We start from the raw sequence: 115343 nt of genomic DNA, 5'->3' as shown, positions 1-115343 counted from the left end.
TGACCCGGCGTATCCCGGCGCCTGCGAGATGATCACGATACCGAGAGCGAACGCGCCCACCAGGAAGACACCGATGATCGAGTCCTCCTTGACGCGCCGGTTCTGGGAGAAGACCGCGATCAGCAGCGCGGTGACGACGCCGGCGACAGCGCCACCGAGGACCAGGCTGCCCTGCAGGACGAAGGCGACCGCGATACCCGGGAAGACGGCGTGCGCCACCGCGTCACCGATGAAGGCCATCCCCCGCAGTACGACGTAGCAGCCGACGACACCGCAGACGATGCTGGACATCACCGCGATCGCCAGCGCCTTCGGCAGGAACGCCAGGTCGGGATTGAACAGGTCGGTGAGAAAATCGGCGATCGACATCAGGCTGCCCTCACGAGCTTCAACAGCGGGGAGGTCGCACTCACCCCGAAGGTCCGTGTCCACAGGTCGGCGTCCTGCAGGTCCGCTGGGCGTCCGTCGGCGACGATCCGCCCGTTGAGCAGGACCAGACGGGTGCAGGAATCCACTGCCGCGATCAGGTCGTGTGTCGTCATCAGCACCGCCCGACCCTCCTGGGCCAGGCTGACGAACAGGTCGCCCAGCAGCTCCTGGGTGGGCATGTCCAGTCCGGTGAACGGCTCGTCGAGCAGCAGGATGCTCGGCGCGAGCGCGAGCGCCCGCGCGACCAGGACCCGCTGCCGCTGCCCGCCCGACAGCTCACCGGCCGGTCGGCGACGCAGATCGGTGAGCTGCACCCGGTCGAGCGCGTCACCGACCGCCCGCCAGTCGGCCACGCCGGGGCGGCGGAGCAGACCGATCCGGCCGGTACGGCCGCTCATCACCGCCTGCTCCACCGAGATCGGGAAGTCCCAGCTGAACTCGTGACGTTGTGGGACGTAGCCGATCCCGGACCGCCCGGGACGTGCTGGCTTGCCCTCCACCAGCACTCGACCGCCACGGGTACGGATCAACGCCAGGACGGCGCGCAGCAGGGTGGTCTTACCGGCGCCGTTGGGGCCCAGCAATCCGACGAGTTCACCGCGATCGAGGTGCAGCCGTACGTCCCGCAGGACCGGCCGACCACCAAGGTCCACATCCAGCCCGTCGACCTCGAGCGCCCTCAAGACTGCCCCGCCGACGACGCGGCAGCGCGCTCCTGCTCGGCGCGCCGCCGGGCACCACGTCCCCGCAGCAGCAGCACGACCAGCCCGACCGCCAGCAGGACGGCCGCACCCGCCAGCGCCGCGATCTGCAACGTCGGGGCACCGTCGCCCTGGCCGTCGGCTACGGCCCGGTCCTCGCCGGGCGGCTCCTCACCCGCGGGTACCGGGATGTCCGCCGTTGCGGCGAAGGCGTCGTCGTCGCTCGTGGCATCCCCCACCGCGAAGCGCAGCGTACGGGTCTCCGATACCGCCTCGCCGTTGATCAGGTCGGCCGTCACCTGTACCGCGACGAGATAGACACCCGGTGCGGAGAACACCCAGTTGGCGTGGGTGTGGGTGTTGACCTCGACCCAGAAGGGCTGGGCCTTCGGCTCGACCGATCGCCAGAGCGGCTGCGGTGGCGCGAAGTTGCCCGACTGGAGGTAGGTCGTCAGGGTGCCCGGACCTTGGACACCGAGCAGGGTCAGGGTGGCGCCCCGGTCGACGGTCTGCATCACCCGGGGATCCTGGGTGTTCCAGCCCAGCCAGACGACATCCTGGTGCTGGACCTGCGGCACCACGTACGCCTGCTGGCCCGCCTCGATGCCGAGGAAGGCGTACGCCGGGTCGTCCGGAACCGTCTGCAGCGCCGCGTCGGCCACCCGCAGCAACGTGTCGTCGGGGTCACGCCACACCGGTTGCGCCTGCGTGCCGTCGTGGATCAGCAGCGTCCACCGGTCGCCGACGAATCGGGGTCCGATGTCGACGTGCCCGGCGTCCAGCGTCGTCCGCCCGGTGGCGAGGGGCTGATCCGCCGCGATGGACTGGCTCAGGTCCGGGGCCGGCTCGGCGGCCCACGCCGAGTTCTGCGCCGTCACCAGCACGAACATTGCCGCGAGTACGCCCCGCACGACGATCGTGGTCGCGCGGGTACGGCGGCGCGCCTGTCCTGCCGTCACTGGTTCCTCCATCACTTCTCCGTGGTCAGGCAGTCGCGCAGCGACTCGGCGTTGAACCGCATCATCTCCGCGTAGGTGGTGACGTCGCGGTCGAACGCGTCGCCGTAGATCGGGCACATCCGCAGATCCTCTTCCCGGGCCACCTCGGTGAGGGTGGTGGACCGGGCGGCCAGGTTCGGCTCCAGGAACACGGCGGGGATCCGCAGGTTGCGGATCGTCTCGGTGAGCCGGCGGCGATCGGCGAGGCTCGGCTCGGCGGCGGGGTTGGGCGTGACGAAACCGGAGATCTGCACCCCGTACGCCTGACCCAGGTATCCGAACGCGTCGTGTGTCGTGACGAGGTGACGCCGCGACGGTGGGATCTGCGCGATCGTGTCCCGGACGTAGGTGTCGAGTTCCTCCAGTTGCCGGACGTACGCGGCGGCGTTCGACCGGTAGTCGGCAGCCCCTTCCGGGTCGACGCCGATCATCGTGTCCCGCATCAGCTCCACGTAGGAGATGGCGTTGCGGACGTTCTGCCACAGGTGCGGGTCGATCTCACCGTGAACGTGTTTGCCGAGTACCGCCTGCGGCAGCTGGTAGACCTGGGTGCCGGGTCGACCGAGGAACCGGAAACGGCGGTCGCCGGGCACCTCCAGCAGCGCCTTGTTCGGCACCTCGATCACCGTTTTCGCCGGGTCGTACACCCGTTGGGTGACCTCGCCACCGTCCTCCGGGTCGGTGAGCAGGTAGAGCCGCCGCTCGTCGAGGTCGATCGTGACGTCGGCGTGGCCTCCGTCGAGTACCTCCGGCATTCCCGGCACCGAGTGTGGGTCGACGCCGACCGCGAAGGTGAAGGTCTGCTCCCCCATCGGGACGGGCGCCGACTGCGGATCGACGGCCAGCCGCGCCCGCATCGTCAGCCGGTAGACGCCTGGTTCGGTGAATGCCCAGCTCATGTGGGTGTGCGCATCCGGCGGCAGGGTCGCGGTGTCGTCCCGGTACCCGTTGGCGGGGTCGAACCCGTCGCCAGAGTCGACATAGAACGACGGGTTACCGAAGGACTCGGTCAGGTACGCGAGCAGCCGGCCCGGTCCGTCCACGGCGGTCGCGCTGAGCAGTACGTCGGAGGAACGGTTCGCCCCCAACGCCGCACCGGTGCCGCGCACCCGCATGCCCAGCCAGATGGTGTCCAGCGACACGTCCTCGACCAGCGGAATGATCTCCGCTGCGTACTTCACCGCCCCCTCGGCCAGCGAGATGTTCGGTACGCCGTCACGCAGGTTGGCGTCCAGCGCCTTGATGATCGCCTGCTCCTCCAGCAGCAGGTAGTTGCTGAACGCCACGTCGGCGTAGACGACGTCGCGGATGTCCCGCAGCGACGGCTCGTAGCTGTGCGGATCCGCCCCGTCCGGCACCATCGAGGTCACCGCCACCCGGTCACCGCCGACATTGCGCGCCAGATCCCGCAGGATCCCGGTGGTCGTCAACACCTGGACCCGCTCGTCGTGCGAACTCAACGCCACCTCCGAGTGGCAGCCGCCGGCGAGCAACGTGGCCAGCAGCGGCAACGCCACCAGCGGCGACCTGGTCCGCGCGTCGGCGGATGGCAGGTACCGCGTGACGAGCGACGTCACCCAGGACACCGCCGTCACCTTGTTCCGACGGCGACCCGACGGCGGGACAGCAGTAGCAGCAGGGCTCCGGCCGCGACCAGGACGACGCCGACCAGTCCGGCCATCAGCACCCAGCCGGCGCCCGTACGGGGCAGCGGGCCACCGCCGCCCTGATCCGAACCGTCGGCACCGTTGTCACCTCCGGAGCCGGAGCCGGAGCCGAAGCCGGCGTGCGGATCGGTGCTGTCATCGACGGCGATCGTCAGCGTCTTCGTGTCGGTCACCGCCTTGCCGGCGGTGGTGGTGCCGCTCATCTGCACCGCGAGGCGGTACAGGCCGGGCTTGCCGAACGCCCAGTTGCCGTGGGTGTGGGTGTTCAGCGCGATGTCGAGCTTCTGCGGGAACGGCTCACCGGAGTCGAACAGCACGTCGGCCTCGCCGAACGAGCCGGTCAGGAACAGGGCGAACCGCCCGGGCCCGTCGACTCCCTTGAGGGTCCACGTGACCTTGCCCTGCACCCCCGACACGACCGACGGGTGCTGGGTGTTCCAGCCCGGCCAGACGAGGCCCGCCTGTTGGGTCTGCGGGAGCACCCACACCGTGTCGCCCTGTTTGCCGAGGAAGTCCGCTCCGGCTGGCACCGTGATCTTCGCTTCGTCCTTGGCGTGCAGGACCACGTCGGCGGTCTCGCGCCAGACCGCAGGGCTGCTCCGGTCGTCCTTGATCTGGATCGTCCAGGTGTCCCCGGACAGGTTCGGGCCCATGTCGACATGTCCGTCGTCGATCACCTGGCGGGCTCCGGCGGCGGCCTTCGCCACTTCCGGCACGGCAGCGGCCTCCGGCACGGCAGCGACCTGCGGTACGGCGGCCGGCTTCGGTGCGGCAGCCGGTGCGGGCGCGGCGAAGACGTCGACGCTCGCCGCCCGCCTCATCGGTGCGGGCAGGGCCGACTCGGTCGGTTCGATCGCCGGGACACGGACCCGGTAGGTCGCCTCGGCACGCGCCGTCCCACCAGAGCGCAACGCAGCAGAGCCGGTCAGGGTGAGCCGGTAGTCGCCGGCCGCGTCGAAGGCCCAGACCACCCCGCCGGTCCGCGTGCCCGCCGCAAGTTGCGTCGACCGCCTTACCCCGGCACCGCTGCCGAACAGCGGGGTCGCCGAGCCGAGGCCGGACAGGGTGTACGCGGTGAACGTCCCCGGCCCCTCGACCGACCCCAGTGACAGGGTCACCTGGTCACCCGCCACGGCACCGGGACGTACCCCCGTGGTGTCCAGGAACGGGAACCCGGTGTCACCGGCGGACAGCGCCCACACGGCGTGGCCCGGTTCACCGAGGAAGGCCAAGGACGGCCCGTCCGGTACCCGCCCGGCCAGGCCATCGTCCGGGCCGAGCACCACCTCGGCCGGGTCGCGCCCGGCCCTGTCACCGGCCGCCTGCCCGGCGTCCCGCAAGCGCAGCGACATCACGTCCCCGTCGAGCGCGACCGAGACCAGGTCGGCGCCGGCGGAGGAGATCGCGGCTGGCGCGGCGGTGGCCGGCGTCGCGCCGGGGGTCTGTGCCAACACGGCGGCGGCGAGGCCCGCGACGACGGCGCGCATCCTCGTCTTCCTCATCTGCCGGGTCACTTCTCGTCCTTCCCGGTGGGGTCGAAGGTGGTATGGCTGTCGTCGGGTGCTGATCCACTGTCGCCTGCGGTCGAGGGGCGCCCGTCGACCTCGGTGGTGTCCGGACCATCTGAGCTGCGCCCGGCCTGCGTGCGGCCCTCCGCACGGGCGGCGGCCACCGCCCGTGCGAGCTGCGCCGCCCGACGACGCCGGGACGCGACGAGTGCCCAGACGGCGAAGGCGAGCAGGGCGAGCACGGCCAACTGCGGCCAAGGCACCGCCCACAGGGCGGCCTGCGCGCTGCCGGCCTGCGGCGGCGGGTCGAGGACCTGGTCGTCCATGGCGGCCGGCCTGACGGTGGCGTCCGCGGTGAGCCGGAACAGCGGCGGGACATCCGACATGGTCACGGTGGTGGTCAGCTCGCCGCCGGGCAGGATCTCCGGCAGCGCCGCCCCGTCCACGGAATTGCGGGCCAGCCCGAACGGTCCAGCCACGCCGAGTACCGGCTGCCCGGAGAGGCGGACGTTGCCGGTGTTGCGGACGGTGAAGGTGGCGGTGACCTTGCCACCGGCCAGCGGGTTGAGCGAGCCGCTGTGCCGTACGCGCAGCTTCTCGACGGTGAGCGTCGGCTGCAGCTCACCGGTCACCCGCAGGTAGATGCGCGCGCCGACCCGGTGGTCGACGGCGACCTGGTTGCCCTGCGCGTCGACGGCGGTACCCGCGAGCGAGGCGACGATCCCGCCGGCGTGGTCCCCCGGTGTGGCGTTCTGCGGCACGGTGAGGGTGAACGGTATGTCCAGCCGGGACGTCGACGGAATGGTCACCGTACGTTGCGGCAGGCGAACCCAGGAGCCGACATCGGTGGACTGCTGGTCAGCGGCCAGCAGATCGAATCCGCCCTGGGTGGTGGTGACCGCGTCGTTGGCGTAGAGGTTCAGGGTCAGCGGGCGGGACGAGTGGTTCGTGACGCCGACGTAGTCGGTGAGGGTGGCACCGGGGTCGAGTTTGTAGCTGAATGCCGGACGGCCGTTCGGCCCGCGTGCGCTCGACGGCGCCACTCCCCAGGTCGCGGCGGCGGGAGCCGGCGAGGTCGAAGCCTCCGGCTGACCCGTCGGTGAGGGCGACGCGGGTGCGGCCCGCACCGCGGCGGATGGTGCGAGGACCACACCGAGCAGGGCGATCCCGGTGGCGAGGGAGGCGATCAGACGCATTGCGGGGATGGTGTCCGTTCTGGGATGCGAGGGGAGGTGCGGGGCGGGCGTGCTGCGGCGACGGCACGCCCGCCCCGCGGTCGTCCGGTGGCCGGGCTCGGCACCCGACCACCGGACAGTTGTGCGATCAGATGGCGGTGAGGGTCAGGGTCGCGGTGTAGGTGCCCGCCGCCGTCTCGGTGGGCAGGCTCAGCCGAAGCGCCGCACCCAACTGTGCGGTGCCTCGCCCGGCCCCGTCCGGCGCCGAGCCCAACACCGCGCTGTCGCCGAGGCCGCCGCCGACCCCGACGGCGTACGGTGCCACCTCCGAGCCGGCAACCACGCCCTGCCCGTCAGCTTGTTCCAGGATCCGCGGCGTCCAGCCGAGGTAGCCGGCGCTGAAGGTCGCTCCGTCCGGCCCGACGAAGTCCGCCGGGATCTGCCCGGACGCACTCCATCCCGGCTGACCGGCGCGGGTGTCGGTGACCGTGACCGGCCGGAGTTCGCCGATGCTCTCCCACCGGTCCCCGGCGACGTTGAGCTGCGCGGGCGGCAGCACCACGGACCGGTCGTCCGGGTTGACGCTGATCACCAGCGAGCCCTGCGTCTCGTCGATCGACGCGGTGATCGTCTGCGAGGCGCCCGGCTCGCCGGGAGGGAACGCCACCCAGAGGGTCACCGGCTCGCTGGTCGCCGCGACCTCGTGGTCGTCGTCGTACAGCTTGGCCACGTACTCGCAGGCGTTGAGCTCCCGGGTCGCGGTGAACGAGTAGCTGGCACCAGCCTCACCCGGGACGACGCTCCAGTCGGCCGCACCCGGGCACTTGCTGAACCAGTGGTAGTGGTCCAGCTCGGTCTGCGGCGTCTGCACCGCGTTCAGCGTCACCGTGTCGTTGGGCTGGTACTCGTCGGCCATGCCGCTCACCGACAGGCTGACCTCCGGCTCGCCGCCGGACAGCTCACCGACGACGAACGAGTAGTCGACCGGCCCGGTGCTGAGCGCGGTGCCGTTGGTGAGCGTCGCGTCGGCCTGGAACGTGAGTGTGTAGTCGCCGAGTGCACTGAACGCCCAGTTCGAGTGGGCGTGCGTGTGCACCGGCACGTCGATGGCGTCGGGGAGCCCGTCGTCGGAACGGAACTTGATGATCGGCCCACCGAACGCGTCCTGAGTGAACAGCGTGACCTTGCCCGGCCCCTCGACGTCGACCAGGCTCAGCCGGACCTTGTTTCCCGCGAACACTCCCGAGTCGAGCTCGGTGGTGTTCCAGCCCGGCCAGAGCAGCTCCGGGTCCTGCGTCAACGGCAGCAGCCAGACCTGCGAACCCGCCGGGCCGAGGAAGGCGAACCGGGAGTCGTTCGGCACCGACATCGCCGCCTGCGGCAGCACCTGGAACGTGACGTCCGCGGGATCCCGGACGACCACCGGGCTGCCCGTGTCGTCTCTGACTCTGAGGGACAGCTCACCGTCGGTGTAGTGCACGTCGACCGCGTCGGTGTGTCCCTTGGACAGCACCACCTTCTCAGCTGCGGAGGCCGCGGTGGGTGCCAGTACCGTGCCGGCGACCACCACCGCCGCGGCGATCAGGCCCGCGAGACCGCGAGCCCTCGATGTCGCATTCATACCTCCCCTTTCCACGCCACGCACGTCGCGCGTGGTGGTGTGTGTCTCTGGCCGGGTGCCCGCCGGCTCGGGCCGGCGACCCACGCCCGCCCGGTACGCGGCGGTCGTCACCAGGACGCCTTCCGGATGCCGGGCAGCTCGCCTCGCAGCGCCATCTCCCGGAACCGGACCCGGGACAGCCCGAAGCGGGTCAGCACGCCTCGTGGCCGGCCGTCGATGAGGTCCCGGCTGCGCAGCCGTGCCCGGCTCGAGTCGCGGGGCAGGCGGGCCAGCCGACGCACGGCGTCGTCGCGTACGGCCGGGTCGGTGTCCGGGTGGGCGATCGTCCGCTTCAACTCCGCACGGCGGTCGGCGTGCCGCGCCACCAGGTCCTCCCGGCGCGCCTGCCGGTTGCTCAAGCTCTTGCGGGCCATGTCAGCGCGCCTCGCGGAACTCGACGTGACGGCGCACGATCGGGTCGTACTTGCGCAGTACCAGGCGGTCCGGGTCGTTGCGACGGTTCTTGCGGGTCACGTACGTGTAGCCGGTGCCGGCGGTGCTGCGCATCCGCACGATCGGACGGACATCGGTCTGGCGGGCCATCAGAGCTTCACTCCCTTGCTGCGCAGCTCGGCGACGACCGCTTCGATGCCTTTGCGGTCGACGGTCTTGAGCGCTTTCGCGGTGAGGGTCAACCGCACCCAGCGCCGCTCCGACGGCAGCCAGTAGCGGTGGTTCTGCAGGTTCGGGTTCCACCGGCGACGGGTGCGCCGGTGCGAGTGGGACACGGCGTTGCCGAAGCTCGGCTTCGCGCCGGTGACGTCACAGCGTCGGGACACGACCAACTCCTCCACGATCAAGATCGACAATAACGACAACCGTTTTCGTTTTTATATCAGCCGTTCGGACACACCTTCACCAGGGGTCGTCCACCACCTCGACCGACACGGCCTCGTCGAGCCGGTACCCGACACCGCGCACCGTGGAGATCACCGGCAGGTCGGCGCCGAGCTTGACCCGCAGACGTCGCACGTGCACGTCGACGCTTCGGGCACCGGTGAACGGATGACCCCACACCCGATCGAGCAGCTGGGCGCGGGTGAAGACCCGCCGGGGATGATCTGCCAGATGCCGGAGCAGGTCGAACTCGCGCCGGGTGAGCGGGATCTCACGGCCGTCGCAGTAGACCGTCCGCGCGTACGGGACGACTCGCAACAGGTGCGTGCCTCGCGCCACCGGCCGCTCGGCACCACCGTCGACCTGGCGGGCGGCGAGGCGCCCCACCAGCCGCAGCAGTCGAGCCGCGTCGGCGTCGAGCGACCCCGCGACCGGCAACCGGATGGTCACCACCATGCCACCGTCGTCTTCCACCGACACCCCCACCCACTCGTCGCCGATCACGTGCATATAATGACAACCGTTTTCAGTTCGTGTCGAGAGGATTGTGATGTCGACGTCACCGCTCGCACCCGCCGAACCCGGCGCTCCGGCGGCCGACACCCGCCCGTCGCTGACCGTGCTCAGCGGCTTCTGGCCGTCCGCGACGTACGCCGTCGCCCGAACGCTGCTGGCGGCGGATCCGGCGCTGCTGCTGATCCGGCACGATCTCAGCGACCTCGCCGCCGGCACCGTGCACCGGATAGTGCGCGACGGTGCCGGCGTGCTCGAGGACGAGCGGATCACCCTGGCCCACGGCTGTGTCTCCTGCACCCTGCGCGAGGACGTACTGCCCACCCTCGCCCGGCTGGCCCGCACCCAGCCGCACCGCGACCTGCTGCTGATGCTGCCCGAGGTCGTCGAACCGGAGGCGGTCGCCGCTGTCTGTGCGCACTGCCTGATCGACGGTGCCCCGATCACCGACCTGATCCGGGTCGACTCCTACGTCACCGTGGTCGACGCCGAGCACCTGCTCGACGGCCTGGCCAGCACCGACGACCTGAAGAGCCTGGGCATCGCGGCTGCCGAGAACGACGACCGGGCACTGGCCGACGTCGTCGTCCGTCAGATCGAGTACGCCGACACCATCGTCCTGTGGGGAGAGTCCCGCGAGGGTGCGTACGACACCAGCCGTCTTTCCGTACTGCTCGAACGGATGGCGCCGTGGGCGACGCAGGTCCGGGTCCACGGAGACCTCGTCGACGCCGGTACGTTGACCGGGCAGCTCCGCCACACCCACCGGCACCGGCCGGAAACCCCCGGAATCTTCGCGCGCGGCCTGCAGGGTTACACGCTCGGCGCGCACGAGCCGGAGTCCGACTGCGGAGTCGTCTCCGCCGTCTTCCGCGCCCGCCGACCGTTCCACCCGCAACGCCTGCACGATGTGCTCGAAGAGGTCAACGCCGAGATCGTCCGCTCGCGTGGGCACGTCTGGCTGGCCAGCCAACCCGACACCGCGATCGCCTGGGAGTTCGCTGGCGGCGGCCTCGCCATGGGCTCCCTCGGACACTGGCTGGTGAGCCTGCCCGAGGACCGTTGGGAGTACGTCGAGGACCAGCGCCGCCTCGCCGCTGCCCTCGACTGGGACCCGTACTACGGCGACCGGCATCAACACCTGGTTTTCATCGGCCTCGACATCGACTCCGTCGACCTGCACCGCACCCTCGCCGGCTGCCTGCTCACCGACGCCGAACTCGCCGACGGTGAGGAGACCTGGCGCACCTACCACGACCCGTTCGCCGGCTGCTTCCCCCTCGGGGCGGAGGAGCTGGAAGACACCGCAACCGACACCGAAGGAGTACGACCCGCATGAAGCCCGGCATCCACCCCGAGTACCGTCCCGTCGTCTACCGCGACAAGGACGCCGATTTCGCCTTCCTCACCCGCTCCACCGCCACCAGCGACCAGACCGTCGAATGGACCGACGGCAACACCTACCCCGTCATCGACGTGCAGATCTCCTCGGCCAGCCACCCCTTCTGGACCGGTAAGCAACGGCTGCTCGACACCGCCGGCCGGGTCGAGAAGTTCCGCCAGAAGTACGCCCGCAACGGATCACCGCAGTCCCGATGACCGAGGCTCGCATCGGCTGGGCGGCCCCCGAACGCCGCCTCGTCGACGCCGCCACGGCCGACCGGGCCTGGTACCGGGTCGCCGCCCGCGAGCTGGCCGCAACCGGCGACCGGCTCGCGGGCGGCGTCGGCTGCGGCGCCGTCGATCCGCAAACCTGGGACCGACTACCCGAACGGAGCGATCCTGTCTGGCTCGGCGACCGCCGCGACGTGCTCCTTCGCGAAGCGCGCGGTGTCCACGCCGGCCGGCGCGGGTGACCGGCCATGACCGAGACCGTGCCCTCCGCCGACGCACGACTCAGGGCCACCGGCGTACGCACCACCCGGCAACGGCAGGCCATCCTCGCCGTGCTGACCGGCCGCACCCACCCGATGACCGCCCAGGCGGTCCACGGTGCTTTGACCGATGCCGGTCACCGGATCGGGCTGAGCACCGTGTACCGCGCGCTGCACCGGCTCGCCGAGGTCGGACTGCTGCACTCCTTCGAGGTGGGCGGCGAGCGCGCCTACCGACGCTGCCCGGACACCCCGCACCAACACCTGCTCTGCGATGACTGCGGCCTGATCACCGAGTGCCCGCCACACCTGGTGGAGGCATGGCTCACCGAGCTACGGACGTCGACCGGCTTCACCCCGCACGCGGACCGGATCGACCTGCACGGACACTGCGCCGATTGCACCGACGCCCCGGCACCGTAGCGACCGGACGACACCCTGCCCCGAGCGGGGTGGTCACTGGTCGGCGCAGGCGGCGCAGGTACCCAAGATCTCCAAGGTGTGGTTGACGTCGGTGAACCCGTGCTGGCTGGCCGTGCGGCGGGCCCACGACTCGACGGCTGGGCCGGTGATCTCGACAGTGCGACCACAGTCCCGGCACACCAGATGATGATGGTGGGTGCGGCTGCACCGGCGGAACAGCTGCTCGCCGGTGGGTAGGCGCAGGATGTCCACCTCACCGGCGTCCGCCAGCGCCTGCAGCGTGCGGTAGACCGTGGTGAGACCCACCGCGGCGCCGCCCTCGCGGAGCTCCGCGTGCAGGCGTTGCGCGCTGCGGAACTCGTCCGAGCGGGCGAGCAGCTCGATCACCTCCGCCCGCTGGCGGGTGTTGCGGACGGCACCGGGAATCGGATTCGTCCCCATCGGCTGTCACCTCCTCTTCACTCCACCCGGGCCGGGTGTTGCGAGTACGCGACGGAGATGGTAGCCGACAGGGTGGTCGAGCACGGCGCACACGCAGGTCAACCGGCGGGCACGTTCAGGTCAGGGCCGGCTCGGCGTGGTCGTGTTCGTGCACATCCCCCAGGTCCCACTCGGGGAACGGGTCGGGCAGGGCCCGCCACGCCGCCTCCCCGGCGGCGACCTCCGGGTCGGTGAGCAGGCAGGCGGTCAGCGCGGACCGTAGCCCGTCGCCGTCCAGACCGACGCCGATGAAGACCAGTTCCTGCTGGCGGTCACCGAAGACCGGATGCCAGCGGGACTCCAGTTCCGCCCGCTCGCCGGGATCCTCCGGCCACTGTCCCGACACCGCGATCGGTACGCCGGCCGGGTCACACCGCCCGGACGGCCCGGCCTGGGACCAGAGCGCCATCGCGTCCGGGCGGCTGGCCAGCCACAGGAACCCCTTCGACCGCACCACACCGAAGGCGTCCAGGCCGCCGACGAGCAACTCCCACAGGCGCTGCGGTTGGAACGGCCGGTGGTCGCGGAACACGATGCTGGAGATGCCGTACTCCTCGGTCTCCGGCACGTGCTCGCCGTTGAGCTCGGCCACCCAACCCGGCGCGGTCTCCGCTCGATCCAGGTCGAACCGACCCGTGTTCACGATCGTCGCCGTCGGCACCGCACCGTGCACGGCCCGGACCTGCCGGGCCGCCGGGTTCAGCCGGGTCAGCAGCGCCTCCAGGACCGTCAGGTCCTCCGGGGACACCAGATCGGTCTTGTTGACCACCAGCACGTCGGCGAATTCGATCTGGTCGACCAACAGGTCGGCGATGCTGCGATCGTCCCCCTCGTACGCGGCCAGGCCACGCGCCTCCAGCGTCTCCCCCGCCTCGATCCGGGCCAGCAGACCCGCCGCGTCGACCACCGTCACCGTCGTGTCCAGTCGGGCCAGATCGTCCAGGATCTGCCCACCCTCCACCCCGAAGGCGAACGTCGCGGCCACGGGCATCGGCTCGGAGATCCCGCTGGACTCGATCAGCAGATAGTCGAACCGACCCAGCCGCGCCAGCCGCGCCACCTCGTCGAGCAGGTCGTCGCGCAACGTGCAGCAGATGCAGCCGTTGGTCAGCTCGACCAGTCGTTCCTCGGTCCGCGAGAGCGCCCCGCCGTCACGGACCAATGCGGCATCGATGTTGATCTCGCTCATGTCGTTGACGATCACCGCCACGCGCAACCCGTCCCGATTGGCCAGGACATGGTTGAGCAGGCTGGTCTTGCCGGCACCGAGGAACCCGGACAGGACCGTCACCGGCAGCCGTTCAGTCATGGTCGACCCACCCCCGACGCCCCCGATCGGGCCACGTCACCTTCCGCTGCACAACGGCCATCGGTTCCCCTTCTCCGCGTGGTCACCCGACAGACTACCGGTATCGGTTTTCGTTTTCATGTGGTGCCCGGGACTCCCACACCGGACACCCGCGGCGTGTCCGGCACGTCGCGGACACCGACCCCACTGGCCATCCGGCAGCCGACCCGGGCCGAAAGCTCGCAGCACACCCGGACGGCGCGACGAGGCCAGGCCGGAGCCGGGCTCCGACGATTCAACCGACCTGCGCGGGGAACTCCACCATCTTGGCGCCGTCGATCACCAGCCGGCCGCCGCCACAACCCGGACCTCGAACCGCGCGACGACCGGACCGAACAAATGCGCAACTACGCATGTATTCTCGACCGAGAGCGAGTCACCGAGGAGGAGGACGACATGAGCACGGGCACCATCCACCCGACCCATCACGCCGAACACCACCACACACACGGCCCCGAGTGCGGGCACACGGGCGTGCGGCATCTCGGGCACGTCGACTTCATGCACGACGGACACCTGCACCACGCCCACGACGGGCACTACGACGAGTGCAGCGTCGAGGGGCACAGCCCTGCCGAGGAGCACGAACACCGGCACGCCGACGGCTGCGGGCACGTGTCCTTGCCACACGACGGCCACACCGACTACCTGCACGACGGGCACGTGCACCACGCCCACGACGATCACTACGACGAGTGCGCGTCGAGCGAGCACGTGATCGCCGAAGAACACGACCACGTTCACGGGGACGGATGCGGCCACTCTCCCGTGCTGCACGGCGACCACCTGGACTACGTCCACCACGGCCATCGGCACGCCGCACACGGCGGCCACTACGACGAGCACTGAACCGGCTCCGACGACCTCGCGCCAGACAACTCGGATCGCGGCACCGGGCACAGCTCGACATCCGGTCACCGGCGGTGGAGGCGAATTCCGCCTCCACCGCCGGTCGCGTTGGCGACCCTCCGCCAGTGTCGGTAATGATTATCATCTGACATCGCGGCCACGATCCAGACGACGACGCGGCCCAGGACGACGCGACGAGAGGTACGGATGAACAGCGACGATTACCACGAGTCGGGTGAGTTTCTCGACCTGTTCAGTCTCGACGCGTGGCAGGCGCTGCGTGATCCCGTACGGGCCGCGCTGGAAGGCGCCGCACCACAGGCAGGCTCGATCGTGGACCTCGGAGCGGGCAGCGGACTCAGCAGCCTGCTCATCGCCGAGGTGCTGCCGGACGCGCGGATCGTGGCGGTCGAGCCGTCGGCCGTCCAGCGCGCAGCCCTGCTCTGCCGGCTCGGCGCCGACCCGGGGCTGCGGGAGCGGGTCACCGTGGTGGCCGCCGGCGCACAGGACGCCCCCCTGCCGGACCGGATCGGCGGTGCGCTCGCGATGAACATGATCGGGCATCTGGCACCGGACGCCCGCCGCGAGTTGTGGGGGCGGCTACGCGACCGACTCGCCGACGGGGCACCCCTGGTGGTCAACGCGCAGCCGCCGGCAGTGCCGATGGAGATCCCGGAGGCGGAGTTCGTCAGGGTGCGGGTGGGCACCCACACGTATGTGGGCAGCGGAGCGGCCGAGCCGGACGGGCCCGGCGCCCTCAGGTGGCGGATGCGTTACCGGGTGCTCGACCACAGCGACCAACTGGTGCGCGAGGTGACGGCAGCGTACCGATGGTTCGTCGTGTCACCGGAAGCGATCGTCGCCGAACTGACCGAGGCCGGTCTCCACGCGGTCACCGGCCCACTCGACGTGGTGCGGGCGGTGGTCCGCTGACCCGGAAAACCGGACGCGGCTCACGAGCATGTCGCGGTACCGCCCCGGCACCCGGCTCAGCTCGGCGTGGGTACCGCATTGCACCAGACGCCCCCGGTCGAGGACCAGAATCTGGTCCGCACCGATGATCGTGTCGAGGTGGTGTGCGATAACGACGACGTGTCCCTGGGTGGCCAGCCGACGGGCGGCGTCGAGCACCACCTCGCTGTTCGCGGGGTCCAGGGCGGAGGTGGCCTCGTCGAGAAGCGTCAGCCTGGCTCGTTTGAGCAGCGCCCGGGCGACACAGATCCGTTGGCGTTGCCCGCCGGAGAGATGACTTCCGCCAGGTCCGACCAGATGGTCGAGTCCACCGGGGAGAGCCGCGACCGTCGCCTCCAGACCGGCCTCTCGGACGACCTCGGCGATCTCGTCAGCGGTCGCCTCCGGTCGGGCGGTGCGGATGTTCTCGGCGATGGTGGTGTCGAGCAGGTAGTCGTCCTGCAGGACGGTCGCCAGGTGCGCGTAGAACTGGTCCGCAGGCAGCGTGCGCAGATCGCGCCCGTCGATCTCGATACTCCCGGCAGTGGGGTCCCAGAACCGGGCCAGCAGCCGGGTGATCGTGGTCTTACCCGAGCCGGACGGACCGACGAGTGCGGTCAGGCCACGGTCGGGAAGCGTGAACGACACACCGTCGAGGACGGGGATCCCACCGGCGGGGTCTGCGCTGCCGTAGCTGAACCCGATGTTCCGAACCGTGACCCCGGACCGCACCACCGGGTCGCCGGGGGCTGTCTTGTCCGACGGTTGCAGGGTCGGCAGCGGCCGTGAGTCGAGCACGTCGACGATCCGGGCGAGTGTGGCGTGCTGTAGGCGCAGCCCGGCGGCGAGCTCGGCACCGGTCGATCCGACCGCGGCCAGGCGGGCGGCAACGACGAGGACACCGACCAGGACGCCGACGGTGAGCGAAGCGTCCGCTATCCAGGCCACGCCGAGCCCGGCGAGGGCGGCGAAGAGCGCGTTCACCGTGACACCGAACAGCAACAGACCGGGCAGGACGATACCGGCCGACCGCCGGGACGCCTCGGCCGCGTGGTCGAGGGCCCGGCTCAGGTCGTCGGTGTCGCCGGGGCGCTGGTCGGTGCGGATCACCGGCTGTCTGCCGGCGTATTCGAGAATGCGGTTGGTGGCCGCGACCTGGACGGCGTGCCGTCGCGCGTCCACGGACCGGGCGAGCCGGCCGCTGAGCCGACTGCACCACCAGCCCGCAGCGGTGGCGACAAGGACTGCGAGCCCGTACCGCCAGTCGAGCACCCACAACGTGAGCGCTGCGGCGGGCGGGGTGACTACAGCGGTGATCGTTGGACGCAGCAGCAGGGCCGGGTACGACATCAGCTGCGGCACGCCGGTGGTGGCCAAGTCGATGATCCTGGCTTGCCGGGTCGAGGTGAACCAGCCGAGTGGCAGCTGTGCGAGGTGTTCCCCCAGGCCCACGTGCAGGGCCCGCGCGGTTTCCCTACCCACTCGGAAGGCGGTCACCTGTGCGATCCATTGGACCCCGCCGTAAGCGATCGCGGTGGCCAGAAGTGCGGTCAACCAGGGCATGCCGGCCGAGCCCGCGTCAAGAAATGTCGCGATGTTGATTCCGGCGAGCCCGAGAGTGACGCCCTGCAGTATGGCGGCTGCGGTCAGCCAACCGGTGAGCACGGCCAACTGTCGGGCGTGTGGCCGCGGAAGGACGCGGAACAGGGTGCGGAGCATCAGCGGTTTCCCCCTGCGGCGGGTACGGTTTCGGCGTCGGCCAGCGCCCGGTAGGCAGGGCAGGTGGCGCGGAGTTCGGCGGGCGTGCCGTCACCGACGAGGCGGCCGTGTTCGAGGACCAGGACCCGGTCGGCCCGGTCGGCTACGTCGACCTGATGGGTGACCAGCAGGACGGCGCGGCGGGTCGCCTCCGCCTCGATCGACATCAGCAGCGTCGCGCGGGTGGTGGCGTCGACGGCTGAGAGGGCCTCGTCGAGGACGAGTAGGCGGGGTTCGCGCAGCAGCGCGCGGGCCAGGCAGACGCGTTGGCGCTGACCACCGGAGAGCTCGGTGTCGACACCGAGGACGGTGTCGTAGCCATTCGGTAGTGCGGCGATCTCCTCGTGGATCGCGGCGGCGCGGGTGGCTCGGACGAGGTCCTCGTCGCGGACGGGGCGCCCGCCGGTGAGGTTGTCACGCACGCTCGCCTGGCGCACGCCGGTGTCCTGGAAGACGAAACTGGTGTGGTCGTAGAGCGCACTCTCGGTGAGCTCCCGTATGTCGGTGTCTCCGATCAGCACCTGGCCAGAGGTGGGTTCGGCGAAGCGGGCGAGCAACGACACGAGTGTGCTCTTCCCGCTGCCGGAGGCGCCGACCAGCGCAACGACTCCGACGGCGGGCAGGGCGACCGAGATGTCGTCGAGCGCGATCCGGCCGGCGTCGTACCGATGGGTGACCCGTGCCAGGCGGACGGTGCCGGTCGGTGCCTGCGTGCAGGATCCGAACCGGAGCACCGGCTGGTCGAGAAATTCGCGGATCGACGCGAGCGCGGAAAGGCCGGTACGGATCGCCTGTAGACGGGGCCCCGCGACAGCGACCGGGGCGCTGATCGCCGGCCCCAGCACGACACCGGCGACCAACGCGGTCGGCGTCAACCAGCCTGCACCGGCGGCGAGCACACCGATCGTGGTGAGGCACGCCACGGTCAGGCCGGGGGTGACGACGAGCCAGGACGCCGTCGTGACTGCGGTGGTGCCGGACGACCAGGCCCGGAAGAAGTCGTGGAAGCCGGTCACCGCCACCAGGAACCGGGTCCGGGCGCCGCCGGCTCCACCGTAGACCTTCGCGACCGGGAGGCCGCGTACGAAGTCGACGACGGCGGCGTTGATCCGACGTTGCGCGGCGGCGTACTCGGCGAACTGGGCACCCGACCCACGCATCGCCCGGGCGTAGAAGCCGACACCGAGTGCGAGCGGCACCAGGCTGCACACTGCGAGTCGCCAGTCGAACACGGTGAGCGCTACGAACCCGGCGACCGGTGTCACCACGAGCGCGACCGCGTCGAGCAGCGTGTGGGCGATGAGATAGTGCAGGGCCCCGGTGTCATCCTGCACGACCTTCTTGATCCTTGCGGTGCCCTGCCCGGCCACCGCCGGGACCGGGGCTCCGCGGATCGTCGCTACCAGACGATGCTGCAGATGTCGACTGAGATCCGCATCGGCGCGGTGGGTGATCCAGGTCGCCGCGGCGGCGGCGAGCGCCGCACCGATGGTTCCGGTGACCGCGGAGACGACGACCACCCTACCGGGGAGATCGTTACCGGACATCCAGGCGCCGGCGAACCGCGCCAGTGCCAGCAGCGGGAGAAGGCTGAGGATGCTGGCGGCCGCCTGGAGGGCGGCGGCCAGCGCGAGCGGGCCCACGATGGGTCGAAGCAGGCCGAATGGCGTCATCGGAGCTGTCCTTCGCGGTGGATGAAGGCGCGGTCAGTTATGTTTACTACGTATACCGCACAGATGGAAACGATTGTCGACGCAGGTTTCTTGAGAAGGGGTGGGTCACCGTTGACGTTGAGCCAGGACTCCATCGTCGCCGCCGCCATCGACATCACCCGCGGTGGCGGCCTGTCCGCCGTGACCATGCGGGCCATCGCGACCCGGCTCGACGTCACCGCGATGGCCCTCTACCGCCACGTCGTCGATCGCGAGGAACTGGTCCGCCTCGTCGCCGACCGGATCGGTCGACTCGTGTGCCCGCAGTTGCCGCCCGACGCACCGTGGGATGAACGCGCCCGAGCCTGGTCGACGGCACAGCGCGATACGCTCCGACAGTACCCGGGCGTAGCGGCGTGGCTGATCGACAACGGACCGGCCGGACCGGCGGCCTACGACCTGCTCGAGATGCTCGTCGCAATCCTCGCCGAGGCCGGGTTCGACGATGCCACGGTCGCCCGGGGCGCCACCGCGATCATGAGCTGGACGTTCACCCGGGTGGCGATCGAGGACGCCGCAGACGTCCGCACCCGCCGTCGGGCCCCCGACCGGACTGGGGCCTTCCTCGACGGCCTGTCCAGCATCGACGCCACCTCACACCCGGCGACCAGCCGGGTGGGGCGGGACCTTCTCAGCCTGCCGTTCTCGGAGTCCTTCCAGGCCGGCCTCGACCTCATCCTCAGCGGACTCGGATCGAGGCGACCGAAAGTACATCCTTTGCTGAATACATGATTGCGTGTACTGTCCACGGTCGTGGAGACGCTCACCTACAGCCAGGTGCTGGCCCGATTCGGCCACGCCCTGTCCGACCCGCTTCGCGCCCGACTCCTGCTCGCCCTGCGTGAGGGGCCGGGCTATCCAGCTGATCTGGCCGACCTGCTCGACACCAGCCGACAGAACCTGTCGAACCATCTGGCGTGCCTACGCGGCTGCGGCCTGGTCGTCGCGGTACCCGAAGGCCGGCGCACCCGCTACGAACTGACCGATGGACGCCTCACCCACGCCCTCAGCGACCTGCTCGGCCTGGTCCTCGCTGTCGACCCCGCCGCCTGCACGACCCAGACGGAAGACGGCTGCTGCTGATGAGCCTGACACCGGTCCAGTCCCAGCCCACAGCGGCGCGGCGCGCGGTGCTCGCCCGTCGGGTACGGCTGCTGGTCGCCGCCACCATCACCTACAACGTCATCGAGGGCATCGTGGCGATCACCGCCGGCACGGTCGCCTCGTCGACCGCGCTCATCGGTTTCGGCCTCGACTCCTTCATCGAGGTGGCATCCGCAGCCGCCGTCGCCTGGCAGTTCGCCGGCCGCGACCCGGAGGCACGGGAGAAGTTGGCCCTCCGCGTCATCGCGATCTCCTTCTTCGCCCTCGCCGCCTACGTGAGCGTCGAGGCGGTCCGGTCGCTACTGGGCGGCGCCGACGCCGAGCACTCCACGATCGGTCTCGTACTTGCGGGCCTGTCCGTGCTCATCATGCCCGTACTGTCCTTGGCTCAACGCCGCGCCGGGCGCGAACTCGGCTCCCGCTCCGCGGTGGCCGACTCGCGACAGACCCTCCTGTGCACCTACCTGTCCGCGGTGCTGCTCGTCGGGCTGGCGGTGAACAGCCTGTTCGGCTGGTCCTGGGCAGACCCGGTCGCCGCGCTGTTCATCGCCGTCGTCGCGGTCAAGGAAGGCCGCGAAGCCTGGCGCGGTGACACCTGCTGCACGATACCCGTCACCCCCGACACGACCACCGGGAACGATCCGGGCACCGGGAACAGTGCAGGCACCGGCAACGACGCGAGCTCCGGCTGCGGTTGCAAGCGTGGCGGCTCCTGCTGCGGCGAGGTCGAGATGACCGTACGGCGCACCCTGCGGTCGGACGCCGACCAGGATCGCCACAGCTGCACGCCGACCGGTGTGCCGGACCGAAGGCATCACCACTGACGGAATCAAGGCATCACCACTGACGGAACGAGGACGTCACCACGTTCGCGGGTGACGTCCTCGTCCAGCAGCGGGGTCGACGCCGGTCCGGGCCACCGGCACGCCGGCGTGGGTCTCACTCCTTGTGGTGATCCAGTCGAACGGCGCGCAGCACGACATCGTCGACGTGGTGGGTGCTGATCGCCCCCGCAGGACGTGGGCGGGTCTCGTTCACCTCGACGCGCCAGTCACCGGAAGCTGTGATCAAGGCGGCGATCTCGTCGATACCGACGTACGCCTCCGGGTCGTACATGCGGGTCTGCTCGCCCGGGTCGAACGGCTGCCGCAGCCAGCTCAGGTCGTGGCCGACGACGAGCAGTGTCCCGCCGACGGCCACGGCGTCGAGCAGGTTGCGCAGTCCGCGCTGCTCCGGAGTGCGTTGGAACGACCCGTACTGCAGGGAAACGAGATCGTAGGTCTCACCTGCGTACGCGGCGGGGTCGTTGGCGTCGCGGAGCAGCGTACGCACGTCGAGCCCGCGACGTTCCGCCTCGGCCCGGACACGGTCGAGCGCCCTGCCCGAGACGTCGGACGCGGTCACCTGCCAGCCTCGCTCGGCCAGCCAGATCGCGTCGGCTCCTTCACCCGCGCCGACGTCGAGCGCCCGTCCGGGGGGCAGGTCCGCCACCTCCGCCACGAGCGTGCCGTTCGGGTTGGCACTCCACACGCGTTCCTGGTCGCCGTAGCGGCTGTCCCACTCGATCGCGACGCCGGAGGGACGGACGCCCGCCCTGATGTCCTCGGCAGCAAGGCTGAAAGCGATCTGGGCACCGATCCAGCTGCCGTTCGCCGCAGCCTGCAGGACCTGGGCGCTCGGATCCGTCAGGTTCCCGGCTGCGAAGACGTCCGCCACGCTGGTACGCCCGGTGTGGTCCACCGCGACGAACTCCCCGAGCCCGCTGGGGTGGGCCGTGGTGTCGATGCCGAGCCCGGCGAGCATCTCGATCCTGGGGCGGAACCGGGACCCGGTGAGGATCGCATCCGCCGGCAGCTTGCTTCCGTCGGCGAGTTCGACGACGAGTGACCCCTCGGTGTCGGCGGCGGCTACCCGGCGCACCGCGGCCTCGACCACCGGAACCCCGGAGGCGACGAGGGTCTGTGTCACAGCCGGATCGATCCCCGTCGCGTCGTGCAGCACCACGGTCAGCCGGTCGGTCAGATGTCGCATCAGCTGGGTGGGGTGCAGTCCCATCGCCGTCGTGACGATCTGCACGACGCGCAGGTCACGAACCTCCCAACCATGACAGAACGGGCAGTTGAACACCTGGTGGCCCCAGTGCGCGGCGAGGCCCTCGATGTCGGGTAGCTCGTCGACGATGCCGGTCGCGACAAGCAACCGGCGGGCGACGAGGCCGTGGCCGCCCGTGAGGGCGAGATGAAATCCGTCGTCCTCGTCGCGTACCGCCAGCACCCGGCCGGTCAGGACGTTGCCGCCGTAGCTGCGGACCTCCTCGCGCCCGATGCTGAGCATCGACTCTGGCGGGGTGCCCTCGCGTCCGAGGTAGCTGTGCATGTGCGTGGCCGGCGCGTTCCGCGGCGTGCCGTCGTCGACCACGATGACCGACCGTCGCTGCCGAGCGAGCTGAAGCGCGGCTGCCAGTCCGGCAGCCGAGCCGCCGATGACTGCGACGTCGCATCTGCGGACGATGCTCGGGTGCGGTGTGGGTTCGGCAGTGCCGTGGGCGTGGTCGGTCATGGGTCAACCGTAGGAGGGTCTGGCAGCATCTGAAAGGTGCCTTGCAGCATTCGCAAGCCGCCGTCATGCTGGGAAGATGAACGACCGCAGTGCAGTGGAACGGCTGGCGCGTACCCGGCTGCGCAGCATCCGCACCACGCTCGGCTACTCACTTGACGAACTCGCCGAACGCACCAACCTCAGCCCGTCGACGATCAGCCGGGTCGAGACGGGTAAACGCACGCTCAGCCTCGACGTGCTCGTGCCGCTGGCCGAGGCGTTACAGGTCAGCCTCGACGTCCTGTTCGAGGCGACCAGTGACGAGGACGTGGTGATCCGCCCCGTGCAGCACCGTTCCGGTTCGCGCACCACCTGGCCGCTGAGCCGCGTCGATGGGCGCACCATGGCGGTGAAGCTCCGGTTGGAACCCACGGCGACGATGCCGGCTCAGCGGGTCCATCCCGGGTACGACTGGTTCCTGGTGCTCGAAGGCAGGGTGCTGCTGTGGCTCGGCGAACGGCAGATCGAGATCGAGAAGGGCGAGGCAGCCGAATTCTCCACGATGACGCCGCACTCGATGACGGCGCTCGACGCGCCGGCCGAGCTGATCATGTTCTTCGACCGCGAGGGCCAGCGGGCACACCTGCACCAGTGACCGGAGGGTGTCCGGGACACGTCGGCCCGGCACGGCCGGGGGGGGGGGGGCGACCCGACCGTCGCTCGACGGCTGTGCAGCCACCGCGACCACACCCGGCGGACCGGCTGGGTCGAGTGGCTGCACAGCACCGGAGGAACGAGAAGAACGGCCGGGCGGCGCGCCCGGACCGTCGCACCCGGCGGTCGCCGAGGTCACACCGTGCCGAAGAAGCTCCTGAGGGCCGGCACCCGGCGGATCAGGAGCTGGTCCAACGCGAGAATCACCAGCAGCGACAGGCCGAACAGGGGCAGGAACACGCCGAGGACCGCCATCGAGCCGAGCAGGAGCCAGTTTCCCCAGATCGGGAGTTTCGCGCGGGGCGCGGCCAGCCCGGAGGCAGTCCCCCGACGTGTCCACCACATCATCGGCCCGGTCACACACATGAAGATCACCGCGAGGCAGAACAGGGTGGACAGGATCTCGTTCACGACGCCGAGACGCCGCCCCTCGTGCAGGGCGATGCCGTGGGACACGACCTTGGCCATGGCGCTGTAGTCGGCGTAGCTGTACTGGCCGACCTTCTCGCCGCTGTACTGGTCGACGTGGACCGTCGTCTCCTGGGTGACGTCGGACTCGGCGGGGTTGCCGACGTTGTACCACTGGCTGCTCATCACGCTGAACACGCCCTTGTCACCCTCGGGATACAGGATCAGGTACGGCCCGGGAGCGCCCTGTGCCTGCGCCGTGGCGACGGCCGCGTCGATCGAGATCGGCGTACCAGCGCCGGTACTGGTGCCCTGGGGGGCGTTTCCGGAGGCCCATCCGGCGGGCGCCGACTGGCCGTCGCTGTTCTCGATCTGCTGACGGATGGTGGACTCGGCGCCGGGATCCTCGCCCCAGAAGGAGATGTTGCCTTTCGCGGCGAGTTCTGACGCCTTGGCGCCCCAGAAACCCGTCCACGGCAGGCCGGAGATGACGAGCAGCAGAATGCCGAGACCGACCGGGAGCCCGACGATGGCATGCCAGCTGCGGACCCGGGCGCCGCGTTTACCCTTGCCCAGGGCGCCGCTACGGGCCTTGCGGCCAAGGAAGAAGATGATGAACCCGGTGATCGTCAACACGATCCCCCAGGAGGCGCCGAGCTCGACGATCCGGTCACCGAGGCCGCCGTCGCCGATGAGCAGGTCACCGTGGATGCGCTCCGCCCAGGTGGAGACGAGTTGGTCCTGGCTGAGCGAGCCGGTCACCTCGGAGGTGTAGGGGTTCACGTAGACGTTCGTGGTGCTGCCATCCGGTAGGGCTGCGACGAACAGGGTGGCACGATCGCCGACACCGTCCTGAACGGACAGGATCGACCGATCCGGGAACTCGGTACGCACCGCCGCTTCCTGGGCGGACAACGCGGCCCGCTGGGCACCATCGACCACGGAGACCTTCAGCACGCCGGGATGCGTGAGGGAGTCCACGTCGTCGCGGAACATGTAGATCATGCCGGTGACGGACAGGGCGAAGAGCACCGGAATGACGATGATCGACCCGTAGAAGTGCCAGCGCCAGAACGCGGCGAACCAGTTCGTTCTCCGGACCTTCGCGGCGGGCGGCGGCGAATCCGCAGGAGGTGGAGCTTCGGTTTCTGTGACGGTCATCGAGATGGGCCCTTTCAGGGGTTGCCGGTCGCCCGGGTCACATGGTCTAAGTTGTAGTCGTGCTAGAGGCCCCGTGGGTTCCCGCATTGACGGTCGTCTTTTTGGCGACCGGTGTCGTATGCGTGGCCGATCTCGTCGTACGCCGGCGGGCGGTCTCCCGCGACCAGCCCTTCTCCGACGAGGAACTGATCGGCATCAACCACGGCGTGATGAGCGCGGCGATGATCCTGATGGCCTGGGTGATGGTGGAGGGTGCGGTCGCCTGGGCACAGATCGCGGTCTTCGCGATCCTCGCCCTCGCGCTGCTGCCCGCCTACCGACGCACCCGGCACGCAGCGGACCGGACCGACCTGATCAGTCACGCCGGGATGGACGTGGCGATGATCTGGATGCTCGCGGCCATGCCCACGCTCATGTCCGAACTCGGAACCGGCGGCGCAGGCGCCGGGCACTCGCACGGTGGCGGCAGCTCCGGCGGGGCGCCCATGCCCACACCAGCATGGGCGGACACGGTCAACATCGTCTTCGTGGCCCTCGCCGTCGCCACCGCGTTGTGGTGGCTGTACCGCAGCACGACGAGTTCCCGTCACCGGGTTCACTCCCTGAGCTACTCCGTCATGGCCGCCGGCATGGCAACGATGCTGCTGCTCATGAACGTGTGAGGAGCCGCACGGACGTCGTCGCGGTGCCGTCGGTACCCCTTCACTGCAGGAAAGCCGGTGATCGCAAGCCCACCTCGACCCCTGGCGGCGATCCGGTCCGCGCTCGTGGAGGTGTCGGTCAACGTCCACGAGCCTGCCCGGCTCCTGACCGCCCCGGGGACGTGACAGGACGCCGGTCCAGCCCGAAGCGCGACACCGGCAGGACGGGTCGGCGCTGACCGCCGCTGAGCAGGCCGCCGAGTGTTTCGCCAGCCGGGTGAGGATCTCGACCTGTGCCGGACGATGGTTGCGGCCGGCACTCTGCTGGCCGATGCCGGCAGCACCGACGAGGCCCGCGGTTGGCTCGGACGGGCCGCCGCACTCGCCGACCAGTGCGGTTCCGGGCGCCTCGCCGACCGGGTACGCCGGCAGCAGAGCCGACTCACACCGTCGGTCGGGTGCTGCGTGCGCAGGCTGTGGATGTGGTGGACGGCAAGGGCAGTTCAGCACAGCGCCCTCGTGAACGACGACCCGAGTTGGTGGCTGACAGCAGTCGGGCGCGGACTGCGACGAGGACGGGGCTGGCTGGACGAACCCAGTGACCTGCACCTCGGACGTCTATCGGCAACGATTGTCATTTGCTACGGTCGGCGACCGAAGGAGGAACTGATCATGACCACAACGCGTTCCCGCTTTCGGCTCCGTCGCCCACCCACCCGTCTGGTCGCCGCGACCCTCGCCACGGCCCTGGCCGCCACCGCAGCCGCCTTCCTACTGCCCACGAGCCAGGCCTCGGCCACCCCAGGCCCAGCCCCCGAACCGCACGACTACCGGATCCTCCAGGACGTCCACACCGACGCGATATCGACCTTCTTCGACGACGACGTCCTGACCCTGGGCACCAAGGCGGACGTGGCGGAAGGCAACGGGACCCGGTTCGCCCCCGACAAAGTCTGGTTCCACATCGACACCGACTCGGCACAGACGCTGCCCGACGGCTTCGGCTTCATCGCCGACCAGGGTGCCCAGGTCTGGATCGCCCCGGAGTCCAACCCCGGCGGCGATCAGTTGTGGCCCGGCTTCTCCACCGAGTCGGTACCATCGGGAGCCATCGACGGCAATCAGACCCGGTTCACCCTGAGCGGCTTCTCCGGCCCCGGCGACCTCGAACTGTTCAAGACGGGAGCGTTCGGCAACCCGACCCGCCTGTGGTCCTCCGACGAGGACCACAAGGAGTTCACCGTCGGCCGCACGCACATGCACGCCAACTGGGCGTTCACGGCGCCGGGGATCTACCGGCTCACCGTCACCGCGACCGCCGCCGTCGACGCCGTGCCGATGACGGACACCGCCACCTACACCTTCGTGGTCGGCGAGCTTCCCACCGCCGTCGCCACCACCACCACGGTCGAGGTGTCGGCCACCGATCTGACGGTCGGCGCGCCGGTCACCCTCACCGGCAAGGTGACGCCCACAGACGTCGACGGATTCCTGGAGTTCCACAACGGCACCACCGTGCTCGGGCACGCCGCGGTCCAATCCGGACAGGCCAGCCTGACCATGACCGACCTTCCCCTCGGCACGCACTCCCTCACCGCTGCCTTCGTCCCCACGGTAGGCAATCTGGCCAGGGCGTCGACATCGCCACCGGTCGCCGTGACGGTAACGGACGGCTCCGGCGTCGAGTTCGGCATCGCGGGCATCGCCGACTCCTACCAGGTCGGCGACCTCCTGCAGGCACACGTCGTCGGTGCCACCCTCGGCCCGGACGAGCGGTTCCAGTGGAGCATCCGACCGGTCGGTTCGACCAGCACCGCCTGGGGCTTCACCGGCTCCGGCAACCAGGCCGCACAGGGATTCGTCGAACAGCGCGTCGACGCCTCACACGACGGGTACGAGCTTCGGGTACGGATCCGCGCCGGCAGCACCTACACCGCCGCCACCGACTGGGTGCCGCTCACCGTCGAGACCACCGCAGCACCGCTGTCCGCCGCTTTCGTGACGAGCGGCCCGGCGTACCTCGGTGACGAGATCCTCGTCGAGACGGCCGGATGGGAACTCGCCGACGGCGAGAGCCTGCAACTCGTGCAGCGGTGGAGTTCCCCGTGGTATCCGGTACCGAACGTCACCCAGATCGATGCCACCACCCTCAAGATGCTGTCGCTCTACCCCGACAACGAGGGCGAATGGGCGGTCCAGGTCATCAGCGACGGCCTCGCCGTCACCCAGTCCGCGCCGTTCCCGGTCGACATCCGCAACCGGGAGGTACTCGTCGAGGGCATCCAGAGCGTCTACCGGGTCGGTCAGACGCTACGGGCGACCGCCACCGTCTACCCCGACAAGGACGGCCTGACCTACCGCTGGACCCTGGTCGACCTGGAGACCTACGAAAGCACTGTCGTCAAGGAAGGGAAGGACGCCGCAGCGAGAACGATCGAGCTTCCGGTCACCCTCGACCACGACAACAACCGGTTGACGTTCGCCGCGGTGTGGGACTACGGCACAGTGCAGTCGTGGACCGGCCGGCAGGCCAGCACACTGAAGGTGTCCGACGCCGACCCGTCCACCCAGCTGTTCTTCCTCAACACCCTCAGCGGGCACTACCACCAGGGCAGCCCGATCAACCTCCAGGCCATCGCCGATCCGCCGCTGGCCGACGACGACACGGTCGACTGGCACCTGAAGTGGCCCGGTACCGAGCAGTGGGTCACCTTCCCCGGCGCGTCCGGTCTGTCCCACTCCGTCCTCGCCGAGCAGGCACTCGACGAGGTCCAGGTCCGGGCGACCCTGACCTTCGGCAGTGGCGACACGGAGCCGATGCACACCGAACCGGTGACCATCTACGTCGACGACCACGGAGCCGCACCACAGCAGCAGGTGACGGTCACCGGCGAGACCGCGTACCGTGCCGGCGACGACGCCACCCTGACTGCGCAGGTGTCACCGGAGACGCTGCTCACCAGTTTCCAGTGGTTCGACAAGCCGCCAGGCGCCGCGGAGGCCACCCCGATTCCCGGTGCCACCGGGAAGGCGTACACCTTCACCACCACCGCCGCCGACGACGCACGTGAGATCAGCGTGGCGGCGGTCCTGCCCAACGGGCAGATCGCGTACGGACCGTCGGAGCCGGTGACCCTCGACGTGGAGGGCACCACCGCGCCTGTGACGGACCTGCGGATCTCCGGTCTGGCCGGGCAGTACCACCCGGGTGACATGGTGAGGTTGACTGCGGTGCAGGACCCGGCGACCGGGTTCGACAGCTACCAGTGGTTCACCCGGCCCTCGGCGGACGCGCAGTGGACGGCGGTGCCGAACACCGCGACAGCGACGTACGAGTTCACCGCGACCACCGAACACGACCGGACCGAGATCATGACCCGCCTCCTCGACGACGACAACCATGCCGTCGCCGAGTCGGCACCGGTCATCCTCACCGTCGCGGACTCCGGCGGCGGAACCGGCGCGAGCAGCCAGAAGATCGTCGCCGCCATACCCGAGGGCGCTCTGTCGATCAGTGTCGACGCCAACGACCAGGTCTTCATGAGCGAGTTCGAGCTCGGCGCCGCCGCCGACCGCTGGGTCTCGACCGGCCAGCTACGGCCGGTCCGGGTCACCGACACCCGCGCCGCCGCGCCCGGTTGGACCGCCTCCGGCCAGGTGAGCGACTTCACCGCCGGTACGCAGACGCTGTCCGGCGCGTTCCTCGGCTGGACCCCGCAGGTCGTGTCGCAACCCGGCACCGGCCTGGTGACCGCCGGCTCGCCCGTCGCCCCCGGCTTCCCCTCCGGCCGGGGACTGCTCGACAGTAGTCCGCTCGCGGTCGGTGCCACCGGCGCACGGGGCACAGGTGAACTCGGCGCCGAGTTGCGTATCGAGGCGCCCACCTCGCAGGCGCCCGGTACCTACACCGCCACGATCACCTTCACCGCGATCTGAGATCGCACACCCGCGGCCGGGTCGTTGACGACGGCGACCCGGCCGCCGGTCTCCCCGCAACGTCACCGTTCATGCCGGACATGGCGTCGTTTCGGGTGGCAGGACGTCGATCGGCAGGCCATGGGACCAGATGTGGTCGAACTCCCGAAGGTAGTGCTCGTACCACTGGTGGTTGCCCGCCTGCGTCAGGGCCAGGACCGGTTCGGCGGCCGCCGGCCGGTGCGAGTAGACGTCCACGTACAGCCGTCCGGTTTCCGCCTCCGCATCGACCATGATGAGGCCGAACGAGGGTACGAACGGCAACAACCGGACCTCGATCCGGCCCACCCCGCCCACCGACTCGGCGAGTTCACGGACCAGGTCCAGGGTCGGCTGGAGACGGTTGGTGAAGATGCCCCGATCGTCCGGGAGGGTGGCACGTCGGGCGGCCTCTGCCGGCGCGGAGCTCGCCGGATCGATGACGGCGATCCGCACGAGCGCCCCTTCCGCCAGCCGCCGGGCGAGCGGCTCGGCGATGTTGCGCAGGGTCCGCCCCAGCGTGACACCGACCAGCCGGACATCGACCGCGCCGGCCAGGTCGATGTTGAGACCGGAGGTCGAGGCGGCCAGCCGTGGTTCACCGAGCAGTTCGCTGGGTAGCCGGTGCAGGTCGCGGACCACCCTCGTCAGGAGCGGAACCACCCGGGCCAGGTCCCGCCGCTCCCCAGCCAGGTCGAACGCCAGCAGCGCGAGCGTGGCCAGGGTCGCGGCCGCCACGGCCGACGGGTCCATCACGTCGACTACGCCGAGCACCCCGACGACCAGGGCGACACCCACCGTCAGTACCGTTTGCAGGTGACGGCGGATCAAGGCGGTGGAGGTGCGCGGCTCGGGTCTATCGGACGGCATGACGACCTATCCTTCTCACGTGTGGACCGGCACCGGGCGGTGGACGGATCTACCGTCACGCCGCCCTTGGCCGCTGGTGCCCCTGTCGCCGGTCCCCGTGCCACGGCGGTCAGAGATCACACAGACGGATGTCCGAGGAACGGCAGCAGACTCTCGAAGGCCACCCCCGCATGCCTGGCCGCCAGATCGTGGTCGCGATGTCCCTTGGCCGCGTCCGCGTGGTCGGAGACACCTCGGATGACCACCCAGCTCACGGCGTCCGGGCTGGCATCCAGGTCCTCGCGGAACGCTTGGACCAGGCCGCCTGCCTCCGTCTCCACCGCGAGACACTTCTCATGGAACGACTGCAGGTACACGCGGATGTCGGAAGCCTGGTCCGTGACGACCGCGCCACCCGAACCGATCGGCCCGCGGACAACGGTGAAGAAGGACCTCGTCTGCACCGACGGAAGCACGAACGGCTCTCCCCGGTTGCTGAAGAGGTCGCTCAGACTCAGGCTCATCCGCGCCGGCACCGCCGTGGCCTCTCCCCGTCGGTACGTGCCGTCCGCCGCCTCCCGCCGCTCGTCGTAGTAGACGACCTGGTCGGCGATGACCACGTCGCCGACGTCGACGCGTTCGTTGATCCCACCGGCGATGCCGACCAGCGCCACTATTCTCGGCCGGTACACCTGCCGCAGGAACGCGTAGGCGGTGGCCGCGGACCGCTGGTTTCGGTCCATGGTCTGCATCAGCACCGCACTCAGTCGGCCGTGCGGCGTGGTGAACGTCGCCTGGTGGATTCGCCGCTCATCGCTCGGCGCGGGGCGGCGGTGGTCGGCGGCCCGCTGGAACACCTCGATCATCGCCTGCATTTCCGGTGACAGCACGGTGAGCACCGCGATGTCGACCGGCGGCGTCTGCTGACCCGACCCGCCGGACCGGTCCCGGCTCTCCCCGCTGGTGGGGGCGTCTCGGTGCGCGTTCTCCTGCCCGCCCGAGGTGAAGGAGTGCCTGATTTTGCTGATGTTTCCGATGTTCCCGCCGGCACGGATGCCGTAGTTCGCACCGCTGTCGTTGTTGCCCATCGCCTATCCCTTCCCCGAGGTTGGTCCGCCCGGCGGGGCGAAGGAATTGCTGATGTCAGAGATGTCGCCGATACTTCCTCCGGCATAGATTCCACTGTTGATCAGGACTCTGCTGTTCTGCCGGAACTCGGTCACGTCCACCCCGCGCGTGACGAGAAAGTCGAGAGTGGCCGCGACGACCCGGCGGGTGATGATCTTCTTGTGCTTGGCCACGTCCTGCATCTGGAAGTCGTTGCGGACGATGTCGGGAGTGGCCAGCTCCCGGACGCTGAGCCGCGCCCCGCGGTCGTAGCCCCGGGTGGCGGTGGAACTCGACAGCCGTCGGGACAGTGCCCGCAGCGCCGCACGGAACAGACTTCGGGGTGCCGCCGCGACCGTTGCGGGTGCGTCCACCAGGGCCCGCCATCCCACCTTGAGGTACGGCACGACGCCGATGCTCGATACGTCGTCCACCATCCGGAACTCGTCCCGGCAGGGCGCCAGCGCGCAGGTGTCCACCTCGAAATACAGGGTGCGCCCCTGCAGGGCGTAGTGCACGTAGACGGTGGTGACCAGTTCACCGTCCCACGAGTTGACCTGGCAGGCCAGGTAGTGACGGTTGGCGTCCGCGGGTTCACGGATGAAGTGCTCGACCTCCGCCGCGCTGGTATGGAAGTTCAACTGACGGGTTTCTCTGCCGGCCGTGAAGATCCGGTCGGTCACGGTGAGACCGACCAACCGCTGCTCCGGGTCGGCGGCGTCGGTCAGCTCCCCCACACTGCGCCTGACGTGACCGATCAGATCGACAGCGGCGAACGGGGCTTCCTGGTATTCCCGCTCCCCTTCCGGCCGTGGGTCCTTGAAATCGTCCGAGCCACCGATCATCCGCAACGCGAAACCCTCCGTGGACAGACGCACACCGGAGCCGATGAAGGGCGAGTATCCAGAGAAGATCGTCGTGTTGCCCACCTGCTGGTGGCGAAGGTCGTTCATCCGTGCCGTCTCCGGAACCGGGGTCGGCCGCCCGCCCGGCCCGTTCTCCGCGGCGTACCGCCACTTCACGATCTCCGCCATCACGGGTGGCCCGAAGACCGCCGCGAGTGTGCAGGTGACACCGGCGCCGAACAACGTCAGCACGGCGGAGATGTCTCCCGCGTCGGCGCCGGCGCTGACCGCGAGGGCACCGGCGACCGGCACGGCCGTGAGAAGAACCAACACCGACACCAACGAGCCGAGCACGGCGCCCAGCGCGTTGCCGACCAGCCTGCTGATGGACACCTCCTCGGTGAGCTGCCAGCGCAGCACCTCATTGATCACCCGCCAGGTGGCGACCAGGGAGTAGCCACCGGCGGCGACACCGAGCCCGAACAACAGGCCGGGAGCACCCACGCAGGCGGCCAGAAACAACAGGACGATGATGGCGACGTCCCTGATGAGGTTGATCCGATCGGCTCGCAGACAGTGGCCGAGCACAACGGCGAGGTCGAATCCGAAGGACGGGGCGACCGCCCGCCGGGGCTGGTGGTAGACCTCGTCGAGGCTGAGCCGGCAGAAGCGCTCGTCGAGGTAGGCCCCGGCGTTCAGGTGCCGGGTGGCGGTGCTGCTGACGGCTGGATGGACATATCCGTGGGTCGTGGCGACGGCGGTCGTCCCGGGCGACTGCCCGGGCTCCCGCGCCGGAAGGTCTGGAGGAGCGGTGGTCATCTGGATCTCCTTGGTTGAGGCGTACCCCTGGGTCGGTCGAGGCGACGACAGCGGCGCGGGACCAGGCTTGCCAGCAGACAATTTCGTCATGTCGACGATTAGCAGACAGGCACCAAGGTATAGCCGAACGTGAGTTCTCGTCAACCTGACGATTGGATACGATCTGCCGGTGAACGGCGTCGACAACAGACAACACGCACTACTGACGGTCGACCTTGTGGTACTGACCGTGCGCGACGATCAGCTACAGGTCGTGCTGATCGAACGGGGCAAAGAACCATACAAGGGACGTCTCGCGCTGCCCGGCGGGTTTGTCCGGTCCAACGAGGACATCGATGAGGCGGCCGTCAGGGAACTAGCCGAGGAGGCCGGTCTGGACGGCCGTCAACTGCACCTGGAGCAGCTGCGGACGTACGCGACACCGGGACGCGACCCACGCGGCCGGGTCGTCAGCGTCGCCTACCTCGCGCTCGCGCCCGACCTGCCCATACCCGTCGCCGGTACGGATGCCCGCAACGCCCGGTGGGCGCCCATCGGCCCGGTCACCGATCAGCCGGAAACACTGGCATTCGATCACGATCGCATCCTCGCCGACGGCGTCGAACGGGCACGCGCGAAGCTGGAGTACACCACCCTGGGGACAGCCTTCTGCGCCCCGACCTTCACCATCAGCGACCTGCGCCGGATCTACGAAGTCGTGTGGTCTACCACCATCGACGCCCGCAACTTCCACCGCAAGGTCGTGAACGCTGAGGACTTCCTCACCCCGACCGGGGGCAAACGGGCCTCCGAGGTAGGCCGGCCGGCCGCCCTGTACCGGGCCGGAACGGCCACCGTTCTCTACCCTCCGATGCTGCGCTTTTCCACTGCGCGCGGTGGTGCCGCCGGCTCCGGCTGACCGGGTGTGTGGGGTGACTCAGCAGCCACGCGCGTTGGACAGGTCCGGCGGAGCACAAGCAGATACCCGGCCGCCGCCACCAGGCCCCAGACGGCGAAGACCGTCCACGGTACCCACCGCGCGACGCCACCGTCGAGGTCGAGCAACCACCCGCCGCCGAGGTTGCCGATCAGCCCACCGACTGACAGCACCAGACCGTTGGCACCGAAGTATGATGCGACCGCCCCCGGCGGGGCCAGTCGCGAGACGGTGCCGTTGAGAGTGGGCAGCAGCAGGACCTGACCCAGGGTGAACACGACGACACCGGTGACCACCCCGGCGGAACCCGGCAACACACCCAGCAGCCACAGGCCGACGGCGAGCGCGCCCGTGCCCACGGCGAGCGTCTGGCCGGTACGGAGGTACCGCTCGGCGAGCCGGGTCAACGGAACCGTCGCCACGACCATGACGACCGCCGCGACACTGTAGACGAGTCCCAGTGCCGTCGCCCCTGGAAGGACCTGCCCCACGCGGACCGGAACCGCGAGGTAGAGCTGGCTGAACAGAGCCCACGCAGCGGCACTGACCAGGACGAACCGGCGGAACTGACGGTCCCGGGCGACCGTACGCAGCCGGTGCAGGGACGACATCCTCTCCGACGCGCCGGCACTGGCACGGTCCGGGCGCAGTCCCAGCCAGGTGATCGCCCCGGCGAGCAGAAACAGGCTGGCCGCGACGAGGCACAGGGCAGCGAAGTTGGTGGCGGCCAGGACGCCACCGAGAGCCGGCCCGAGGACGAAGGCGACGTTGCTGGCCATCTCCCGCACAGCGTAGGCACGGGTGCGGTGCGGCGCGGGTGTCAGTTCGGCGTACAGCGCGTAGCTGGCCGGATGGAACAGCGACCCGCCGAGGCCGGCCAGGACGGAGGCCACCACCAGGCCGGGCACGGCATCGACGACGCCGAACGCGGCGAACCCGGCAGCGCGGAGAAACACCCCCAGGCAGATCGCGCGGCGGTGACCGAACCGGTCGGCGAGCATGCCGGACCAGAGCATCATGCCCTGCTGACTCGCCGACCGCACCCCGGCGAGCAACCCGGTGAGAGCGATGCTGAGGCCGAGGTCGTGCAGCAGGTGATACGCCAGCAGCGGCACCAGAGCGTAGAAGCCGAGCCCCATGAGGAAGGTGTCGGCCACCATGATCCGCAAACCGGGTGACCACCAGACGGGCCCGTCAGCAGCCGACCCGGACCGGGGCGCGGGAGCCGGGTCCGTACCCCGGGGGTCGGCTCCGGTGCTGCGGGCCGCGCTCAGCGACGTGTCCGAGCGCCGCACCCCGCCCCCAGCACCTCGCCCTGCGCCGAACACCTCTGCGGCACCCGTCCGATCATCAACTGGGAGTCCTTCAACGGTCGCCTTCCTCGCGGCTGCCGCCGTGCTGGTGAGCATCGCGGACACGTCGAGCACGGCCACCAGCAGATCCCCGGCCAGCCGACCGGTCCGCCAGGCGTAGGCCGAACAGCAGCGGCAGGGTGAGACCCAACAGCGGTGGACCGAGGGCCAGCGGTGCGGTCAGCACCGGCACCGCGACCACGGCGGCGAGCAAAGCCAGACCACGGCCGGGTACGGCGAAGGCGAACAGCACCGCGTCCCGCCGCCACCGTCCGGGCTCCCCGTCGGGGTCACGCGCGGCGGTGACGGCAAGGGCAAGGTGGTACGGCACCAGCACCAGGATCAGGCCGATCTGCAGAGCGAACAGGGCCCCCGCGGGCACACCGGGGTGGGTGGCGAGGAAGACGACGTTGGCCCCCAGCACGGCAACGACGACGGTGGACAGCAGTGCGTGCCGCCAGAGCCGGTGCCAGTAATGCCCGAACAGGCCGAGGGTGCCGAGGAACGGCCGGGCCCGCCCGTCCGCTCGCCACCTCTGCAACGCGTGCGCCGCAGCGGCCATCGCCGGAAGCCAGGTGACGACACCCAGACACAGCAGAATCAGGGCGCAGCCGGCCAGCGCCGGGTAGGCGACGAACTCCAGCAGGCGCAGGGCGGCGCCCTCCCACCCGCCGCGGGTGGAAGCCGCCGGTCCACCCGGACGGGCGGCCGATCCAACGGCGGGCCGTACCGCGACAGCGTTCAGGCTGGCCACGGCAGCACCCCGGTCACCGGCTCGACGCTGTCGACCACGGTGACGCCGGCCAAGTCGACCCGGGTCGCCGCGACCACGCCCACCCGTGCCGGACCGCCGGCAGCCGCCGGCAGCAGGATCACCGCTGCGGCCTCGGCCCGTACCCCGCCAGCGTCGATCCTCCGGCTGGTCGGTGCCAGCAGCACGGTCTCGCCGTCGATGCCGAACCGCACCCCGAGCCCTTCGGCGCAGTCCACCGCCTCGGCGACGGGTGGCGTCGGCGCAAGCGCGGAGGAGGGTTCGATGCTGGTCAGGATTCGGGTGCTTGTGGTCGCCGGCACCTCGACCCGGATCGTGTGCAGGGTACGCACGATCCGCAGGCTCGGGGTGCTGGCGGTGGGGTTGGCCTCGATCTCCGTCGTCGTCTGGTTGACCGTGGCCGCATCCGGGGCGAACCGGCGTACGTGCGCCTGCGCCGGCCCGGAGCGCAGCACGACATCATCACCGGCCCGCTCGGCCGGCCAGTCCGAGTGCAGCAGAAAGGTCCACTCGCGAGGCTGCTCGGCGGCGAGTTCGTCGAGGATGACCAGCCGACCAGCCGGTGTGAAAACCAACGTCCGGTCCACCTGCCGGGCGCCGAGCGTCGGGTCGAACATCGCAGCCGACTCCGACGTCGCGTGTACCAGGCTGTCGGCGACGAGCACGTTCCGTAGCCGGGCCTGCCGCTCGTACGGCAGGTCCTTGTACACGTGGTAGCGATCCTCCCCCGCCCAGCCCTGCCCGTCGACCAGTACCAGGTTGTGGTGGGCGGCCCGTTTCCGGTTGCAGTAGCCGTCGTCCACCGCCAGAAACGCACCGTACGCACCGAAGACGAAGGCCCCCGCGTCGGGATGGTGGTGCCCGGCGTTGAGGGTTTCCCAGCCCTCGTCGCGACGGAACTGCTCGGCGCGCTCCCAGGCCTGGTGCCCGCCGCCGGGTGCAGCCTTGAAGCTGACGAACGCGGCGGTGTCGTGCCAGCCCGTACGGGCGGTCACCTGGCCGAGGTCGGGAAAGTGGGCGGCGGTGGCAACCGTACCGGTGGGGTCCACGGCCGGCACGGACGGGTCGTACCAGAGCAGTTCGTAACCGGCCTCCGGCAGCACGCCCGGCTTGACGCCGGAGGCGTACGCCTCCCGCCAGAAGTACCGCTCGGCGACCCGGTCGGCGAGCCAGCGGGACCGACCGTCACGGAAGGCGGCGGCGAACTTGTGGTACAGGGCGACGCTGTGCCCGGAACGGCGGTCGTGGCAGTCGCCGTGGTCGACGTTCTCCTCGAAACCGGGAGCGCACTGGTGCAGCCGCCAGTCGAAGGTCCGCTGCAGGAAACCGCCCCGCCGCCACCAGTCGATGCCCTCGGCGTGTTGCAGCAGGTCGAGGTGAACAGCAAGCCAGGGCACCCCGTAACGCCAGTAGACGACACCCTCGGAGTCGGAGCCGTCGTCGGGCATCAGGTCCAGCACGGTGCCGAGGTTGTCCCGAGCCCGGTCGCTCCACTCCGGCCGGTCGAGGACGTAGCCGGCGGCGGCGAGGCCGGCGTAGCAGATCCAGTTGTGGTTCTGCCAGTAGCTCGACGACCACCAGGAGCCCTCGGTCTCGACCGCGAAGCTGTACAGCCGCTCGCCCTGGAGCATCAGTTTGGCGCGCAGCGTCTCCGCCTCGTCGGCGGGCAGGTCGTCGCGCAGCCACGAGTACGCGAGTGACAGCCCGTGCAGCAGCCAGCCCGCGTCGAGGTCGTGGTCGGGCAGCTTCGCCTTGCCCCAGTGCGGGTACGACACCGCGATCCCGATCCACCGGCGGGCCTCCAGCAGGTAGCCGGCCTGCCCGGTGAGTCGGTACGCGAGGGCGAGGTTCATCGCCGCCGGGCCGAAGTAGGTGATGCTCGCCGTCGGATGTTCCGTCGGCGGGTTCTGTCCGCGGTACCAGTCGCACTGCTCGTACAGCCGTCGCCACTGGGCGGTGTGGGTGGTGGTGAGCGCGGCCCGCAACTGGTCGAGTCGGCCGCCGATGAGCAGGGGTTGCATCAGTTCTCCATCCGGTAGATCGAACGGAACGTCACCGTGGTCGCGTCGACGGCGGTCCAGTCGACCCAGGTGCGGACACGCTGCGGGTCGTCCGCTGGCCCCGGGCCGGGCCGGCACAGCACCACGGTGTCGGTCGAGGCGGTGTGCTGGCCGCGAAGGGTCTGGCGGCCCCGCCAGATCGTCTCCAGCGCCCCGCCGCCAGCCGCTAGTACGGTCAGGTCGACGTCGGGTCTGAGCTGGCTGGTGATCCGGGTGGCCCGGTCGGTCTCCACGGTCAGCTCGTCGATCAGCGCACCATCGTGCAGGGTCAGCTGACGGCGGGCCGACACCCCGGGGTAGGCGGTGTCGCAGCCGACGCTCACCGAACGGTCGTCGTGACCGATCAGGTACCCCGCGCACTCCGCCTGGTCGATTCCGTCGACGGAGAACGTCGGATGGGCGGCGGTGGAGGCGTAGTGCTCCCGCCAGCCGCGGTGTGCGTACGGCACCTGGCCGGGGTCGGGCTGCCAGGGGGTGTCCGCTCCGTACAGGTAGAGCGCCAGCTTGTCAAGGTGCCCGTGTGAGCCGCCGTGCGGACCGAAGTCGAGCACGGCGTGCAGCCCCGATCCGCGCAGCACCGCGTACCCGGTCTCCGGATGGACCGTCACCGGTAGCGGTCCGCTCGCTTCGGCACCGAGCAGGGGTCGCAGGTCCTGCAGTTCGTCCAGTTCGTACTGGGCGGGTGGTCGGTCGTACGGGCCGTCGTGCAGCGCCGGCAGCAGGCCGCCGGGGGTGGCCAGGGTGTCGAGCACCCCGGCCATGGCGGTGAGCCGGGACCGTACCTCCCCGGGAACCGCTACGTGGGGCAGGGCTTCCAGGGTGAGCAGGTACGCCCGCAGCACGAAACCGTGGTAGTAGGTGGAGCCCTCCCATTCCCAGCCGTCCGGCCGGACCGCCGCCAGCACGTGCTCACTCAGGCCGTGCCGGCCGCTGATCCACTCTGGCCGGCCGGAACAGGCCGCCCCGGCGGCGACCAGCCAGGCGGTGTAGTTGGAGTCGAACCGGTCGTCGGCGACGAGTGCGTCGCGGGCCTGCCCGGCCGCCGTGCCGAGCGCCCGCAGCAGTTGGGACACCTCGGCGGGCAACGGCTGACCGACTGACCGCAGCGCCCGAGCGGCCCGACCGATACTCACCGCCCAGATGGCTTCGGTCAACGCCTGGTGGAACAGCCTGCCACGCAGCATCCATTGGGCGGCACCGTCGTGCGGGGCCGCGCCGAGCGCCGCGTACTGCCGGGCGTAGGCGGTCAGCAGGTCCACTGCCGTGTGCCGGTCAGCGGCCTGCGTGGAGGTGGCGAGCGCCAGGATCTGCCGGGCGCTCGCCTGATGGGCAAGGACCGTCCAGGCTCCCCGCACCGCCGGCTCGTCGATGCGGCAGCCGTGCCGGCACCGGGCACCACCCGCCGGGAAGACACCGTCGAGCAGACCGTCGTGTTCGAGTTCCACGCCGTGAGCGGGGCAGATGTAGGCGTGCCACCAGCCGCCCCGCTCGGCGGGGAGCACCGGCGTGCGCAACGGCGCAGCCGGTGCGCCGATCACCGGAACCACGCGCCACCGTCGATGTCGATGGTCGCGCCGGTGACGTAGCTGGCCGCGTCGGAGGCGAGCCACACGACCGCGGCGGCCACGTCGTCGGGCCGACCGGCCCGACCCAGGGGCACCCCAGCGATGATCGCCTCCTGGGTCTGCGTCGGCGTGAAGGTGTCGTGGAAGGCGGTGCCGCCGATGAAGCCCGGCGCGACCGCGTTGACGGTGGTGCCGGTGCTGGCCATCTCCTTGGCGAGTCCCTTGGTCAGGCCACGTACGCCGGCCTTCGCCGCCGCGTAGACCGCCGAGCCGGCACCGCCGCCGTTCTGCGCGGCTAGCGACGACATGGTGATCAGCCGGCCGGCCGTCCCGGCGGCCCGCAGGTGCGGGATCGCCGCCCGGACGGTACGGAAGGTGCTGCCCAGGTTCAGGTCGACGACCTCGGCGTAGTGCTCGTCGGTCATCTCCGCTACCGGGCTGCGGCCGACCATGCCGCCGGCGTTGCAGACCAGGATCTCCAGGCCACCGAGGAAGCCGGTGACTTCGTCGAGGAGGTCGTTCACCTCGCCGGTACGGGTGAGGTCGGCCTGCCGGACGACGCTCTTGCGGCCCAGGGCCTCGATGGCCGCTGCTACCTCGGCGGCCGGGCCGGCGGAGTGTCCGTGGTGGACCGCGACGTCCGCTCCGGCCTTGGCCAGCGCGACGGCGATGGCGGCACCGATGCCGTGCCCAGCGCCGGTGACGAGAGCGCGGCGTCCGGTCAGGTCGAGAGTCATCAGGGTGCTCCTTCTTACTTGATTCCGGCAGTGGCGAAGCCCTGCACGAAGTAGCGCTGGGCGAACAGGAACAGCACGATCATCGGCACGGTGGCCAGCGTTGAGCCGGCCATGAGGTAGGACCACTCGGTCCGCTCGGCCAGTTGGAAGGCGGCCAGACCGACCTGGATGACCCGCAGGTCGTCGCGGGTGGTGACCAACAGCGGCCAGAGGAAGTTGTTCCAGCTGTTCTCGAAGGTGACCAGGGCGACGGTGGCGATCGCGGGTTTGACGAGCGGGGTCATCACCCGGGCGAAGATCCCGAACTCGCCCATCCCGTCGATGCGGGCCGCCTCCTCCAACTCCCGTGGCAGCGACAGGTAGAACTGCCGGAACAGGAAGATCGCGAACGGGGTGAGGGCTCCCGGGATGATCAGGACCCACCACGAGTCGAGCCAGCCGTAGCCGCCCCGGCCGAGGTAGTCGTTACCCCCGAAGAACGGCATACCTTTCGCGATCAGGTACTGCGGGACGATCTTCGTGTAGGTGGGGATCATCATCATCGCCAGGATTGCCATGAACACGACGGTCCGGCCCCGGAACGGCACCCGGGCCAGCGCGTACCCGGCCATCGTAGCCAACATCAAATTGATGGCCGTGTGCCCGATGGCGATCAGCAGGCTGTTGCGGAAGTACGTCCCGAACGGGGCGTAGTCCAGGGCGGCCTGGTAGTTGCTCCACACCCACTCGGTGGGCAGCAGCTGTGGTGGGTAGGCGGCGATGTCGGCGCGGCTCTTGAGCGACGTCAGAATCATCCAGACGAACGGCACGATCATGATGAGCCCACCGAGGCCGAGCAGCAGGTGCAGCACCCAACGGGCGTCGAACTTACGCTTCATCGCCGTCCTTTCCGGTCAGCCGACGACCGATCACCGTCAGGACGAGCAGGAAGGCGAAGAGCACCACGCTCTGCGCACAGGCCGCCGAGATGTCGAACTCACCGAACGCGGTCCGGTAGATCTCGTACGTCATCACGGTCGTCGAGTTCGCCGGGCCGCCGTCGGGGGTCAGCACGTACACCTGGTCGAAGACCTGGAACGCGTCGATCATGGAGACGATGAAGACGAAGAACGTGGCGGGTTTCAGCAACGGCAGGGTGATCGCGAAGAACTTGCGGGCACTGGAGGCGCCGTCGATGTCAGCCGCCTCGTACAGGTCGTGCGGGATGTTCTGCAGGGCGGCCAGGTAGATCAGCATCTTCAGGCCGATGCCTTTCCAGATGCTGACCAGGATGACCGCCGGCATCGCCCAGTCGGGGTCGGACAGCCAGGCCGGCCCGTTCACCCCGACCCGGTCCAACAGGAGGTTGAACAGCCCGAGGTTGGGCTCGAACATCCACATCCAGACCAGCGCGATCGCCACGGTGGCGGTGATGTGTGGCATGAAGAACGCCGCACGGTACCAGGCCAGCGCCTTGATCCGCTGGTTGAGCAGCACCGCGATGACCACCGCGATCGCCATCGCCACCGGCACGGTGAAGAAGGTGAAGACGACGGTGTGCCAGATCGACAGGTTCCAGATGTCGTCGGCGAAGATCTCGCGGAAGTTGTCCAGGCCGGCCCACTCGATGGTGCCGGCGATGACGTCGTAGTTGGTGAAGGCCAGGCCGAAGGTGGCCACCACCGGTAGGCCGATCCACCAGATCAGGTGGATGACCGACGGGGCCAGCATCAGGTACGCCGCGCGGCGGCGTTCGGCGCCGAGCCTTCGGCGGCGGCGGGGCGGGCGTGGCGCCCGACTCGCGGGCGCCACGCTCGGAGATTCGAGGGTACTGGTCATGTCAACCCTTGGCGATCGCTGCCTGGGCCTTGACCACCAGCTCGTCGAGAGCCTGCTGCGGGGTCTTCTGACCCAGCAGCGCGGACTCGATGGCCGCCTTGAAGTCGCCCCGGATCTCCAACCAGGCCGGCACCCCACCTTCGGAGTAGGCGGCGTCGAGGTTGGCCATGGCGAACTGTGCCGCCTTGTTGCTCTGCACGTACTCGGAATCCGCCAGGCTGTTGAGGGCCGGCACGTTGCCCCGCTGCTCGTTGGCGGCGAGCGATGCCTGCTCGTCGGTGAGGAAGCCGACCAAAGCCTTGGCGGCGGTCGGACGCTGGGACTTCGCCGAGACGGTGGCCAGGGTGCCACCCTGGAACATCGCGGGACGCTCGTTGGTGATCATGAAGAAGCCGATCTTGTCTTCTTTGATCAGCTCCGGAGCCTGCTCCTCGATCGCCAGCAGATGGTTGTTGTGACCCACCATCATCGCCGCCCGTCCCTGGGCCAACGGCAGGCCGGTGGCCCCGGGCTGGGTGAAGCCGAAGTCCTCGCTCTTGTCGGTACGGATGATGTCGGTCATCAGTTGCAGCGCGCCGACCGCCTCAGGGCTGTTGAAGGCCGGCTGCCCGTCGGCGGCCCACAGGTCACCACCGTTGGCCCACATCAGCGGGAGGAACGTCTGCCGCAGATCGTTGGAGAGGATGTCGACGCCGGCCCGGGTGAGCTTGCCGCTGCCGTCCCGGACGGTCAGCTTGCGGCCGATCTCCCGAAGCTCGGCGAAGTTGCTCGGTGGGGCGGCGATGCCCGCCTCGGCGAAGATGTCCTTACGGTACAGACCGAACCGGGTGTCCAGCATGATCGGCAGGCCGTAGACCTTGTCCTGGTAGATGCCGGGCTCGACCACCCGCTCGTTGTACCGCTGGGTCAGCTCCTGCCTGCTCTCGTCCAGCTCCGCCAGCGCGCCCTTCTCCGCGAAGGGCGGAATCCAGCCGACTCCCATCAGCATCACGTCGTACGGCCGGCCACCGGCGATCGAGGTGGTCAGCTTCTCGTTGAGCTTGCCGTACGAGGTGTAGTCCACCTCGACGGTGATGTCCGGGTACTTCTCCTTGAAGTCGCCGAGCTGCTTCTCCAGCACGGTCTTGCCGTCCGTGCCCTCGAAGATCGGGGTCAGCAGCCGGATCGTGCCGCTGGTCTCGTCGTCGTTGCCGGGCGCCGAACCGCCACAGGCGGTGGCGAACAGTGTCGCGACGAGCGCCACCGTCAGCGCACGCGTCCGACTCCCCCTTGTCCTGGTCATCCTGGCCTTCCCTCCCGCAGCGCGACCGCGCCGCCCTGGGTAACCGCTCACGTCGCGGTTCGGAGTGCGAGCAAGTGTTCATGCATCGATTTACCGGTGGAACGATGCAGCAAGGCTAGGAGTAGGGCGGAAGCATGTCAATGGCTGGACACGGCAGCGAAACACCGGCTTAACTGAGTAGGCCAGGAGGAGTAATCCTGCCGTAAACCCCTACACTCTGATCGTTTTGTTCCGTCTGAACCAACGGGAGAAGCTCGGCGTGAGTGGTGTGACGATCTACCAGGTGGCCCGAGAGGCTGGCGTCTCGCCCAGCACCGTGTCGAACTTCCTCAACGGCCGCCCCGGTCGGATGCTCCCCCAGACCCGGACCCGGGTCGCCGACGCGATCGACCGACTTGGCTACCGCCCGAATCGTGCCGCCCGACAGTTGCGCACCGGCCAGATCCAGGTGGTCGGGCTGATCGTGCCCTCGGTCGCCAACCCGTTCTGGGGCAACTTCGCCCGCTACCTGGAGCGGGCGGCGCTGGCCGACGGTTACCACGTCCTGCTCTGCAACAGCGAACGGGAGCCCGACCGGGAACGACGGTACCTGGAGGAACTCTGGGCCGACGGCATCCGCGGCGTCGTCCTCTGCTCGTCACTGCCCTCGCTGGACCACGTGCTGCCCTTGGTCTCCGCCGGGCTCAGCCTGGTCGCCTTCGACCGCACCGCCCAGGCCGGCGATCCCGGCTCCCTGGTCAACATCAGTGTCGACAACGTGGTGGGCGCCCACCTTGCCACCGCCCACCTGCTGGAACTCGGCCACCGGCGGATCGCGTTCGTCTCCGGATCGCTGCGTAGCGTCAACCGTCGGGAGCGGTTCCGCGGCTTCACCGACGCACTGGAACAGGCCGGAATGGATCCGACCGAGGCGATCGTCTGGTCCGGCGGCGCGGAACAGGAGCCGTACGGTGATCTCGACGCCGCCGGACTCGGTCGGGCCGCCGCGCACGAGCTGCTGCACTCCGACAAGCCACCCACCGCCATCGTCGCCATCAACGACATGTGCGCCCTCGGCATCAGTGCCGGCATTCGGGATGCCGGGCTCCGGGTGGGTCAGGACGTCTCCGTGGTCGGCTTCGACGACATCGTGCTCGCCGACCTCGCGGCACCACCCCTGACCACGGTCCGCCAACCGATCGGCGACATGGCGGCGGTCTCCTTCCGGCACCTGCGCTCCCGGATCGACGAGACCGACACCGGCCCCAGCCAGTCGCTGTTGCTTCGACCGGAACTCGTGGTACGCGCCTCGACCGGCCCGGCGCCCGACCCCAGGGAGTAGGAACACGACGATGACGACAGGCGGCGCCCCCCGGGTCAAGTCGGCAGACCGCACCGTCGAGCTGCTGGAACTGCTCGCCGCCATGCCGGACCGGCGCACCCTCGTGGAACTAGCCCGGGACCTCGGAATCCCGAAGAGCAGCATGCACGGCCTGCTCCGCACCCTGGTGCAGCGCGGGTGGGTGGAGACCGATTCCGGCGGGTCCCGTTACGGACTGGGCGTCCAGGCGCTGCGTACCGGTGCCGCCTACCTGCGTACCGATCGTGCGGTCCGGCGTCTCACCTCTGTCGTCGACTGGCTGCACCGGGAACTCGACACCAGCGTCCAGCTGGGTCGGCTCGTCGGTGGGCACATGGTCTGCCTACTGACCCGGGAGAAGGCCGACGTTCGTCCGATGCTCCGCGCGGGTTGGCCCTCCCCGGCGTACACCACTGCGATAGGCCGGGTGGTGCTGGCCCGGGCCACGAGCGATGACGTGTCACTGACACGGATGCTGCCCGCCTCGGCCGCGCTGACACCCTCGGCCCTCGACGCGCTGCAACACGATCTCGCTCGGACTGTCGAACGCGGACACGCGGTCGACATGAGACCGACCGGCCCGGAGCACGGGACCGGCGTGGCGGTGGCAGCCCCACCCACACTCGGCCCGTACGACGCGGTCGGCGTCTGCGCGGCCCCGGACGCCTTGACGGAGTCGCGGGCCAGTGAGATCGCCGCAACCGTTCGGGCGGCGATCACCGCCGGCCTGGCCGGCCGGCTCTAACAATCTTGAAATCTCGCGTTGACCCGGCAGTCATCTTCTTCTATGGTCACTCGGCACTAGTGCGACATAGTTCACATATAGGAACTCCTAGTTGAAGGATCCCTAATGAGACGAACCACCACCATCGCGCTGCCTGCCGCCCTCGTCCTCCTCGCCACGGCGACGCTCGCCGCCGCACCGGCACAGGCCGCCACCGTCCTACCCGTCACCGCCGTCACGGCCAGCTCCCACGACGGCAACGTGCCGGCGAACGTCAACGACGGCAACCTCGCCACCCGCTGGTCGGCCCTGGGCGCCGGCTCGTGGATCCGCCTCGACCTCGGCGCCAGCAAGCCGGTCGGCTCGGTCGGCATCTCCTGGTACAACGGCAACCAGCGGCAGGCCACCTTCACCGTCCAAACGTCGACCGACGCCAGTTCCTGGACGACAGTCGTGCCCCAGCGGCAGAGCAGCGGCAGCACCACCCAGCTGGAGAACTACGACTTCACCGACCGGTCGGCCCGCTACGTACGCATCGTCGGCTACGGAAACACGGCCAACGACTGGAACAGCATCACCGAAGCGAAGGTCTACGGCACCGACGGCACCGGCGGCGGCGACTGCACCGTCCCTGCCGACGTGCTCAACCTGACCAACTGGAAGATCACCCTGCCGACCGGATCCTCCGGTAGCCCGACCGAGATCAAGCAACCCGCTCTGGACAGCTTCCAGGTTTCTCCCTACTTCGTCACCGCCGACTCGTGCCAGTCGGTTCAGTTCCGCTCCCCGGTCAACGGGGTGACCACGAGCGGCTCCAGCTATGCCCGTTCGGAGCTACGCGAGATGGCGAACAACGGGTCGAGCAACGCGAGTTGGTCGTCGACCTCGGGTACCCACACCCTGGTGGTGGACGCGGTGTTCGACACACTGCCCTCGACCAAGCCACACGTGGTGGTGGCCCAGATCCACGACTCCGACGACGACGTGACCGTCTTCCGGCTCGAAGGCAGCAGCCTCTACGTCACCAACGACAACGACACGCACTACCACCTGATCACCAACAACTACCAGCTCGGCACCCGCTTCCAGGCCAAGTTCGTGGTCAGCGGCGGCCAGGTGAAGGCGTACTACAACAACGTTCTGCAGACGACCATCACCAAGAGCTTCTCCGGCGCCTACTTCAAAGCCGGCGCCTACACCCAGGCGAACTGCGCCAACTCCTCGCCGTGCAGCAGCGGCAACTACGGACAGACCCGCATCTTCGGCCTGAGCGTCACCCACTCCTGACCGCGTGCCGCCCGGGAGCCACGGCTCCCGGGCGGCCACTTCGTGTCCGCGGGTCCGCCCGCGCCCACTCGATCGACGCTGGAGCAACCCCACCTCAAACATCAACGATCTTGCATAAGTGAATGGAGGTTCGATGAGTCCGACGAAGCTGAGCCCGCACGCTGCGGTCGTCGCCGCAGCACTCGCCGCAGGCGTTCTCGCGGCACTGCCCGCTCTGACCGCCACGAAACCCGCAGCCGGTGCCCCGGCCGGGCCCCTCCGGTTCGCGGCGCCCACCGCCGTGCCGCTGACTGTCTGCGAGGTGAGCGCAAGCGGCAACGACGGAAACGTACCGGCGAACACACGCGACGACGACCTCGGGACCCGCTGGTCCGCCGACGGCGACGGCGTCTGGATTCGTTACGACCTCTGCTCGGCCGTCACGACGGGCGCGGTGACAGTGGCGTGGTACCGGGGCGACCAACGCCGGACGACCTTCACCGTGCAGACCTCAACCAACGGCACGAGCTGGACCACCGTCATCCCGACCCGGACCAGTTCGGGGGCGACGTCGCTGCCCGAGACCTACGAATTCTCCGCCGCCACCGGCCGGTACCTACGCATCCAGGGCTACGGCAACAGCCAGAACGGGTGGACCTCGATCACCGAGGTGGACATCCTCGGACCCGGCCCGGGCGGGACCGGATCGCCAACCCCACGGCCCACAGTCACCCCGAGCCCGGCACCGACGACGAGCACGCCGCCGCCCGGCGCCACGATCGTCAACGTGTCCTCGTCGGCGCAGCTCAGCGACGCGATGGCCAATGCCGCAGCCGGCCACACGATCCTGCTTGCCGACGGCGACTACTCGATCGGCAAACTCAACGGACGGCACGGCACCGCCGACGCACCAATCACGATCATGGCGGCCCGTCGGGGCGGGGCGGTCGTCACCGGCGGTCAGCTCGAAGTGCTCGACTCGTCGTACGTCACCGTCAGTGGCCTGGCCTGGCGCAACAGCAACACCTTGAAGATCACCGGCTCACACCACGTCAGACTGAGCCGTAACCACTTCCGACTAGCCGAATCCAGCTCTCTGAAATGGATCGTCATCCAGGGTGCGAACAGCCACCACAACCGGATCGACCACAACCTGTTCGAGGAGAAACGCCAGCTCGGCAACTTCATCACCATCGACGGATCGACCACCCAGCAGTCCCAGTACGACCTGATCGACCACAACCACTTCCGCAACATCGGTCCCCGCGCCACCAACGAGATGGAGGCGATCCGAGTCGGTTGGAGCGCGATCTCCCAGTCGAGCGGGCACACCACGATCGAGAGCAACCTGTTCGAGAACTGTGACGGCGACCCCGAGATCATCTCCGTGAAGAGCAACGACAACACGTTGCGGTACAACACCTTCCGCACCTCGCAGGGCACGCTGTCACTACGCCACGGCAACCGCAGTCAGGTGTACGGCAACTTCTTCCTCGGCGGCGGCAAGGCCGGTACCGGTGGCGTTCGGGTCTACGGCCAGGACCACAAGATCTACAACAACCACTTCGAAGGACTGACCGGTACGGGCTACGACGCCGCGCTGCAACTCGACGGCGGAGACGTGGACACCTCGGGCGCACTCTCCGCCCACTGGCGGGTTTACCGGGCCACCGCGGTGCACAACACGTTCGTCAACAACGTGTCGAACATCGAGATCGGCGCCAACTACGCCCACGCACCGGTCGACAGCGTCGTGGCCGACAACATCATCGTCGGCGCTCACGGCACGCTCGTCAACGAGCTGAGAACTCCCAGGAACATGACGTACGCCGGCAACATCGCCTGGCCGACGGGGGCGGCCAACGTGGGAAAGACCGTCGGAGTCCGAACTGTCGACCCTCTCCTGACGAGGCAGGGTGAGGTGTACCGGATCGCCCCCGGCAGTCCCGCGGTCGACACCGCTACGGGCAGCTACCCGTTCCTGACGCAGGACATGGACGGTCAGCTGCGGAGCGCAACCGCCGACGTCGGCGCCGACGAGTTGTCCGGCGCCGCGGTCGGTCGACGTCCCCTCACCGCCGCCGACGTCGGCGTCGACGCGTCCTGACCAGAGATGTCGGGGTCTCCTGTGATCGGAGACCCCGACACGATGGCTCGTCAGGAATGCGTGACGAGCAACTTGTACATGCTCACCTGGCCGTAGTTCGAGCTACTGCACGGCGACGAGTTGCCACAATTCGCCTGGGTGTATGCGCCGGCCTTGAAATAGTTGCCGGACGCGGAGTGCGAGATTGTCGTCTGGAGTACGCCGTTGTAGTAGACGCTGATCTTACCGCCGCTGACGACGAACTTCCCCTCGAAGACCGTATGGAGCTTGTAATTGTTGGTCACCAGTTTGTGGTGGGTGGTGTTGCCCTTGGTGATGTAGAGGCTGCTGCCTTCCAGTCGGAAGACCGTCACGTCGTCGTCGCCGTCATGAATCTGGGCTCCCACGACGTGGGACTTGTCGTTCGGAAGTTTGTTGAACGCCAGTCTGAAGGTCATGGTATGGGTACCCGAGGTAGCCGACCAGGACGCGTTCTGGGTGCCGTTGTTGGTCATCTCCCGCAGCTCGGAGCGAGCGTAGCTGGAGTTGGGCGTGGTCACACCGTTGACCGGCGACCGGAACTGCACCCCGGTGCAGGCAGCGTTCACCATGAACCAGGGGTTGACCGAGTAGGTGGCCAGCGCAGGCTGCTTGATCTCGGTCGGCGACCCGGAGGATCCGGTCGGCAGAGTGACCTTCCAGTTCTTCAGGTTGAGCTGCTGGGCGGGATGGTCGCAGGGGGCTGCGGCTGCGGCAACGCCGTTTCCGGTGATGACGGGCGTAACCAGAATTGCCATGGTCGCCAGTAGCGACGAGGCGATTCTGCGCTTACCGAGGACGTTCATGACGGGTTACTTCCTTCCGGTGGTGGTGGTGGTGGTGGTGGCCAACCGCGCAGTCAATCAACCACTGCACTCCGTCGCACTTTTCCCGCAGTGGCCCTGGCGACGGAGATTTCACAGTTGTGAACTGCGCGTAGCCGGTGCCGGGCGAGATTAGAAGACCCGACGGAAAACGTCAATGAGAGATTACGGTCCGTTCGGGTGAAGACGTGCGCGCAGCGGTCGGCGACCGACCACCGCCGATCGGATCAGCAGGCGGCGCGACAAATCTGCCGCTGCTCGCCCAGGCCCTCGATACTCACCCGCACCACATCCCCCTCACCGAGATAGGGGAATCGACCGGACAGCGCGACCCCCTCCGGCGTACCGGTGTTGACCACGTCGCCCGGCTCCAACACCAGAAACTGGCTGAGATACCACACCAGGTGGCGTACGTCGAAGACCATGTCCTGGGTGGTCGAAGCCTGCCGGGGCTCGTCATTGACGAAGCTCGCCAACGTCAGCCGCTGCGGGTCGTCGATCTCGTCGGCGGTGACCAGCCACGGCCCCAGCGGGTTGAACGCCTCGCAACTCTTGCCCTTGGCCCACTGCCCACCGGAGTCGCCCATCTGGAACCCACGCTCGGACAGGTCGTTGGAGACCGCGTACCCGGCGATGACCTGATCGGCCTCGGCGGGTGAGGCCAGATAGCGGGCCCGGCGACCGATGATCACCGCGAGCTCGACCTCCCAGTCCGTCTTCGCCGCACCCTTCGGGATGACGATGTCGTCGTACGGGCCGACCACCGTGTTCGACGCCTTGAGGAAGACGACGGGCTCGGCAGGCGGGGCGACGCCGGACTCTGCGGCGTGTCTGGCGTAGTTGAGCCCGATGCACGCCACCGTGCCGGGCCTGGCGATCGGAGCGCCTACCCGCATCCCGGTGACGTCGATCTCCGGCAGCTTCCCTGCCGACAGGGCGGCCCGGGCCCGCTCGACGCCTCCGCCGGCGAGGAAGGCACCGTCGATATCCGCTGCGGTCCCCGCCAGGTCGAAGTGGCGGCCGTCGGCGAGCAGCACCGGCCGCTCACTGCCCAGGGCACCGACTCGCATGAACCTCATGTCCCACGTCCTCTCGGCGCAGCTCGCGGACAGCGGCCCCACGTGCCCACTGGCGTCGGTCGCCGGCTCCCGCGAGCTACGCGGTAAATCGATTCACCAATGATCTCGACGAAGTTACAACCACGCTCACACCCTGTCAATCGATCATCCTCACCACTGGAGGCAGGTCGACAACACCACCGTCTCCCACCCCACCGGCGTACGCGGTCATGTGAGCAGAACAGCAGGTGGTTGCGCCATCGCTTGATCGAAGTTAGCTTAGCCTCACCTAACTCGGGCTGATGCTCAGCCACTTCCCACCCCCGGAGTAGACACATGAGGTCCCCCCTCCTTCAGGTCGGTCTGGTCGCCGCCTTCGCCGTGACCCTGACCGCATGCGGCACCGAACCGGACGGCTCGACCGAGTCCGCAGCCACGGAAGAACGCACCGTGGTCATCGAACACGCGCAGGGTTCGACCACCGCGCCGGTCAACCCCGAGAAGGTCATCACGTTCGACCTGGCCAGCCTGGACACCCTCGACGCGCTCGGCATCCCGGTGACCGGCGTCGCCAAGGGAAACCTGCCGTCCTACCTCGACAAGTACAACGGCGACGAGTTCATCGACGCGGGCACCCTGTTCGAACCCGACTTCGAGGCCGTCAACGCCGCCGAGCCGGACCTGATCATCGTGGCGAACCGTTCAGCGGAGGCGTACGGCGAACTGAGCAAGATCGCCCCCACCGTCGACCTGACTCTCGACTGGACGAGCTTCAAGTCGAGTTTCGTCACGAACACGGAGAAGCTAGGAACGATCTTCGACAAGCAGGCCGAGGTCTCCACAGCGCTCGCCGACATCGACACGAAGATCAGCACAGCCAAGGAGAGTGCCAGCGACGCCGGCAGCGGCCTGATCGTACTCACCAGCGCCGGTGAGGTCACCGCGTTCGGACCGGGTTCCCGCTTCGGCTGGCTGCACGACGAGTTCGGGGTGACGCCTGCCATCGCCGATGTCGAGGCCGCCACCCACGGCGACCCCGTGTCCTTCGAGTTCATCCTGAAGACCAACCCCGACTGGCTCTTCGTCGTTGACCGGGACGCCGCCACCGGCGAAGGAACGAAAACCGCCCAGGAGGTTCTCGACAACGAGGTCGTGGCCAGGACCACCGCCTGGTCCGACGAACAGGTCATCTACCTCGACCCGGCACCGTGGTACATCGTGATGAGCGGGCTGACCGCAGTCAACCAGATGATCGACCAGGTCACCACCGGTCTGACGAAGTGATGCGAGGCATCAGGGCGACGTCCGCGGCTCTGGCTGCGGGCGTCGCCCTGACGGCGACTCTGGCGGTGTCGAGCGTCTTCGTCGGCGTCGCCGACGTGACACCGGTCAGCCTGCTTCACGGCGGACCGGACAGCGAAGCGGCACTACTGCTGGCCGCCAGCCGGCTGCCACGCACCGTCGCGCTGCTGCTCGCTGGAGCGGCCAGTGCCATCGCAGGACTGATCATGCAGATGCTGGTCCGTAACCGGTTCGTCGAGCCGGGTACCACCGGGACCACCGAGGCCGCCGCCCTCGGCCTGCTGGTGGTCACGGTTGGCGCACCCGGGCTGCCGCTGACCGGCAAGATGGCCGTGGCCATCGGGTTCGCCCTGCTCGGCACCGCCCTGTTCCTCCTGCTGCTACGCCGCGTTCCGGTGCGTTCGGTCATCCTGGTGCCGCTGATCGGCATCATGCTGGGTTCAGTCGTCGGAGCGGTGACAACTTTCTTCGCCTACCGGCTGGATCTACTCCAGACCCTGGACACCTGGCTCACCGGAGACTTCTCCGGCGTCCTGCGGGGCCGCTACGAACTGCTGTGGGTGGCGTTCGCCGCGACGATCACCGCCTGGGTCGCCGCCGACCGGTTGACCGTCGCCGGTTTGGGCCGCGACTTCACCACGAACCTCGGCATGCACTACGGGCGTGCGCTCACCTTCGGGGTCGCGGTCGTGGCCACCGTGGCATCGGTCGTCGTGGTGACCGTCGGCGCCATCCCGTTCCTGGGGCTCGTCGTGCCGAACATCGTCCGCCTGGTCCTCGGGGACAACGCACGTCGGGCGATCCCCTGGGTGGCGGTGGCCGGGGCGGCGTTCGTACTGGCCTGCGACCTGGTGGGCCGTACGGTCCGCTACCCGTACGAGATCCCGCTCGGCGTCGTGGTCGGGGTCGTCGGCGCGGCGGTGTTCCTTTACCTGTTGTTGAGGAGCTCCGAACGTGTCCACTGACACCGTGGGTCAGGCCGCGACCGGCACGGTCCCCCACCGACGCAGACAGCAGGTCCGCGTCCGGATCCTCACCCTGACAGGCGTGGCCGTCCTGCTCGTGACCACCTACCTGTTCACCGACGTGACCGGCTCCTGGGATTACGTGGTGCAGCTCCGTGCACGCAAGCTCGCGGCGATGCTGCTCGTGGCGGTCGCCGTCGCCACGGCTACCGTCCTGTTCCAGACCGTCACGGAGAACCGCATCCTCACCCCGGCGATCATGGGTTTGGACTCGCTCTACCTGCTCATCCAGACGGTGGTGGTCTACCTCTTCGGAGCGAGCGCGCTCGTTGCCACCGAACCGACGCTGCAGTGGACGGTCGAGATCGTGGTGATGGTCCTGTTCGCCACCGCCCTGTTCAGGTGGATCTTCACCGGGGCCGGACGCAGCATCCACCTGCTGGTGCTGGTGGGAGTCCTCTTCGGCGTGCTCTTCCGGAGCGTGACCCACCTGCTGCAACGGATGATCGACCCAGCGGAGTTCGCGGTGTTGCAGGACGCCTTCTTCGCGAGCTTCAGTGTGCAGCCACAGCTGCTCGGCCTCTCCGCCGCGACGATCACGCTCGCCACCGTCGGCCTCCTACTGATCGGCCGGCAAGTTGACGTCCTCGGCCTCGGCCGAGCCCACGCGATCGGCCTCGGCGTGCACCACCGGCAGCTCGTCGCGGCCGTCTTCGCCCTCGTGGCGGTCCTGGTCGCGGTCTCCACCGCGCTCGTCGGACCGATCACCTTCCTCGGGCTCATCGTCGCCAACCTCGCCTACCACCTCATCGGCAGTCACCTGCACCGGCACACGGTCCCCGCAGCCATCCTGCTCGCGGTGATCTTCCTGGTGGGCGGCCATCTGCTTCTCGAACGGATATTCGACCTCGGCACCGTGCTCGCGGTCGTGATCGAGTTCGTCGGCGGGATCTTCTTCATCATCCTCGTCACCAGGAAGGGCGCACGGTGATAGTCCTCCAGTCGGTCACCAAGCGGTACGCGGACACCGCCGTCGTCGACGACGTCAGCATCGAACTCGGGCACCCCGGGATCACCTCCGTGATCGGCGCCAACGGCGCGGGCAAGTCCACCCTGCTGTCGATGATCGGACGACTACTGCCGATCGACGACGGCACCATCACCGTCGACGGCCTCGACGTGACCACCACCCGGGGCGCACTACTCGCCCGCCGGCTGGCGGTACTGCGGCAGGACAACCACCTCACCGCCCGGCTCACCGTACGGGATCTGGTCGCCTTCGGCCGTTTCCCGCACGGTCGGGGTCGGCTCGGCCCCGCCGACCGGGACGCCATCGACCAGGCCATCGCCTACCTCGATCTCGATTCCGTCGGTGACCGGTTCCTCGACCAGCTCTCCGGCGGGCAGCGGCAGCGCGCCTTCCTGGCGATGACGCTGGCGCAGGACACCCACTACCTTCTGCTTGACGAGCCGCTCAACAGCCTCGACCTCCGACACTGCGTACAGACGATGCGGCTGCTCCGACGTGCCGCCGACGAACTCGGCAAACGCATCGTGCTGGTCCTGCACGACATCAACTTCGCCGCAGCCCACTCCGACCGGATCGTCGCCATGCGCGCCGGACGCATCCACGCCGTCGGAACGCCCACCGAGGTCATCACGACCGCGGTGTTACGGGAGGTGTACGGCCTCGACATCGCCGTCGAGGAGTTCGGCGGTCATCCCATGGCGGTCTACCACTTGTGACGGAGACCTACACTGCAGTCGGTGTCTCGTCGTACCCGTGAAGCAGGCACCGGCAGCAACGCTCCGCCGATCAGTCACCCAACCGGACCTCCTGGTCGGTGACCGCAGGTTCAGGGCAGGCACAGCAGGTCGGCACTGTCGGCCCACAGGGCGTCCCGGGCGAGGTCGCTGCGGGCCAGGCGGGACGGGTCCGTCCAGGTCAGCTGGTTGCGCACGACACGGGCGTAGCAGCGCCCGGGCGGGGCGGTCACGACACCGAGCGTGAGATCGTTCAGGGCTGCGGCCACCGCGTCGCGGCGGTTGAACCGGGGCATCAGGCGGGTCGCCGGGCTGAGCAGCCGCCAGGCCGCCCGCATCGCGAGTGAGGTGTCGCGCAGCAGTCCGGTGCCGGGCGTCGGTCCGGGGTCGAACGCGACCACCCGCCAGCGCCCGTTGACGGCCTCCGGCCGGGCGGCGAGGGCCCGCGCGGTCAGCACGACGCACAGCTTCGACGACGTGTACGCCCGACCGCCGGCCGCTCGTGGGTCTGTGTCGCGCTCGGGGTCGGTTTCAGGGCGGGCCAGCAGGCGGGCGTCCGCGTGCCGGGGTGGTGTCGGCAGGAGCGTGGGGTGGTCGGGATCGTGAGTGCCGCTGGTAGTGAGGATGACGGTGGCCTCTGGTGCGAGATGCGGCATCAGCAGCCGGATCAGCAGGTAGTGCGCAAGGTGGTTGACGGCGAAGGTGGTTTCGAAGCCGTCGACGGTGCGCCGGTCAGCGTCGCGGAAGCTGAGGCCGGCGTTGAGCACGAGTGCGTCGATGGCGGTGCCGTCGAGCCGTTCGACGACGGCCCGGACGAAGGTGCGGACGAAGGTGCGGACGCTGTCCAGCTGGGCGAGATCCAGGGGCAGGGCGTCCGGGGCTTCCGACGCGCCGGTGCACTCACTTTCTTCCGGCTGATAATGCCTGCGTGACCTCCTCGCCTTCGCCACCGCCCAGAAGGATGCGCGCCGACGCCCAACGCAACCGGGCCCGAATCCTCGCCGCCGCCGAACAGGTCTTCGCGGCGGCGGGACCCTCCGCCTCGACCGAGGACCTCGCCGAACTCGCCGGTGTGGCGATCGGCACCGTCTTCCGGCACTTCCCCACGAAGGCCACCCTCATCGAGGCGGTCTTCGTTTCCCGGTTACGGGAGCTGACCGCGTACGCGCGGGAGATGGCCACCGTCGACGACGTCGGCACCGGCTTCTTCGCGTTCTTCACCGAAGCCGTCCGGCAGTCGACGGTCAAACACGCCTTCACCGACGCCATCGAACCCGGCGACGAGACGATGACCGCCGTCCGGACGGCGATCTCATCGGTCGGCGCCGACCTGCGCGACGCGATGGGCGAGCTACTGGTCAGAGCACAGCAGGCCGCGGCGGTACGGCCGGACGTCACCACGCCCGAGCTGATCGGGTTGATGGTCGGCACCGCACGGGCTCTGGAGCAGGTCGACCCCGACCAGGAAAGCCAACGGCGGATCCTCACGGTCCTCCGTGACGGACTCAAGGGCTGAACAGGACGCCGCCGCCCTGGGTGGAGGCGCAAACCCCGGCGAGGCGCCCCACCGGCCCCCACAGCACCTCGACGCAGCCCCGCCCACCGAGCCGCGCTGCCTCGGCGGCAGCCAGCGCGCCCAACACCGACCCGACCCGCGAGGAACCACCGAACTGGAAGTCGACCTGGGTGGTGTAGCAGCGGACGGCACGGACCTTCGCGGCGAGCCGGTCGCCGATGTCGACGGGCTGCTCGACCCCGTCCGGCACAGCCTGCCACGGGGGCTCCTGCGGTGCCCGGCGGACATACGGCACGTCACGCCACCACAGGACACCCGAGGCGCAGCTCACGACCGTCTCGGTGACGACCCGGTGGTCGACGTGCCCACCGAGCGCCTGCGGAGCGAGCACCAGATCCGCGGCGCGCAGCCGGAGGCTCAGGGCCACGGACAACGCGACACCGACGGTGTCGTCCGGGTGGACGCCGGTGAACAGAGCGGCGGCACTGTCGTAGCCGCGATGCGGAGCCTCCGGAAGCGGCAGATGCACCGGCACGGCACCGAGAATCCGGCAGGCCGCCACGTCCTCCGCACGGCGCAACGCCATGTAGTCGACGTCCGCCGGCAGGCCCTTGTCGAGTTGGGTGGACAGGGCGAACGGCGACGGGTCCGGCACGGAGGCGGTGAAGCAGGTCAGCACCTCGACGTACCATCCGGCGGCAGCGAGCACGGCCAGGGTGCCGCCGACGGAGAAGACCGCGTCGTCGAGATGTGGGCTGACCGCCACAGCGCGGCGGGTCACAGCAGGTGCGGTGCCGCGCGGAAGCGGCACGCCCGATCAGGCGGGGGGTCGGCGATCTCCGGCACGGTCGTGCCGAGCCCGTCGTAGATCGCGGTGACCCGGCCGGCGACCACCGGCCAGCTCCAGTCCCGTACCACGTCGCGGCGAGCCCGCGCGGCGAGTCGCGTACGCAGGTCGGCGTCGGCGAGGAGCCGGCGCACCGCCGTGGCCAGAGCCGCCGCATCCCCGGCGGGCACCAGCAGCCCGTTGTCCTCCGGGCGTACGCAGTCACGCACCCCGACCACGTCGGTGGAGACCACGGGCAGACCGGACGCCATCGCCTCGAGGATGGTGTTGGAGAAGCCCTCGGCGTAGGTGGGGCTGACGAAGATGTCACCGCGGGCGTACACCTGGTGAGCCGTCTCGTAGGGCACCGCGCCGAGCTGCTCGACGTCGTCGGTGAGGCCGAGTTCGGCGACCCGCGAGGTGGTGGCTTCCACGTCCGGGCCGATCCCCGAAATCAGCAGGCGTACCGGCGTGCCGTCGGCGCGCACCTTCGCCACCGCGTCGAGCAGGTCGAGCACGCCCTTACGGGCGTCGACGCGGCCGTGGTAGAGCAGCACCGGCGGGTCGGACAGCTCACCGAACGGCCGCGACGGTGCGAACCGGTCGGTGTCGGTGGCCCCCGGCACGACGGTGAACCGGGCCGGGTCGACGCCGTGCCGGTCGCACACCTCGGCGGCGAACGACTCCGAGCCGATCAGCAGTGCCGGCGCGGCCGCGAAGACCGCCCGGACCAGCTGCCGGTGGGTGTCGCAGCAGGTGCCGACCCAGTGCCCGTCGCCGCCCTGCACCGAGACCACGGCGGGCAGGCCCGCGGCCCGGGCCGCCCGCAGCACCGCCAGGCCGTTCGGGTAGGCGTACTGGGCGTGCAGGACGTCGAAGGGACGCCGGGCGTGCAGCCGGAGCACCGTGGCGGTCATCGCCGCCACGTCGGCCTCGAAGTCGGCCGGTTCACCCCGACCGACGGCCTGTTCGCCGTGCGCCTCCAGCGCGTACACGGTGACCCCTGCCGGCACCCGGTCCGGTGGCGGCGGGCCACCACCGTAGACGGCGCGACCGGCTGCGTCGCCCCGGAACTGGGAGACGAGCGTGACGTCGTGACCGGCCCGCACCAGGTGCCGGAGCAGGTTCTCCGCGTACGCGCTCATGCCGGACACCGCCGGCCAGTAGCGGCGGGAGACGAAGCAGATCCTCACGTCGCGGTCACCTCCAGCAACACCGCCTCGGAGTGGGCACGTTCGGCGGCCCGCAGCGCGGACAACGCGGCCGGTACCAGAACATCGGCCCGATGAGCGTCACGGGACAGCTCCAGGCTGACCAACCCGCGGTAGCCGGTCTCGGTGAGCGCGCCGAGCACCGCCGGCAGGTCCATGTCACCCTCGCCGGGTGCGCGGTGCTCGTGCCGGCCACGCGGCATGTCCTCCACCGCGCAGGCACCGAGCGCCGGCCGGAAGGCCCGCACCGCCTCGGCCGGCGAGTACCGGCCGGATACCAGGCAGTGCCCGGTGTCCAGGGCGAGGGTCAGGCCGGGCACCAGCGCGGCGAGGCGAGCCCAGTCGTCGCAGTCGTCGACCAGCATGCCCGGTTCCGGCTCGAACGCACACCGCACGCCCCGCCCGGTGGCGTACGAGACCACGTCACGGACGCCGTCGACGAGCCAGCCCCAGCAGCGTTCCCGGTCGGTGCCGGCCTCCGGCACGCCGGCCCAGAACGACACGGCCTCGCTGCCCAGGTCGGCCGCCACGTCGACGCAGGTACGCAGATAGTCACCCCGCCGGGCGCGGTCCGCCTCGTCCGGCGAGACCAGGGTCGGATGGTGTTTGCGGCGGGCGTCCAACAGGAAACGGGCACCCGTCTCCACGACACTGGCCAGGCCGAGTCCCGCGAGCCGGCGGGCGAGCCGCGCGGTACGGCCGGCAAGGTCCGGGGCGTACGGGTCGTGGTGCGCCACGTCGAGGGTGAGGGCCACCCCGTCGTAGCCAGTGTCGGCGAGCAACGCGAGGGCGTCGTCGAGGCGGTGCGAGGTCATCCCGTTGGTGTTGTAGGCGTACCGCAGGCTCATCCGGCGCTCCGGGCGACGGCGTGCCGGGCCGGTTCCCGGTACAGCGGATAGAGCGGTCCGACCGTACGGTTCACCCCGGCCAGGTCGAGCCAGGCGTCACCGCCGAGCTGCTCCCGTCCGGCCGCGTCCAGGACGACCGGTGCGGCCCCCTCGCGCGGCGGCGTACCCATGCCCACCAGCGGTGAGTCCCGCTCCACGAGCCGACGTACCCCACGCGCCCCGATCCGGCCGTAGGACATCGTCTCGGCCTCCAGCCCCGGCACGATCACCTTGACCGCGACCGCCCCCTCCCCCGGTGCCACGACCACCAGCACGTCGAAGTCGGCGAGCCTGCGCAGCAGATCCGACAACAGTGCGGGCGGATCGTCCAGTGCGCCGGACGCCACGGTGGGCAGCGACGAGAACGGCACCCGGGTCCGTTCGGCCAGCACCACCACAGTCAGCAGGTCACGCAGCTCGGCGCCGGTGAGCCGGGTCCACTCGCGCATCGCCCGCAACGCGTGCGGCTCCTGCGGCGTCAGGGGCCGGACGAACTCCCGCCGCCAGTACGCCTCCGGTGCTACCGGCGTCAGTGCGCCGAGCGCCCCATGGGAGAAGACCTTCCGGGCGCGGGACGACACGTACTCCAGCAGCGCCTTGCGCAGCGCGACCTCCCGGTCCGGGTGGGCTGCCTCGCCGCACGCGGTCACCGCCAGCGGCGGTGTCTCCGGCTCCCGGTCCATCCCGACGACGTGCACGTCGACCATCCCGAAGTCGGTGGCGGCGAGTTTCGGCAGCACCTCGACCCCGGCGTCACGCAGCCGCGCCAGCACCGCCAGGGTCACCGGGTCGCGCACCTCGTCCAGATCGAGCACCACACCGCGGTCCATGGCCCGGAAGGCGGTGACGTTGCCGTCGCGTTGCAGCAGCTCCAGCAGGCCGTGCGCGACCGCCCGCTCGACGGTGTCCCCCGCGCCGGAACCGTTGGTTATCACCGTGACGAGCCGTTCCGCCGGGTCCTGCCACGGCAGGTCGTCGCCGGACGAGGCACAGAACTCGGCCGGGACGAGGACGGTCTCGCCGGTACGCCAGCGCAACGTGGGCAGCCAGGACCGCGGTTGTTCGTCGTCGACGGTCGTGCCGGCGGTCAGCACCAGCGACCGGGGATCGACCACCCCGTCCGGCCCAACCTCACCCCGCAGCTGCGCGTAGGAGGCCCGGCGGGGAACGACACCACGCAGGTGCCGGTGCAGCAGCAGTTCCTCCGCCAGCTCCCCGTAGGCACCGGTACGAGCCTGCTCGGCGGTCAGCCCGTAGCCGAAGGCCACCGCCCGGGGCCAGCCGGCACCGAGGTGATCGGCGGTGACGACCGGCACGCCGAGCCGGTCCACCGCGCTCACGTCGAAATCACCGACCTCACCGGGCGGCAGGGCGGCGGCGAACTGGTCGGCGACCGACATCGCGGTGACCGTGTCGGTACGGGATCGCAGTGCTCGGGTCATGTCAGCTCCTCGATGGGAATCGGACCGGCCGTCGGTTGCCCGCGCAGCTGCCGGTCGAACAGGGCGAGCACCTGCTCACGGCCGACCGGCGCCGCGAACTCGAACGGGGTGGCGACCGCCTGGAAGTCGAGTGTCTCGATCAGCTCCCGGGCCTGACGAACTTCGGCGTGCGACAGCGGGATCTGGGCGTGGTACGCCTTGTGGCAGGACAACCCGACCGGCGTCGTGCCGGCCAGATCCACCTTGATCAGGTCACCGACGAAGAGGATGCCCCGTCGGGTGTCGTGCAGGACATTGTGGCCGGGGAAATGGCCACCGCTGCGGTACACGACCAGGCCGGGAGCCAACTCGTGCCGGTCGTCGATCGGCCACGTCACCTGGAACGCCTTCGTCCACACCAGATCGTCGACACCGATCGCGAGCACCGGCGGGGCCAGCTCGTCCTGCAACTGCCACAGCGCGCCGTAACCGTGCACGTGACTGGCACCGAGCGCGACCAGGCCACCGCGGCGGCGCAGGTCAGCAAGCGCGGCGGGCGGGTACCAGCCGGCGGCCTCCCAGCCGACCGCACCGGCGTCGGTCTCGATGACCCACCCGGTGCTGCCCAGCCCGAGCTGCGGCTCACACCAGTAGCCGGTCACCCCGGGGGCGACCTCGACCCACCGGGCCTGCCGCCCGTTCCCCACCTCGTCAGCCGAGTGGAACAGCCAACCCTCCTCCGGCAGGGCGTTGCGCACGTCCGTACAGACGGGGCAGCCCGGCGGCGGTGCGAACCAGCGTTGCCAGTGCCCGCAGTTGTCGCACGCGTACGGCCGCAGCGGCATGTCAAGCCCCTCCCACGGTGTGCAGCAACTCGTGCAGGCGCAGGTCCCGGGCCAGCGGCCAGGGCCAGTCGGCACCACGTACCGCCGCCCCGAACGCGCGGAGTTGCGCGGTGAACGGGCTGGTGCGGGTATCGAAGGGCAGCTCGGTGACGACGCCGGTGGCCGCGTCCAGACGCCGGAGGCTACCGCCGGCGGTCTGGCCCATCGTGTCCACCGCCACCAGCTGGGCACGGGTACCCACGATCTCCAGACGACGGCGGGGTAGTTGCTCGGCGGTGTTGAAGCTGACGTGTGCCGACACGAGGACGCCACCGGCCGTGACACCGGCCAGCACCGCCCCGTCGTCGACCGGGTAGGGGTGCACCCGCCGCTGGGTGAGCACCGCGAGGCTGGTCAGGTCGTCGCCGAGCAACACGCCGACGAGGTCCACGCCGTGCGGGGCGAGATCGGCCAACGCGCCGCCACCCGAGCGGGCCGGATCGACCCGCCAGTTGTCGTGCGGGCGGCCGTCCGGAGACCAGTCCGGGGGCAGCCAGCAGCCGTAGGTGATGCGTACCGCCGTCACCGTGCCCAGGTCCCCACCGGCGACACGCTCGGCGACGAGCCGGTGCGCCGGGTGGAACCGCTGGTCGAAGGCGGTACCGGCGAGTGTGCCACCGGCGGCGGCGACGAGCCGGCGGGCGTCGGTCACCGTCGCCGCGAGCGGCTTCTCGCAGAGCACCGGCAGTCCCGCCTTGGCGACCGCGGCGACCAGATCGGGGTGACTGTCGGTCGGCGTGGCGACGTAGACCGCCTCGACGTCGGGCTGATCGAGCAATGCGTCGAGCTCGGTGGTGGCCAGCGCCTCCGGCCGCAGGGCGGTGGCTGCCGCCGGGTCAGGGTCGCAAGCCACCAGGAGGCGGGCACCGGCGGCCCGCATCGCGGGAGCGACATGGTCACGCGCCACCCAGCCACAGCCCACCACACCCCAACGCACCGCATCGTTCACACCCGTCACCACCGCTCGGGCAGGTCGAGCAGGAGCCGACGGCACACCGCGTCCGGTCCGGGCGGGTCGGGCCAGCGCGGCGGCAGGTACGTCGCCGCCCGGTCGCCGTACTCGGCCGCCCACCGGTCGTCGGGCCAGGTGCGGTCACCGTCGGGGTAGAGGGGGTTCGGGCGCACCGGCACACCGTCGGCGGGTGTCAGCAGCGCAGGGTCGGCCGGTGCGGCGGCCTCGTCGCGGGCGAGCCCGAGCGCCTCCGTGGCGGCCAGCGCCGCCCCGGTGGCCGCCACCGGGAGCCGGCCACCGGCAGTCGCGGCGGTCAGCTCCTCCTCGGCGTACGCCGTGGCACCGGGCAGCAGCGCCGTCCACTCGTGGGCGCGCAGCGGCAGGCCGGCCCGGCCCGCCGGGTGCGCGGCGTTGTGCAGGTGCCCGAGTAGCACCGCTCCCCGTGGCCCGGCGGCGGCGGTGGCGGAGGCCACGAAGCCGGCCTTGTCCGACAGGAAGTACAGCGCGTCGTGGCAGGCGACGTGACGTGGCACGGACGAGGGCGGCAGCGGCCAGCCGGCGGTCAGGTCGGCGCAGACCAGGGCGACCGGTGCGCCGGTTGGCAACACGAAACGGCGGGCCAGCCACAACTTGGCGAAGACCACGTCGACACCGGTGAGGTCGGTGTGCCCGTGCAGCGCAAGATGCCGCAGCAGATGCCCGGCGCCGCAAGCAAGATCCACCACCGCCCGACCGGCCGGCGGGTGAGCGGCGGTCAGGGCCAGCGTGGCCAGCCAGCTGGGATCGGACCAGCGGTGCCGGAAGTAGGTGCCGACCCGGCCGAGACCAAGCAGGTCGACGGCCTCGGTGAGGCTTCCCGCCGCCAGCGCGGCACGCAGCCGGCGCGGTGCGGGCCGACCGCCGTCCCACCAGTCGTCGGTGTCGGCGAGAAGCAGCATCGTCGCACGGTGCGGGTCGCCGGCGTCCAGCGCCGCCACCGTGGCCGCACGTAGTTCCTCACGCCCGGGGCGTAGCCACGGGATACCTTCGACCACCGGCCAGCGGCGCATCCCGTCGGTGAGGCTGTGTGCGGTGTCGGCCCGCAGCCCGCTGCCGTCCGGGCCGCGCCACCGAGTACCGGCGACCGGGATACCGACGGCGGTCACAGCCCGGCCGCCCGCAGCACCGCACGGTGGTACCCGGCGAACGGCCCGTCGTGCACCAGTTGAAGGTCGACCAGTGCCTGCTCGGCGGTGAAGGCCGCCACCCGGGCGTGATGGTGGGTCTGGAGCACCCGGTCCAACACGTCGGCGGCGTGGAACGCGGCACCGAGCGGGGTGTCCACGTCGACCCGGCCCGCCAGCGCCGCGTCGACCCGGGCCGCGAGCGCAGCGGGCAGGCAGGCGAGTTCCATCTCGGTCAACCTGTCGACGATCGGGTCGAGGTGTTCACCGAGCAGCTGCTCACCGGCGAAACCGGCGTCGGGCAGCCGGGCGTTGTGCAGGTGGTGTGCCAGCCCGAGAAGAAATGCCTGGCCGAAATCCGCGCCGACGTCGTCGGCGAGCAACGCGGCGTAGACGGCCACCGCCCAGCTGTGCTCCGCGTGGTTCTCGGCGGGCTCGACCATCAGACGGGGCCGTCCCGGCGCGGTGGCACCGGCGCGGGGCTGCCGGCACAGGGCGGACACGAACGACGGCGCAGCATCAGCTGTCGCACGATCGGCCACCAGACCCGGCAGCGCATCACGTAGCCGACCGACCGTGGCCCCGTGCAGCGCGTCGGCGAGTTCCGCGACCGCCCGGGCAAGGACCGTCTCCGCGTCCGGCGCGGACAGTCCGCAGGCGGTGAGGGTGGCGGCGTCCAGGCCGGCGAGACGCGCCCCCGCCACGGCGGCGGCGCACTCCCGGGCCGCCACCGCCGCCGGATCCGCGCCGTCGACCAGCGCCGCCCACGACCGCTCGAAGGCCCGTGCGGCCACGGAGCCGTCGGCGTGCGCCACCCGGACGCGCTTCAGGTCACCGATCTGCCGAAAAGCCGGTACGACCGCAGCCAGCCGGCGGGTCGGCGCCGCCGCCAGCACGGCCGTCATGCCGCATCCAACCACCGCAGCAGGGTCCGCTCCTGAACGTGCAGGGCGTGTTCCGCAGTACCGCCGCGGGTCAACGGCGCCTTGAAGAAGTAGCCGAGCTGCTCCTGCGGGCCGCCCTCGCCACGGCGGGCCGCTTCCACGACCAGCCGCACCAACTCGATCACCAGCGGCGCGGCGAGGATCGAATCCCGACACAGGAAGTCGACCTTCATCTGCATCCGTTGACCCAGGAAGCCGACCAGGTCGATGTTGTCCCAGGCCTCCTTCGCATCACCTCGCGGCCGGTAGTAGTCGATACGGACCACGTGGTCCTCCACCGCGTACCCGAGCATGTCGTCGAGCACCGACCCCTTGGTGTCCAGCTTGCTGGCCAGCGACGACGGGTCGTCGAGGATATGCCCGTCCCGGTTGCCCAGGATGTTCGTGGAGTACCACCCTTCGACGACCAGCGCCCGGGATCGGAACGCCGGGGCCAGCACAGTCTTGATCAAGGTCTGGCCGGTCTTGCCGTCCTTGCCGGCGACCGGCACCCGCTCCCGCTCCGCCAGTTCGACGAGCGCCGGCACGTCTGCTCCGAGACTCGGGGTGAAGTTCACGTACGGGCACCCCTGCCGGATCGCCGCGTACGCGTAGAGCAGGCCCGGCGTCATCGTGGCGTCGTCGCGGTCGAGCCCCCTCTCGAACTCGGCCAGATCGGACAGCACCGGCGCGGTCGGGTCGGGGCGCGCCTCGGTGGAGGCGAGGTTGACCACCACCACCCGATCCAGTGCCTGTTCCGTCCGGAACCGGCGCAGGTCCTCGCAGACGTACGCGACCCGCTCACGCAGCGGTCCGACCGGCACCACGTTGGCGCCGGTCGCGTTGCGGCACCACTGCGGGTCGGACACCGCCGGCCAGGGCTTGATCGCCTGCAACGGTTCGGCCACGGTGTCCAGCTGCACCGGCTCCACCACCCGGTGCACGTGCGCGGCCTTCGCCAGGTCGTCCGGGCACAGGTCCCAACCGCCGAAAACCAGCGACTCGTACGGCACCAGGTCGGTGCGGTGGGCCAGCGGCAACCCCGACGTGTCGCGCATTCCCAACTTGAGCAGTTCCACCCCGGCCACCGCCGTCGTGGCCACCGCGCCACCCAGTCCCACCACCGCGACCCCGATGCGTTGCTCCGCCATGCTTCCTCCCGTGTCCACCCGGACGCCCGAACTCGGGCGGCCGGATACCCGCGAACGGAGCGGGCATTCCCGCAGCTCGACGCCGATCGGCCGGAGGGCACCGGCTACGACGATCGGCCGCTGCCGGCCGTCGCATGTGGGCAAGATGCAGGTAGGTGCGGACACCGCACCGGCGGTACGCCTACGGGGGAGGGGCTGCTCGTGAAGGTGCTCATCGCAGGTGGTGCCGGTTTCATCGGCAGCACCGTTGCCTCCTGCCTGCTCGACGCCGGCCACACGCCCGTGGTGATCGACAATCTGGTCACCGGTCGGCGGGAGTTCTGCTACGGCCGGATCTTCCACGAAGGCGACATCGCCGACGCCAGTCTGGTCGACGGCGTACTGCACCGTCATCCGGACATCGAAGCCGTCGTGCACTGCGCGGCCCTGACCGTCGTACCCGACTCGGTGGCCCGGCCGGTCGACTACTACCGCGCCAACGTCGCCGCGACGGTGGAGTTCGTCGACCGGCTACTCGTCCACGGCGTACGCCGCCTGATCTACAGCTCGTCGGCTTCGATCTACCAGCCGGGCCCGGACCTCGCGGTCGACGAGACGTCACCCCTGGGCGCCGGCAACCCGTACGCGCACACGAAGCTGGTGGTGGAACGGATGCTCGCCGACGTCGCGGCCAGTACCCCGCTGCGCGTGCTGTCGCTGCGCTACTTCAACCCGATCGGCACCGACCCGGCCCTGCGTACCGGGCTGCAACTGCCCACGCCCTCCCACGCGCTCGGTCGCCTCATCCACGCCCACCGCACCGGCGAGCCGTTCCCCGTCGCCGGGTTGGACTGGCCCACCCGCGACGGGTCCGGGCTGCGCGACTACGTTCACGTCTGGGACCTCGCCACCGCCCACCTGCGGGCCCTGGACCGCTTCGACGAACTCTTCCCCGCCGGTGGGCCCGGCCACCTGGCCGTCAATCTCGGCACCGGTACCGGTACCACGGTCCTGGAGCTGATCGCGGCGTTCAACGCGCTGGTCGACCCGACCGTCGCCGTGGCCGAGGCGCCACGCCGCCCCGGCGACGGGGTGGGGGCGTACACCCGGAGCCGCCTCGCCCGGGACCTGCTCGGCTGGCGCGCGGAGCGGGACCTGACCGCCGGCATCGCCGACTCCCTGGCCTGGTTCGGCCGGCGGGAACGGCTGCTACCCGACCTCGCCGTCGTGCCGCACAGCCTGGCCGGCTGACCGGCGCCGTCGGACCTGCCGTGACGTGAACACCGGGAGGGGGTGCCAGGAGTCATCTGCGGACGAGGATCTCGTCGAGCGGTTTGCGGTCGATCACGGGCACCACAGCGTCCGCCGCCGGGTATCCGACGGGAATCACGACGTACCCGCGCTCCTCCCGGGGCCGACCAAGGATGTCGTTGAGGAACCCCATCGGGCTCGGTGTGTGGGTCAGAGACGCCAGACCTGCCTGATGCAGCGCCGCCAGCAGAAAACCCACGGCGATGCCCACGGACTCCTTGACGTAGTAGGGCTTCGGCGACGTCGGGCCCTTGTGCACCTCGAACACCACGATCAAGCCCGGCGCGGTCTCCAGGAACGGCTTACGCCAGTCCGTTCCCAGCGGTGTCAACGCGTCCCGCCACTCGTCGGAGATCCGCCGCCGGTAGAACTCGCGCTCCTCGGCCTCGGCAGCCTCGCGCAACGTGCGGCGTACCTCGGGATCGGTGACCACCACGAACCGCCACGGCTGCACGTTGGCGCCACTGGGCGCGCTGCCCGCTGCCCGCACCGCCTCCTCGAGGACACCCGCGGGTATCGGGCGGTCGGAGAACTGACGGATGGAGCGCCGGGTCGACAGGCTCGCGGCGAAGGCGTGCGCCCGGGCCAACGCCTCGTCGGCAGGAACCTCGGAGCGGGGTGCGGCCCGCATCGACCCCACTGTTCCGTCTGCAGTCATCAGGTCAGTGTGCCGGACGCCACGGACGGGTACCCAGCGCGGACGTCGCATCCGGGTCCGGTGCACCGTCCGGCTCGGGTACCGCCCCGGACGGTGCCGCACCCTGCGCGGTACGACGGGTGTCCGACGCACTAACATTGCGGCGGTCTGCAGCGGCTGAAACGAGGCATGATGCGTTGGCTCCGGCAGTTGCTGGGTAGCAATCAGGTCCAGCTCGATCCAGGGCGGCAGCAGGCGCTGCTGCGGGAGGTCACTCACCACCACGACGTCGACTCACCGCTCCGGTTCCCCGCACACGTCGAAGCGATCACCCGGATACTGGACGACGACGACGGCTTGGTGGTGGCGGCCCGGATGGTCATCGAGGCCGCCGAAGAGGCTCACGCGGACCTGCAAGCCCAAGCCCACCACGTGCTCCGGCACACGGGCCGGCGGCTGCTGGTGAACCGCCGGAACTACCGGCCGCTGTGGAAGGAAGCCGCACCGGCCTTGCGGTGGCCGCTGTTCGCGCTGCCGAGCGGTCTCCACCCGTACGTGCAGGTGACCGCCGCCGTCTCGGTGATCGGCAGCCGCGCGCCCCGGCTCGGCCAGGTGACCGACCCGGACCTGCTCCTGGCCCGCGCCTTCGAGATGCTCGACCTCACCATCATCGGCTGGGAGTACGGCCGGGTACGGGTGGACACCGACGCCGCGGCACTGGCCGACCGTTTGATCACGGCCACCGGACAGGTTCTCGCGGCCCTCGACGATCCGCCTCGCCTACCACCTCCGGTCCGCGAGATGATGCGCCGCAACAACACTCTCGACGTCCACGATCCCACCGGCCCCCGCGTGGTCGACCGCATCAATCCGGGGGCACGGATGCGGGAAACCCTGCTGGTGTAATTGCCGATCCGCACGCCGGGCAGGAGGGATACCGCCGGTGATGCCGGGAACGGCAGCGTTCACCGACCCGAGGTCCGCAGACAGCGCCGCGTACGCCTGCTTCAACTGGTCGTGGCAGGTGGTTTCGTCGTCGGCCACCACGATGGCATGCCCGGTCCGGCCGCCGAATCGGGCCGCCTGGCCCTCCGGTGCCGTCCACACCGACTCGACACCGTCGGGCAGTGAAGCAGGTCGACCCGTGCGTAGGGTGTCTCCGTGGCGGAAGATGATCCCGGCGGTACGCCGCCGGGTGTGCCGCAGCTGCGGTTGTCTCCCGAGCGCCGTGTCGACCGCCGCCGCGACCAGGTCGACGCCGGTGGCCAACGGCACGAGCCGGGAGATCAGGTCACCACCGAGCCGGGCGTTGAGCCCGATCAACCGGGGTCCGTCGGCGGTCAACCGCACCTCGGTGTGGGTGACGCCCTCGCACAGCCCGAGCGCGGCGTGGGCGGCGTCGACGGCACGGCGTACCGAAGCCAGGTGCTCGACCTGCTCAGGAACTGAGATCATCCGGCTGGCTGTCGCGAGTTCGGGCGCTGGTCTCGGGTGCCGGGTGCCGGCCGCGACCACGTGCAACCGGCCACTGCGTACCACCACCGATTCGACGCTGAGCTGCGGCCCGTCCAGGTACTCCTCCACCAGAGCACCGTCGGCGCGGGCCGCCCTGGTGTAGGCACGGGCCAGATCCGCAGGTCCGCGGGCCAGCCGTACCCCGGCGCCGCCGGTCTCCGAACGCGGCTTGACCACGACCGGGTACCCCAGCTCGGCGGCAGCGCGCAGAGCCTGCACCTCGTCGGTGACCAGGACCGACCGAGCCGACGGCACCCCTGCGGCGGCCCACGCCTGGCGCATCCGGTGCTTGTCCCGACAGGCGCGGGCGGACGGCACAGGATGACCGGGTAGCCGCAGCGCGCTGGTGGTGGCCGCGGCGGTCTCGATCCAGGCCTCCTCCCAGGTGAGCACCGCATCCACGGATTTCTCGCGGGCCAGCAGCAGCACGGACGCCAGGTCGTCGGCGGCGATCCGGTGTACGGAGTCGGCGTAGCGGACCTCCCAGGTCGCTGGCGACTCCTGAGCGAGCACCACGTCGTGCTCGGCGGCCACCGATGCCAGGATGCGCTCGCGGTCCGGGTCCCGTCCGCTACCGAGGATCAGGATTGTGGGCATGATGGATCCTTACGTCGTAAGGGAAAAACTCACCCTTGCAGTTGCGAGGCGAGCAGGTCGACGTACGCGCCACCGGCGGCAACGAGTTCCTCGTGTGTTCCGGTCTCGACCATTCGTCCGGCGGACAGCACGACGATCCGGTCCGCGGTCCTGATGGTGGAGAGCCGATGGGCGATGATCAGCGTGGTCCGGCCGTGCCGGGCTTCGTTCATCGCCTGGTTGACCGCCTGTTCGCTTGCGGCGTCGAGGTTCGACACCGCCTCGTCCATCACCAGGATCGGAGCGTTCTTGAGCAGGGCCCGCGCGATCGCGATCCGTTGCCGTTGACCGCCGGACATGAGCGCGCCGAGTTCACCCGCGACGGTGTCGTAGCCCTCTGGCAGTGTCGTGATGAACTCGTGGGCCTGGGCGGCCCGCGCGGCGGCCTCGACATCCTCGTCGGAGGCGTCGGCGCGGCCCAGACGGATGTTCTCCCGCAGGCTGGTGTTGAACAGGAAGGTGTCCTGCGGAACCAGCGTCATGAGGCGGCGAAGGTCCTCCTGCGGGAAGTCGCGAACGTCGTGTCCGCCCACGGAAACTGACCCGGCGGTGACGTCCCAGAACCTCAGAAGCAGGTTGGCGCAGGTCGATTTCCCGGCACCGGAGTGTCCCACCAGCGCGACCGTATCGCCGGGGCGAATCTCGAAACAGACATCTCGTACGGCGGGGGTCAGGTCGCTGCGGTAGGCGAAGGTGACAGCGTCGAAGCGCACATGCGGCACGATCGGGCCCTCGGGCGGCTGGTCGACCAGGTCCGACACCGGGGCGGGTGCGTCGAGCAGCGTGTTGATGCGGTCCGCTGACGAGGCCACCACGGACAGTTCACGCGCGACCTCGGTCACCTTCAGCACGGGCAGCATCGCCATCGCCGCGAGTACGACGGCGACCGGGAAGAGAGCGCGGTCGAGTTCACCCGCGACGACGAGCCACGCGCCGAGAGTCAGCACCACCAGTATTCCCAGCAGTGCGATGGTGTCCGTGGCGGCGTACTCGATGCCACTACGGCGGCCGTGCGCGGATTTCGCTTCGGCCAGCCGGACGCTCTGCTTGCGGAGCAAACCGAGCCGCTGGAAGTGTGCGCCGAAGTTCACCAGTTCACGGAGCCCCTGGAAGGTGTCGGTGTTGTCGGCGCTGATCTGACTGAGCGAGTCGCGTAGCTCGTGCCCGTGTCGTTCAGCCTGCCGCCGCAGCCATGCCGGAACCGAGGCAAGCAGTACCAGCACCGGAATCAGGACGCAGGCCAGTGACCAGTGGAACCAGCCGAGAGCGACGGTGGTGGCCACGGGCACGGTCGACGCGACCGCGAGCGGACTGAGGGTGTGGGCGAAGAACAACTCGATCTGTTCGACGTCCGCGACCGCGGCGGCGCCGAGGTCACCGGAGCGCCGTTCGAGCATGTAACCGGGCGAGAGCCGTTCGAAGGCGCTGTACACCTTCGCCCGGGTGTCGGCCAGTGCGCGGAAGGCGGCGATGTGGGCGTACGTGCTGTCAGCGATGCTCAGGACGACCAACGGCACGATGAGGGCGCCGAGGGTTGTCAACCAGCCGGTGAGTTCGTCGAGCGGGGCTCCCGTCGCGGCCCGGGCCACCACGTAGGCACCGATGCCGGATGAGGCGAGCAGGAACAGTTGGTGCAGCGCACCAGCCAGATAGGCCACCAGGATGAGCCGGCGATGCTCGCCCAGCAGGGGCATCAGACTCCTCAGCCTGATGATCAGCGACGGACTGCGGCCGCCTCCCGTGTCGTGGTCGTGGTCGTGGCTGTGGCTGTGGTCGTGGCTGTGGCTGTGGTCGTGGCTGTGGTTGTGCACGGTCAGGGTCATGCGAGGGCACCAGCCTGGGTAGCGACGAGTTCGGCGTAACGGCCCTTGCGTGCCACCAGGTCGGGGTGGCTGCCGAATTCGACCACCCGGCCGGATTCCATCACCACGATCCGGTCGGCTGCACGCACCGTGGACAACCGGTGCGCGATGATGATCGTCGTCCGGCCGAGGGTCAGGTCACCGAGGGCCTGCGTGATCTCTGCCTCGTTGGCTGCGTCGATGCTCGAGGTCGGTTCGTCGAGCACGAGCACGGGGGCGTCCTTGAGCAGCGCGCGCGCGATCGCGATGCGCTGCCGCTCGCCACCGGACAGTTTCAGGCCGCGTTCACCGACGACGGTGTCGAGGCCCTGGGGAAGACGGGCGATGAAGTCGGCGGCCTGCGCCGCGGTCACCGCGCGTCGGATCTGCTCGTCGGTGGCGTCCGGCCTGGCAAGGAGCAGGTTGTCACGTACGGTGCCGTGGAACAGGTAGGTATCCTGTGAGACCACGCCGATCATCGATCGCAGGTCACGCAGGGGGAACTCGCGGATGTCGCGGCCATTGATTCGGATCGACCCCTCGTCGGTGTCGAAGTAGCGCATGAGCAACCCGATGATGGTGCTCTTCCCTGCTCCCGAGCGCCCCACGATGGCCACCCGCTCGCCCGGCGTTATGACCAGGTTGAGCCCGTCCAGCGCGGGCGCCCGCCGGGTCGGGTAACAGAATCGGAGATCGTGGAACTCCAGGCCCGGAGGATCACAGGGCAGATCTGGTGCCGGGGTCGTCGGTTCCTTGACCACCGGCTCCAGATTCAGCACGTCGGCGACCGCACGGCTGGCCGGGATGGCGTAGTAGGCCGAGTGGTAGGCCGCCTCCAGTTCGGTCATCGGACGGAACGTCTCGCGGGTGAGCATGAGAATCGTGAACAATCCCGCGACACCCACCGAGCCGGTGGCTGCGTGCCAGGCGCCCAGACCCACCGCGGCGGTGGTGCCGATCGGGACCATCAGCGCGCCGATGCTGGAGGTGCCGCACCAGGCCACCATCAGCCTGATCGAGTCACGGCAGAACGCCTCCCCACGTTCGATGAGCTCTCGACCGCGCCGCCCGCTGGCGTTGAACGCCTTCAGGGTCGCCATCCCCTGCACAGCGTCCAGACTCTCCGAGTACATGCTCCGGTAGGAGACCGTCCAGCGGCTACCACGTTCCCTGATCGACTTTTCCCCGGCCAACTTCGACAACGGGGCGAGCAGCGCACAGCCCAACACGACCAGACCCACCACCGGGTCCACCGCTATCACGTACATCGAGGCGAGACAGGAACCCAGCACCGACGCGAGCACCGTCGGGACGAACCGACCGAGCAACGGATCGAGCAACTCCACGGAGTCCACAAGCGTGGACTGCAGGTCTCCGGTACGCATCCGTTGCGCCTGTCCGGGACCGATCTCCATCAGCTTGAGGGTCAGTCCTTCACGTACCGCCCCCTTCACCCGGGCCGACACTTTCGGCGCCCATGCGTCCCGCACCACGATCAGCCCGATCCGAACCACCTGCAGCACGCCGATCACGACCAGGGGTACCGCCAAGCCGGCGATGTCAGCCGACGAGAAGACCGTGGACAGCAGGTCCGCGATCATCAGGCCCTGGCCGACGTAGGTCGCCGTCACCAGTAACATCACCCCGACCAGGCCGGCGATCTCCACCCACGACCGTGGTCGCAGGCCAAGGAACAACTTCACCGTCGACCACACGCCGACACCTCCACACTGACAAGATCACCGACCGCAGGCAGCCGGCCATCGTGGGCCGTCCCTACCGTCGCTTACGGTAACGGGAACCGTTATCTTTCCAGACAAAACGATGACAGTAGAGCAAGACACCCTTCGGCTAGTGCACCTGCTCCGGCGTCTGTCCAGCCCGTTCGGTCCCAGTGCGACGCAGCATCGACGCGAGCCGGTCGACGACCTGCGCGTCGTACAGACCGTTGGCAGCCATCCACTCGTCGTTGAAGACGGTGTCGAGGTACTTCTCACCGCCGTCGCACACCAACGCGACGATGGTGGTCTCCGGCCCCACGCGCTGCGCCCGCTCCAGCGCCTTGTACACCACGCCCCCCGCCGAGCCGCCCACGAGGATGCCGAAACTCCGGGCGAGGTAACGGCAGGTCTCGAACGCCTCGGAATCGCTGACCTTGATCCCCTCGTCGATCAAGCGGTAGTCGAGGGTGTCACAGATCTCCGACACCACCGGCGTCCCGGTCCCTGACTGATGGTAGGGAGCCTCTTCGCCACCGAAGTTCACCGAACCCACCGGCTCGACACCGACGATCCTCAGCCCCGGGATGCGTTCGCGGAGGACCCGGCCCGTCCCGCAGAGCGATCCGCCGGTGCCGACCGCTCCGTACAGGTAGTGGATCTCGCCACCCAGATCGTCGTACAACTCGCGGGCGAGCGGCCGGTATCCGTTCGGGTTTCCCGGGTTACTGTCCTGCGAGGTGCAGAACGCTCCCTGCTCGGCCGCGAGCCGGCGGGCGGTGGCATAGCGTTCGGCGGTGGCCAGTCCGTCATGGCCGCCGCCGACGTTCAACAACTCGGCCCCGTAGGCGAGCATCCCGCGCAGCTTGTCGACACTGGAATGGTTGTCCACCACGGCGGTGAACCGGTAGCCCCGTTCAGCGGCGATGAGTGCCAGGCCGATCCCGGTGTTACCGGAGGTGGCCTCGACCAGCCACCCGCCCGGGGCGAGCAACCCCTGTTCCTCGGCCTCGTCCACCATGTTCCGGGCCATCCGGATCTTGGCGGTACCGGTGGGGTTGTACTGTTCCATCTTGAGCAGGACGGTGCCCGCCCCTTCCGGCACCGACAGTCTGAGCAGCGGCGTCCGCCCAATCAGATCGGATACCCTGTCCCTGATCATTGCTCACCCTCCGCACAGATTCGCATCAGACAACGCACAAAGAAGTCGTTGTCCTCGGGAAGCGACAATGAGGCTCGGATGAAGGTCTCGTATCCCGGCTCACGCCAGGCCTTGACGACGATCCCGAGACGGTGCAACTCCTGGGCCACCCAGTCGGAGCGGTGCCCCGTGTCGATGAACACGAAGTTGGCCGACGACGGGGCCACACGGAAGCCCGCTTCGCGCAGCCTGTCCGCGACCCGGACGATCTCGACGCCGGTCCGCCGGACAGTTTCCGCCAGATGCGCGTGGTCACCCAGCGCTGCGACGGCCGCGTCCTGGGCCAACTGGTTGACGTTGTAGGGCGCGCGAACCCGATCCAGCGCCTCGACCAAGGCGTCGTCGGAAGCGACACCGTAGCCCACCCGGACACCCGCCAGGCCGTACGCCTTGGAGAAGGTGCGTAGGACGATCCACGGCCGGTGCTGCTCGCGCAGCACCGCCAGTCCGTCGGGATAGCTCGGGTCGGGCCGGGCGAACTCGCAGTACGCCTCGTCGAGCACCAGCAGAGCCGACTGCGGGGTCTCGGCCACAAGGTGCTCCAACTCGCCGATACTGAGGATCGCGCCGGTCGGATTGCACGGATTGGCAAGGAAGATCAGTTTCGGGCCGGCCGCCAGCGCGTCCCGCCAGGCGGACGGGTCGAACCCGAACGCCGCGGTGACCGGGACCTTCTCGACCCGGGCCCCCACCATCCGGGGAAAGATCTCGTGCAGGCTGAAGCCCGGTGCCTGCGTGGTCACCAGGTCGCCCGGATCCAGTACCGCCTGGCACAGCAGCTCCAGGATGTTCTCCGAACCGTTGCCCAGGACGATCCGCTCCGCAGGTACCGCCAGGCGCTCCCCGATGGCCTCCGCCAGCCGCCTCCCGGTGGGGTCGGGATAGCGGGAGACACTGCTGTCCAGACGCCTGCGTACCGCTTCGGTCGCCAACGGCGAACAACCGAACGGACTCTCGTTGTTGGACAGCTTGATCACGTGGGCGGTGCCGCTGCAGGCGGCCACCGCATCGGGGTCGGCGCCGGGATCGTAGGCGGGCAGGCCCGCCACCACCTCACGCACAACGGATGCCGAGGTCACCGCCGCGACGACACCGGCCTCGACCGCGCTCACCAGAAATCGACCCGCTGGCCACGCCCGGCGGCCAGCGCGAGGTCCGCGATGTAGCGGCCCAGCGCGGCGTCGGTGACCGCCATCCCGCTGCTGTAGGCGAAGACCACATCGCCGGGATCACGTCGGGCCGGTGTCCGGCCGAGCAGGATGTCGGGCAGTTCCCCGTCGATCGGGGGCAGGCTCCCGTCCGGGCCCCGCAGTTTGCCGCAGGTCACCTGCATCTGGGTGATGTCGGTGGCGATCCGGTAGTCGGCGCCGTGGAACACGTCGTGCACGCCGTAGCCGAGCAGAACGGAGATCGATCCGGGCTTCACCCAGTCACGCTGGACCACCTTCGTCACGGACAGACCGGATGCGCCGATCAGGATGTCCGCTTCGCCGGCGGCTTTCTGGAGATCGTCGACGATCTCCACCTCGCGACCGTCGACACTGTCCTGAACGGCCCGTAGTCCGTCGGCGTAGGTACCGCAGACCTGCAACCGCTCCAGCTCCGGCAGCGCCGCGACCAGCATCGGCAGGGCCATCTGCCCCTGGACGCCGGTACCGATCACCAGGGCGGTGCGAGCGTCCGGGCAGGCGGCCCGGGCGAACAACGCGCTGCTGGCCGACGATCGCAACGGCCCCAGTTTCACCACGTCCATCAGTGCGATGGGCGTCCCGGTGGTGTCATCGGCGATGAAGATGAACGAGTGGAACCGATAGTCGTCGCGGCGGCGGCTCGGGTCGAACTCGTAGACGGCTTTGAAACAGACCGTGTCGGTGCCGCCGTCTCGGGCCACCATCGAGTAGCTGAGCGAGTGATCGTCCGGGTCCTCGATGACCGTCTTGACCGGGTTGTTCGACCCGCTCTCCCGCAGAGCGCGGTAGGCGCCCTCGACGACGTCAAGGACCTGCCGATAGTCGAAGTTCAGCCCTTCCTGCTCCGACTGCGGCAGCAACCACAACTGTCCGGGCGCGGCGTAGCGCTGTGACATGAGAGGTTCTCCTTCGTTCGAGACTGCTCAGATTCCGTCCAGTCGCCAGCGCGGTGATCCGTCACGGAGCCGGAGGACCGCTTTCAACGGCAACGCGGTGTCGTGGAAGCGGGATTCGAGGAAATCTGAGTGGTAGCCGGCGGTGTTGAGGTAGACGAGGTGGTCACCGGGGCGTACCGGCCGGGAAAAGCCGATCTTGCGCCAGGTGACCATGTCGTTCTCCAGACAGGTCGAGCCCGCGACGCAGGCCGGGAACTCCTCGCTGGCAACGGACTGAGCCGAGAGCAGGATGGGGTCCGGTAGGTAGTCGGTGTTGAACCACTGTTCGCAGAGGCTCAGGCTGTTGCCTGCCACGGTGGCGATCGCGTACCCGTCGGTGTCGCGCCGGTCCTCGACCTGTTGCACGCGGAACACGGTGAATCCTGCCTGGTCCAACAGCGACCTGCCGGGTTCGACGACGAAACGGATGCCGACGCGGGCAGCCTTCGCCGACAGGCTCTCGTCCCCGTCGACGGGATGGTTCATGATCGTGCGCGCGGCCTCGGTGGTGGGCATTCCTCCGTACGGGTAGAAGTAGAGGCCCCTGGAGGTCTTGGTCCCGTGATACTGGGCCGGCTCGTTGTGTCGGAGGAATTCATCCCAGAGCCGCGGCTCGACGTAGCGCATGGGTAGACCGCCGCCGATGTTGACCAGATCGGTGGCCGGTGCGCCGCGTCGCCTGGCGTCGAGACAGTGTTCGATCATCTCGTTCGCCGCGATCGCCCGTTCCTCCGGCGAGTAGCCGTTGAGGTGGAACGAGAATCCACAAAGGCGGACGTGCTCGACGAGTTCGAGACACTGGTCGACCGCCGCGTCACGCTCGACCACGGCCATGCCGAAGCGACTTCCCGGCTGGCTTCCGGTCCGAGCCCGCAGCAGCACCCGCACCTGCCGATTCGTCAGTCTGGCGGTGGCGGCTAGCCGGCGGAGTTCGCTGACCGAGTCGACGGCGACCAGACAGTCGTGCTGGACAGCGAGAGCGTGCAGCGTGTCGTCCTTCTCCGGGCCGGAGATGCCGATCCGGTGGCCGGGTACTCCGCCGGCCAGGGCTTTGACGAGTTCGGCGGCGCTGGCGACGTCGACTCCGACGCCGGCAGCGGCGGCCGACCGGACGAAGCAGTCGGCCTTGTTCGCCTTCTTGGCGAACAGGATGTCGACGTCGGCACCCGCCTCGGCGAACGTCCGCCGAAGCGCGGCGATGTTCTCCTCGAAGACCTCCGGCAGCACGACGTGCAGCGGCGAACCCAGACCGTCCAGAAGTTCGACGAGCAGGGCCCGGTGGTCGTCCAGAAGCGTGGAAACCGCGGGATGCCGCAGGGCGGTGAGCGGGACGGGCCGAACTCCAGCCAGCATCGATTCGGTTACTGATTGCGACGTGGTCACTCCGCCATGTCTACTAGACTCGAAAACCATGTGCAATAGGCGATCGATATCAGTCACTTGTTAATAATCGACCCATCGAGCGGGCGCCGCGATCAACCCGAACGAGATCACCCGCCGCGACCCTTCGCTGCCGCCGCGCGGACTGCTAGCCTGCCACCGATGAAAACGACAACGGGTATCAGAGTCACGGCTGCTGCGGCGATGCTGTTCCTCGCCGGATGTTCGAGCGGCCAACCCTCCGACGCACCTACCGCGGCAGCGCCGACGGCACCGGGTGGAACGACCTACCCACTCACCATGACGAACTGCGGCACCGACGTGACGCTCGAAGCGGTGCCACAACGGGTCGTCACGCTGAACCAGACCGCAGCCGAGATCCTCATCAAACTCGGGGTGGGCGACCGGGTCGTCGGGTCGGCCTACGAGATCTACGAGCCACCGGCCGCGTTGGTCGAGCCGTACGCGAAGATCCCGCAACTGAGTCCACGCGGAGAGCCACTCAAGCACGAGAAGCTGCTCGAAGCGCAACCGGACTTCGTCTACAGCAGCTTCGGGAGCTTCCTCACCGCAGAACAGGCCGGCGATCGTGAGCAGCTACACGACCTCGGTGTGGCAACCTACGTCACCGAGTTCGACTGCAGCTACCACGTCAGCGTGCCGGACGCGGACTTCGACATGTTGTATGACGAGTACCGCACCCTAGCCAAGATCATGAGCGTTCCGGACGCCGGCGAGAAGCTGGCGGCTGAGCAGAAGGCCCTGGTGGACCAGGCAGTGGGCGCCATGGAAAACAAGGACGAGCCACTCAAGGTGCTGTGGTTCTACTCCACCTACGACGGGACGCCCTGGGCCGCAGGTCCCGGCGGCCTGCCGCAACACGTCTCCGACCTCGTCGGGGTGAAGAACATCTTCGACGACGCCAAGACCAAGTGGGCCGAGGTGAGCTGGGACGAGGTCGCTGCCCGCAATCCCGACGTCATCATCCTGGCCGACCTGACCAGAGGCGAGCCCAACGACACCGCAGCGGAGAAAATCTCCCTGCTGAAGAACGACCCGCTCACCAGCAAGCTCGGCGCGGTGACAGACGACCGGTTCGTCACCATACCCGGCGCCCAGATGGACCCCTCCTACGGCAGTGTGGAGATGGTTCCCGCCCTGGTCGAAGGCCTGAACAAGTTCCGATGAGCAGCCCACGACCATGACGACGAACCTGCACGAACCGGCCAGGCGTGTCCCGGACCCGATCGCCGGCTCCCGGCCGACGTCATCGCGTCTGCGGCGCGCCTCCGTGCCGGCCGTCATCCTCCTGGCCTCGGTCGGACTGCTGACGTCGATCATCGCAGCGTCGCTGTTCGGCAGTGCGAACATCGACCACCTCGACGTCGTGTCCACGATCATGCGACACATCGGCCTCGGTGAGCTCGCCCCGAACCCGCCGCTGCCGAGACTGCTGGACGCACTCATCTGGGAGTCACGCTTCCCGCGCGTACTGCTGTCCGCGTTCGTCGGCGCGGCACTGGCGGTCTCGGGCGCGGTCCTGCAGGCGATCACCAGGAATCCCCTGGCCGATCCGTACCTGCTGGGAGTCTCCTCCGGCGCCTCGACCGGCGCGGTAGCCGTCATCCTCCTGGGTATCGGCGGCGGCATCTCCCTGTCGACCGGAGCTTTCGTCGGCGGTCTGGTCGCTTTCGGCCTGCTGCTGGTCCTGCTCGGTGGAGGGCGTGTCGCCAGCCCCACCCGCGTGGTGCTCACCGGTGTGCTCGTGTCCCAGTTCTTCGCCGCGATCACCAGTCTCATCCTCATGGTCAGCGGGGACGCCAACTCCACCCGCGGCTTCACCTACTGGCTGCTCGGGACCCTGGCGGGCGCCCGGTGGGACGGAGTCACCTTCACTGTCGTCATCATTCTGGCGGGGTTGCTGGCGATCCAGTTCTTCGCCTCGTCCCTCGACGCCTTCACGTTCGGCTGGGACTCCGCCGCCGCCCTGGGCGTGAACGTCACCGCGGTCCGCATCTGGCTGATGGTGCTGACCTCTCTCATCACGGCAGCCGCCGTGGCAGCCTCCGGCGCGATCGGATTCGTCGGGCTGCTGGTCCCACACGCCGTCCGCATCCTGGGCAGTCCGATGCACCGTTCGTTGCTTCCCCTGTCCGCGGTTCTCGGCGCCATCCTGCTCATCTGGGTGGACACCTTCGCCCGGACAGCGTTCACGCCGCACGAACTACCCGCCGGCGTGATCACCGCGCTGCTCGGTGCGCCGGCCTTCGCGCTGGTCCTCAAGCGTCTGGAGTCCTGATGGGCCGCATCAACGCCACCGATCTCTCCTGGTCGGTCAAGGGACACCGGCTGCTGGACAACATCGACTTGGCCGCTCGGGACGGAAAGGTCGTCGGGCTTCTCGGCCCCAACGGCTCGGGCAAGTCGACCCTGCTGCGCCTGCTCGCCGGATTGCGCCGCCCCGACACCGGCACCGTCGAGTACGACGAAACCAACCTGCGGGACCTGAGCCGGCGGATCCTCGCCCGGCGGCTCGCCGTCGTCGAGCAGGACGTGACCGCCCACAATCACGTCAGCGTCCGGCAGGTCGTCGAGCTCGGCCGCACACCGTTCCGGGGCCGCTTCGACGCGCTGACCGAGCACGATCAGCAGGTCATCGATGCGGCGCTGAGTCGAGTCGGCATCGCCGACAAGCAGCACCAAAGCTGGCACACCCTGTCGGGAGGGGAAAAGCAGCGCGTTCAACTCGCCCGCGCCCTCGCACAGGAACCACGGGAGATCCTGCTCGACGAGCCCACCAATCATCTCGACATCCGTTACCAGCTCGAACTACTCGAACTACTCGGATCGCTGAGGGTCACCTGCGTCGTCGCCCTGCACGACCTCAATCTCGCCGCACGTTACTGCCACCACGTCGTCGTCCTCGACCACGGGCAGGTGTTCGCCGCCGGTCCGCCCGAGACGGTCCTCACCGCCGAACTGATCAGATCGGTCTACGGCGTGGAGGTACTCGTCGACCGGGAGCCCACCGCAGGCACCCTCCGCATCACCTACCTGGCCGCCACCACCTCGCGAACCGACGCCACAGTCGTCGCGGGTTGACCGCATCCGTATCGGGAGAACGATGCACACGCAGGACAGTGCCGTGGAGAGCCACCCCGCGCCGATCCCCTTGTTGCGAAGCCCGTCCTTCATCCGGCTCTGGACCGGCACGATGGCCTCCGGCGTGGCAACGTGGGCACTGCCGTTCATCCTCGGACTGGCAGTCCTCGACCGATCACTGACCGGCGTCGGGCTCGGGGTCCTCCTGGCCACACGCACCGCGGGTTTCCTCGCCGCCATGCCGGTCGCCGGCGTCCTGGCCGACCGTTACTCCCGGCGGCAGACAGTGCTGTGGTCCGGGCTGATCGCCGCCCTCGCCACACCCGTCATGGCCATGACTCTGGACCGGTCGTTGGTGGTGGCGGCAGCCGCAGCCTTCGTGGTGGGCGCGGGGCAGGGCGCGTGCCGCCCGGCTTTCCAGGCACTGACCGCCGAGGTCGTCGCCGAGCCACAGCGGCAACAGGCGAACGCCGCGATCACCCTCGCGGTCCGCGTCACCACCCTGGTCGCGCCCGGGCTCACCGCGCTACTGGCCGTAGCCGTCTCCACGCCGGTGCTGCTGTGGGGCATCGGCGTCCTGTGGTTGGTGGCCGCTCTGGTTCCTCCCCCCGGAAACGACTCGGCCGAACCTTCGACCACCAGGCCGAACATCCTGGCCGACTTCGCCGACGGGATGCGTGAAGCCCGTAGACATCCCTGGTTCGTCGCCGGCCTGGCCGCGCTGACGGCGGTGATCGCCACCGGGTACTCGGCCACCTTCGTGGTCCTGCCCCTGGTCAGCCGGGACCGCTTCGGCAGCGAGGCCGTGCTGGCGGCCGCGATGACCACCTACACGATTGGCGCTCTCGTCGGAGCCATGATCATCGCCAGGTGGCGGCCCCGCGCCCAGGGCTGGGCCGCGCTGGGCGGGCTAGCGCTCTACGGACTCGTGCCGTTGAGCCTGCTGCTACCGGTGCACCCCGTAGTGATCTTCGCCGCGTACGTGCTCGCCGGCATCGGCATCGAACTGTTCAACGTTCCCTGGTTCACCGCCACCCAACGCGAGGTGGAACCCACCAAACTAGCCCGGGTGTCCTCACTCGACTTCCTGCTCTCCTACGGGCTCGCACCGGTCGGTCTCGCACTCATCGCACCCGCGATCGACCAGTTCGGCGCGACCGTGGTGCTGGCCGTCTGCGCGGTGGTGTGTTTCGCCGCTCCAACGGCAGCCGCAGTGATGGTTCCCTCGTCCCGGGGCTTCTCCGTCAGTCACGGCAAGTCGGACGGGTAACTGCGGAGACAATGGCCCCGTCGGACGAGAATGATCGGGCTCGGTACCGAATACCGTCGGCGTACGGCCGGCGTCTGGACGAGGTGGGAACTGCCGGGTCGCAGTCCCACCGTTCTACGGTGACGTCTCCCCGATCATGCCTGGCTCCGCAGCCGGTGTCCGCTCCCGAGCCCTCCCAGCAGCCTGGTGGGAGGGCTCGGGTGCCATCGTCTGCCTACAAGTAGAGGGTGTTCGGCTCCAGCCCACACAGGATCCGACCGTAGAGCTCGGTGTTCACGTCCGGCACAACCAGGCCGTGCAGGGCGGCCGATGTGATGTCCCGCACGATCCGCTGGATCGGTACGTCGCGGTAGATGGAGGTGCCACCGCTTGCCATCTGGAGGGTGTCGGCGACTTCCTTGGCCAGGCGAGCCGCCTCACCCTGGTCCGCGCGAACCCGAACCCGCTCCTCGACGGTCCACCCCTCTCCGCTGAACGCCTTATGGTCTACGACGTCTGCGATCCGCCGGGCGTGAAACATGGCCTGGTCGATCTTGTGTGCTGCGGCGCCGACCCGTAGGTGGGTCAGCGGAGCCTCGGCCTGACTCGCATAGTCGGTGTAGATGATCTTCCGTTCTGGAAGCCGCTCGAAGAAGACGTCCCAAGCCGCCCTGGCCAGACCCGTCAACAGGCCAACGCCAGAGACGGCAGCGACCAGGGTAGCCGGGGTTTGGTAGATGGGGATCGTCGCGTTGGTCGAGGACAGGGTCCGCGGAGCGAGCGCGGCCTCCAGCGGTATGACCCGCTCGGCGGGGACGAAGACGTCCGTGGCGACCGTGGTGACGCTGCCGGAGCCACGCAACCCCGTGGTGTGCCAGTCGTCGACAAGTTCCATGTCGGACATCGGCACCATGGTCATCACCGGTTCGGGCTCGGCGCCGTCGCGCAGGATCACCGCCGCAGCCTCCATCCAGTGCGCGTGGTGGGCTCCACTGACGAAAGGCCAGCGGCCGGTGAGGAGGTAACCACCTTCCACCGGAACCATCACACCCTTCGGCGCGTTGGTGCCGCACACCCGAACGTCCGGGGTGGAGAACACCTCATCCTGCACCTCGTCGGGGAACATGCAGACCAGATAGGTGGGAATCCAGTTGACCATCGCCACCCAGGCCACGGAGCCGTCGACGCGGCCCAGAGCCGCGCCCACCTCGACCAGGGTGGCCCCGTCGCACTCGAAGCCGCCGTAGCGCTTGGGCACCCGCATCCGAAAGATGCCCGCCTCGGCCATCGCCTCGACCGTCGAATCGTGCAGGCGCCGGTGCTCCTCGGACCACACCACGTTCTCTCGGAGCACAGGCTCTGCCTTCGCGACACGCCGGAGGATCTCCTCACGCATAGGGATCTCAGTCAGCGTCACCATTCCTCCTTGAATTGCGGTCCGTGAACCGTCCCATTTACCGTCGCATCGACCGCTCCGCGGCTACTTCTTCGGTATTGCGCGGATGCGCGCCCGTAGGAGCCGCCCCGGAGCGCTGTCACGGGTCTAGGACGGCAGGCGCATGGTCCGCAGGAAGATGGGTAACAGCCACGGCCGGCGCCCGCCGACGATCACCTTGCGGGTGAGCACGGCCCGGCCCCGACCCATCCGGCCGAACATCATCAGAGTGAAGGCGGCCGGATCAAAGGACAGCCGGACGTCCGGGCGGGGGTCGGGCGGCTCCACGACCACTCGGCCAGCGACGAGAGCCAGGGTGACATCGGGACCGAACATGTGTCGGAGGGTGACCGAGACACGTCCCGGGTACACCGCGCCGTCACGATCCAGCAGGTTTCCGTAGCCGCGACGCGTCATGCCGACCAGGAAGAGGTCGACGAACAGGGCCGCGTCGGCCGGATCGATGACCCAGGGCACGCTGAGCGCCTTCGCAATGTCCCAGGCGTGAATGTTCAGCTCGTTCAACAGGTGGGCGAGCAGCCCGTCCACCGGCAACCGCGCGTCACCGAGCCACCTCACCTCGTGGTCCGGGCCGGTGTGCTCCGCAGCCCGGAGGACGGCCTGCACGTCGTCACGCAGCCGGGCGGACAGCACCGGCACCCGCCGCTCGGTGTAGCACCGCAGCACCTCGGCATTCATCACCGAGATGCTGTCCACCGTGGTGCGTTCACGCCACTGGAGCAGCGCGGGGACCGGTAGGTCGGGCGGAACGGAACGGACGAGCCCGAGACCCATCGCGGCGACACCGGCCAGGTGCGCCATCGTGTCGGCCACCGTCCAAGCCGCAGTGACAGGTAGGTCGGGCGGTGCTTCCTCGACGAGGACGAACAGCCGCTGCAGGACGGCGGACACGGAGGCTCGCACGCGACGTTGCTGGTTGGCGTAGACCGACATGCCTCCACGATGGAGTAAGCCGGGGTCCACACGCTATCCCAGATTGCCGTCTCGGCGGCCGATTCGGCAACTCGGGAGAAGGCCGGTCACCGGGCCGTTCTGATAATCCAATCATGACGGTCACGGAAGTCACCGCACAGACACGGCTGAGGCGGGCCGTCCCCGCGCGCGGGGACGGCCCGTCCTGGTCAGCGCCGCAACGGGAATACTTCTGGCGGTGCTGTGGTCGTACGAGTTCGTCGACCACGTGATCGGCGAAATGTCGCGGACGCGGTCCTGGGCCACGACGCGAAGGCCACCGCCATCGGTGGCGCCGCTACGGGAATGGCCTTCGCCTTCGTCTCCGGACTGGCCGGAACGTCACCGCCGGCACCATCGCCATGGCCGCTGCTGTCGGTCCGATGAGCCAGGCCGGCGGAGCCCACGCCACCCGAGCAGGGTTGCGCGGGATGCTTCGGCCACGGGGGTCGGGCCTACCACGGATGGTCCCGGCCGTGCAGACGCCGCACCGCCGGCCGGACGCTGATCGGCACCGGAAGGCCGGCCGACGGCAGGACCAATCAGGCGGGCTGCGTGGCTGGCTCGCGACGACCGCTCACCTTTGCCGCCGGCATCGGGCCACCGCGGGCGGTTCCGGTCATCTCGTCACCGTCGACCACCACCTCGAATACGAGGTCCATCCTCATAGGCTTGGTGATCGACTGGTACCACGACAGCCGCTGGCCCTCCAGCCGGAGATCGTTCAGCGTGAGCGTCTCCTTCTCGCCACGGGAAATACCCTGCAAAACGTCATCCCTGGTGAACAACTCCAGTTCGGTACGACGGGTGCCGAACGGCGTCGCGACCGCGACCTTCCACAATCCCTCGACTGACACAGCGGCTTCCTTTCTTCTTCCGGGGAGCCCGGTCGACCCGTGGCGATCGTTTGAACGGTGCGGCCCGGGCGGCGCCTCGGACAGCGCCGTGATTCAGGCTAGCCGTCACGAATGAGATCGACAGTCGCCATATTGCCTTCTTCATCACAAGCCGGGGACAAGCACCGCGACCGAGGCGCGACGGCCGAATATGCATCGCGCCGGCAAATCGTGCTATTGGCAGAAGCCGAAGCGGTCATGACTTACACAGGCGCCGGAGGCAATGTGAAAGAAGCGCGGCTGCCCTTGGTCGTCGCACGATGAACCCGGCCCCGATCAGGCCGGTCCCCCACTTCTTCCCGTCGCGGAGGAGGACATCAGGCTAGCTCCTAAATCCACGTCGCCACGCCAACGAAGATCGGTACCACCCTCCACCGGCCGCCAGCCCTCCGCCGGACCTGAACGTCAGGCGACACTCCCCCATCCCACGCCGCGCGTCAATTTCGGGAATTCGCCGAAACCGCTGCGGTGATGCCGTCTGCCCTGTTCGCCATCGGCTTAGACACAAGCCGATGGCCCTTTCGTAAGGAGACCGTACCGTGCTGGGCCAACGTGCACGCTCACTCAGTCCCGGAATAGTCACAATTCTCCTCGTGGCTGCCTTGTTCTTTGTCATCGACAGCCGCGTGTCCGTCGCCGGCGCCGAGCAGGTCGCCACCCGGTACCGCTTCGTCGAGCAGTCGATCGCGTACCCGGACGGCTACGACCAGCTGCCCAAGAGGACGATCCGGGACGTGAACCGCTCCTACCACAAGATCCGAGCTTGGGTCTCGTCGGTCGGGGCGAGCATCGCAGTCAACGACCTGACCGGTCACGGCCGCCCCAACAGCCTGTGCTTCGTGGATGTGCGCACCGACAAGGTGGTCGTCACCTACGCCCCCACCGCTCCGCAGGAGGACAGGTTCACCCCGTTCGTCCTCGACCCGGCGCCGCTGCCGACCGACGACACCATGGCTCCGATGGGGTGTGTCCCGGGTGACTACAACCTGGACGGGCGCATGGACCTCATGGTCACTTTCTGGGGTCGGGTGCCGATCCTGTTCCTGCGCAAGGCCGGCGCCACCACCGTGTCCAACACCGCGTACCACCGCCAGGAGCTACTGCCCCAGAGCTCCCCGGACGGCGCTTACCACGGCCCCAAGTGGCACACCAACGCCTCCCTGGTCAGCGACCTGGACGGAGACGGTCGCCCCGACATCGTGATCGGCAACTACTTTCCAGAGTCCGATGTGCTCGATTCGCGGGGACAAGACAACGTCGAGATGAACGAGACCCTGTCCAGTGCCACTAACGGTGGCGGCAGTCACGTGCTGCGCTGGCATTCGGCAACCTCAGGTGACAACCCGTCAGTGACCTTCGTGCCACAGCGGGGCGCGATCCCGCACCCGTCGTCGACCGGCTGGACGCTCGGTCTGGCGGCCGCCGACCTCACCGGTCGAGGGCTGCCCGACGTCTACGTGGCCAACGACTTCGGCCACGACCGTCTGCTGCACAACGTTTCGACCCCCGGCCGGATCGCGTTCACCACGGCAGTCGGCGAACGCACACCCTTCACCCCGAAGTCGTTCGTACTCGGTCAGGGGTCGTTCAAAGGCATGGGCGTCGACTTCGGTGACCTGGACCGCAACGGCAGCTTCGACATGATGGTCTCCAACATCACCACGGCCTGGGGCCTGGAGGAGAGCAACTTCGTCTGGATCAACAAGGCCCGCGACGAGCGGGACATGCTCGTCAAGCTCGACGAGGGTGTCGCACCGTTCACCCAGGAGGCCCGTCCACTCGGCCTGGCCTGGAGCGGGTGGGGCTGGGACGTCAAGTTCGGTGACTTCCGCAACAGCGGTGACCTGGAGGTCGTACAGACCCTCGGCTTCGTCAAGGGCGATATCGACCGCTGGCCGTGGCTCCAGGAGATGGCCATGATGAACGACAACCTGATGTCCAATCCCGCGATGTGGCCGAACATGCAACCCGGCGACGACATCGCCGGCAGTCAGCCGCTGGCCTTCTTCGCCCGGACCCCCAGCGGCGAGTTCGCCAACATCACCTCGCAGATCGGGTTGGACGTGCCGATCCCGACCCGTGGTGTCGCCACGGCAGACACGCGAGGAAGCGGCGCATTGGACCTCGCGGTGGCCCGCCAGTGGGGTCCGCCGGCCTTCTACGTCAACGACGCGCCCGGCAAGGGCAACTACCTGAACCTGCGGCTGCACCGGCCGACGCTCAGTGCCTCGACCGGACAACCCCTTCTCACCCCCGCCTACGGAGCCACCGTCCTGGTGACCACACCGGACGGACGCAAGCAGATCGCCCAGCTGGACGGCGGCAGTGGTCACGGCGGCAAGCGCAGCTTCGAGGTGCACGTCGGGTTGGGCGCCGTCAGTGGCCCGGTCACCGTTGACCTGCGCTGGCGCGACCTCAGCGGCAAGCAACAGAGCACCAGCCAAAAGCTCACCCCGGGTACGCACACCCTCGTGCTGACCGACCGCGCCGAGGAGGTTCCGAACCGATGACCACGATCGCACCCCCGCCCACCGTCGGCAGTGCGCCGACCGTTCCCGTCGCCCCGTCCCCGACCAGACCCGAGCCCGACCGCCGCTACCTCGCCCTGCGCAACTTCGCCATCTCGATCAGCGTGTTCAACATCTTCGGCTACACCTTGCTCGGCTTCGAGCAGCCCTGGCTATGGCCGGTCCTGGCGGCGCTGACCGCCTACGCCACCGAGATCACCTTCGAGTTGATCAGAGCCTGGTCCCGGAAGGAGACGCCCCGTTTCCGGGGCGGCGGCATCCGCCGGGTGTACGAGTTCCTGCTGCCGTCACACATCACCGCGCTGGCCTGCAACATGCTCCTGTACGCCAACGACATGTTCCTGCCGATCGCCTTCGCCGTGATCATCGGAGTGACCGGCAAGTACGTTCTCCAGGCCCCGGTCTACGGCCGGATGCGGCACTACATGAACCCGTCGAACTTCGGCATCACCATGGCCCTGGTCTGCTTCGGCTCGTGGATCTCCATCGCCCCGCCGTACATGTTCACCGAAGATGCCAACACCTTCTTCCGGATCATGATTCCGATCATCATCGTCACCGCCGGCACCGTCATCAACGCGCTACTGACCCGTAAGGTCGCCCTGATCGTCGGCTGGCTCGGCGGCTTCGCCATCCAGGCCTTCCTCCGGGCGTGGATCTGGGACGTCGCTCTCTTCTCCGCGCTCGCGGTGATGACCGGTGTGGCCTTCGTGCTGTTCACCAATTACATGATCACCGATCCGGGGACCACCCCGGTGAAGCCGATTCACCAGTTCATGTTCGGCTCCGGGGTCGCCATGGCCTACGGAGTGCTGATGGTGTTCAACGTCGTCTACACGCTCTTCTTCGCCGTGGTCGTCGTGTGCGGCATCCGTGGACTCGGCTGGTGGGTCGCACACCTTCGCAGGAAGTACCGACAGCGGACCGCCCTGCCCGTCGGCGTCTCACCCCGCACCACCGGGGGGATCGCGTGAGCGCGGCGAGTAGAGGAGCAGACATGAGCGAGCGCATCGCCGTGGTCGGTATCGCCTGCCGGTATCCCGATGCCGACAATCCCAACGAACTGTGGGAGAACGTGCTCACCGGCCGTCGGGCCTTCCGTCGGCTGCCCGACGAACGGATGAACCACGAGGACTACTACTCCCCCGACCCGTCCGCTCCCGACCGCTTCTACTCGGCCAAGGCCGCGGTCATCGAGGGCTTCGAGTTCGACCGGATCCGGCACAAGATCGCTGGGAGTACCTTCCGGTCGACCGACATGACGCACTGGCTGGCCCTGGACACGGTCGACCGGGCCCTGCGGGATGCCGGCTTCCCCGGCGGTGAGGGACTGCCGCTGTCCACCACCGGTGTCGTCATCGGCAACACCCTCACCGGCGAGTTCAGCCGAGCCAACCTGTTGCGGCTGCGGTGGCCCTACGTACGGCGCACGGTCGGCGCGGCGCTGCGCGAGCAGGGCTGGGACGATGACCGGGTCGGCACGTTCCTCGACGAACTGGAGCCGCGTTACAAAGCGCCGTTCCCGCCGATCGACGAGGACACACTGGCCGGCGGCCTGGCGAACACGATCGCCGGTCGGGTCTGCAACCACTTCGACTTCAAGGGCGGCGGCTACACCGTTGACGGTGCCTGCTCCTCGTCACTGCTCTCCGTCGCCACCGCCTGCAACGCCCTGGCCAGTGGGGATCTCGACGCCGCCGTCGCCGGTGGGGTGGACCTGAGCATCGACCCCTTCGAGGTCATCGGTTTCGCCAAGACCGGAGCCCTGGCCACCGGCGAGATGCGGGTCTACGACCGGAACTCCAACGGTTTCTGGCCGGGCGAGGGCTGCGGAATGCTGGTGCTGATGCGCGACGAGGACGCGGTAGTCCGCGGCCTGCGCCGCCATGCCGTCATCGCCGGATGGGGCTACTCCTCCGACGGTAAGGGCGGCATCACCCGGCCCGAGGCCAGCGGCCATCGGTTGGCTATCCGTCGGGCGTACGAACGGGCCGGTTTCGGCATCGACACGGTCGCCTACCTGGAGGGTCACGGTACCGGTACGGCGGTCGGCGATGCCACCGAACTCCAGGCGTTCACCGAGGCCCGCCGGGAGGCAGACCCGGTCGGCGCACCTGCGGCGATCAGCACCGTCAAGGGCAACTTCGGGCACACCAAGGCAGCCGCCGGGGTCGCCGGCCTACTGAAGGCGATCCTGGCCGTACGTCAGCAGGTCATCCCGCCGGCCACCGGCCACGTGGAGGCGCACCCTGTCATCGACGTGGAGCGACCCGCCGTGCGGGTACCCACGACCGCCGAGCTGTGGCCGGCCAACAAACCGGTCCGAGCGGCCGTCTCATCGATGGGGTTCGGCGGAATCAACGCCCACGTGGTGCTCGAAACCGCCGAGAGTGCCCGCCGGACACGCATCGGACCAGCGACGGCCGCCCTGGTGCGATCCCGGCAGGACAGCGAACTGCTCATGTTCGACGCACGTACAACGGAGGAACTGGGCTCGAGGCTGTCGGACCTGGCACCGTGGGTTGGGAGGTTGTCATACGCCGAACTGGGTGACCTGGCCGCGGTCCTGGCTGAGCAGCTGGCTGACCGGCCGGTGCGGGCGGCGGTTGTCGCGGCCTCTCCCGAGCAGGCGCGGCAACGCCTGCAGCGGCTGGTCGAGCTGACCGACGAGGGCACGCACAGGGTGATCGACGCGGCCGGGGGCGTGTTCCTCGGCGTGGCCGGACCCGCCCCGCGGATCGGGTTCCTCTTTCCTGGTCAAGGGGCCGGTCGGCGCGCTGACGGCGGGGCGCTGCGCCGGCGGTTCGAAGAGGTTGACGATCTCTACCTGGCCCACCGGCCACCGCCCGGCGCCGACCTCGTAGCCACCGCGGTCGCCCAGCCCCGCATCGTCACCGCCTCGGTGGCTGGCCTGCGGGTGCTGTCCATACTCGGCATCGAGGCGACCGGCGCCACCGGGCACAGCCTCGGCGAACTGACCTCGCTGCACTGGGCCGGTGCCATGGACGAGTCGGCGCTGATCGCTACGGCCGCCGCGCGCGGTCGGATCATGGCCGAGGCCAGCACCTCCGACGGCACGATGGCCAGCGTGACCGCAGCACCGGACGTGGTGAAGCCACTTCTGGAGGGTACTCCGGTGGTGATCGCAGGTTACAACAGCCCGAAGCAGACCGTGGTCTCCGGCCCGGTCGCCGCGGTCGCTCAGGTCGGCGAACGCGCCGAGCGGGCGGGCCTGTTCTGGACCCGGATCGCGGTGTCGCACGCCTTCCACTCCGAGGCCGTCGCCCCAGCGGCCGTCGCGTTCGCCGGCCACCTGCGCGGCCAGTCCTTCACGGCAATGTCCCGCAAGATGGTCTCCACGGTCACCGGGGACGTGCTGCCGGAGGACACGGACGTGGTCGACCTGCTGCGGCGGCAGGTACTGGAACCGGTGCGGTTCGCCCAGGCGGTACGGCGGTTGGCCGACGACTCCGACCTGCTGCTCGAGGTTGGTCCTGGCCGGGTGCTACGCGGGCTGGCCGCCGACATCGCCCCCGAGGTACCGGTCGTCTCGCTGGAGACCGACAGCCTGTCGCTGGCGGGACTGCTCGCCGCGGTAGGCGCGGCGTATGCCGCGGGCGCCCCGGTGAACCACTCGGCGCTGTTCCAGGACCGGTTCACCCGGCCAATGGAGCCGGGCAGACCACTGCGGTTCTTCGCCAGTCCGGCCGAGTCGGCGCCAGCGGGAAACTTCGCCGCAGCAAGTACGGGAACCGAGCCGGCCGTCGTCCCGACGATGGCCGACGGATCACCGGTCGCGGTCCCCTGTCCCGGTACGACGATCGACAGTCTGGAACTGCTGCGCCGGCTCGCCGCCGAGCGGGCCGAGCTGCCGATCGAGGAGGTACGGCCGGACAGCCGCCCCCTGGACGAACTGCACCTCAGCTCGATCACCGTCGGACAGATCGTCAACCAGGCCGCCCGGGAACTGAATGTGGCGGCCCCGACGCTGACCTCCAGCTACGCCACCGCCACGGTGGCAGAGATCGCGCAGATCCTCGACGAGGCGAGCGGCGGCATGACCACCGCCGATCCGGAGCCGATCATCCCCGGCGTGGCGCCGTGGGTACGGGCGTTCACGGTCGACCTGGTGCCCACCGAGGTGGGCCCCCGGGCCGGCGCCCCGGCGGACGGTGGCTGGCAGGCGTTCACCGCCGGACACGTCCCGCTGGCCGAACCGCTACGCACGGCGTTGCAGCGGGCACGGGTGGGCGGCGGGGTACTGCTGTGCCTACCAGCCGACGGTCAGCCCGAGCACATCCCGGTGATGCTGCGTGCGGCGCGGGCCGCGGTGACACAGGGAACCGCGGTGCGCTTCGTCACCGTCGGCGAACGGCGCAACGCCGCCGGTCTGGCCAAGACGCTGCACCAGGAGCACCCGGAGATTGCCACCACAGTGGTCACCCTGCCGCTGAGCAACGAGCCGTCCCAGGACGTCCTCGCGGACCGGGTGTCCCGGGTGGTCGATGACGTGGCGGCGACCGAGGGATTCAGTGAGGTCCACTACGACGTCGACGGCAACCGTCACGTCCCCGTGTTACGGCCGGCAGCGCTGCCTCCCAGCGACGGGCCCGGCCTCGGTGAAGGGGACGTGCTGCTGGTGACGGGAGGCGGCAAGGGCATCACCGCCGAGTGCGCCCTGGCTCTGGGCCGCCACAGCGGGACGGCGGTCGGCCTGATCGGCCGCTCCGACCCGGCGGGGGACGCCGAGTTGTCGGCCAACCTGGAGCGGCTCACCGCCGCCGGTGTCCGCCACCATTACGCCCAGGCGGACATCACCGCCGTGGACGAGGTGAAGGCAGCCGTCAACGCGATCGAGGCGGCGCTCGGACCGGTGACGGGTGTGCTACACGGAGCCGGCCGCAACGAGCCGACCGCGTTCGTCGACCTCGACGAGGCGACGTTCCGGCGGACCATCGCCCCGAAAATCGACGGGCTGGAGGCGCTGCTCACGGCCGTCGACCCGCACCGGCTGCGGCTGCTTGTCACCTTCGGCAGCATCATCGGCCGGGCCGGTTTGCGCGGCGAGGCACACTACGCCACCGCAAACGACTGGATGACCGACCTGACGCGCCGGGTCAGCGAGAACTACCCGCACATTCGGTGCCTGGCGCTGGAATGGTCGGTGTGGTCCGGTGCCGGCATGGGCGAGCGACTCGGGGTGCTGGAGGCCCTTGCCCGGGACGGCATCGCGCCGATCCCGGTCGAAGCCGGCATCGCGACGCTGAAAGAGGTACTGGCCAGCCCCTGCGCGCCGCAGACGTTGGTGGTGATGGGACGCGCTGACGGCCTTCCCACGGTCGCATGGGAGCAGCGGGAGCTTCCGTTGCTGCGCTTCGTGGACCGGCCACAGGTGCACTACCCTGGCGTCGAACTGGTCGTGGACGCCGACCTGAGCGCCGACGACGACCTTTACCTGCCCGACCACGAACTGGACGGGGATCTGCTCTTCCCCGCCGTACTGGGGATGGAGGCGATGGCTCAGGCGGCGACGGCGCTCACCGGCCGAACCGCGGCCCCTGTCCTGGAGAACGTCGAACTGCTGCGGCCGATCGTGGTGCCCCCCGCGGGTGTCACCACCATCCGGATCGCCGTACTCGTCGCGACCGACGGCTCGGTCGACGCGGTGATCCGCAGCAGCGACACCAGTTTCCAGGCCGACCACTTCCGGGCTCGGTTGCGCTGGGATCCGCCGCTGCGGGTCGACGCCCGACCGGCCACCGGCGGCGGGCAGTTGCTGCCGATCGATCCGGCGCGCGACCTGTACGGTCCGGTGCTGTTCCAGGGACGTCGGTTCCAGCGGCTGCTGGGCTACCTGGACCTCGCGGCGAAGGGCTGCTCGGCGAGGGTGTCCAACCGGCCGGTCGACAGCTGGTTCGCCCGGTACCGCCCGGGTGAGCTGGTGCTGGGTGATCCGGGCACCCGCGACGCGGTGATGCACGCGTTGCAATGTTGCGTACCGGACGCGACCTTGTTGCCCGGCGCGATCGAGCGCCTCTACCTGGCCGACCCTAAGCTCGCCGGCACTCTCGAGACGGTCACCATCCACGCGGTGGAACAGCGGCGGCAGGGCGACACCTACCACTACGACGTGGACGTCTGCGATTCCGACGGCAACCTCGTCGAGCGGTGGATCGGACTGCGCCTGCACGCCGTACGCAAGCAGGACGGCAGCGGGCCTTGGCTGCCCGCGCTGGTGGGCCCGTACCTGGAGCGGCGGACGGGGGACTTCCTGACCACCGAACTGCGCTGCGTGGTCCGGCCCGAAGGTCCCGACGAGGATCGCCGCCGGCAGACGAGTAGGGCGGTGAGCTGGGCTCTCCGAGCACAGACCACGGTACGCTACCGGCCCGACGGTAAGCCCGAGATCGACGGCAACGTCCGGATCTCCGCCTCGCACGGTGCCGGGGTGACTTTCGTCGTCGCCGGCGCCCCGGCGGTGGGTTGCGACGTGGAACTGGCCACGACGCGCTCCCAAGAGGACTGGGAGGGCCTGATCGGCGCCGATGGCGTGGCCCTGGCCACGCTGGTGGCCAGGGAGCAGCAGGAGGACCTGAGCGTGTCGGCGACGCGGGTCTGGGGTGCGGTGGAGTGCCTGCGCAAGAACGGTCACGCCCGCGCCGAGCTGGTGGCCGAACCCACCCGGCCGGCCGGGTGGGTCGCCCTTCGGTCGGGACCGGCCCGGATCGCTACCTTCGCCACCCGGTTGCAGGACATCGGCGAGCCCGTGGTGTTCGCCATCCTCGCGGAAGGAGACCGGTGAATCATGGAGACCTACTACGAGTACCGGCACCTGGTCGGTTTCGAGGAAACCAACCTCGTTGGGAACGTCTACTACGTCAACTACATGCGGTGGCAGGGCCGGTGCCGGGAGATGTTCCTGCGGGACCGGGCTCCGGCGGTACTGACGGACATCCGCGACGATCTCAAACTGTTCACCCTCAGGTGCGAGTGTGAGTTCTTCACCGAGATCACCGCTTTCGACGAGCTGTCCATCCGGATGCGGCTGGAGGACCTGACCCAGACCCAGATCAGCTTCGCGTTCGACTACGTCCGGCTACGGGACGGTTTCGAAGAGTTGGTGGCCCGAGGTCGGCAACGCGTCGCCTGTATGCGCGGCCCGAACACGGACACCCGGCCCACCCGGGTCCCCGAGGCGCTGCGAACCGCCCTGTCGCAGTACGTGATGCCGACTGCGCCCGGCGGTCCGGCACGTCCGGTCCTCGAAAGCCTCCGGGAGGGCTGAGCTATGACCAGAGCGGACCACCGGCCGGTGACGACGTCGACGGTGCCGCCGGCTGCGAACGGCCACGTCGAACTGCGGGCGGTGCTGGGAATGTTCGCCACCGGCGTGACGGTGGTGACCTCGGGCAGGGACCTGCCCCACGGCATGACCGCGAACGCCTTCACCTCCGTGTCGCTCGACCCGGCCATGGTACTGGTGTGCGTGAAGCGCAAGTCGATTCTGCACGACACGGTGCTCTCCCAGGGCGCCTTCGCGGTGTCGATCCTGTCCTCCGGACAGGAGGGCCTGGCCCGGTACTTCGCCAGTTCCAGCCGTCCCCGCGACGAGCGGGAGTTCGCGACGGTGCCGTGCCAACCGGGGCAGCACACCGGTGCGCCCATCGTGGAGGGAAGCCTGGCCTGGGTGGAGTGCAAGCTAGCGGCGGTGTACGACGGCGGCGACCACTCCATCTTCCTAGGTTTCATCCTCGGCACCGGGCGGGGTGACGGCAGTGACGCACTGCTGTTCCACGGTGGCCGTTTCTGCGGAGTCGGCAGCGGCTGAACCAGCGCCACCGAGAGCCGGGCGACGACGCACACGCGTGGTCGCCCGGCTCTCGAGTTGCCGGTCCCGCGGCCCTCCGGTCGTTGTCAGCCGGTCAATCGACCGCGCCCGAGGGGGCGGGCCAGCACCGCAGCGAACACACCCGACGAGGCGCAACCGGCCCATCAGGCACCGGTTGCGCCGGAGGTCACCCGGTTCAGGCTTCGTGGACGTCCATCGGCAGCCCGCCTCGCACCCGCAGGGTCAGCATCGGCTCCGGTACCACGCGGTGTCCCGGGTGCCGCGACAGACGCAGCTGACGGACCACGCAGGCGATGACGAACACCGCCTCCATCAATCCGAGATTGTTGCCGACGCAGAAGCGCGGCCCCGCTCCGAACGGGATGTACGCGTACCGCGGCCGATCGGAGGGCCGGTCAGGGTGGAACCGCATCGGGTCGAAACGGTCCGGGTCAGGCCAGAACTCCGGATGCCGGTGCAGGGTGTACGGGCACAACACGACGTCGGCTCGGGCGGGCACGTGCCACTTGCCGACGACGTCCTCGCCCTGCGCGATCCGGGGCAGCAGCCACACTGGCGGGTACAGCCGCATCACCTCGTCGACGACCATCGCGGTGTAGCGCAGCCGGTGCAGGTCCTCGTACACCGGCGTCCGGTCGCCGAGCACCTCGACCGCCTCCGCGTGTACCCGTTCCCACACCTCGTGATGCTGGTCGAGCAGGTGGAACGTCCAGGTGAGGGTGCTCGCGGTGGTCTCGTGACCGGCGAGCAGCAGGGTGACCAGCTCGTCGCGCATACGTTGCCGGGCGACCTGCGGATCCGTCTCCCGGCTGGTCGACTCGATCAGCCGGGACACCACGTCGTCGCGCCCCTGCCCACCACCGGGTTCTGCCCGGCGGCGGGCCACCAGGCGGTCCACGATGTCCTGCAACTCGGCGCGGCCCCGACGGAACCTGAGCTGCCGAGGCAACGGCACCCAGGTCGGCACGGCGCTCAGCGACATCATCTCGAAGATGGCCTGGTCCTGCACCGCCTCGAAGGCCGCTCCGATCCCGCCGAACTCACCGAGGTCGGTGTCGAGCAGGGTCCGGCCCAGCACGCCGAGGGTCAGTTCGGTCATCTCGTGCCGGATGTCGACCGGCCCGCCGCCGACCATGCGTTGCAGCCGAGCGGCCATCCGTTCCGCCTCCTCGGCGATCCCGGCAGCCTGCCGGGCGATGCGCCGCGCCTGGAACACCGGCTGGATCACCTTGCGCTGTTTGGTCCACAGCTCACCCTCGCTGGTCAGCAGGCCGTCACCGAGGGTACGTCGGGCGTGTGTCAGGCCGATGCCCTTGTGGTAGTTGCCGGGGTTCTCTGCCAGCACGTGCTTGGCGTGCTCGGGATGGTTGAAGAAGTAGAGCGTCTTCGGACCCAGGGGCAGGCGGACGGCGTCACCGTGACGCGCAGCGACCGACCGCATCACGTTCAACCGGTTGCGGGCCATTCGTCCGAGCAGCACCGGTGCCGTCCAGGCCGACGGTCCCGGCGGGCGTAGGCCACTGCGGTCGGCGAGCGCTGTCACGGCTGCACCCGTGCGGCGCGGAACCGTTCGGCCACGGCGCGCCGCCACATCTCGTACGCCGGCAGTCCCGGCGCGATCGGTTCCGCAGGGATCAGCTCGTCGGTGACCCGGGCCGCCTCGGCGGCCGAGGTCCGGCAGAGCACCCTGGTCGCCAGTTCGGTGTGTGGCATCAGCAGTCCTGCCCGGATCCGGGCCTGGGCGGCGAACGCGGCGGACTGTGCAACGAATGGCGCGTGCTCCCCCGCACGGTGCAGGAACAACCGCAGCTCGTCCTCGGTGCAGCCGCCGGCATAGGCGGCCGCGAGGCCGGCACCGCTGTACAGGTCCTGGCGCCGCTCCTGCGCGAACCGGTCGATGAGGTCGGCCGCGATGGTCGGGTCGGATCCGGCGACGAACCAGGTGGCCCGGCCGATTCCCTGGTCGATGGCGCGAGCGGCGTAGGAGGCCGGTCCTTCGGGTGGCCAAGGGAAGTCGGTCACCGGGCGACGACCACGCACGTACGTGTCGGTGTGGAAGTACGCCTGGTGGAAGCCGTAGCCGTCATGAACCAGCCACCGCAACAACGGGTCCGTGGCCGCCGCCGCAGCGCGGCGCCACAGGAACCGGGGCAGCCGGGCCAATGCCCAACCGATACCGACGTACGCCATGTAGACGTGCCGGCCACCGGAGCCGGCGAGGAACTCGGCGCTGCGCCGGGGGCTGCCCGGGGTCAACGCGTCGACGAGCGCGAAGCCCATGGCGGCACCCTCGTAGGCGAAGCCTCTGAACCGGCGGGGCACCTCGGCGAGGTCAAGGTCGACGTCGGTTACCCGATGGGCGCCGGCGGCCGAGGAGAGCCCCGTCAGAAAGGACGATCCGACGGTCTCCAGGACGGCGCGGGACTGCGGCCCCTTGTCGTGGAACCCCCGCGTGGCGACCAGGGTCTCGGAGATGTCGGGGGTCAGTACGCGACGCCTGAGCGCTCTGATGGTGCCAGCCACCTGCTGCTCCCATACATTCAGGACCGACAATAAAGTTTTGCTCAATACTGCCGATCGCGGGTACCGGTAGCCACTTCCCGATTGCCCTCTGACCTGCGACGGAGAGACCGGGACAACGGCACGTTGGGAGAAGCCCACGGTGTGCTGGCGGGGCACGATCGAGCGACCCCACCCCGCTCCGGCTTGCACCGCGCGTCCGGCGCCGGATGGGGCGGAGAGGAGCACGCCATGTTGGTACTCGTCACGGGTGGCACGGGTTTCGTCGGTTCCCACACGGCCGCCGCCCTCGTATCGGCGGGGCACCGGGTACGCGTCCTGGCCCGCGACGCTGCTCTGGTCACGCCGGCCCTGGCACCGCTGTCGGTGTCCAGCGACGCCGTAGAGGTCGCCGTCGGCGACGTGACCGACGAGCCGGCGGTGACCCGCGCGGTCCGGGGAACCGACGTCGTGGTGCACGCCGCCTCGGTCTACTCGTTCGACAGCCGATCGCACCGAGCCACCAGGCGCACCAACGTACGAGGAACCGAGGTCGTGCTGGACGTGGCCCGCCGCTTCGGGGTGGGCCGCGTCGTGCACGTGTCCACCTTCGGCGCCCTGTTGCCCTCGCCCACCGGGACCGTGGGAATTCAGTCTCCGCCGGGTGCGGCCCGGGAGACGTACCTGGCCAGCAAGGCGGCGGCGGAGCGAATCGCCCGGCGGCACCAGGCCGAGGGCGCGCCGGTGGTGATCAGCTACCCGCCCGCCCTGCTCGGCCCGGACGACCCGAAACTCGGTGATCAGAACGCCCGACTCCGCTACCTGCTGCGTGGCCTGATGCCGATGTGGCCCACCGGCGGTTTCCCGGTCGGCGACGTTCGGGACGTCGCGGCCCTGCACGCGACTCTCGCCGCCGGGACAATTCAGGGCAACCGCCACTTCGGGCCCGGCCGCCATCTGAGCACCCGCGATTTCGTCGCGGCCGTCCGCGACGTTACCGGCCGCCCGCTGCCCACCGTCTTCGTACCCGCTCGGGCGGTGCTGCCCTTCGCCTGGTTCACCGACGTGGTGCAGCGCGTCTGGCCGTGGCACATCCCCGCCGAGTACGGGGCCTGCTACGTGTGCGCCTGCGACGCCCGAACCGAGGACGGTGTGACGGGCTCTCCGCGTCCGTTTGCCGTGACGCTCACCGACACAGTGCGCTGGCTACACCGCTCGGGGCGGTTGACAGCCGCGCAGGCCGGCCGTATCGCCCATCCTGCCGGATCCTCGGCGCGATTCAACGAAGCCGCGGTCACGCGGCGTGAGGAGAAACAACGATGACCGTCACGGAGCCGCACGTCGGCGCCACGTCCAACGACCGCGCCGACGTCGCTTACCGCCAGGTGCGCCGGAACACGGCAGCCCTGCTGGCGGACCCGGCGGCCGACCCGGACCGCCCGGTGCCCCACTGTCCCGGATGGTCGCTCGCGGATCTCGTCGCCCACTTGGTGGAGGTTTGCGCACGCGTGCACGCGCGCATCGGCGGCACTGAGCCTGCTGCGTCGACGCCCGACGACGTGCCGGTGCTGCTGGCGGAGTGGGAACAGCTGAGCCCACTGGTGGAGAACTACCTCGCCGAACCAGGTTCCGTCGACCGGTACATCGTCGTGATGGACGCGTTCACGCACGAACTGGATCTGCGGCAGGCGTTGGGCGTACAGCCGCCGGACGACCACCCCGCGCTGGCCACCGCGATGACCGTCCTGACGACAGGTCTCGCCCGCTCACTGGACGGTCACGGTCTTCCGCCGCTGGAGGTAGCGACCCGGCACGGACGATGGGTGCTGGGAGCGGGTCGACCGGCCACCACGGTGACCGGCCCCTGGTCTGAGGTCTACCTGTCACTCGCCGGTCGGCGCACCGAGACGCAAATTCGGTCGCTGCGGTGGAGTGCGGATCCGTCGCGGTGGCTGCCGGCCTTTACCTGGGGACCGTTCCGAGTGCCGGCAGAACCGTCGGGCGCACCCGGCTCCCCGTGAGCGGGGCGCCAGGGCGACCGGCGGCACGGATCAGGTCATGGCTTGGTCACGAGCCGGCGGACCGGTGAACCGCTTCGACCGGCGACACCGCCGTAGGGCCGGACGCCGGGGACGTTGCTGTCGAGTTCCGGCAGTGCGACGAGGATGGGCAGGTCGAAGACTCCGATGGGGCGCAGCTCCAGGTCGACCGTGAGGTCAACGCCGGCTCGCACGGTGACGGCACCGTGCGAGCCGACCGCCAATGGCCGGCGCATCGAGGGTTGGGCGATGTCGCCGAGGCCGATCGCGGCGGCCCGAAGGTGCCATTCGCCCTCGGGTACGTCACGGAGCAGGTAGTCCCCCGACGCCTCCAGGATGTCACAGGACGCCGGGAGTCCCTGCACGATGGGGCTGTCGAAGACACCGACGTATACCTTGACCGGCACGTCAACCGGCGGGAGGACGAGGCGGCCACCGATGGTGGCCCTGCGACGGGGCCCGGCGGTCCGGGTGCGGGACATCTGAGGGATGCCGTGCTCCGCGAGCCAGCGATAGCGGGCTGGCGAGATGCCCACACTGCGGGTGAACCGGCTGATGAAGGTTCCCAGGCTGTTGTAGCCCACGGCGTAGGCGATGTCGGTGACACTCATGTCGGTTTCCAACAGAAGGTTCTTGGCCTTGTACAGTCGTATTGCGGTAAGGAATCGTCCTGGCGAGGTGCCCGTCTTGGACCGGAACAACCGGGAGAAGTAGAAGCGGCTGAGGAAGGCGGAATCAGCCATCGTATCCAGCGAGAGCGGTTCGTGATAGCGATCCCACATGATCGCAATAGCCTTCTCGATGGCGTTGTGCATAGCAAATCAACTCCATTCACTGGACTGTCCGAGACGACCCGTTCCGCCTCACCCGCACGCCCTTGTACAGCTTTGGCAGATACGAATGCGTCATGCCCCCGCAGTCACACCAAACTGCCACCCCTCGCAAGCTCGACGTCAGCGTCGGCGGCGAGTCGAAGGGGACAGATTCCGAACAGTTGGATAGCCCGCGTCAAGTTTGCCAGCGCAGGGTGCACATCGCCTTCTCGAACACGGCAGCCCAACTCTTCCGACCGGCCTAACACTCGGCATCACAACAGCCCCGACGGGTTACAACGATACCATGAGATCGAGATCATTTAATACGTAAATTTTCTTTCCCACAATGCCCCCTGTGGAGAAGTTGCTCATTTAGTCCAAGTTCTCTGAGGATTTATCGGGCACACCGTTCGCCGACGTGGCGTAACGACCAAGGACGGCAATCTGACGATGCTGAGCAGCAACCGTCCAGGTCCGGCATGGGCCCGCTTGACCGACATTCCGGTCCGGTAGGCTGTCCAGAACACGTCACTGCGGCAGCGGGAGCAGACCACCCAGCCAGCGGGCCGCCGCCATCGCGGCCCAGGAGCAGGTCTCGACCAGGACGAGGTCGTCGGCACCCGCGCTCCGACAGCTCGCCACCACGCCGGGGTCGACCTGGTAGGAGGCGAAGGCCACCAAGAGCGCCAGGCGACCGGCGGCCCGGTGATCACCCGGCAACCCCTCGACGAGTTGCTCCACCCAGGCACGACTGATCCCCCGTGGACTGCCGTGCCAGTCCACCAGGTTGACGAGCACCAGGTCACGGACGGACTCGGGCACCGATCTGCGACCCGCTTCGTCGATCGCGTCGCACGCCCGCCCGAACGCCTGTGCCACGGCCGGGTTACCGCCCGCCCAGGACAGGTCCACCGGCAGCGACGCGGCCGGCAGTAGGTCCAAGGAGCGCCCCGCCGGATGGGACCGCCGTGCGGCACCGCGCATCGCCCAGCCCAGCACCCGCAACACCGGCGACAACGCCAGCTCCGGCATGCCCGGCGGCAGCGGGACGTCCCGTAGGAATACGTTGACCACGCGGTTGAGGTAGTGCAGCAGCACCGCCACCCCGACGAGTTCGGCTGTCTGCTCCGCCGGGAAGGCCGCCCGGGCGGCCGGCGACTGCCGCTCGGTGGGCGCCGCCCAGTCCATTAGTTCCGCCAGGTTCGCCCCGCCTGTCCCCCCCGGGGCCCGGTCCAGGTCCCGAACCCCCAGGGCACCCAGAGCGGTGTTGTGGATGCTCGCGCAGTAGGGGCAGGAGTTGCCCAGCGAGACCGCGGTGGCTACCGCCTCCTTCGACGCCCGCGGCGCGTGGCCCGCGGCGATGAGCGTCTCCCGCATCAGCATCCACGCCGCGGCCAGCATCTCGGGCGCCGGGGCGTGCAAGGCCACCGGCGGCGCGAGCACGCCGAAATCCCTCTCCACCTGCCCGTACACCTGGGCGACCAAACCGTTTGCCCGACGACGGCGAACCGGAGCGACGTAACGGATCTGGGTCAGCCCGAGCGCACCCAGCACCGGCTGAAGCACACTTACCGGCATCACGTACCTCATTCTTCTCTATGATTTGAAACACAGGTTATCGGTCGAACGACACCGTCGGCACGGGTCGGCGGGCCGATCCGAACCCGGGACCGCCGCAGCCGAGAACGCCGGGGTGTAGACACCGACACGGCCCGGGCGTCCACCACACCAATCGGCATCGGACACACACCCTGCCGTCAGCCGCATCTCGAAATCTGCGCCGACATCCGCCCATTGGGACAATACGTAAAGATGCCGCGTGCGTTTCAGTTCTTGCAGCAGGCAATCTGGGAGAGCACCGACACCTCGTCGACGTGCCATCATGGGCCAGCGAAATCTCCGCGCGACCACCGTCGACAACGCTTCCCACCATTTCGGCGCCGCACCAGCTCCGCGCTCCGCATCGCGGTCCGGTGCGACGCCGATGGCCGAGGTGATGCCGCACGGCTGGGCCGACCCCGCCCGAGCAACGAGGGAGAAGACTCGTGGAAACGACGACAGAGCAGTCGGGAGTCAGGGTCCCGTTGATTGACGAGGAGCAGGCACAGGGCCGTACCGCCGAACTGTACGAACAGATCAAAGAGGTCACCGGGCTACCATTCGTACCGGACATGTTCCGTTTGACGTCCACCAATCCGCGCCTGCTCTCGGTGGTGGTTGCCGGATATGACGGGGTCTTCGGCGGCGACACTCTGCCCCGGCACCTGAAGGAACTGATCTCGGCGTGGACGTCCAAGCTCAACGGTTGCCCCTACTGCGTTGGCACACACAGCTGGTTTCTCAGCCAGTTCGGCGGCAGCGACGAGTTGCTGGCGGCCGTGTCCGAGGCGGCAACCGCCGAGGAACTGCCGGTCGACGAACGAACCCTGCCGCTGATGCAGCTGGTGACGAAGGTGAGCACCGGCGCCTACAAGATCACCGACGCGGACTGGGACAGGGCCGCAGCGGCCGGCTGGAGCGACGCGGAGATGTTGGAGGCGGTGTTCTGCGCGTGCCTGTTCGCGTTCATCAACCGGCTGGTGGACGCCACGGGCCTGGGGTCCTCCGTCGACCGCAGCCGCGTCGCGCGGCTGGCCGACGAATGACCACAGGAAAGAGAAGGAGATAATCATGAACCAGTCACGCGCCGTCCTGTTGACCGGAGCCTCCTCCGGTACCGGCCTGTCCTCGGGTAGCGGCAGAGCCACCGCTCTCCGGCTGCACCGGGCAGGCTGGCCGGTCTACGCCACCGGGCGCGACGTCCAGGCCCTGGCAGATCTCGCCGACGAGGGCATCACGGTCATGCACCTCGACGTCAACGACGAGGAGTCGATGGTCACCGCCGTCAAGCGGATCACCGACGAGCACGGGGCGGTCGGCACTCTGATCAACAATGCTGCCTACAGCCTCAACGGCACCATCGGCGAGACGCCGATGGACGAGGTCCGCGCACAGTTCGAAACCAACGTCTTCGGTCTGTGCCGGCTCACTCAACTCGTTCTGCCCGGAATGCGCGAGCAGGGCGGCGGCCGCGTGATCATCATGTCGTCGATCTTCGGCATGTTCGCGACCCCCGGACGGGGTTACTATCAGGCCACCAAGCACGCCCTTGAGGCCATCGGCGACTCGTTGCGCCTGGAGGTGGCCCGCTACGGCATCAAGGTGGTCCTGCTCCAACCGGCGCCCATCCTGGGCGGCTTCGTGCCCGACAGCGTCGCCGACCTGGGCATGGACTCGCACGAAAACCCGGCCCTCTATCAGGAATTCTGGAACCACTTCGTGGACTGGCACCAGGCGTACCGACTCAGCGACAACCCGCCCCTGCGCGGTCGGATCGCGGTCCGCGCGGAGAACGTCGCGAAGGTCCTCGAGAAAGCGGTCACGAGTCCGAACCCGCGCATCCGCTACCGGCTCGGGATGCCACCCCGAGTACTGCCGAAGATGCGGGCACTCATCGGCGAACGGGGATGGGAGCGGTTCGTCCGCTCGTTCTTCCCCATCCCATGAGCACACCGATGGACGGCGCCGACGAGTTTCGTCGGCGCCGCCCGTCGTTGCCCGGTAAGCCCGCATGTCCCACCCGGTCAGAACCGTGGGTCCGCGCGCAGCGATGCTGACCGGCCGTCACGCGGCTTCAACCACAGCAACGCCAGCACTGCGGCAAGCACCGCACCGTCGATGACAAGCAGCGTCGCGCTGAAGGTGTCGATACGGTGGGTGTGCGTGGCGACGGCATCCGTGCCAGCCCGACGGGTGGCATCGTCCAACGGGGCGGGCGGGACTCCGGTGCCCACGCTGAACCGGTGCAGACCGGTGTCGGTCGTCCCGTCAATAAAGGTGACGTGGTAGGCCACCGTGTAGTCGCCGGTGGCGTGCCCGCCCACCGGCAGCCGCAGCACGGTGGGGGCGGCGCGCTTCGGCTCGCCGTCGCCGGCGTCCCTGCCGGTGGAGTCGAGCACCGCAACGTGTGACCGCGCCTCGTCGACGTCGAGCGCGAATGTTAACGTCACCACAGGCGGAACAACGTCGAGCACCGCGCCGGACGTAGGGTAGGTCGACTCCGGTCCGAGGTCCGCCCGCGCCGCACCGGGACCGAGCGTGAGCAGCCCGACCGCCGCCGCGAGCACAGCGACGCCGGCCGCCCACCAACGAGCGCCGGACACCTGGATCAGCTCACGACGCATGAGGCACTACAGGACGGCTGTCCGCACGGTGCCCCGAGCAGCTGCACGTCATCGCTTCCTGCTCACGCTGGTTGGGTCGCAGGTGCAGGTACATCGCGATGAGCATCGGCACGAACACGACCGAGTTGTAGAACAGGTGCAACTCGACCCGTGGCAGCGCCAGTTGGAGGATGCTGGTAGGCACTTTCTGGTCGAAGAAGACCGTGCCGGCCTGCGCCTGCCACAGCAGCAGGAAGTGCTCGATGTGGTGCCAGAACTGGATCGCCAGGGCCACCGTCCACCAGGTGCGTGCCCGACCAACGAAACCACGACGGAGGGCGAACAGGAGCACCAGCATCACGATGGCATAGCCGTAGTGCAGCCACTCCGAGGTGACCAACCAGGGGTAGAACTGACCCAACACACCGCGGGCCTCGGGCCGGGGCATCCCCAGCACCCAGATCTGGTACGCCTGCACCAGATGCTCGGCCCAGTGGGCCACGACGATGAGGAGGAAGACGTTCAACGCTGCCCGATGGTGGGACCCGTTCAGACGCGTGAGCAGCCCAGGTGACGGGGCACTGGCGAGGGATGTGGTCATGTGTCGAGACCTTCCAGGATTGCGGGAGGTGTGTGCCGCAGCGCCGTGCCGGCGCGGAGACGCTCGTCTGCGGTGAAGATATTCATCTCGCTGGCGTCACGGTTCCTTCAGGTTGCCCAATCCCGGTGGTCTGCGCCGCAGGTCAGCTCACGATCCAGTTGGCGTGGAAGCCGCTGGGCACCCGGGCCGGCAGGTGCACGACGGCCACCGGAGGACCGGTGAAGGCGGCCGCATCGAGCACCACCAGGCTGCTCTGGTCGAGTCGGCCGTCGTAGACGAACGTCAGCAACCAGCCGTCGTCCTCTGCGGACAGAGGGCCACGCGGGACGAAGACGGCCTCGCCCGTCTCCCGGTACGGCCCGAAGTCGTGTACCGCGACGGCCCGCCGCACCAGGTCGTGACGAAGGAGCGCCGAACCGCCCAGCACGCCCGCCCCGGTCTGCACGGCGACGGAATAGACGTACCGGTGCGGCATGGTCGTCCGTCGCTCGTCGATCCGCGGGAACTCCTGTGGCACGTCGTCGAGCTGCTCGCTCGCTACGGCGCCACCGGTCAGATCCAGCGTCCAGCGCCACAGCGTCGGCGCGGACTCACCGGGTGTGTGCAGGTCACGGTCGAAGACCCGTTCGTGACGCACCACGTCGATCACGCACCGGTCGTCGATCTCGTAGGCGTTGACCGGGTGGAAGACGAAGCAGGGATCAACGTCGAACCACCGTGGGACGGTGCCACGACGGATCCGGGACAACAGGCCGATACGGGCCGGTCGCCCTGGCGACCACGCGTAGGGAAACCGAGAGCCGGCCCGGGCGAGTACCGGGTCGAAGGTGACCGGAAGGTCGAACAACACCGAGTGGCGGTCGGTCAGGGCCAGGGAGTGCATCAGGGGCGGCCCGGACACCTCTATCCGATCGCAGTGGCTCACCCTCCCCCATGGAGTTATGACGAGGTGCTCGACGTACGGCAGCTCGTGGTGGTAAGCGACCGCGAACAGCTCCCCGGTCACCGGGTCACGCTGGGCGTGGGCGGCGAAGCCGTGTGGCAGGGTGGCGTCGAAGTCGACCCGCGCGACGGATTCGAGCTGGGCGTCGAGCTCGATCGGCAGAACCCCGGCCTCGCCGAGGACGAGGGTGCGGCCACCGTGCTGGATGACGTTGCCGTTGGCGTTGTCCGACAGCCCGTGCCGAGGGCCGGGCAGGGGAAGCTCACCCAGTACGCGGGCCGCCCGGTCGGTGCGGATCCACCGGTTGCGGTACCACGCGGCCTTCCCGCCGCGCAGCCGCACTCCGTGCGCCATGCCGTCGCCCACGAAGGTGTGGCCGGATCGTCGGCCGTCGACCGGGTTCGGGCCGACCCGGACGAAGCAGCCGTCGAGCTCCTGCGGTAGCTGACCGGTGACCACCAAGTCGACCTCGGTCATCTCGTTGGCGACCGGACGTTGGTTGTCCGGCAGTGCGAGGGACTGCTGGGCGTGGGCGACGACGACGCTCATGACACTCCTCCACCGACCGGATCCCGAACGGTTGACGTATCGCGGTTACGTAACGACGTTACTTTATCGACGGTACGTCGGTGCGTGAGAGCATGTCAACGTGAGTCCCCGCCGGATCGATCCGAACCTGACGAACGCCCTGCTGGAAGCCGCAGCGCGGCTACTGGCCGAGGAGGGTGCCGCCGGTTTCACCACCCGACGGCTGGCCGCGGCGGTCGGCACCTCGACGACGGCCGTCTACACCCACTTCGGCGGGATGGACAACCTGGTCCGGACACTCGTACACAAGGGCTTCGCCCGGCTGCACCAGCGCATGTCCACGGTGCGGGCGACCGCCGACGCGGTCGCCGACGTCATCGCACTCGGGTACGCGTACCGGGCGAACTCGCTGGCGCACCCGCAGCTCTATCAGGTCATGTTCGGTAGCACGGCCCTCGGCGGGTTCGCCCTCGCCGACGGCGACCGTCAGCACGGCCGCTACACCCTCGAGCCGCTGGTCGACGCGGTGGCCCGGGCTAACGCCCAGGGGCGGTTCCGCGTAGGCGACCCGCTGCTGGTGGCTCAGAACATGTGGATCGCGCTGCACGGACTGGTGAGCCTGGAACTCGGCGGCTACCTGATCGCTCCGTACGGCGCCGACATCTGTTTCGAGGCGCAACTGCGCTCGCTCATGGTCGGTGCAGGCGACGACCACGAGGCGACGGATGCCTCGCTCGCCCGCGCCCGGCGTCGCCGGTCCCCCCGCGTCTGAGGAACGTTCGCCCCGGCAGGTGGACCGCCCAGGCGGTGAGCAACGGCGGAGAAGCAGCGCGCAGTGCCCGATGTGATGCTCGTGACGGGTCCCGTACTCGTCCGCAACGGAAGCGCATCCACTCCTGCGAAGCACGCCGACAGGATCACCCACGCTCCTTACGTACCGAAGGACACCGATGACGCACACATTCGACTACCTGGTAGTCGGGTCCGGCTCCGCCGGAGCCGCGCTGGCGGCACGCCTGAGCGAGGACCTCACCCGAAGAGTCCTCCTGCTTGAGGCAGGTCCCGACTTCGCCACGGTCGCTGAGACTCCGCCCGATCTGCTCGACGGTAGCGCCATGTCGATGGACATCCACGACTGGCACTACAAAGCCGAGATCACCGACCGCCGCCGGATCATCTACCCGCGAGGGAAGGTGACCGGCGGATCCTCCGCCGTCGGCGCTACCATCGCGCTGCGCGGCACGCCCGACAACTTCGACGAGTGGGCTGCCATGGGCAACCCGGCCTGGGCCTGGAACGAGGTGCTGCCCTTCTACAAGCGGCTCGAGGACGACCTTGACTTCGACGACGAGTTCCACGGCAGGGGAGGGCCCATCCCCATCCGGCGCTGGAAGACCCACGAGATGGCCCCCGTGCAGCAGGTGTTCCACGACGCCTGTGTCAAAGCCGGATTCCCGGACGTGGAGGATCACAACCACCCGCAGGCCACCGGCGTCGGACCGATCCCGTCGAACCGCCGCGACACCCGGACCCGGTTCTCCACGGCCATGGGTTACCTCAGCGAGGCCCGCAACCGCGAGAACCTTGAAATTCGCTCCGGGGTGCAGGTCAGTCGGGTGCTGTTCACCGGCAACCGAGCGCGTGGCGTCGAGGTCGTCAAACCGGGCGGGGGCGGCACCGAAGTGATCGAGGCCGCCACTGTCGTGTTGGCTGCCGGCGCGGTCAACTCACCGGCGATCCTCCTGCGCTCGGGCATCGGACCCGCCGCCGACCTGCGCCGGCTGGGCATCGACGTGGTGCTGGACCGGGCCGGAGTGGGTGCCAAGGTGATCGACCACCCCCGCACCGGCGCGTTCATGGTGCCCCAGACCGGAAGCTTCGACCCCCGGGACGCGTTCCTACAGACGATCCTGCGCACCACCGCGCCGAATTCGACCGAGTTCAACGATCTCCAGTATTACATGATCAACCACTTCGACCTGACGCTCTTCCCCGAGTTGCAGATGCTCGCCGCCGCGAAGACCATCTTCGGCGTGATGGTCGTGCACCAACGGCCCGAGTCCCGGGGGCGGCTCGCCCTCACCTCCGCCGACCCGACCGCGCCACCGGATGTCGCGCTCAACTTCCTCGATACCGAACGCGACGTCCAGACCCTCATCGCGGCGGTCCGCCAATGCTGGCAGTTCATGCAGACGCCGGGAATCAACGACAAGGGCCAACGGTTCGTGGTGCTCGGTGAGGAGATGGCCGAGGACGACGAGTTGATGCGACACTACGTGCGGCTCAGTCTGGACAGCGGCTATCACCCGGTCGGCACCGCGCCGATGGGCACAGCCGACGACGAGAGTGCAGTCGTCGACGAACGCCTGCGGGTGCATGGCGTCGACGGCCTTTACGTCTGCGACGCCTCCGTCATGCCGTCCATCGTCAACTGCAATACCAACCTCACCTCGATCATGATCGGTGAGCGGCTCGCCGGCTGGCTCCGCGAAGGCTGACCGACAGGCGCTGGCGAGGGCGCCCCGCGGTACGCGACCGCGGGGCGCCCCCGCGTGCCCGTGTCACTTCAGCGGCAGGCCCCGGGCGTAGCGGACACCACCCTCGACCTGGCACCGCACATCCCCGTCCTCGACGCAGGTACTGGGCGCGAAAAGTAACCAGCCCGCATGGGCCGACTGGTGACGTCGAATTGTCGAGCAGTTCCCGGAGCCGGATCGCGAGACCCTCGTCGTAGGTCACCCGGCCATCGCGGGATGGCCTCAGTGGCTGCCCACACCCACTGGGATCGACACGGCTCCGGACACCCGGATGCGGTGTGCGGAGCGCCAGGGGGGACGACGCTCCGCACACCGCGGCTGATGGGTCTGACCCGCGGCCAGGGTCTGCACCCGCAGCAAACCCCGGCTGAGACCTAGACCGGGTATTCGCTGACGTTGCGCGGCACCGGCACCGGGGCCGGCTGCGTGGCCTCGGCGGTCGGCTCGGCTTCCTGACGCTGCGTCGTCGCCGGCCCGTCCGGCGTACCCCTGTCCCGCAGGCCGAACCAGATCAGCGCCACAGACACCAGGATCGCCACGATCTGCACCTGCATGGCGAAGTGGATGCCGTCCAGCACGTCGGACCGACTGGCCACGAGAGCCCCGAAGATCGGGATGCCGATCGTGACGGCGATCTGCTGGGCAAGGGTGGCCAGACCAGTCGCCAGGCCCTGCTGCGAGTCGTCCAGGTGCGAGGTGGCCGTCACCGTGTAGGCCACCACGGCCGTGACATGCCCGAAGTACATCAGGAAGAGGCAGGGCACGACCAGCAGCAGGCTCGGCGTGGTCGAAGTCCCGGTCAGCAGCAGCGGGACCGTGGTCAGACCCTGCACCAGCAGCCCGACCGTGAGCACCGAACGGTAGCCGTACCGACCGATCATGCGGCCAGCTATGACGCCGGCCACGATCGCCACCAGACCCGGCACACCGAACACCAGGCCAGTGGTGAAAGGTTCGAGCCGCAGCACGTCCTGCATGTAGAGCGTCAGGCCGAAGTTGATGCCACTGGCCATCACGAAGGCCACCATGCCGCCGTAGTTGCCCCATTTGATGTTCGGCCGGTTGAGCAGCGCCAGCGACACCAGGGGCGCCTTGGCGCGCATCTCGACCACCCAGAAGGCGGCGATGAACACCACGCCGACGACGAATCCGATCCAGCTCTGCATGCTGACCCCGTAGACCAGGGCGAGCAGACCGGCGGTGACGGTGACCGCGCCGGGCACATCCAGCCGGACCCCGGCGGGGCGGACGCTCTCCTTGATGACCAACGGCGTCAGCACCAAGATGGCCGCGGCAACCGGCACGTTGATCCAGAAAGCCCACCGCCAGTCCAGGGCGCTGACCAGACTGCCGCCGACGAGCGCCCCGACGGTGAAGCCGCCAGAGAGCAGCGCCCCGTTGAGACCGAGTACCCGGGCCCGCGCCCGGGCGTCGGACACCGTCGTGATGAGCAGCGCCATCGCCGCAGGAATGGCGATCGCGTTGGCGACACCCTGCAGCGCGCGAGCACCGAGCAGCATCACCGGATTGGTCGCCAGACCGCCTAGCAGCGAGGCCACTGTCAACAGGGCGATCCCGGTGAGGAACAGCCGACGTCGGCCGAACAGGTCGGCGACCCGACCGAACAGGAGCGTGAATCCCGCTGCGGGTAGCGCGTACGCGCTGGCGACCCAGGGCAGGTCGGCCAGTTCCAACCCGACACCCTCGCCCATCCGCGGCAGCGCCACATTGAGGATCGAGAAGTCGACCGACAGCATGAATTGGGCGCCGAGCAATACGAAAAGAGCAAGCTTCTGCGCGGAGCTGAGCTGCTCCGACGTGCTCTGGTTCTCCGCCATGAACACGAACCCTAGGCAGCCGTGCAGCCCGTACCCATCTCCCTGCCGTACGTACCACTGGCAGTGGCACCCTGGGCACTCGATGTGCTGGTTCCGTTGACGCACACTACCCCGAACAGACGCTCCTCGAACTTGCTCGATCTCTCTGGCGTGCGGAAGGGCCGGTTGCCCCGGGCGTCGTAGCCCCGGGGCAACCGGCCCCGGTGTCAGTCGACCAGGACGCCGCATCCGACGGTGGTGATCGAACCGGTAAGGCCGCTGGACAGGTCCGAGGCGAGGTAAACGGCAGTGCCGGCGACATCGGCGAGCGTCACCGCCCGGCCCAGCAGCGGATTGGGCATGCCGGGCTTGGCGGCAAGCATGTCCTCCAGAGTGGCCCCGTTTGCCTCCGCCGCACGCCGCCACGTCTGGCGAACGTACGAGCCGTGCTGCACACTCTCCGGGATCGCATCGGGTCGCAAGCAGACCACCCGAACCCCGAACGGTCCCATTTCTCCGGCCAGTTCGCGGGAGAGCGACTCGATGCCGGCACAGGCTACACCGAAGCCGCCGGAGGGCATCGGCGCGCGAGCGGCCGACGTGGACAGGATCACCACGACGCCGGACCCCTGCTGGGCCATCTGCCGAGCCGCCGCGGTGGCGGTGACGAACTGGGTCCGGACGAAGATGTTGATCGGCATCAGGAAATCGTCCAAGGACATGTCACGCAGCGGGACGCCCTGGATGTGATCCAGTCCGACGGCGTTGAATGAGATGTCGAGCCGGCCTGCCTCGGCCACCACCGTTTCGGCGTGCGCGTCGACCGATGCCCCATCGAGGGCGTCCACGTGGTGGGCGTACGCCCGGCCGCCCTCGGCGGTGATTTCCTTCGCAACCATCTCGACCTTGTCGAGGTTATGTCCGGCCAGATAGATGGTGGCGCCCTCGCGGGCGAAGGCACGCGACACGGCGGCGCCGATCGCACCCCCGGCACCGTAGACGATCGCGGTCTTGCTCTCCAGCAGCATGAGTGGTTCCCCTCGTCGTGGGCTGGCCCGATGGCACCGGACCCGGTTTCACCAGACCGACGGGGAGTACACCCGAAAATATACATCTCCTGGTGGTTTATTTCGTGTCATCCTGATAACCACCGGTGATCTCCGTCAGCCGCCCTCGCAGGTACCGCCGTTCGGTGTCGTTGCCGGCGAGTTCCAACGCCTGCCGGTACGCCCCGGCCGCCTCCCGCCGTCGACCCAGCCGGCGCAGCAGGTCGGCACGGACCGCCGGAACCAGATGATGGCCGTCCAAGTCGCCCGTACGATCTATCTGCTCCACCAGGGCCAACCCACGTTCGGGCCCGTGCACCATGCCGATTGCGATCGCCCGGTTCAGCCGCACCACCGGCGACGGTGTCAGCTCCGCGAGTTCCCCGTAGAGACCGACGATCTGGGCCCAGTCGGTACTCGCGGCGTCCGGTGCCGTGGCATGACACGCCGCGATCGCCGCCTGGATCTGGTAGGGGCCGGGTCGGCCGCCGCCGAACGCTCGGTCCAGCAACCCCACCCCCTCGGCCACCTGGGAGTGGTCCCACCGTCGACGATCCTGCCGGTCCAACGGCACCAGCTGACCGTCGGCGTCCAGCCGAGCCTGATGCCGGGCATCCTGCAACAGCATCAGCGCAAGCAGCCCGAGTGTCTCCGGATCGTCCGGCAGCAGCCCAGCCAGCAGGCTGGTCAGCCGGATCGCCTCGGCACACAGGTCGCGCCGGATCAGGTTCGCGCCGGCGGTTGCCGCATATCCCTCGGTGAACAGCAGGTACAGCACCGCACGCACCGCAGTGGCCCGACCGGGCAGTTCACCGGCCGGCGGCGACTCGCCCCGTAGGCCGGCAGCACGGACGGCACGCCGCGCCCGCACCAACCGCTGCGCAAGCGTCCCGTGCGGCACCAGGAGGACCCGGGCGATCTCCGCGGGAGTGAGCCCCACGACGACACGCAGGGTCAACGCGACCTGGGCCGGCAGTGTCAGCGCGGGGTGGCAGCACGTGAAGATCAGCCGCAGCGTGGCGTCCCTGATCAGGGGCGGGACCTGAGGCTGGTCGCCGTACCTTGTGACGATCGCCGCCGCCTCGCGCAGCCGCCTGGTCCGCACGGTCTCCTGTCGGAGGCGGTCCACAGCCCGGTTACGCGCCACGGTGGTCAGCCACGCGCCGGGCCGGCGCGGCACCCCGCCCCTGGGCCAACTCTCCAACGCGGCGGCGAAAGCGTCCTGCACGCAATCCTCAGCCAGGCCGCAGTCCCGGGTGAGCTCGACAAGCGCGCCGACGAGCTGGTGGTACTCCCGCCGGAAGGTCTCCGTCACGGCGGCGTCAACCTCGAAGGTCACAAGGTCCAGACCGGCCTCACCTCGATCGCGCCGAGCGTGGCGAAGGGGTGCAGGGCGGCCAACTCGACCGCCTCGTCCAGGTCCGCGCAGTCGAGCAGGACGAATCCGCCCACCTGCTCCCGGGCCTCGCTGAACGGGCCGTCGGTGACCAGCGTGCGGCCGGTCCGGCTGCGAACAGTGCGACCGGACCGACCGGAGTGCAGTCGCCGCCCACCGGCGAATGCCCCGCGCCGCCGCACCTCCTCCAGCCAGGCGCGGTGCTGCGGCTGTTCGTCGATCTCCGCCGGACTCAGCTGGCCGGCCTCATCGTGAAAGATCACCAGTGCGTATTCCACGGTCCCCCTCCCGGGTCCGCGCATTACAACGACGCAGGCACCCGGAGGGACGCGATCGGCGCAAGCTTTCCCCCACTCGGGCCGGCACGACAGACTCCGCCACCAGGCGGCGGGAAGCACGCTGGAAGAAGCGCGGCAGGGTCGGCTCGGACAGTCTTGGAGCAACCCACGCCCGCTGAGGAGGAACCTCATGCGTACATCACAGGTCACCGTCAACGATATCGACATCGCGTACCGCGAACTGGGCGAAGGGCCGCTGGCACTGCTGGTGCACGGGTTCCCCTTCACTCCCAACTCGTTCCGTCACCTGATGCCGGTGCTGGCCGACGCCGGCTTCCGGGCAGTGGCCCCGTGGACACGCGGTTTCGCGCCCAGTGCCGTCCCAACGCCGGGCCGTGAGCACCTCTCGGACATGATCGCCGACGTCAACACGCTGCACGAG

Annotated in this window: 101 protein-coding genes and 1 pseudogene (2 of these 102 cut by a window edge); 40 read left to right on the top strand and 62 right to left on the bottom strand. The window is 69.3% G+C overall.

The window, feature by feature from the left end; all coding sequences use genetic code 11:
- The 11 genes from HCA58_RS12860 to HCA58_RS23885 form a co-directional block, all read right to left on the bottom strand.
- On the bottom strand, positions 1–369 hold the 5' end (the start) of the coding sequence (locus HCA58_RS12860; RefSeq protein WP_169598035.1) for an anchored repeat-type ABC transporter permease subunit. Its footprint begins 561 nt before the window's first position; 369 of the gene's 930 nt are visible here — the first part of the coding sequence; its start codon is at positions 367–369; its stop codon lies beyond the left edge, outside the window.
- Positions 369–1112: an anchored repeat-type ABC transporter ATP-binding subunit gene (locus tag HCA58_RS12855; protein WP_169598034.1), complete on the bottom strand. Its 744-nt coding sequence runs from the start codon at positions 1110–1112 to the stop codon at positions 369–371. Before HCA58_RS12855 ends, HCA58_RS12860 begins: the two co-directional genes overlap by 1 nt.
- Positions 1109–2101, bottom strand: coding sequence for a choice-of-anchor M domain-containing protein (locus tag HCA58_RS12850; RefSeq protein WP_169598033.1), 993 nt, complete (start codon positions 2099–2101; stop codon positions 1109–1111). The genes HCA58_RS12855 and HCA58_RS12850 overlap by 4 nt, the downstream gene beginning before the upstream one ends.
- Positions 2101–3648: an anchored repeat ABC transporter, substrate-binding protein gene (locus HCA58_RS12845; protein WP_240956164.1), complete on the bottom strand. Its 1548-nt coding sequence runs from the start codon at positions 3646–3648 to the stop codon at positions 2101–2103. The genes HCA58_RS12850 and HCA58_RS12845 overlap by 1 nt, the downstream gene beginning before the upstream one ends.
- A gap of 71 nt (positions 3649–3719) precedes the next feature.
- On the bottom strand, positions 3720–5282 hold the full coding sequence (locus tag HCA58_RS12840; RefSeq protein ID WP_169598032.1) for a TIGR03773 family transporter-associated surface protein: 1563 nt from the start codon (positions 5280–5282) through the stop codon (positions 3720–3722).
- 23 nt (positions 5283–5305) lie between these two features.
- Positions 5306–6499, bottom strand: coding sequence for a DUF916 domain-containing protein (locus HCA58_RS12835; RefSeq protein WP_169598031.1), 1194 nt, complete (start codon positions 6497–6499; stop codon positions 5306–5308).
- Positions 6500–6626: 127 nt separating this feature from the next.
- Entirely contained in the window at positions 6627–8099 is a 1473-nt protein-coding gene (locus tag HCA58_RS12830) for a choice-of-anchor M domain-containing protein (RefSeq protein WP_169598030.1), read from the bottom strand.
- 107 nt (positions 8100–8206) lie between these two features.
- On the bottom strand, positions 8207–8512 hold the full coding sequence (gene rpsN / locus HCA58_RS12825; protein WP_169598029.1) for a 30S ribosomal protein S14: 306 nt from the start codon (positions 8510–8512) through the stop codon (positions 8207–8209).
- 1 nt (position 8513) lies between these two features.
- Entirely contained in the window at positions 8514–8681 is a 168-nt protein-coding gene (gene rpmG / locus HCA58_RS12820) for a 50S ribosomal protein L33 (RefSeq protein ID WP_169598028.1), read from the bottom strand.
- The gene (gene rpmB, locus HCA58_RS12815) at positions 8681–8917 is read right to left on the bottom strand and encodes a 50S ribosomal protein L28 (RefSeq protein ID WP_169598027.1); all 237 of its coding nucleotides are present in this window, start codon (positions 8915–8917) and stop codon (positions 8681–8683) included. Before rpmB ends, rpmG begins: the two co-directional genes overlap by 1 nt.
- Before the next feature lie 76 nt (positions 8918–8993).
- Complete coding sequence (locus HCA58_RS23885; protein WP_346775975.1) at positions 8994–9479, bottom strand: winged helix-turn-helix domain-containing protein; 486 nt, start codon at positions 9477–9479, stop codon at positions 8994–8996.
- A gap of 43 nt (positions 9480–9522) precedes the next feature.
- On the opposite strand from HCA58_RS23885, the gene HCA58_RS12805 reads away from it, so the two are divergent.
- From HCA58_RS12805 to HCA58_RS12790, 4 genes are read left to right on the top strand one after another with little or no spacing between them, the layout of a single operon-like run.
- Complete coding sequence (locus HCA58_RS12805; RefSeq protein WP_169598025.1) at positions 9523–10827, top strand: GTP-binding protein; 1305 nt, start codon at positions 9523–9525, stop codon at positions 10825–10827.
- Positions 10824–11087: a type B 50S ribosomal protein L31 gene (locus HCA58_RS12800; protein WP_169598024.1), complete on the top strand. Its 264-nt coding sequence runs from the start codon at positions 10824–10826 to the stop codon at positions 11085–11087. Before HCA58_RS12805 ends, HCA58_RS12800 begins: the two co-directional genes overlap by 4 nt.
- Positions 11084–11344, top strand: a complete 261-nt coding sequence (locus HCA58_RS12795) for a hypothetical protein (RefSeq protein WP_169598023.1) — start codon at positions 11084–11086, stop codon at positions 11342–11344. Before HCA58_RS12800 ends, HCA58_RS12795 begins: the two co-directional genes overlap by 4 nt.
- A 6-nt stretch (positions 11345–11350) precedes the next feature.
- Positions 11351–11785, top strand: coding sequence for a Fur family transcriptional regulator (locus HCA58_RS12790; protein ID WP_169598022.1), 435 nt, complete (start codon positions 11351–11353; stop codon positions 11783–11785).
- A 33-nt stretch (positions 11786–11818) separates the two neighbouring features.
- On the opposite strand, the gene HCA58_RS12785 is transcribed toward HCA58_RS12790, so the two are convergent.
- Together HCA58_RS12785 and HCA58_RS12780 are read right to left on the bottom strand one after the other, a co-directional pair.
- Positions 11819–12226, bottom strand: coding sequence for a Fur family transcriptional regulator (locus tag HCA58_RS12785; RefSeq protein ID WP_169598021.1), 408 nt, complete (start codon positions 12224–12226; stop codon positions 11819–11821).
- A gap of 115 nt (positions 12227–12341) precedes the next feature.
- Complete coding sequence (locus HCA58_RS12780; protein WP_169598020.1) at positions 12342–13574, bottom strand: GTP-binding protein; 1233 nt, start codon at positions 13572–13574, stop codon at positions 12342–12344.
- 435 nt (positions 13575–14009) lie between these two features.
- Between HCA58_RS12780 and HCA58_RS12775 the strand changes: the two genes are divergently transcribed.
- A complete protein-coding gene (locus HCA58_RS12775) occupies positions 14010–14462 on the top strand; it encodes a hypothetical protein (protein WP_169598019.1) in 453 nt (150 codons plus the stop codon).
- Positions 14463–14669: 207 nt separating this feature from the next.
- Complete coding sequence (locus HCA58_RS12770; RefSeq protein ID WP_169598018.1) at positions 14670–15395, top strand: class I SAM-dependent methyltransferase; 726 nt, start codon at positions 14670–14672, stop codon at positions 15393–15395.
- Here the strand turns inward: HCA58_RS12770 and HCA58_RS12765 are convergent.
- Entirely contained in the window at positions 15306–17132 is a 1827-nt protein-coding gene (locus HCA58_RS12765; protein WP_169598017.1) for an ABC transporter ATP-binding protein, read from the bottom strand. The genes HCA58_RS12770 and HCA58_RS12765 overlap by 90 nt on opposite strands.
- The gene (locus HCA58_RS12760; protein ID WP_169598016.1) at positions 17132–18844 is read right to left on the bottom strand and encodes an ABC transporter ATP-binding protein; all 1713 of its coding nucleotides are present in this window, start codon (positions 18842–18844) and stop codon (positions 17132–17134) included. The genes HCA58_RS12765 and HCA58_RS12760 overlap by 1 nt, the downstream gene beginning before the upstream one ends.
- 111 nt (positions 18845–18955) lie before the next feature.
- Here HCA58_RS12760 and HCA58_RS12755 point away from each other — a divergent pair, with 111 nt between their 5' ends.
- The 3 genes from HCA58_RS12755 to HCA58_RS12745 are packed head-to-tail and all read left to right on the top strand — an operon-like array spanning position 18956 to position 20811.
- Complete coding sequence (locus tag HCA58_RS12755; RefSeq protein ID WP_169598015.1) at positions 18956–19615, top strand: TetR/AcrR family transcriptional regulator; 660 nt, start codon at positions 18956–18958, stop codon at positions 19613–19615.
- A gap of 21 nt (positions 19616–19636) precedes the next feature.
- Entirely contained in the window at positions 19637–19966 is a 330-nt protein-coding gene (locus HCA58_RS12750; RefSeq protein WP_169598014.1) for a helix-turn-helix domain-containing protein, read from the top strand.
- Entirely contained in the window at positions 19966–20811 is an 846-nt protein-coding gene (locus tag HCA58_RS12745; protein WP_169598013.1) for a cation transporter, read from the top strand. The genes HCA58_RS12750 and HCA58_RS12745 overlap by 1 nt, the downstream gene beginning before the upstream one ends.
- Positions 20812–20926: 115 nt before the next feature.
- Here the strand turns inward: HCA58_RS12745 and HCA58_RS12740 are convergent, their stop codons facing one another.
- Positions 20927–22546: an FAD-dependent oxidoreductase gene (locus HCA58_RS12740; protein WP_169598012.1), complete on the bottom strand. Its 1620-nt coding sequence runs from the start codon at positions 22544–22546 to the stop codon at positions 20927–20929.
- Positions 22547–22622: 76 nt separating this feature from the next.
- Between HCA58_RS12740 and HCA58_RS12735 the strand changes: the two genes are divergently transcribed.
- Positions 22623–23180, top strand: a complete 558-nt coding sequence (locus HCA58_RS12735) for a helix-turn-helix domain-containing protein (protein WP_169598011.1) — start codon at positions 22623–22625, stop codon at positions 23178–23180.
- Positions 23181–23374: 194 nt separating this feature from the next.
- Here HCA58_RS12735 and HCA58_RS12730 read toward each other — a convergent pair whose 3' ends face one another.
- Positions 23375–24808, bottom strand: coding sequence for a PepSY domain-containing protein (locus tag HCA58_RS12730; protein WP_169598010.1), 1434 nt, complete (start codon positions 24806–24808; stop codon positions 23375–23377).
- 122 nt (positions 24809–24930) lie between these two features.
- On the opposite strand from HCA58_RS12730, the gene HCA58_RS12725 reads away from it, so the two are divergent.
- Together HCA58_RS12725 and HCA58_RS12720 are read left to right on the top strand one after the other, a co-directional pair.
- Entirely contained in the window at positions 24931–25470 is a 540-nt protein-coding gene (locus HCA58_RS12725; protein ID WP_169598009.1) for a DUF5134 domain-containing protein, read from the top strand.
- Between the two features lie 651 nt (positions 25471–26121).
- Positions 26122–29385: a choice-of-anchor M domain-containing protein gene (locus HCA58_RS12720; protein ID WP_169598008.1), complete on the top strand. Its 3264-nt coding sequence runs from the start codon at positions 26122–26124 to the stop codon at positions 29383–29385.
- A 69-nt stretch (positions 29386–29454) separates the two neighbouring features.
- Here HCA58_RS12720 and HCA58_RS12715 read toward each other — a convergent pair whose 3' ends face one another.
- The 3 genes from HCA58_RS12715 to HCA58_RS12705 form a co-directional block, all read right to left on the bottom strand.
- Complete coding sequence (locus tag HCA58_RS12715) at positions 29455–30273, bottom strand: DUF5919 domain-containing protein (RefSeq protein WP_169598007.1); 819 nt, start codon at positions 30271–30273, stop codon at positions 29455–29457.
- 116 nt (positions 30274–30389) lie between these two features.
- Complete coding sequence (locus HCA58_RS12710) at positions 30390–31340, bottom strand: hypothetical protein (protein WP_169598006.1); 951 nt, start codon at positions 31338–31340, stop codon at positions 30390–30392.
- 3 nt (positions 31341–31343) lie between these two features.
- The gene (locus tag HCA58_RS12705; protein WP_169598005.1) at positions 31344–33023 is read right to left on the bottom strand and encodes a hypothetical protein; all 1680 of its coding nucleotides are present in this window, start codon (positions 33021–33023) and stop codon (positions 31344–31346) included.
- Positions 33024–33192: 169 nt separating this feature from the next.
- On the opposite strand from HCA58_RS12705, the gene HCA58_RS12700 reads away from it, so the two are divergent.
- Entirely contained in the window at positions 33193–33921 is a 729-nt protein-coding gene (locus tag HCA58_RS12700) for an NUDIX hydrolase (protein ID WP_169598004.1), read from the top strand.
- Here HCA58_RS12700 and HCA58_RS12695 read toward each other — a convergent pair.
- The 8 genes from HCA58_RS12695 to HCA58_RS12660 all read right to left on the bottom strand — a co-directional run bounded on the left by HCA58_RS12695 (position 33864) and on the right by HCA58_RS12660 (position 43525).
- Positions 33864–35099 (bottom strand): MFS transporter, encoded by a 1236-nt coding sequence (locus HCA58_RS12695; protein WP_169598003.1) that lies wholly within the window; start codon positions 35097–35099, stop codon positions 33864–33866. The genes HCA58_RS12700 and HCA58_RS12695 overlap by 58 nt on opposite strands.
- Before the next feature lie 205 nt (positions 35100–35304).
- Positions 35305–36045: a hypothetical protein gene (locus tag HCA58_RS12690; protein WP_205808465.1), complete on the bottom strand. Its 741-nt coding sequence runs from the start codon at positions 36043–36045 to the stop codon at positions 35305–35307.
- Positions 36033–38084 carry a heparinase II/III family protein gene (locus HCA58_RS12685; RefSeq protein WP_169598002.1) on the bottom strand — a complete coding sequence of 684 codons (2052 nt, stop codon included), beginning with the start codon at positions 38082–38084 and terminating at the stop codon, positions 36033–36035. Before HCA58_RS12685 ends, HCA58_RS12690 begins: the two co-directional genes overlap by 13 nt.
- Positions 38084–39670 carry a heparinase II/III family protein gene (locus tag HCA58_RS24055; RefSeq protein ID WP_169598001.1) on the bottom strand — a complete coding sequence of 529 codons (1587 nt, stop codon included), beginning with the start codon at positions 39668–39670 and terminating at the stop codon, positions 38084–38086. The genes HCA58_RS12685 and HCA58_RS24055 overlap by 1 nt, the downstream gene beginning before the upstream one ends.
- Positions 39658–40425 carry an SDR family NAD(P)-dependent oxidoreductase gene (locus HCA58_RS12675; protein ID WP_169598000.1) on the bottom strand — a complete coding sequence of 256 codons (768 nt, stop codon included), beginning with the start codon at positions 40423–40425 and terminating at the stop codon, positions 39658–39660. The genes HCA58_RS24055 and HCA58_RS12675 overlap by 13 nt, the downstream gene beginning before the upstream one ends.
- A 14-nt stretch (positions 40426–40439) precedes the next feature.
- Positions 40440–41303 (bottom strand): carbohydrate ABC transporter permease, encoded by an 864-nt coding sequence (locus tag HCA58_RS12670; RefSeq protein WP_169597999.1) that lies wholly within the window; start codon positions 41301–41303, stop codon positions 40440–40442.
- The gene (locus tag HCA58_RS12665) at positions 41293–42243 is read right to left on the bottom strand and encodes a sugar ABC transporter permease (RefSeq protein WP_169597998.1); all 951 of its coding nucleotides are present in this window, start codon (positions 42241–42243) and stop codon (positions 41293–41295) included. Before HCA58_RS12665 ends, HCA58_RS12670 begins: the two co-directional genes overlap by 11 nt.
- Before the next feature lies 1 nt (position 42244).
- Positions 42245–43525, bottom strand: coding sequence for an ABC transporter substrate-binding protein (locus tag HCA58_RS12660; RefSeq protein WP_169597997.1), 1281 nt, complete (start codon positions 43523–43525; stop codon positions 42245–42247).
- Between the two features lie 259 nt (positions 43526–43784).
- Between HCA58_RS12660 and HCA58_RS12655 the strand changes: the two genes are divergently transcribed.
- From HCA58_RS12655 to HCA58_RS12640, 4 genes are all read left to right on the top strand, one after another.
- Positions 43785–44846 (top strand): LacI family DNA-binding transcriptional regulator, encoded by a 1062-nt coding sequence (locus HCA58_RS12655; protein WP_169597996.1) that lies wholly within the window; start codon positions 43785–43787, stop codon positions 44844–44846.
- A 10-nt stretch (positions 44847–44856) separates the two neighbouring features.
- Complete coding sequence (locus HCA58_RS12650; protein ID WP_169597995.1) at positions 44857–45609, top strand: helix-turn-helix domain-containing protein; 753 nt, start codon at positions 44857–44859, stop codon at positions 45607–45609.
- Between the two features lie 105 nt (positions 45610–45714).
- Positions 45715–46875 (top strand): polysaccharide lyase family 7 protein, encoded by a 1161-nt coding sequence (locus HCA58_RS12645; RefSeq protein ID WP_169597994.1) that lies wholly within the window; start codon positions 45715–45717, stop codon positions 46873–46875.
- Between the two features lie 133 nt (positions 46876–47008).
- The gene (locus HCA58_RS12640; protein ID WP_169597993.1) at positions 47009–48961 is read left to right on the top strand and encodes a chondroitinase-B domain-containing protein; all 1953 of its coding nucleotides are present in this window, start codon (positions 47009–47011) and stop codon (positions 48959–48961) included.
- A gap of 50 nt (positions 48962–49011) precedes the next feature.
- Here the strand turns inward: HCA58_RS12640 and HCA58_RS12635 are convergent, their stop codons facing one another.
- Both HCA58_RS12635 and HCA58_RS12630 read right to left on the bottom strand, forming a co-directional pair.
- Positions 49012–49785: a polysaccharide lyase family 7 protein gene (locus tag HCA58_RS12635; protein WP_169597992.1), complete on the bottom strand. Its 774-nt coding sequence runs from the start codon at positions 49783–49785 to the stop codon at positions 49012–49014.
- A 245-nt stretch (positions 49786–50030) separates the two neighbouring features.
- Positions 50031–50882, bottom strand: coding sequence for a fumarylacetoacetate hydrolase family protein (locus HCA58_RS12630; protein WP_169597991.1), 852 nt, complete (start codon positions 50880–50882; stop codon positions 50031–50033).
- Between the two features lie 315 nt (positions 50883–51197).
- Between HCA58_RS12630 and HCA58_RS12625 the strand changes: the two genes are divergently transcribed.
- From HCA58_RS12625 to HCA58_RS12610, 4 genes are read left to right on the top strand one after another with little or no spacing between them, the layout of a single operon-like run.
- Positions 51198–52145 (top strand): siderophore ABC transporter substrate-binding protein, encoded by a 948-nt coding sequence (locus HCA58_RS12625; protein WP_169597990.1) that lies wholly within the window; start codon positions 51198–51200, stop codon positions 52143–52145.
- Positions 52142–53128, top strand: a complete 987-nt coding sequence (locus tag HCA58_RS12620; RefSeq protein WP_169597989.1) for an iron chelate uptake ABC transporter family permease subunit — start codon at positions 52142–52144, stop codon at positions 53126–53128. Before HCA58_RS12625 ends, HCA58_RS12620 begins: the two co-directional genes overlap by 4 nt.
- Complete coding sequence (locus HCA58_RS12615) at positions 53118–54119, top strand: iron chelate uptake ABC transporter family permease subunit (protein WP_169597988.1); 1002 nt, start codon at positions 53118–53120, stop codon at positions 54117–54119. The genes HCA58_RS12620 and HCA58_RS12615 overlap by 11 nt, the downstream gene beginning before the upstream one ends.
- Entirely contained in the window at positions 54116–54874 is a 759-nt protein-coding gene (locus HCA58_RS12610) for an ATP-binding cassette domain-containing protein (protein WP_169597987.1), read from the top strand. Before HCA58_RS12615 ends, HCA58_RS12610 begins: the two co-directional genes overlap by 4 nt.
- A gap of 110 nt (positions 54875–54984) precedes the next feature.
- Here the strand turns inward: HCA58_RS12610 and HCA58_RS12605 are convergent, their stop codons facing one another.
- A complete protein-coding gene (locus tag HCA58_RS12605; protein WP_169597986.1) occupies positions 54985–55842 on the bottom strand; it encodes an SDR family NAD(P)-dependent oxidoreductase in 858 nt (285 codons plus the stop codon).
- Here HCA58_RS12605 and HCA58_RS12600 point away from each other — a divergent pair.
- Positions 55821–56408 (top strand): TetR/AcrR family transcriptional regulator, encoded by a 588-nt coding sequence (locus HCA58_RS12600; RefSeq protein WP_205808463.1) that lies wholly within the window; start codon positions 55821–55823, stop codon positions 56406–56408. The genes HCA58_RS12605 and HCA58_RS12600 overlap by 22 nt on opposite strands.
- Here HCA58_RS12600 and HCA58_RS12595 read toward each other — a convergent pair.
- From HCA58_RS12595 to HCA58_RS12555, 9 genes are read right to left on the bottom strand one after another with little or no spacing between them, the layout of a single operon-like run.
- A complete protein-coding gene (locus HCA58_RS12595; RefSeq protein ID WP_169597985.1) occupies positions 56398–57189 on the bottom strand; it encodes a PIG-L family deacetylase in 792 nt (263 codons plus the stop codon). The two genes, HCA58_RS12600 and HCA58_RS12595, sit on opposite strands and share 11 nt — an antisense overlap.
- Positions 57186–58427, bottom strand: a complete 1242-nt coding sequence (locus HCA58_RS12590; protein WP_169597984.1) for a glycosyltransferase family 4 protein — start codon at positions 58425–58427, stop codon at positions 57186–57188. Before HCA58_RS12590 ends, HCA58_RS12595 begins: the two co-directional genes overlap by 4 nt.
- On the bottom strand, positions 58424–59293 hold the full coding sequence (locus tag HCA58_RS12585) for a sugar phosphate isomerase/epimerase family protein (protein WP_169597983.1): 870 nt from the start codon (positions 59291–59293) through the stop codon (positions 58424–58426). Before HCA58_RS12585 ends, HCA58_RS12590 begins: the two co-directional genes overlap by 4 nt.
- A complete protein-coding gene (locus HCA58_RS12580; RefSeq protein WP_205808462.1) occupies positions 59290–60774 on the bottom strand; it encodes a YcaO-like family protein in 1485 nt (494 codons plus the stop codon). The genes HCA58_RS12585 and HCA58_RS12580 overlap by 4 nt, the downstream gene beginning before the upstream one ends.
- Entirely contained in the window at positions 60771–61598 is an 828-nt protein-coding gene (locus tag HCA58_RS12575; protein WP_169597982.1) for a hypothetical protein, read from the bottom strand. The genes HCA58_RS12580 and HCA58_RS12575 overlap by 4 nt, the downstream gene beginning before the upstream one ends.
- A gap of 1 nt (position 61599) precedes the next feature.
- Positions 61600–62586, bottom strand: coding sequence for a Gfo/Idh/MocA family oxidoreductase (locus tag HCA58_RS12570; protein WP_169597981.1), 987 nt, complete (start codon positions 62584–62586; stop codon positions 61600–61602).
- A 5-nt stretch (positions 62587–62591) separates the two neighbouring features.
- Complete coding sequence (locus HCA58_RS12565) at positions 62592–63734, bottom strand: class I SAM-dependent methyltransferase (protein ID WP_205808461.1); 1143 nt, start codon at positions 63732–63734, stop codon at positions 62592–62594.
- Entirely contained in the window at positions 63731–64657 is a 927-nt protein-coding gene (locus HCA58_RS12560) for an HD domain-containing protein (protein ID WP_205808460.1), read from the bottom strand. The genes HCA58_RS12565 and HCA58_RS12560 overlap by 4 nt, the downstream gene beginning before the upstream one ends.
- On the bottom strand, positions 64654–65826 hold the full coding sequence (locus HCA58_RS12555) for an inositol-3-phosphate synthase (RefSeq protein ID WP_169597980.1): 1173 nt from the start codon (positions 65824–65826) through the stop codon (positions 64654–64656). The genes HCA58_RS12560 and HCA58_RS12555 overlap by 4 nt, the downstream gene beginning before the upstream one ends.
- 201 nt (positions 65827–66027) lie before the next feature.
- Here HCA58_RS12555 and galE point away from each other — a divergent pair, with 201 nt between their 5' ends.
- Positions 66028–67056 carry a UDP-glucose 4-epimerase GalE gene (gene galE, locus HCA58_RS12550; protein WP_169597979.1) on the top strand — a complete coding sequence of 343 codons (1029 nt, stop codon included), beginning with the start codon at positions 66028–66030 and terminating at the stop codon, positions 67054–67056.
- 52 nt (positions 67057–67108) lie between these two features.
- On the opposite strand, the gene HCA58_RS12545 is transcribed toward galE, so the two are convergent.
- Positions 67109–67747 (bottom strand): nitroreductase family protein, encoded by a 639-nt coding sequence (locus HCA58_RS12545; protein ID WP_240956148.1) that lies wholly within the window; start codon positions 67745–67747, stop codon positions 67109–67111.
- Positions 67748–67945: 198 nt separating this feature from the next.
- Here HCA58_RS12545 and HCA58_RS12540 point away from each other — a divergent pair, with 198 nt between their 5' ends.
- Positions 67946–68659, top strand: coding sequence for a hypothetical protein (locus tag HCA58_RS12540; protein WP_169597977.1), 714 nt, complete (start codon positions 67946–67948; stop codon positions 68657–68659).
- A 318-nt stretch (positions 68660–68977) separates the two neighbouring features.
- Here HCA58_RS12540 and HCA58_RS23535 read toward each other — a convergent pair.
- The 7 genes and pseudogenes from HCA58_RS23535 to HCA58_RS12510 form a co-directional block, all read right to left on the bottom strand.
- Positions 68978–69550: pseudogene (locus tag HCA58_RS23535) on the bottom strand (ATP-grasp domain-containing protein); the annotation flags it as partial.
- 344 nt (positions 69551–69894) lie between these two features.
- Positions 69895–71727, bottom strand: coding sequence for an ABC transporter ATP-binding protein (locus tag HCA58_RS12535; protein ID WP_169597976.1), 1833 nt, complete (start codon positions 71725–71727; stop codon positions 69895–69897).
- The gene (locus tag HCA58_RS12530; RefSeq protein WP_169597975.1) at positions 71724–73460 is read right to left on the bottom strand and encodes an ABC transporter ATP-binding protein; all 1737 of its coding nucleotides are present in this window, start codon (positions 73458–73460) and stop codon (positions 71724–71726) included. The genes HCA58_RS12535 and HCA58_RS12530 overlap by 4 nt, the downstream gene beginning before the upstream one ends.
- A 136-nt stretch (positions 73461–73596) precedes the next feature.
- A complete protein-coding gene (locus HCA58_RS12525; protein WP_169597974.1) occupies positions 73597–74625 on the bottom strand; it encodes a cysteine synthase family protein in 1029 nt (342 codons plus the stop codon).
- Positions 74622–75776: a histidinol-phosphate transaminase gene (gene hisC, locus HCA58_RS12520; RefSeq protein WP_169597973.1), complete on the bottom strand. Its 1155-nt coding sequence runs from the start codon at positions 75774–75776 to the stop codon at positions 74622–74624. The genes HCA58_RS12525 and hisC overlap by 4 nt, the downstream gene beginning before the upstream one ends.
- Positions 75773–76750: an ornithine cyclodeaminase gene (locus HCA58_RS12515; protein WP_169597972.1), complete on the bottom strand. Its 978-nt coding sequence runs from the start codon at positions 76748–76750 to the stop codon at positions 75773–75775. The genes hisC and HCA58_RS12515 overlap by 4 nt, the downstream gene beginning before the upstream one ends.
- 27 nt (positions 76751–76777) lie before the next feature.
- A complete protein-coding gene (locus HCA58_RS12510; protein ID WP_205808459.1) occupies positions 76778–78142 on the bottom strand; it encodes an alanine racemase in 1365 nt (454 codons plus the stop codon).
- A gap of 189 nt (positions 78143–78331) precedes the next feature.
- Between HCA58_RS12510 and HCA58_RS12505 the strand changes: the two genes are divergently transcribed.
- From HCA58_RS12505 to HCA58_RS12490, 4 genes are read left to right on the top strand one after another with little or no spacing between them, the layout of a single operon-like run.
- Positions 78332–79357, top strand: coding sequence for an ABC transporter substrate-binding protein (locus HCA58_RS12505; protein WP_240956122.1), 1026 nt, complete (start codon positions 78332–78334; stop codon positions 79355–79357).
- Between the two features lie 13 nt (positions 79358–79370).
- Positions 79371–80468, top strand: a complete 1098-nt coding sequence (locus HCA58_RS12500) for an iron chelate uptake ABC transporter family permease subunit (RefSeq protein WP_169597971.1) — start codon at positions 79371–79373, stop codon at positions 80466–80468.
- Entirely contained in the window at positions 80468–81271 is an 804-nt protein-coding gene (locus HCA58_RS12495; RefSeq protein WP_169597970.1) for an ABC transporter ATP-binding protein, read from the top strand. The genes HCA58_RS12500 and HCA58_RS12495 overlap by 1 nt, the downstream gene beginning before the upstream one ends.
- Before the next feature lie 22 nt (positions 81272–81293).
- Positions 81294–82541: an MFS transporter gene (locus tag HCA58_RS12490; RefSeq protein ID WP_169597969.1), complete on the top strand. Its 1248-nt coding sequence runs from the start codon at positions 81294–81296 to the stop codon at positions 82539–82541.
- 214 nt (positions 82542–82755) lie between these two features.
- On the opposite strand, the gene HCA58_RS12485 is transcribed toward HCA58_RS12490, so the two are convergent.
- From HCA58_RS12485 to HCA58_RS12475, 3 genes are all read right to left on the bottom strand, one after another.
- A complete protein-coding gene (locus HCA58_RS12485; protein WP_169597968.1) occupies positions 82756–83940 on the bottom strand; it encodes an acyl-CoA dehydrogenase family protein in 1185 nt (394 codons plus the stop codon).
- A gap of 123 nt (positions 83941–84063) precedes the next feature.
- Entirely contained in the window at positions 84064–84909 is an 846-nt protein-coding gene (locus HCA58_RS12480) for a maleylpyruvate isomerase N-terminal domain-containing protein (protein WP_169597967.1), read from the bottom strand.
- A 560-nt stretch (positions 84910–85469) separates the two neighbouring features.
- Positions 85470–85784, bottom strand: coding sequence for a hypothetical protein (locus tag HCA58_RS12475; protein WP_169597966.1), 315 nt, complete (start codon positions 85782–85784; stop codon positions 85470–85472).
- 623 nt (positions 85785–86407) lie between these two features.
- Between HCA58_RS12475 and HCA58_RS12470 the strand changes: the two genes are divergently transcribed.
- The 5 genes from HCA58_RS12470 to HCA58_RS12450 are packed head-to-tail and all read left to right on the top strand — an operon-like array spanning position 86408 to position 96179.
- Positions 86408–88333, top strand: a complete 1926-nt coding sequence (locus HCA58_RS12470; protein WP_169598070.1) for a CRTAC1 family protein — start codon at positions 86408–86410, stop codon at positions 88331–88333.
- The gene (locus HCA58_RS12465) at positions 88330–89325 is read left to right on the top strand and encodes an enediyne biosynthesis protein (protein ID WP_169597965.1); all 996 of its coding nucleotides are present in this window, start codon (positions 88330–88332) and stop codon (positions 89323–89325) included. The genes HCA58_RS12470 and HCA58_RS12465 overlap by 4 nt, the downstream gene beginning before the upstream one ends.
- 23 nt (positions 89326–89348) lie before the next feature.
- On the top strand, positions 89349–95153 hold the full coding sequence (locus HCA58_RS12460) for a type I polyketide synthase (protein ID WP_169597964.1): 5805 nt from the start codon (positions 89349–89351) through the stop codon (positions 95151–95153).
- 3 nt (positions 95154–95156) lie between these two features.
- A complete protein-coding gene (locus tag HCA58_RS12455) occupies positions 95157–95636 on the top strand; it encodes an acyl-CoA thioesterase (protein ID WP_169597963.1) in 480 nt (159 codons plus the stop codon).
- A gap of 3 nt (positions 95637–95639) precedes the next feature.
- Entirely contained in the window at positions 95640–96179 is a 540-nt protein-coding gene (locus tag HCA58_RS12450) for a flavin reductase family protein (RefSeq protein WP_169597962.1), read from the top strand.
- 196 nt (positions 96180–96375) lie between these two features.
- On the opposite strand, the gene HCA58_RS12445 is transcribed toward HCA58_RS12450, so the two are convergent.
- Together HCA58_RS12445 and HCA58_RS12440 are read right to left on the bottom strand one after the other, a co-directional pair.
- Complete coding sequence (locus HCA58_RS12445; RefSeq protein ID WP_169597961.1) at positions 96376–97743, bottom strand: cytochrome P450; 1368 nt, start codon at positions 97741–97743, stop codon at positions 96376–96378.
- Positions 97740–98723: a DUF1702 family protein gene (locus tag HCA58_RS12440; protein WP_169597960.1), complete on the bottom strand. Its 984-nt coding sequence runs from the start codon at positions 98721–98723 to the stop codon at positions 97740–97742. The genes HCA58_RS12445 and HCA58_RS12440 overlap by 4 nt, the downstream gene beginning before the upstream one ends.
- A gap of 228 nt (positions 98724–98951) precedes the next feature.
- On the opposite strand from HCA58_RS12440, the gene HCA58_RS12435 reads away from it, so the two are divergent.
- Positions 98952–100022 carry an SDR family NAD(P)-dependent oxidoreductase gene (locus tag HCA58_RS12435; RefSeq protein WP_169597959.1) on the top strand — a complete coding sequence of 357 codons (1071 nt, stop codon included), beginning with the start codon at positions 98952–98954 and terminating at the stop codon, positions 100020–100022.
- Complete coding sequence (locus tag HCA58_RS12430; protein WP_169597958.1) at positions 100019–100720, top strand: maleylpyruvate isomerase family mycothiol-dependent enzyme; 702 nt, start codon at positions 100019–100021, stop codon at positions 100718–100720. The genes HCA58_RS12435 and HCA58_RS12430 overlap by 4 nt, the downstream gene beginning before the upstream one ends.
- Positions 100721–100755: 35 nt before the next feature.
- On the opposite strand, the gene HCA58_RS12425 is transcribed toward HCA58_RS12430, so the two are convergent.
- Both HCA58_RS12425 and HCA58_RS12420 read right to left on the bottom strand, forming a co-directional pair.
- On the bottom strand, positions 100756–101520 hold the full coding sequence (locus tag HCA58_RS12425) for a helix-turn-helix transcriptional regulator (protein WP_277351250.1): 765 nt from the start codon (positions 101518–101520) through the stop codon (positions 100756–100758).
- Between the two features lie 561 nt (positions 101521–102081).
- A complete protein-coding gene (locus tag HCA58_RS12420; RefSeq protein ID WP_169598069.1) occupies positions 102082–103131 on the bottom strand; it encodes a carboxymuconolactone decarboxylase family protein in 1050 nt (349 codons plus the stop codon).
- 467 nt (positions 103132–103598) lie between these two features.
- On the opposite strand from HCA58_RS12420, the gene HCA58_RS12415 reads away from it, so the two are divergent.
- Positions 103599–104198, top strand: coding sequence for a carboxymuconolactone decarboxylase family protein (locus HCA58_RS12415; RefSeq protein WP_169597956.1), 600 nt, complete (start codon positions 103599–103601; stop codon positions 104196–104198).
- A gap of 25 nt (positions 104199–104223) precedes the next feature.
- Positions 104224–105099 carry an SDR family NAD(P)-dependent oxidoreductase gene (locus HCA58_RS12410; RefSeq protein ID WP_169597955.1) on the top strand — a complete coding sequence of 292 codons (876 nt, stop codon included), beginning with the start codon at positions 104224–104226 and terminating at the stop codon, positions 105097–105099.
- Positions 105100–105176: 77 nt separating this feature from the next.
- On the opposite strand, the gene HCA58_RS12405 is transcribed toward HCA58_RS12410, so the two are convergent.
- From HCA58_RS12405 to HCA58_RS12395, 3 genes are all read right to left on the bottom strand, one after another.
- On the bottom strand, positions 105177–105776 hold the full coding sequence (locus tag HCA58_RS12405; RefSeq protein WP_169597954.1) for a copper resistance CopC family protein: 600 nt from the start codon (positions 105774–105776) through the stop codon (positions 105177–105179).
- Positions 105766–106356 (bottom strand): hypothetical protein, encoded by a 591-nt coding sequence (locus HCA58_RS12400; RefSeq protein WP_169597953.1) that lies wholly within the window; start codon positions 106354–106356, stop codon positions 105766–105768. Before HCA58_RS12400 ends, HCA58_RS12405 begins: the two co-directional genes overlap by 11 nt.
- A 142-nt stretch (positions 106357–106498) precedes the next feature.
- On the bottom strand, positions 106499–107848 hold the full coding sequence (locus HCA58_RS12395) for a carotenoid oxygenase family protein (RefSeq protein ID WP_169597952.1): 1350 nt from the start codon (positions 107846–107848) through the stop codon (positions 106499–106501).
- A 100-nt stretch (positions 107849–107948) separates the two neighbouring features.
- On the opposite strand from HCA58_RS12395, the gene HCA58_RS12390 reads away from it, so the two are divergent.
- Together HCA58_RS12390 and HCA58_RS12385 are read left to right on the top strand one after the other, a co-directional pair.
- Positions 107949–108599: a TetR-like C-terminal domain-containing protein gene (locus HCA58_RS12390; protein WP_169597951.1), complete on the top strand. Its 651-nt coding sequence runs from the start codon at positions 107949–107951 to the stop codon at positions 108597–108599.
- Between the two features lie 178 nt (positions 108600–108777).
- Positions 108778–110325, top strand: a complete 1548-nt coding sequence (locus HCA58_RS12385) for a GMC family oxidoreductase N-terminal domain-containing protein (RefSeq protein ID WP_169597950.1) — start codon at positions 108778–108780, stop codon at positions 110323–110325.
- 413 nt (positions 110326–110738) lie between these two features.
- Here the strand turns inward: HCA58_RS12385 and HCA58_RS12380 are convergent, their stop codons facing one another.
- From HCA58_RS12380 to HCA58_RS12365, 4 genes are all read right to left on the bottom strand, one after another.
- Entirely contained in the window at positions 110739–112202 is a 1464-nt protein-coding gene (locus HCA58_RS12380) for an MFS transporter (protein ID WP_169597949.1), read from the bottom strand.
- A 206-nt stretch (positions 112203–112408) separates the two neighbouring features.
- A complete protein-coding gene (locus tag HCA58_RS12375; protein ID WP_169597948.1) occupies positions 112409–113209 on the bottom strand; it encodes an SDR family oxidoreductase in 801 nt (266 codons plus the stop codon).
- Between the two features lie 97 nt (positions 113210–113306).
- Positions 113307–114542 (bottom strand): sigma-70 family RNA polymerase sigma factor, encoded by a 1236-nt coding sequence (locus HCA58_RS12370; RefSeq protein WP_346775974.1) that lies wholly within the window; start codon positions 114540–114542, stop codon positions 113307–113309.
- 20 nt (positions 114543–114562) lie between these two features.
- Complete coding sequence (locus HCA58_RS12365) at positions 114563–114901, bottom strand: YciI family protein (protein WP_205808457.1); 339 nt, start codon at positions 114899–114901, stop codon at positions 114563–114565.
- Positions 114902–115091: 190 nt separating this feature from the next.
- Between HCA58_RS12365 and HCA58_RS12360 the strand changes: the two genes are divergently transcribed.
- On the top strand, positions 115092–115343 hold the start of the coding sequence (locus tag HCA58_RS12360; protein WP_169597945.1) for an alpha/beta hydrolase. It continues 633 nt past the right edge of the window; the window shows 252 of its 885 coding nt (coding positions 1–252); it begins with the start codon at positions 115092–115094; the stop codon falls past the right edge of the window.

The sequence above is a fragment of the Micromonospora sp. HNM0581 genome, from assembly GCF_012726175.1.
Taxonomy (GTDB): domain Bacteria; phylum Actinomycetota; class Actinomycetes; order Mycobacteriales; family Micromonosporaceae; genus Micromonospora.
This window is presented reverse-complemented; position numbering and strand designations above follow the sequence as displayed.

Coding starts and splice junctions, on each gene's coding strand:
- HCA58_RS12395 (WP_169597952.1), bottom strand. CDS start 107,848: ATGAGCGTCGTCGTCGCCCACGCCCAGCAGTCCCTCGCACTGCCGGAC.
- HCA58_RS12770 (WP_169598018.1), top strand. CDS start 14,670: ATGAACAGCGACGATTACCACGAGTCGGGTGAGTTTCTCGACCTGTTC.
- HCA58_RS12435 (WP_169597959.1), top strand. CDS start 98,952: ATGTTGGTACTCGTCACGGGTGGCACGGGTTTCGTCGGTTCCCACACG.
- HCA58_RS12635 (WP_169597992.1), bottom strand. CDS start 49,785: ATGAACGTCCTCGGTAAGCGCAGAATCGCCTCGTCGCTACTGGCGACC.
- HCA58_RS12800 (WP_169598024.1), top strand. CDS start 10,824: ATGAAGCCCGGCATCCACCCCGAGTACCGTCCCGTCGTCTACCGCGAC.
- rpmG (WP_169598028.1), bottom strand. CDS start 8,681: ATGGCCCGCCAGACCGATGTCCGTCCGATCGTGCGGATGCGCAGCACC.
- HCA58_RS12780 (WP_169598020.1), bottom strand. CDS start 13,574: ATGACTGAACGGCTGCCGGTGACGGTCCTGTCCGGGTTCCTCGGTGCC.
- HCA58_RS12465 (WP_169597965.1), top strand. CDS start 88,330: ATGACCACGATCGCACCCCCGCCCACCGTCGGCAGTGCGCCGACCGTT.
- HCA58_RS12500 (WP_169597971.1), top strand. CDS start 79,371: ATGACGACGAACCTGCACGAACCGGCCAGGCGTGTCCCGGACCCGATC.
- HCA58_RS12545 (WP_240956148.1), bottom strand. CDS start 67,747: ATGCGGGCCGCACCCCGCTCCGAGGTTCCTGCCGACGAGGCGTTGGCC.
- HCA58_RS12540 (WP_169597977.1), top strand. CDS start 67,946: ATGCGTTGGCTCCGGCAGTTGCTGGGTAGCAATCAGGTCCAGCTCGAT.
- HCA58_RS12670 (WP_169597999.1), bottom strand. CDS start 41,303: ATGAAGCGTAAGTTCGACGCCCGTTGGGTGCTGCACCTGCTGCTCGGC.
- HCA58_RS12705 (WP_169598005.1), bottom strand. CDS start 33,023: ATGACCACCGCTCCTCCAGACCTTCCGGCGCGGGAGCCCGGGCAGTCG.
- HCA58_RS12775 (WP_169598019.1), top strand. CDS start 14,010: ATGAGCACGGGCACCATCCACCCGACCCATCACGCCGAACACCACCAC.
- HCA58_RS12715 (WP_169598007.1), bottom strand. CDS start 30,273: ATGCCGTCCGATAGACCCGAGCCGCGCACCTCCACCGCCTTGATCCGC.
- HCA58_RS12695 (WP_169598003.1), bottom strand. CDS start 35,099: ATGGTGGCCGACACCTTCCTCATGGGGCTCGGCTTCTACGCTCTGGTG.
- HCA58_RS12580 (WP_205808462.1), bottom strand. CDS start 60,774: ATGACCCGAGCACTGCGATCCCGTACCGACACGGTCACCGCGATGTCG.
- HCA58_RS12740 (WP_169598012.1), bottom strand. CDS start 22,546: ATGACCGACCACGCCCACGGCACTGCCGAACCCACACCGCACCCGAGC.
- HCA58_RS12430 (WP_169597958.1), top strand. CDS start 100,019: ATGACCGTCACGGAGCCGCACGTCGGCGCCACGTCCAACGACCGCGCC.
- HCA58_RS12375 (WP_169597948.1), bottom strand. CDS start 113,209: ATGCTGCTGGAGAGCAAGACCGCGATCGTCTACGGTGCCGGGGGTGCG.
- HCA58_RS12675 (WP_169598000.1), bottom strand. CDS start 40,425: ATGACTCTCGACCTGACCGGACGCCGCGCTCTCGTCACCGGCGCTGGG.
- HCA58_RS12835 (WP_169598031.1), bottom strand. CDS start 6,499: ATGCGTCTGATCGCCTCCCTCGCCACCGGGATCGCCCTGCTCGGTGTG.
- HCA58_RS12505 (WP_240956122.1), top strand. CDS start 78,332: ATGAAAACGACAACGGGTATCAGAGTCACGGCTGCTGCGGCGATGCTG.
- HCA58_RS12785 (WP_169598021.1), bottom strand. CDS start 12,226: ATGGGGACGAATCCGATTCCCGGTGCCGTCCGCAACACCCGCCAGCGG.
- HCA58_RS12400 (WP_169597953.1), bottom strand. CDS start 106,356: ATGACCACATCCCTCGCCAGTGCCCCGTCACCTGGGCTGCTCACGCGT.
- HCA58_RS12510 (WP_205808459.1), bottom strand. CDS start 78,142: ATGCTGGCTGGAGTTCGGCCCGTCCCGCTCACCGCCCTGCGGCATCCC.
- HCA58_RS12450 (WP_169597962.1), top strand. CDS start 95,640: ATGACCAGAGCGGACCACCGGCCGGTGACGACGTCGACGGTGCCGCCG.
- HCA58_RS12455 (WP_169597963.1), top strand. CDS start 95,157: ATGGAGACCTACTACGAGTACCGGCACCTGGTCGGTTTCGAGGAAACC.
- HCA58_RS12495 (WP_169597970.1), top strand. CDS start 80,468: ATGGGCCGCATCAACGCCACCGATCTCTCCTGGTCGGTCAAGGGACAC.
- HCA58_RS12650 (WP_169597995.1), top strand. CDS start 44,857: ATGACGACAGGCGGCGCCCCCCGGGTCAAGTCGGCAGACCGCACCGTC.
- HCA58_RS12420 (WP_169598069.1), bottom strand. CDS start 103,131: ATGCCGGTAAGTGTGCTTCAGCCGGTGCTGGGTGCGCTCGGGCTGACC.
- HCA58_RS12585 (WP_169597983.1), bottom strand. CDS start 59,293: ATGAGCCTGCGGTACGCCTACAACACCAACGGGATGACCTCGCACCGC.
- HCA58_RS12710 (WP_169598006.1), bottom strand. CDS start 31,340: ATGGGCAACAACGACAGCGGTGCGAACTACGGCATCCGTGCCGGCGGG.
- HCA58_RS12645 (WP_169597994.1), top strand. CDS start 45,715: ATGAGACGAACCACCACCATCGCGCTGCCTGCCGCCCTCGTCCTCCTC.
- HCA58_RS12480 (WP_169597967.1), bottom strand. CDS start 84,909: ATGTCGGTCTACGCCAACCAGCAACGTCGCGTGCGAGCCTCCGTGTCC.
- HCA58_RS12660 (WP_169597997.1), bottom strand. CDS start 43,525: ATGACCAGGACAAGGGGGAGTCGGACGCGTGCGCTGACGGTGGCGCTC.
- HCA58_RS12795 (WP_169598023.1), top strand. CDS start 11,084: ATGACCGAGGCTCGCATCGGCTGGGCGGCCCCCGAACGCCGCCTCGTC.
- HCA58_RS12525 (WP_169597974.1), bottom strand. CDS start 74,625: ATGATCAGGGACAGGGTATCCGATCTGATTGGGCGGACGCCGCTGCTC.
- HCA58_RS12490 (WP_169597969.1), top strand. CDS start 81,294: ATGCACACGCAGGACAGTGCCGTGGAGAGCCACCCCGCGCCGATCCCC.
- HCA58_RS12560 (WP_205808460.1), bottom strand. CDS start 64,657: ATGACGGCCGTGCTGGCGGCGGCGCCGACCCGCCGGCTGGCTGCGGTC.
- HCA58_RS12790 (WP_169598022.1), top strand. CDS start 11,351: ATGACCGAGACCGTGCCCTCCGCCGACGCACGACTCAGGGCCACCGGC.
- HCA58_RS12385 (WP_169597950.1), top strand. CDS start 108,778: ATGACGCACACATTCGACTACCTGGTAGTCGGGTCCGGCTCCGCCGGA.
- rpsN (WP_169598029.1), bottom strand. CDS start 8,512: ATGGCCCGCAAGAGCTTGAGCAACCGGCAGGCGCGCCGGGAGGACCTG.
- HCA58_RS12760 (WP_169598016.1), bottom strand. CDS start 18,844: ATGACGCCATTCGGCCTGCTTCGACCCATCGTGGGCCCGCTCGCGCTG.
- HCA58_RS12640 (WP_169597993.1), top strand. CDS start 47,009: ATGAGTCCGACGAAGCTGAGCCCGCACGCTGCGGTCGTCGCCGCAGCA.
- HCA58_RS12830 (WP_169598030.1), bottom strand. CDS start 8,099: ATGAATGCGACATCGAGGGCTCGCGGTCTCGCGGGCCTGATCGCCGCG.
- HCA58_RS12575 (WP_169597982.1), bottom strand. CDS start 61,598: ATGCCGCTGCGGCCGTACGCGTGCGACAACTGCGGGCACTGGCAACGC.
- HCA58_RS12850 (WP_169598033.1), bottom strand. CDS start 2,101: ATGGAGGAACCAGTGACGGCAGGACAGGCGCGCCGCCGTACCCGCGCG.
- HCA58_RS12745 (WP_169598013.1), top strand. CDS start 19,966: ATGAGCCTGACACCGGTCCAGTCCCAGCCCACAGCGGCGCGGCGCGCG.
- HCA58_RS12405 (WP_169597954.1), bottom strand. CDS start 105,776: ATGCGTCGTGAGCTGATCCAGGTGTCCGGCGCTCGTTGGTGGGCGGCC.
- HCA58_RS12625 (WP_169597990.1), top strand. CDS start 51,198: ATGAGGTCCCCCCTCCTTCAGGTCGGTCTGGTCGCCGCCTTCGCCGTG.
- HCA58_RS12515 (WP_169597972.1), bottom strand. CDS start 76,750: ATGTCACAGCGCTACGCCGCGCCCGGACAGTTGTGGTTGCTGCCGCAG.
- HCA58_RS12665 (WP_169597998.1), bottom strand. CDS start 42,243: ATGACCAGTACCCTCGAATCTCCGAGCGTGGCGCCCGCGAGTCGGGCG.
- HCA58_RS12460 (WP_169597964.1), top strand. CDS start 89,349: ATGAGCGAGCGCATCGCCGTGGTCGGTATCGCCTGCCGGTATCCCGAT.
- HCA58_RS12735 (WP_169598011.1), top strand. CDS start 22,623: ATGAACGACCGCAGTGCAGTGGAACGGCTGGCGCGTACCCGGCTGCGC.
- HCA58_RS12720 (WP_169598008.1), top strand. CDS start 26,122: ATGACCACAACGCGTTCCCGCTTTCGGCTCCGTCGCCCACCCACCCGT.
- HCA58_RS12555 (WP_169597980.1), bottom strand. CDS start 65,826: ATGGCGGAGCAACGCATCGGGGTCGCGGTGGTGGGACTGGGTGGCGCG.
- HCA58_RS12630 (WP_169597991.1), bottom strand. CDS start 50,882: ATGAGGTTCATGCGAGTCGGTGCCCTGGGCAGTGAGCGGCCGGTGCTG.
- HCA58_RS12410 (WP_169597955.1), top strand. CDS start 104,224: ATGAACCAGTCACGCGCCGTCCTGTTGACCGGAGCCTCCTCCGGTACC.
- HCA58_RS12485 (WP_169597968.1), bottom strand. CDS start 83,940: ATGGTGACGCTGACTGAGATCCCTATGCGTGAGGAGATCCTCCGGCGT.
- HCA58_RS12765 (WP_169598017.1), bottom strand. CDS start 17,132: ATGCTCCGCACCCTGTTCCGCGTCCTTCCGCGGCCACACGCCCGACAG.
- HCA58_RS12425 (WP_277351250.1), bottom strand. CDS start 101,520: ATGTGGGATCGCTATCACGAACCGCTCTCGCTGGATACGATGGCTGAT.
- HCA58_RS12685 (WP_169598002.1), bottom strand. CDS start 38,084: ATGCAACCCCTGCTCATCGGCGGCCGACTCGACCAGTTGCGGGCCGCG.
- HCA58_RS12730 (WP_169598010.1), bottom strand. CDS start 24,808: ATGACCGTCACAGAAACCGAAGCTCCACCTCCTGCGGATTCGCCGCCG.
- HCA58_RS12535 (WP_169597976.1), bottom strand. CDS start 71,727: ATGACCCTGACCGTGCACAACCACAGCCACGACCACAGCCACAGCCAC.
- HCA58_RS12380 (WP_169597949.1), bottom strand. CDS start 112,202: ATGGCGGAGAACCAGAGCACGTCGGAGCAGCTCAGCTCCGCGCAGAAG.
- HCA58_RS12840 (WP_169598032.1), bottom strand. CDS start 5,282: ATGCGCGCCGTCGTCGCGGGCCTCGCCGCCGCCGTGTTGGCACAGACC.